95 protein-coding genes and 2 pseudogenes (1 of these 97 cut by a window edge) are annotated in these 114,652 nt (G+C 72.7%); 53 read left to right on the top strand and 44 right to left on the bottom strand.

What is annotated here, in order from left to right:
* The first annotated feature begins 117 nt into the window (after positions 1-117).
* From KME66_RS25870 to KME66_RS25840, 7 genes and pseudogenes are all read left to right on the top strand, one after another.
* Positions 118-1,665: a leucyl aminopeptidase gene (locus KME66_RS25870; RefSeq protein WP_216326489.1), complete on the top strand. Its 1,548-nt coding sequence runs from the start codon at positions 118-120 to the stop codon at positions 1,663-1,665.
* A 415-nt stretch (positions 1,666-2,080) separates the two neighbouring features.
* Positions 2,081-3,469, top strand: coding sequence for a dihydrolipoyl dehydrogenase (lpdA, locus tag KME66_RS25865; protein WP_073218100.1), 1,389 nt, complete (start codon positions 2,081-2,083; stop codon positions 3,467-3,469).
* A 62-nt stretch (positions 3,470-3,531) separates the two neighbouring features.
* Positions 3,532-5,308: pseudogene (gene sucB, locus KME66_RS25860) on the top strand (2-oxoglutarate dehydrogenase, E2 component, dihydrolipoamide succinyltransferase).
* 113 nt (positions 5,309-5,421) lie between these two features.
* Positions 5,422-6,045, top strand: coding sequence for a GntR family transcriptional regulator (locus KME66_RS25855; RefSeq protein WP_216326486.1), 624 nt, complete (start codon positions 5,422-5,424; stop codon positions 6,043-6,045).
* A 275-nt stretch (positions 6,046-6,320) separates the two neighbouring features.
* Positions 6,321-8,993: a pyruvate dehydrogenase (acetyl-transferring), homodimeric type gene (gene aceE, locus KME66_RS25850; RefSeq protein ID WP_216326484.1), complete on the top strand. Its 2,673-nt coding sequence runs from the start codon at positions 6,321-6,323 to the stop codon at positions 8,991-8,993.
* A 150-nt stretch (positions 8,994-9,143) separates the two neighbouring features.
* Positions 9,144-10,127, top strand: a complete 984-nt coding sequence (locus KME66_RS25845; RefSeq protein ID WP_216326481.1) for a YafY family protein — start codon at positions 9,144-9,146, stop codon at positions 10,125-10,127.
* A 62-nt stretch (positions 10,128-10,189) separates the two neighbouring features.
* Positions 10,190-10,711, top strand: a complete 522-nt coding sequence (locus KME66_RS25840) for a DUF4240 domain-containing protein (RefSeq protein WP_216329630.1) — start codon at positions 10,190-10,192, stop codon at positions 10,709-10,711.
* Positions 10,712-10,723: 12 nt separating this feature from the next.
* Here KME66_RS25840 and KME66_RS25835 read toward each other — a convergent pair whose 3' ends face one another.
* Positions 10,724-11,245 (bottom strand): GNAT family N-acetyltransferase, encoded by a 522-nt coding sequence (locus tag KME66_RS25835; protein WP_073218121.1) that lies wholly within the window; start codon positions 11,243-11,245, stop codon positions 10,724-10,726.
* A gap of 62 nt (positions 11,246-11,307) precedes the next feature.
* Between KME66_RS25835 and KME66_RS25830 the strand changes: the two genes are divergently transcribed.
* The 3 genes from KME66_RS25830 to KME66_RS25820 all read left to right on the top strand — a co-directional run bounded on the left by KME66_RS25830 (position 11,308) and on the right by KME66_RS25820 (position 14,630).
* The gene (locus KME66_RS25830; protein WP_073218124.1) at positions 11,308-12,207 is read left to right on the top strand and encodes a TIGR01777 family oxidoreductase; all 900 of its coding nucleotides are present in this window, start codon (positions 11,308-11,310) and stop codon (positions 12,205-12,207) included.
* A 92-nt stretch (positions 12,208-12,299) separates the two neighbouring features.
* Positions 12,300-13,034, top strand: a complete 735-nt coding sequence (locus KME66_RS25825) for an alpha/beta hydrolase (RefSeq protein WP_216326478.1) — start codon at positions 12,300-12,302, stop codon at positions 13,032-13,034.
* 162 nt (positions 13,035-13,196) lie between these two features.
* The gene (locus KME66_RS25820) at positions 13,197-14,630 is read left to right on the top strand and encodes an FAD-dependent oxidoreductase (RefSeq protein WP_216326475.1); all 1,434 of its coding nucleotides are present in this window, start codon (positions 13,197-13,199) and stop codon (positions 14,628-14,630) included.
* 91 nt (positions 14,631-14,721) lie between these two features.
* Here the strand turns inward: KME66_RS25820 and KME66_RS34175 are convergent, their stop codons facing one another.
* Positions 14,722-15,663 (bottom strand): hypothetical protein, encoded by a 942-nt coding sequence (locus tag KME66_RS34175; protein WP_253208481.1) that lies wholly within the window; start codon positions 15,661-15,663, stop codon positions 14,722-14,724.
* Positions 15,664-16,649: 986 nt separating this feature from the next.
* Between KME66_RS34175 and lipB the strand changes: the two genes are divergently transcribed.
* The 4 genes from lipB (at position 16,650) to KME66_RS25795 (ending at position 19,938) form a co-directional block, all read left to right on the top strand.
* The gene (gene lipB / locus KME66_RS25810; RefSeq protein WP_216326473.1) at positions 16,650-17,459 is read left to right on the top strand and encodes a lipoyl(octanoyl) transferase LipB; all 810 of its coding nucleotides are present in this window, start codon (positions 16,650-16,652) and stop codon (positions 17,457-17,459) included.
* Positions 17,460-17,698: 239 nt separating this feature from the next.
* Positions 17,699-18,679 (top strand): lipoyl synthase, encoded by a 981-nt coding sequence (gene lipA, locus KME66_RS25805; RefSeq protein WP_216326470.1) that lies wholly within the window; start codon positions 17,699-17,701, stop codon positions 18,677-18,679.
* Between the two features lie 269 nt (positions 18,680-18,948).
* Positions 18,949-19,149, top strand: a complete 201-nt coding sequence (locus KME66_RS25800) for a hypothetical protein (RefSeq protein ID WP_065490211.1) — start codon at positions 18,949-18,951, stop codon at positions 19,147-19,149.
* An 81-nt stretch (positions 19,150-19,230) separates the two neighbouring features.
* Positions 19,231-19,938: a DUF4191 domain-containing protein gene (locus tag KME66_RS25795; protein WP_073218142.1), complete on the top strand. Its 708-nt coding sequence runs from the start codon at positions 19,231-19,233 to the stop codon at positions 19,936-19,938.
* Positions 19,939-20,237: 299 nt separating this feature from the next.
* Here KME66_RS25795 and KME66_RS25790 read toward each other — a convergent pair whose 3' ends face one another.
* Positions 20,238-20,645 carry an RDD family protein gene (locus KME66_RS25790; protein WP_073218146.1) on the bottom strand — a complete coding sequence of 136 codons (408 nt, stop codon included), beginning with the start codon at positions 20,643-20,645 and terminating at the stop codon, positions 20,238-20,240.
* Positions 20,646-20,943: 298 nt separating this feature from the next.
* Between KME66_RS25790 and glnA (KME66_RS25785) the strand changes: the two genes are divergently transcribed.
* On the top strand, positions 20,944-22,353 hold the full coding sequence (gene glnA, locus KME66_RS25785) for a type I glutamate--ammonia ligase (protein WP_073218150.1): 1,410 nt from the start codon (positions 20,944-20,946) through the stop codon (positions 22,351-22,353).
* Here the strand turns inward: glnA (KME66_RS25785) and KME66_RS34465 are convergent.
* From KME66_RS34465 to KME66_RS25770, 4 genes are all read right to left on the bottom strand, one after another.
* Positions 22,350-22,478 (bottom strand): hypothetical protein, encoded by a 129-nt coding sequence (locus tag KME66_RS34465; RefSeq protein WP_301184505.1) that lies wholly within the window; start codon positions 22,476-22,478, stop codon positions 22,350-22,352. The two genes, glnA (KME66_RS25785) and KME66_RS34465, sit on opposite strands and share 4 nt — an antisense overlap.
* Positions 22,479-22,560: 82 nt before the next feature.
* A complete protein-coding gene (locus tag KME66_RS25780) occupies positions 22,561-22,938 on the bottom strand; it encodes a hypothetical protein (protein ID WP_073218153.1) in 378 nt (125 codons plus the stop codon).
* 52 nt (positions 22,939-22,990) lie between these two features.
* Positions 22,991-23,383, bottom strand: a complete 393-nt coding sequence (locus tag KME66_RS34170) for a hypothetical protein (RefSeq protein ID WP_253208480.1) — start codon at positions 23,381-23,383, stop codon at positions 22,991-22,993.
* Between the two features lie 300 nt (positions 23,384-23,683).
* Positions 23,684-23,989: a hypothetical protein gene (locus tag KME66_RS25770; RefSeq protein WP_073218157.1), complete on the bottom strand. Its 306-nt coding sequence runs from the start codon at positions 23,987-23,989 to the stop codon at positions 23,684-23,686.
* Between the two features lie 119 nt (positions 23,990-24,108).
* On the opposite strand from KME66_RS25770, the gene KME66_RS25765 reads away from it, so the two are divergent.
* From KME66_RS25765 to KME66_RS34460, 3 genes are read left to right on the top strand one after another with little or no spacing between them, the layout of a single operon-like run.
* On the top strand, positions 24,109-24,474 hold the full coding sequence (locus tag KME66_RS25765) for an arsenate reductase family protein (protein WP_073218160.1): 366 nt from the start codon (positions 24,109-24,111) through the stop codon (positions 24,472-24,474).
* Positions 24,464-25,336, top strand: a complete 873-nt coding sequence (locus KME66_RS25760; RefSeq protein ID WP_253208479.1) for a hypothetical protein — start codon at positions 24,464-24,466, stop codon at positions 25,334-25,336. The genes KME66_RS25765 and KME66_RS25760 overlap by 11 nt, the downstream gene beginning before the upstream one ends.
* On the top strand, positions 25,336-25,467 hold the full coding sequence (locus KME66_RS34460; protein WP_301184504.1) for a hypothetical protein: 132 nt from the start codon (positions 25,336-25,338) through the stop codon (positions 25,465-25,467). Before KME66_RS25760 ends, KME66_RS34460 begins: the two co-directional genes overlap by 1 nt.
* A 47-nt stretch (positions 25,468-25,514) precedes the next feature.
* On the opposite strand, the gene KME66_RS25755 is transcribed toward KME66_RS34460, so the two are convergent.
* Positions 25,515-26,045 carry a carboxymuconolactone decarboxylase family protein gene (locus KME66_RS25755; protein WP_216326467.1) on the bottom strand — a complete coding sequence of 177 codons (531 nt, stop codon included), beginning with the start codon at positions 26,043-26,045 and terminating at the stop codon, positions 25,515-25,517.
* Positions 26,046-26,095: 50 nt separating this feature from the next.
* Between KME66_RS25755 and KME66_RS25750 the strand changes: the two genes are divergently transcribed.
* Positions 26,096-27,643, top strand: a complete 1,548-nt coding sequence (locus tag KME66_RS25750) for a PLP-dependent aminotransferase family protein (RefSeq protein WP_216326464.1) — start codon at positions 26,096-26,098, stop codon at positions 27,641-27,643.
* Here KME66_RS25750 and KME66_RS25745 read toward each other — a convergent pair.
* Complete coding sequence (locus KME66_RS25745) at positions 27,597-28,514, bottom strand: Gfo/Idh/MocA family protein (RefSeq protein WP_216326463.1); 918 nt, start codon at positions 28,512-28,514, stop codon at positions 27,597-27,599. The two genes, KME66_RS25750 and KME66_RS25745, sit on opposite strands and share 47 nt — an antisense overlap.
* A 347-nt stretch (positions 28,515-28,861) precedes the next feature.
* On the opposite strand from KME66_RS25745, the gene KME66_RS25740 reads away from it, so the two are divergent.
* The 6 genes from KME66_RS25740 to KME66_RS25715 all read left to right on the top strand — a co-directional run bounded on the left by KME66_RS25740 (position 28,862) and on the right by KME66_RS25715 (position 35,838).
* Positions 28,862-30,349: a hypothetical protein gene (locus KME66_RS25740; RefSeq protein ID WP_216326460.1), complete on the top strand. Its 1,488-nt coding sequence runs from the start codon at positions 28,862-28,864 to the stop codon at positions 30,347-30,349.
* A gap of 64 nt (positions 30,350-30,413) precedes the next feature.
* Positions 30,414-31,559, top strand: coding sequence for a hypothetical protein (locus tag KME66_RS25735; protein WP_216326457.1), 1,146 nt, complete (start codon positions 30,414-30,416; stop codon positions 31,557-31,559).
* Positions 31,560-31,704: 145 nt separating this feature from the next.
* Positions 31,705-32,739 carry a glutamine synthetase gene (gene glnII, locus KME66_RS25730; protein ID WP_216326454.1) on the top strand — a complete coding sequence of 345 codons (1,035 nt, stop codon included), beginning with the start codon at positions 31,705-31,707 and terminating at the stop codon, positions 32,737-32,739.
* 345 nt (positions 32,740-33,084) lie between these two features.
* Entirely contained in the window at positions 33,085-33,759 is a 675-nt protein-coding gene (locus KME66_RS25725; RefSeq protein ID WP_216326451.1) for a winged helix-turn-helix domain-containing protein, read from the top strand.
* A 178-nt stretch (positions 33,760-33,937) separates the two neighbouring features.
* Positions 33,938-35,206, top strand: coding sequence for a sensor histidine kinase (locus tag KME66_RS25720; RefSeq protein ID WP_216326447.1), 1,269 nt, complete (start codon positions 33,938-33,940; stop codon positions 35,204-35,206).
* Complete coding sequence (locus tag KME66_RS25715) at positions 35,191-35,838, top strand: response regulator transcription factor (protein ID WP_073218185.1); 648 nt, start codon at positions 35,191-35,193, stop codon at positions 35,836-35,838. Before KME66_RS25720 ends, KME66_RS25715 begins: the two co-directional genes overlap by 16 nt.
* A gap of 113 nt (positions 35,839-35,951) precedes the next feature.
* On the opposite strand, the gene KME66_RS25710 is transcribed toward KME66_RS25715, so the two are convergent.
* Complete coding sequence (locus tag KME66_RS25710) at positions 35,952-36,446, bottom strand: MarR family winged helix-turn-helix transcriptional regulator (RefSeq protein WP_216326444.1); 495 nt, start codon at positions 36,444-36,446, stop codon at positions 35,952-35,954.
* 32 nt (positions 36,447-36,478) lie between these two features.
* On the opposite strand from KME66_RS25710, the gene KME66_RS25705 reads away from it, so the two are divergent.
* Positions 36,479-37,024 carry a carboxymuconolactone decarboxylase family protein gene (locus KME66_RS25705; protein ID WP_216326441.1) on the top strand — a complete coding sequence of 182 codons (546 nt, stop codon included), beginning with the start codon at positions 36,479-36,481 and terminating at the stop codon, positions 37,022-37,024.
* 75 nt (positions 37,025-37,099) lie between these two features.
* Positions 37,100-38,614, top strand: coding sequence for a DUF1996 domain-containing protein (locus KME66_RS25700; protein ID WP_216326439.1), 1,515 nt, complete (start codon positions 37,100-37,102; stop codon positions 38,612-38,614).
* Between the two features lie 31 nt (positions 38,615-38,645).
* On the opposite strand, the gene KME66_RS25695 is transcribed toward KME66_RS25700, so the two are convergent.
* Positions 38,646-39,134: a hypothetical protein gene (locus tag KME66_RS25695; RefSeq protein WP_216326436.1), complete on the bottom strand. Its 489-nt coding sequence runs from the start codon at positions 39,132-39,134 to the stop codon at positions 38,646-38,648.
* 27 nt (positions 39,135-39,161) lie between these two features.
* Positions 39,162-39,914, bottom strand: coding sequence for a class I SAM-dependent methyltransferase (locus KME66_RS25690; RefSeq protein WP_216326433.1), 753 nt, complete (start codon positions 39,912-39,914; stop codon positions 39,162-39,164).
* A gap of 91 nt (positions 39,915-40,005) precedes the next feature.
* Here KME66_RS25690 and KME66_RS25685 point away from each other — a divergent pair, with 91 nt between their 5' ends.
* Genes KME66_RS25685 through KME66_RS25675 form a run of 3 tightly spaced genes read left to right on the top strand, consistent with a single transcriptional unit; the run spans position 40,006 to position 42,767 of the window.
* A complete protein-coding gene (locus KME66_RS25685) occupies positions 40,006-40,911 on the top strand; it encodes a metal-dependent hydrolase (RefSeq protein WP_216326431.1) in 906 nt (301 codons plus the stop codon).
* A gap of 3 nt (positions 40,912-40,914) precedes the next feature.
* On the top strand, positions 40,915-42,003 hold the full coding sequence (locus KME66_RS25680) for a PDR/VanB family oxidoreductase (protein WP_216326428.1): 1,089 nt from the start codon (positions 40,915-40,917) through the stop codon (positions 42,001-42,003).
* Positions 42,004-42,038: 35 nt separating this feature from the next.
* Positions 42,039-42,767, top strand: coding sequence for a TetR/AcrR family transcriptional regulator (locus KME66_RS25675; RefSeq protein ID WP_216326414.1), 729 nt, complete (start codon positions 42,039-42,041; stop codon positions 42,765-42,767).
* Between the two features lie 66 nt (positions 42,768-42,833).
* On the opposite strand, the gene KME66_RS25670 is transcribed toward KME66_RS25675, so the two are convergent.
* The 9 genes from KME66_RS25670 to KME66_RS25630 all read right to left on the bottom strand — a co-directional run bounded on the left by KME66_RS25670 (position 42,834) and on the right by KME66_RS25630 (position 59,632).
* Positions 42,834-43,538: a DUF2470 domain-containing protein gene (locus KME66_RS25670; protein WP_216326411.1), complete on the bottom strand. Its 705-nt coding sequence runs from the start codon at positions 43,536-43,538 to the stop codon at positions 42,834-42,836.
* 258 nt (positions 43,539-43,796) lie between these two features.
* Entirely contained in the window at positions 43,797-45,884 is a 2,088-nt protein-coding gene (locus KME66_RS25665; RefSeq protein ID WP_216329628.1) for an NB-ARC domain-containing protein, read from the bottom strand.
* 184 nt (positions 45,885-46,068) lie between these two features.
* Positions 46,069-51,387: a pullulanase-type alpha-1,6-glucosidase gene (gene pulA / locus KME66_RS25660; protein WP_216326408.1), complete on the bottom strand. Its 5,319-nt coding sequence runs from the start codon at positions 51,385-51,387 to the stop codon at positions 46,069-46,071.
* 83 nt (positions 51,388-51,470) lie between these two features.
* Positions 51,471-53,204, bottom strand: a complete 1,734-nt coding sequence (locus tag KME66_RS25655) for a carbohydrate-binding module family 20 domain-containing protein (protein WP_216326406.1) — start codon at positions 53,202-53,204, stop codon at positions 51,471-51,473.
* Positions 53,205-53,622: 418 nt separating this feature from the next.
* Positions 53,623-54,678, bottom strand: a complete 1,056-nt coding sequence (locus tag KME66_RS25650; protein WP_178378941.1) for a LacI family DNA-binding transcriptional regulator — start codon at positions 54,676-54,678, stop codon at positions 53,623-53,625.
* On the bottom strand, positions 54,663-56,339 hold the full coding sequence (locus KME66_RS25645) for a glycoside hydrolase family 13 protein (protein WP_216326403.1): 1,677 nt from the start codon (positions 56,337-56,339) through the stop codon (positions 54,663-54,665). The genes KME66_RS25650 and KME66_RS25645 overlap by 16 nt, the downstream gene beginning before the upstream one ends.
* A gap of 110 nt (positions 56,340-56,449) precedes the next feature.
* Complete coding sequence (locus KME66_RS25640; protein WP_073218222.1) at positions 56,450-57,328, bottom strand: sugar ABC transporter permease; 879 nt, start codon at positions 57,326-57,328, stop codon at positions 56,450-56,452.
* Positions 57,325-58,344, bottom strand: coding sequence for a carbohydrate ABC transporter permease (locus KME66_RS25635; protein ID WP_073218225.1), 1,020 nt, complete (start codon positions 58,342-58,344; stop codon positions 57,325-57,327). The genes KME66_RS25640 and KME66_RS25635 overlap by 4 nt, the downstream gene beginning before the upstream one ends.
* A gap of 19 nt (positions 58,345-58,363) precedes the next feature.
* Positions 58,364-59,632 carry an extracellular solute-binding protein gene (locus tag KME66_RS25630; protein ID WP_216326401.1) on the bottom strand — a complete coding sequence of 423 codons (1,269 nt, stop codon included), beginning with the start codon at positions 59,630-59,632 and terminating at the stop codon, positions 58,364-58,366.
* 346 nt (positions 59,633-59,978) lie between these two features.
* Here KME66_RS25630 and KME66_RS25625 point away from each other — a divergent pair, with 346 nt between their 5' ends.
* Together KME66_RS25625 and KME66_RS25620 are read left to right on the top strand one after the other, a co-directional pair.
* Positions 59,979-61,022 (top strand): LacI family DNA-binding transcriptional regulator, encoded by a 1,044-nt coding sequence (locus KME66_RS25625; RefSeq protein WP_216326398.1) that lies wholly within the window; start codon positions 59,979-59,981, stop codon positions 61,020-61,022.
* A gap of 76 nt (positions 61,023-61,098) precedes the next feature.
* Positions 61,099-62,103, top strand: a complete 1,005-nt coding sequence (locus tag KME66_RS25620) for a phosphatase PAP2 family protein (protein ID WP_216326394.1) — start codon at positions 61,099-61,101, stop codon at positions 62,101-62,103.
* Between the two features lie 193 nt (positions 62,104-62,296).
* On the opposite strand, the gene KME66_RS25615 is transcribed toward KME66_RS25620, so the two are convergent.
* Positions 62,297-63,895 (bottom strand): amidohydrolase, encoded by a 1,599-nt coding sequence (locus KME66_RS25615; protein WP_216326389.1) that lies wholly within the window; start codon positions 63,893-63,895, stop codon positions 62,297-62,299.
* 23 nt (positions 63,896-63,918) lie between these two features.
* Positions 63,919-65,397: an APC family permease gene (locus KME66_RS25610; RefSeq protein ID WP_216326386.1), complete on the bottom strand. Its 1,479-nt coding sequence runs from the start codon at positions 65,395-65,397 to the stop codon at positions 63,919-63,921.
* 116 nt (positions 65,398-65,513) lie between these two features.
* Here KME66_RS25610 and KME66_RS25605 point away from each other — a divergent pair, with 116 nt between their 5' ends.
* Positions 65,514-66,185, top strand: a complete 672-nt coding sequence (locus KME66_RS25605; protein WP_073218243.1) for a TetR/AcrR family transcriptional regulator C-terminal domain-containing protein — start codon at positions 65,514-65,516, stop codon at positions 66,183-66,185.
* Positions 66,186-66,411: 226 nt separating this feature from the next.
* On the opposite strand, the gene KME66_RS25600 is transcribed toward KME66_RS25605, so the two are convergent.
* The 3 genes from KME66_RS25600 to KME66_RS25590 all read right to left on the bottom strand — a co-directional run bounded on the left by KME66_RS25600 (position 66,412) and on the right by KME66_RS25590 (position 71,623).
* Complete coding sequence (locus tag KME66_RS25600; protein WP_216326383.1) at positions 66,412-69,408, bottom strand: bifunctional [glutamine synthetase] adenylyltransferase/[glutamine synthetase]-adenylyl-L-tyrosine phosphorylase; 2,997 nt, start codon at positions 69,406-69,408, stop codon at positions 66,412-66,414.
* 76 nt (positions 69,409-69,484) lie between these two features.
* The gene (locus KME66_RS25595) at positions 69,485-70,393 is read right to left on the bottom strand and encodes a putative protein N(5)-glutamine methyltransferase (protein WP_236726273.1); all 909 of its coding nucleotides are present in this window, start codon (positions 70,391-70,393) and stop codon (positions 69,485-69,487) included.
* A 420-nt stretch (positions 70,394-70,813) separates the two neighbouring features.
* Positions 70,814-71,623, bottom strand: a complete 810-nt coding sequence (locus tag KME66_RS25590; RefSeq protein WP_216326379.1) for a GntR family transcriptional regulator — start codon at positions 71,621-71,623, stop codon at positions 70,814-70,816.
* A 161-nt stretch (positions 71,624-71,784) separates the two neighbouring features.
* Between KME66_RS25590 and KME66_RS25585 the strand changes: the two genes are divergently transcribed.
* Entirely contained in the window at positions 71,785-72,123 is a 339-nt protein-coding gene (locus tag KME66_RS25585) for a hypothetical protein (protein ID WP_073218251.1), read from the top strand.
* Positions 72,124-72,229: 106 nt separating this feature from the next.
* The gene (locus KME66_RS25580) at positions 72,230-72,526 is read left to right on the top strand and encodes a hypothetical protein (protein WP_216326376.1); all 297 of its coding nucleotides are present in this window, start codon (positions 72,230-72,232) and stop codon (positions 72,524-72,526) included.
* A 79-nt stretch (positions 72,527-72,605) separates the two neighbouring features.
* Here the strand turns inward: KME66_RS25580 and KME66_RS25575 are convergent, their stop codons facing one another.
* Both KME66_RS25575 and glnA (KME66_RS25570) read right to left on the bottom strand, forming a co-directional pair.
* Positions 72,606-73,586 (bottom strand): HNH endonuclease, encoded by a 981-nt coding sequence (locus KME66_RS25575; protein ID WP_216326374.1) that lies wholly within the window; start codon positions 73,584-73,586, stop codon positions 72,606-72,608.
* A 117-nt stretch (positions 73,587-73,703) separates the two neighbouring features.
* Entirely contained in the window at positions 73,704-75,065 is a 1,362-nt protein-coding gene (gene glnA, locus KME66_RS25570; protein WP_073218258.1) for a type I glutamate--ammonia ligase, read from the bottom strand.
* A 255-nt stretch (positions 75,066-75,320) separates the two neighbouring features.
* On the opposite strand from glnA (KME66_RS25570), the gene KME66_RS25565 reads away from it, so the two are divergent.
* The 5 genes from KME66_RS25565 to KME66_RS25545 all read left to right on the top strand — a co-directional run bounded on the left by KME66_RS25565 (position 75,321) and on the right by KME66_RS25545 (position 80,885).
* Positions 75,321-75,917: a DUF3105 domain-containing protein gene (locus KME66_RS25565; protein ID WP_216326371.1), complete on the top strand. Its 597-nt coding sequence runs from the start codon at positions 75,321-75,323 to the stop codon at positions 75,915-75,917.
* Between the two features lie 237 nt (positions 75,918-76,154).
* Positions 76,155-76,580, top strand: a complete 426-nt coding sequence (locus KME66_RS25560; RefSeq protein WP_216326369.1) for a CBS domain-containing protein — start codon at positions 76,155-76,157, stop codon at positions 76,578-76,580.
* Positions 76,581-77,126: 546 nt separating this feature from the next.
* The gene (locus KME66_RS34165) at positions 77,127-77,321 is read left to right on the top strand and encodes a hypothetical protein (RefSeq protein WP_236726275.1); all 195 of its coding nucleotides are present in this window, start codon (positions 77,127-77,129) and stop codon (positions 77,319-77,321) included.
* A 67-nt stretch (positions 77,322-77,388) separates the two neighbouring features.
* The gene (locus KME66_RS25550; protein ID WP_216326364.1) at positions 77,389-79,008 is read left to right on the top strand and encodes a multicopper oxidase family protein; all 1,620 of its coding nucleotides are present in this window, start codon (positions 77,389-77,391) and stop codon (positions 79,006-79,008) included.
* Between the two features lie 122 nt (positions 79,009-79,130).
* The gene (locus tag KME66_RS25545; RefSeq protein ID WP_216326361.1) at positions 79,131-80,885 is read left to right on the top strand and encodes an NAD+ synthase; all 1,755 of its coding nucleotides are present in this window, start codon (positions 79,131-79,133) and stop codon (positions 80,883-80,885) included.
* A gap of 159 nt (positions 80,886-81,044) precedes the next feature.
* Here KME66_RS25545 and KME66_RS25540 read toward each other — a convergent pair whose 3' ends face one another.
* The 4 genes from KME66_RS25540 to KME66_RS25525 all read right to left on the bottom strand — a co-directional run bounded on the left by KME66_RS25540 (position 81,045) and on the right by KME66_RS25525 (position 86,408).
* Positions 81,045-82,379: an MFS transporter gene (locus KME66_RS25540; RefSeq protein ID WP_216326359.1), complete on the bottom strand. Its 1,335-nt coding sequence runs from the start codon at positions 82,377-82,379 to the stop codon at positions 81,045-81,047.
* Positions 82,380-82,602: 223 nt separating this feature from the next.
* Positions 82,603-83,628 carry an endonuclease/exonuclease/phosphatase family protein gene (locus tag KME66_RS25535; RefSeq protein ID WP_079185546.1) on the bottom strand — a complete coding sequence of 342 codons (1,026 nt, stop codon included), beginning with the start codon at positions 83,626-83,628 and terminating at the stop codon, positions 82,603-82,605.
* Positions 83,629-83,858: 230 nt separating this feature from the next.
* Positions 83,859-84,509, bottom strand: coding sequence for a TetR/AcrR family transcriptional regulator (locus tag KME66_RS25530; protein WP_073218826.1), 651 nt, complete (start codon positions 84,507-84,509; stop codon positions 83,859-83,861).
* A gap of 291 nt (positions 84,510-84,800) precedes the next feature.
* Entirely contained in the window at positions 84,801-86,408 is a 1,608-nt protein-coding gene (locus tag KME66_RS25525) for an MFS transporter (protein WP_216326351.1), read from the bottom strand.
* Between the two features lie 179 nt (positions 86,409-86,587).
* Here KME66_RS25525 and panB point away from each other — a divergent pair, with 179 nt between their 5' ends.
* The 3 genes from panB (at position 86,588) to KME66_RS25510 (ending at position 89,563) form a co-directional block, all read left to right on the top strand.
* Positions 86,588-87,502: a 3-methyl-2-oxobutanoate hydroxymethyltransferase gene (gene panB, locus KME66_RS25520; RefSeq protein ID WP_073218278.1), complete on the top strand. Its 915-nt coding sequence runs from the start codon at positions 86,588-86,590 to the stop codon at positions 87,500-87,502.
* Between the two features lie 184 nt (positions 87,503-87,686).
* The gene (locus KME66_RS25515) at positions 87,687-88,700 is read left to right on the top strand and encodes an ATP-binding cassette domain-containing protein (protein ID WP_216326347.1); all 1,014 of its coding nucleotides are present in this window, start codon (positions 87,687-87,689) and stop codon (positions 88,698-88,700) included.
* Positions 88,697-89,563, top strand: coding sequence for an ABC transporter permease (locus tag KME66_RS25510; protein WP_216326344.1), 867 nt, complete (start codon positions 88,697-88,699; stop codon positions 89,561-89,563). Before KME66_RS25515 ends, KME66_RS25510 begins: the two co-directional genes overlap by 4 nt.
* On the opposite strand, the pseudogene KME66_RS25505 reads toward KME66_RS25510, so the two are convergent.
* Positions 89,520-93,768: pseudogene (locus tag KME66_RS25505) on the bottom strand (BTAD domain-containing putative transcriptional regulator). The gene KME66_RS25510 and the pseudogene KME66_RS25505 sit on opposite strands and share 44 nt — an antisense overlap.
* A 103-nt stretch (positions 93,769-93,871) precedes the next feature.
* Here KME66_RS25505 and KME66_RS25500 point away from each other — a divergent pair.
* Positions 93,872-94,678, top strand: a complete 807-nt coding sequence (locus KME66_RS25500; protein ID WP_216326341.1) for a site-2 protease family protein — start codon at positions 93,872-93,874, stop codon at positions 94,676-94,678.
* Between the two features lie 14 nt (positions 94,679-94,692).
* Here the strand turns inward: KME66_RS25500 and KME66_RS25495 are convergent, their stop codons facing one another.
* The 3 genes from KME66_RS25495 to npdG all read right to left on the bottom strand — a co-directional run bounded on the left by KME66_RS25495 (position 94,693) and on the right by npdG (position 97,043).
* Positions 94,693-95,799 (bottom strand): ABC transporter permease, encoded by a 1,107-nt coding sequence (locus KME66_RS25495; protein ID WP_236726276.1) that lies wholly within the window; start codon positions 95,797-95,799, stop codon positions 94,693-94,695.
* Between the two features lie 231 nt (positions 95,800-96,030).
* Complete coding sequence (locus KME66_RS25490; protein WP_030806282.1) at positions 96,031-96,213, bottom strand: hypothetical protein; 183 nt, start codon at positions 96,211-96,213, stop codon at positions 96,031-96,033.
* A gap of 119 nt (positions 96,214-96,332) precedes the next feature.
* Positions 96,333-97,043, bottom strand: a complete 711-nt coding sequence (gene npdG / locus KME66_RS25485) for an NADPH-dependent F420 reductase (RefSeq protein ID WP_216326339.1) — start codon at positions 97,041-97,043, stop codon at positions 96,333-96,335.
* 187 nt (positions 97,044-97,230) lie between these two features.
* Between npdG and KME66_RS25480 the strand changes: the two genes are divergently transcribed.
* Together KME66_RS25480 and KME66_RS25475 are read left to right on the top strand one after the other, a co-directional pair.
* Positions 97,231-97,833, top strand: coding sequence for a hypothetical protein (locus KME66_RS25480; protein WP_216326336.1), 603 nt, complete (start codon positions 97,231-97,233; stop codon positions 97,831-97,833).
* Between the two features lie 351 nt (positions 97,834-98,184).
* Positions 98,185-99,444: an MFS transporter gene (locus KME66_RS25475; RefSeq protein WP_101927960.1), complete on the top strand. Its 1,260-nt coding sequence runs from the start codon at positions 98,185-98,187 to the stop codon at positions 99,442-99,444.
* Between the two features lie 115 nt (positions 99,445-99,559).
* Here the strand turns inward: KME66_RS25475 and KME66_RS25470 are convergent, their stop codons facing one another.
* Complete coding sequence (locus tag KME66_RS25470; RefSeq protein WP_073218302.1) at positions 99,560-99,796, bottom strand: hypothetical protein; 237 nt, start codon at positions 99,794-99,796, stop codon at positions 99,560-99,562.
* Between the two features lie 59 nt (positions 99,797-99,855).
* Here KME66_RS25470 and map point away from each other — a divergent pair, with 59 nt between their 5' ends.
* Both map and KME66_RS25460 read left to right on the top strand, forming a co-directional pair.
* Complete coding sequence (gene map, locus KME66_RS25465) at positions 99,856-100,713, top strand: type I methionyl aminopeptidase (protein ID WP_073218305.1); 858 nt, start codon at positions 99,856-99,858, stop codon at positions 100,711-100,713.
* A 298-nt stretch (positions 100,714-101,011) separates the two neighbouring features.
* On the top strand, positions 101,012-101,677 hold the full coding sequence (locus tag KME66_RS25460; protein WP_073218309.1) for a heme oxygenase (biliverdin-producing): 666 nt from the start codon (positions 101,012-101,014) through the stop codon (positions 101,675-101,677).
* Positions 101,678-101,759: 82 nt separating this feature from the next.
* On the opposite strand, the gene KME66_RS25455 is transcribed toward KME66_RS25460, so the two are convergent.
* The 3 genes from KME66_RS25455 to KME66_RS25445 form a co-directional block, all read right to left on the bottom strand.
* On the bottom strand, positions 101,760-102,482 hold the full coding sequence (locus KME66_RS25455) for a PhzF family phenazine biosynthesis protein (RefSeq protein ID WP_216326333.1): 723 nt from the start codon (positions 102,480-102,482) through the stop codon (positions 101,760-101,762).
* A gap of 114 nt (positions 102,483-102,596) precedes the next feature.
* Positions 102,597-104,201, bottom strand: coding sequence for an HtaA domain-containing protein (locus tag KME66_RS25450; RefSeq protein WP_216326330.1), 1,605 nt, complete (start codon positions 104,199-104,201; stop codon positions 102,597-102,599).
* Positions 104,202-104,294: 93 nt separating this feature from the next.
* Positions 104,295-105,782 (bottom strand): HtaA domain-containing protein, encoded by a 1,488-nt coding sequence (locus KME66_RS25445; protein WP_216326327.1) that lies wholly within the window; start codon positions 105,780-105,782, stop codon positions 104,295-104,297.
* 135 nt (positions 105,783-105,917) lie between these two features.
* Between KME66_RS25445 and KME66_RS25440 the strand changes: the two genes are divergently transcribed.
* The 4 genes from KME66_RS25440 to KME66_RS25425 all read left to right on the top strand — a co-directional run bounded on the left by KME66_RS25440 (position 105,918) and on the right by KME66_RS25425 (position 110,195).
* Entirely contained in the window at positions 105,918-107,021 is a 1,104-nt protein-coding gene (locus KME66_RS25440) for a hemin ABC transporter substrate-binding protein (RefSeq protein ID WP_216326324.1), read from the top strand.
* Complete coding sequence (locus tag KME66_RS25435; protein ID WP_216326322.1) at positions 107,018-108,199, top strand: iron ABC transporter permease; 1,182 nt, start codon at positions 107,018-107,020, stop codon at positions 108,197-108,199. Before KME66_RS25440 ends, KME66_RS25435 begins: the two co-directional genes overlap by 4 nt.
* Entirely contained in the window at positions 108,196-109,035 is an 840-nt protein-coding gene (locus KME66_RS25430; RefSeq protein ID WP_216326319.1) for a heme ABC transporter ATP-binding protein, read from the top strand. Before KME66_RS25435 ends, KME66_RS25430 begins: the two co-directional genes overlap by 4 nt.
* Before the next feature lie 137 nt (positions 109,036-109,172).
* Complete coding sequence (locus tag KME66_RS25425; RefSeq protein WP_216326316.1) at positions 109,173-110,195, top strand: hypothetical protein; 1,023 nt, start codon at positions 109,173-109,175, stop codon at positions 110,193-110,195.
* Positions 110,196-110,336: 141 nt separating this feature from the next.
* Here the strand turns inward: KME66_RS25425 and KME66_RS25420 are convergent, their stop codons facing one another.
* Positions 110,337-111,083 (bottom strand): bifunctional DNA primase/polymerase, encoded by a 747-nt coding sequence (locus KME66_RS25420; RefSeq protein WP_073218328.1) that lies wholly within the window; start codon positions 111,081-111,083, stop codon positions 110,337-110,339.
* 167 nt (positions 111,084-111,250) lie between these two features.
* Positions 111,251-111,898 (bottom strand): TetR/AcrR family transcriptional regulator, encoded by a 648-nt coding sequence (locus tag KME66_RS25415; protein WP_216326313.1) that lies wholly within the window; start codon positions 111,896-111,898, stop codon positions 111,251-111,253.
* A 301-nt stretch (positions 111,899-112,199) separates the two neighbouring features.
* Here KME66_RS25415 and ddaH point away from each other — a divergent pair, with 301 nt between their 5' ends.
* The gene (gene ddaH, locus KME66_RS25410) at positions 112,200-113,015 is read left to right on the top strand and encodes a dimethylargininase (protein WP_073218335.1); all 816 of its coding nucleotides are present in this window, start codon (positions 112,200-112,202) and stop codon (positions 113,013-113,015) included.
* Positions 113,016-113,187: 172 nt separating this feature from the next.
* Here ddaH and KME66_RS25405 read toward each other — a convergent pair whose 3' ends face one another.
* Together KME66_RS25405 and KME66_RS25400 are read right to left on the bottom strand one after the other, a co-directional pair.
* Positions 113,188-114,417: a PP2C family protein-serine/threonine phosphatase gene (locus tag KME66_RS25405; RefSeq protein ID WP_216326310.1), complete on the bottom strand. Its 1,230-nt coding sequence runs from the start codon at positions 114,415-114,417 to the stop codon at positions 113,188-113,190.
* Between the two features lie 187 nt (positions 114,418-114,604).
* A protein-coding gene (locus KME66_RS25400) for a small ribosomal subunit Rsm22 family protein (RefSeq protein WP_216326294.1) crosses the window boundary here: on the bottom strand, positions 114,605-114,652 show its 3' end. 948 nt of this gene lie beyond the right edge of the window; only the last 48 of its 996 coding nucleotides appear in the window; its start codon lies off the right edge, out of view; its stop codon occupies positions 114,605-114,607.

The following is a 114,652-nucleotide window of genomic DNA, read 5'->3' as shown; positions in this document are numbered from 1 at the left end:
GGAACTGCGCGCGTAGGCTCATTCCCGGCACATCGTCGGGGCGTCTACGATGCGCCGGGCACGGCCGGCCCACCCCTCGGCCGAACTCGAACTCAACGGAAGCGAGATTTCACCACCGTGACTGCTCTCACTCTCAGCACTGCCGGTGCGGCGACGCTGCGCGCCGACGCACTCGTCGTCGGCGTCGCCAAGGGCGCCAAGGGACCGGTCCTGGCGCCCGGTTCCGAGGCCGTGGACAAGGCGTTCGACGGAAAGCTCGCCGCCGTCCTCGCGACCCTGGGTGCCACCGGTGCCGAGGGCGAACTGACCAAGCTGCCCGCCGCGTCCGGCCTCAAGGCCCCGGTCGTCGTCGCGGTCGGCCTCGGTCCGGTCCCGGACAAGGAGGACGCCTACGACGCCGAGGCGCTGCGCCGCGCGGCGGGCACCGCGGCCCGTGCGCTGTCCGGCTCGAAGAAGGCGGGCTTCGCCCTGCCCGCCGGCTCCGTCGAGGACGCCGCCGCCGTCGCCGAGGGCGCGCTCCTCGGCTCGTACGCCTTCACCGCCTACCAGGGCGGCGAGAACAAGCTGGCACCCAAGGGCGCGAAGGCCAAGGACAGCGGCCCGAAGCAGCCGCTCACCGAGGTGACCCTGCTGGGCGGCAAGCCGCGCGACAAGGGCTACAAGGCGGCCGTCGAGCGCGCCCTGGCCCTGGTCGAGGAGATCAACCGGGCCCGCGACCTGATCAACACCCCGCCGAACGACCTGTACCCCGAGTCCTTCGCCGCCGTGGCCACCGCCGCGGGCAAGGAGCACGGCATCAAGGTCCAGGTCCTCGACGAGAAGGCCCTCGTCAAGGGCGGCTACGGCGGCCTCATCGGCGTCGGCCAGGGCTCCACGCACGGTCCGCGCCTGGTGAAGCTCGCCTACACCCACCCGAAGGCGGAGAAGACCCTGGCCCTCGTGGGCAAGGGCATCACCTACGACTCGGGCGGCATCTCGCTCAAGCCGGCCGGCCACAACGAGACCATGAAGTGCGACATGAGCGGCGCCGCCGCCGTGTTCGCCGCCGTCGTCGCGGCCGCCCGCCTGGGCCTGAAGGTCAACGTCACCGGCTGGCTGGCGCTGGCCGAGAACATGCCCTCCGGCAACGCCACCCGCCCCGGCGACGTGCTGCGCATGTACAGCGGCAAGACCGTCGAGGTCCTCAACACCGACGCCGAGGGCCGGCTCGTCCTGGCGGACGCGCTGACCCGCGCCTCGGAGGAGAAGCCCGACGCGATCGTCGACGTGGCGACCCTGACGGGTGCGATGGTGCTGGCGCTCGGCAACCGCACCTTCGGCATCATGGCCAACGACGACGCCTTCCGTACGTCGATCCACGAGATCGCCGACGAGGTCGGCGAGGCCTCCTGGCCGATGCCGCTCCCCGCCGACCTGCGCAAGGGCATGGACTCCCCCACCGCCGACATCGCCAACATGGGCGAGCGGATGGGCGGCGGCCTGGTCGCCGGCCTGTTCCTCAAGGAGTTCGTGGGCGAGGGCATCGCCTGGGCGCACCTGGACATCGCCGGCCCGGCCTTCCACGAGGGCGCCCCGTACGGCTACACGCCGAAGGGCGGCACCGGCTCCGCGGTCCGCACCCTGGTGCGGCTCGCCGAGCGCACCGCCGACGGCGACCTGGGCTGAGCGATCAGCCGCGTACGGCCCCGGGCATAGGTCCGGGGCCGTATGTGTTGTCCGGGCGTGAGTGTCCGGGACGGGAGCGGCAAGAAGAGACAGGGCCGCGCTCCCGACGGCGGCGAGGTCCACTCCGGGCGGAGACGGGGATGCGCTCCCGGCACGGACGGAGTTTCGCTCTCGACGAACACCGACCGGATCCACCGGTATCTACGCAGCAGTAACCCTCCGGAACGGACGATCATCCGTCCCGGACCAGGGCCCCGCGTCCCGCCCACCGTCGACAAGTGCGAAGATGGGTTCTCGGCAGGACAGGGCCCCCACCACAGGGCCGAAGACAAAAGCGGCCGCACACCAGCCGACCGGCCGGTCACACCCCAGCGACGGGGCCCGGCGTACGGCGCACATGCATGGAGGACGTGACGTGGCGAACGACGCCAGCACCGTTTTCGACCTAGTGATCCTCGGCGGCGGCAGTGGCGGTTACGCCGCGGCCCTGCGCGGAGCGCAGCTGGGCCTGGACGTCGCCCTGATCGAGAAGGGCAAGGTCGGCGGCACCTGCCTGCACAACGGCTGCATCCCCACGAAGGCCCTGCTGCACGCGGGCGAGATCGCGGACCAGGCCCGCGAGTCGGCCCAGTTCGGCGTGAAGGCCACCTTCGAGGGCATCGACATGGAGGCCGTCAACAAGTACAAGGACGACGTGATCGCGGGCCTGTACAAGGGTCTCCAGGGTCTCGTCGCCTCGCGCAAGGTCCACTACATCGAGGGTGAGGGCAAGCTCTCCTCGCCGACCTCGGTGGACGTGAACGGCCAGCGCATCCAGGGCCGCCACGTGCTGCTGGCGACCGGCTCCGTGCCGAAGTCGCTGCCCGGCCTGGAGATCGACGGCAACCGGATCATCTCCTCGGACCACGCGCTGAAGCTCGACCGCGTCCCGAAGTCCGCGATCGTGCTGGGCGGCGGGGTCATCGGCGTCGAGTTCGCCTCGGCGTGGAAGTCCTTCGGCACCGAGGTCACGATCGTCGAGGGCCTCAAGCACCTCGTCCCGGTCGAGGACGAGAACAGCTCCAAGCTTCTTGAGCGCGCGTTCCGCAAGCGCGGCATCAAGTTCAACCTCGGCACCTTCTTCGACAAGGCCGAGTACACGCAGGACGGCGTCCGCGTGACGCTCGCCGACGGCAAGACCTTCGAGGCGGAGATCCTCCTCGTCGCGATCGGCCGCGGCCCGGTCTCGCAGGGCCTCGGCTACGAGGAGCAGGGCGTCGCGATGGACCGCGGCTACGTCCTGGTCGACGAGTACATGCAGACCAACGTCCCGACGATCTCGGCCGTGGGCGACCTCGTCCCCACGCTCCAGCTCGCCCACGTCGGCTTCGCCGAGGGCATCCTGGTGGCGGAGCGCCTGGCCGGTCTCAAGACCGTCCCGGTCGACTACGACGGCGTGCCCAAGGTGACGTACTGCCACCCCGAGGTCGCCTCCGTCGGCATCACCGAGGCGAAGGCCAAGGAGATCTACGGCGCGGACAAGGTCGTCGCCCTCAAGTACAACCTCGCGGGCAACGGCAAGAGCCGGATCCTGAAGACCGCGGGCGAGATCAAGCTCGTCCAGGTCAAGGACGGTGCCGTGGTCGGCGTCCACATGGTGGGCGACCGCATGGGCGAGCAGGTCGGCGAAGCCCAGCTGATCTACAACTGGGAGGCCCTGCCCGCCGAGGTCGCCCAGCTCATCCACGCACACCCGACGCAGAACGAGGCGATGGGCGAGGCTCACCTGGCGCTGGCCGGCAAGCCCCTCCACGCCCACGACTGATCCCCCGGTCCCGGGCGCGACGACCGACCACTTCCGCATTTTCGTAAGGAGCAACTGAAACCATGTCGGTTTCCGTAACCCTTCCGGCGCTCGGCGAGAGCGTCACCGAGGGCACTGTCACCCGTTGGCTGAAGGCCGAGGGCGAGCGCGTCGAGGCCGACGAGCCGCTGCTCGAGGTCTCGACCGACAAGGTCGACACCGAGATCCCGGCCCCCGCGTCCGGCGTTCTGTCGTCCATCAAGGTCGCCGAGGACGAGACCGTCGAGGTCGGCGCCGAGCTGGCCGTCATCGACGACGGCTCGGGCGCTCCGGCCGAGGCCGCGGCCCCCGCCGCCGAGGAGGCCCCGGCCGCCGAGGCTCCGGCGCCCGCCGCCGAGGAGCCGGCCGCCCCGGCCCCCAGGCCGAGGCCCCCGCCGCCTCCGGCGGTTCCGCCGAGGGCACCGACGTCACCCTCCCCGCGCTCGGCGAGAGCGTCACCGAGGGCACCGTCACCCGCTGGCTGAAGGAGGTCGGCGAGGAGGTCGCGGAGGACGAGCCCCTCCTGGAGGTCTCCACGGACAAGGTCGACACCGAGATCCCCGCCCCGGTCGCCGGTGTGCTGCTGGAGATCGTGGTCGGCGAGGACGAGACCGCCGAGGTCGGCGCCAAGCTCGCCGTCATCGGCGCCCCGGGCGCGGCTCCGGCCGCCGCTCCGGCGCAGCCCGCCGCCCCGGCCCAGGAGGCTCCGAAGGCCGAGGCGCCCAAGGCGGAGGCCCCGAAGGCCGAGGCTCCGAAGCAGGAGGCCCCGCGGCTCCGGCCGCGCCCGCTCCGGCTCCGCAGGCCCCGTCGGCTCCCGCGGCTCCGGCTCCGGCTCCGGCGGCACCCGCCCCGGCACAGCCCGCCCCGGCCGCGCCGGCCGCGCCCTCCGGTGACGACGGCGCGTACGTCACGCCGCTGGTCCGCAAGCTCGCGTCCGAGAACAACGTGGACCTGAGCTCGGTCAAGGGCACCGGCGTCGGCGGCCGTATCCGCAAGCAGGACGTCGTCGCCGCCGCGGAGGCCGCCAAGGCCGCCGCCGCTGCCCCGGCGCCCGCCGCCGCTCCGGCCGCCAAGGCGCCGAAGCTGGAGGCCTCCCCGCTGCGCGGTCAGACGGTCAAGATGACCCGGATGCGCAAGGTCATCGGCGACAACATGATGAAGGCCCTGCACTCGCAGGCCCAGCTGACCTCGGTCCTCGAGGTCGACATCACCAAGCTGATGAAGCTGCGCAACCAGGCGAAGGCCGCGTTCGCCGCCCGTGAGGGCGTCAAGCTGTCCCCGATGCCGTTCTTCGTGAAGGCGGCGGCCCAGGCGCTGAAGGCCCACCCGGTCATCAACGCCCGGATCAACGAGGACGAGGGCACCATCACGTACTTCGACGCGGAGAACATCGGCATCGCCGTGGACGCGGAGAAGGGTCTGATGACCCCGGTCATCAAGGGTGCGGGCGACCTGAACATCGCGGGTATCGCCAAGAAGACCGCGGAGCTCGCGGGCAAGGCGCGCGGTGGCGGCCTGACGCCGGACGACATGTCCGGCGCCTCCTTCACCATCAGCAACACCGGTTCGCGCGGCGCCCTGTTCGACACCGTCATCGTGCCGCCGAACCAGGCCGCCATCCTGGGCATCGGCGCGACGGTCCGCCGTCCCGTGGTCATCGACCACCCGGACCTCGGCGAGACCATCGCGGTGCGCGACATGACGTACCTCTCGCTCTCCTACGACCACCGTCTGGTGGACGGCGCGGACGCCGCCCGCTACCTGACCTCGGTCAAGGCGATCCTGGAGGCGGGTGAGTTCGAGGTCGAGCTCGGCCTCTGAACGCCCCGGCTGTAACCAGCCTCACCAGCGGCGCCCCGCCCGGAACCCCTCCGGGCGGGGGCGCCGCCGTATTGTCTAGGACGCAGCACCGGTCTGCCCTGAAGGAGCCCTCCATGACCCCGCCCGTCGTCCACTCGCTGCGCGAACAGATCCGCGAGCACATCGTGGAGGGGATCGTCAGCGGGCGATGGAAGCCGGGTGAGCGGATCGTCGAGCGCCGCATCGCCACCGAGCTGGAGGTCAGCCAGACACCGGTGCGCGAGGCGCTGCGCGAGCTGGAGACGCTCCGGCTGATCGAGTCGGCCCCCAACAAGGGCGTCCGCGTCCGCAGTCTGACCGCCGCCGACCTGGAGGAGAGCTACCCGGTCCGGGCCGGCCTGGAGCAGATCGCGGCCGAGCTGGCGGCCCCCCGCCTCGGCCGGGACTGCTCGGCGCTGGAGCCCCACGTGGCCGCGCTGTACGAGGCGGACCGGCTGGCCGACGGCGAGGCCCAGGTGCGGCACACGGTCGGCTTCCACCGGGAGCTGGTGCGGGCCGCCGGGAACGCGGTGCTGCTGCACACCTGGGAGGGTCTGGGCATCGAGGTGTTCACGGCGCTGTCGATCCGCTGGCTGGGCACGGTGCAGAAGTCGTACGCGGAGGAGCACCAGGCGCTCATCGACGCGTTCCTGGCCGAGGACCCGCAGATCGGGGCCCTGGTGAAGGCCCATGTGCTGGGGTGCGCACCCCGCGCGTAGGGCCCCGAGCGCGTTCGGCCCGGCCGATCATCTGGCGTGCGACCTGCTCTTCCGTGCAGGTCAGCGCCCTTTTTGCGCGCTATTTCGCGTCACTCCGTGCCCTGTTTCGAGGCACCCCATGCCACTTTTCTTGATATCGAGAAGTTTTGCCTTCCACCCTTTGATCGATCATCGATCAGCGCCTTACAGTTCATCTCGCGGGCCCACCGGCCCCATCGCTCTGTCCTGCCAGATAGAGCCTTCTCCACCCCCCTCCTCTCCGGAAGGCGGCGATCATGACCGACCCCGTAGGAAAGCTTCCGAGCGAGCTCGACCAGCTCCCGGACCGTGACCCCGAGGAGACCGCCGAATGGGCGGCCTCCCTCGACGCCGTCACCAAGGCCGCCGGCCCGCATCGCGCCGCGTACCTGATGCGCCGCTCGCTGGAGCACGCCGAGGGTGCCGGTCTCGCGCTGCCCAAGCTGCTGGAGACCGACTACGTCAACACCATCCCCACCGCCGCCGAGCCCGCGTTCGACGGCGACCTGGAGATGGAATCGAAGATCACCGCGTGGAACCGCTGGAACGCGGCCGCGATGGTGACCCGGGGAGCCAGGCACGGGGTCGGCGGCCACATCGCCACCTTCGCCTCGGCCGCCTGGCTCTACGAGACCGGCTTCAACCACTTCTTCCGCGGCAAGGAGGGGGACGGCTCCGGCGACCAGCTCTACATCCAGGGCCACGCCTCCCCCGGCATCTACGCCCGCGCCTTCCTCGACGGGCGGCTCACCGAGCAGCACCTCGACAACTTCCGCCAGGAGTCCGGCGGCGAGGGCCTGCCCTCCTACCCGCACCCGCGGCGGCTGCCCTGGCTGTGGGAGTTCCCCACCGTGTCGATGGGCCTCGGCCCGCTCTCGGCGATCTACCAGGCGCGCTTCAACCGCTATCTGGCCAACCGCAACATCAAGGACACCGCCGGATCGCACGTCTGGGCCTTCCTGGGCGACGGCGAGATGGACGAGCCCGAGTCGACCGCGGCCCTGGCCCTGGCGTCCCGTGAGCAGCTCGACAACCTGACCTTCGTCATCAACTGCAACCTGCAGCGCCTCGACGGCCCGGTCCGCGCCAACTTCCGCGTGGTCCAGGAGCTGGAGGCGCAGTTCCGCGGGGCCGGCTGGAACGTCGTCAAGACGCTCTGGGGCAACGCCTGGGACGAACTGTTCCAGCTGGACACCCAGGGAGCGCTGCTGCGCCGCCTGCGCGAGGTCCCGGACGCGCAGTTCCAGACGTACGCCACCCGCGACGTCGCCTACATCCGCGAGCACTTCTTCGGCGCCGAACCCGCCCTCGTCGAGCTGGCGAAACTGCTCACCGACGCGAAGATCGCCGAGTGCTTCTACACCTCGCGCGGCGGCCACGAGGCCCGCAAGGTCTACGCGGCGTACAAGGCGGCCGTGGAGCACAAGGGTGCTCCGACCGTGATCCTGGCCCAGACGGTCAAGGGCTACACGCTCGGCAAGGGCTTCGAGTCCAAGAACGCCAACCACCAGATGAAGAAGCTGTCGGTCGACGAGTTCAAGGGCATGCGCGAGCTGCTCGGCCTCCCGATCCCCGACAGCGCCTTCCAGGACGGTCTGGTCCCCTACGGCCACCCCGGCGCCGACTCCCCCGAGGTCCGCTATCTCCAGGAGCGCCGCGCCGCGCTCGGCGGTCCGGCCCCGGCCCGCAGGCTGCACGCCTCCGCGCCGCTGCCGCAGCCCGAGGAGCGCGCGTACAAGGCGCTGTACAAGGGGTCCGGCAAGCAGGAGATGGCCACCACCATGGCGTTCGTCCGCCTGGTGAAGGACCTGATGCGGGACAAGGAGACCGGCAAGCGCTGGGTGCCGATCGTCCCGGACGAGGCCCGTACCTTCGGTATGGAGTCGCTGTTCCCGTCGGCCGGGATCTACTCGCCGCTGGGCCAGACGTACGAGCCGGTCGACCGCGACCAGCTGATGTACTACAAGGAGGCCCGGGACGGCCAGATCCTCAACGAGGGGATCACCGAGGCCGGGGCCATGGCCGACTTCATCGCCGCCGCCACGTCGTACGCGACGCACGGCGAGACGATGATCCCGTTCTACATCTTCTACTCGATGTTCGGCTGGCAGCGGACCGGCGACCAGATGTGGCAGCTCGCCGACCAGCTCGGCAAGGGCTTCATCGTCGGCGCCACGGCGGGCCGTACGACCCTGACGGGTGAGGGCCTCCAGCACGCGGACGGCCACTCGCACCTGATCGCGGCCACCAACCCGGCCTCGCTCAACTACGACCCGGCGTTCGCGTACGAGGTGGCGGTGATCGTCAAGGACGGTCTGCGCCGGATGTACGGCCCCGACGCCGAGGACGTCTTCTACTACCTGACGGTCTACAACGAGCCGAAGCCCCAGCCCGCGATGCCCGAGGGCGTCGAGGAGGGCATCGTCAAGGGCCTGTACCGCTTCAAGGAGGGCGCGCCGGCCCCGGCGGACGCGCCGCGTCTCCAGCTGCTGGCCTCCGGTACGGCCATCCACTGGGCCCTGGAGGCCCAGGAGCTGCTGGCCGCCGACTGGGGCGTCACGGCCGACGTCTGGTCCGCCACCTCGTGGGGCGAGCTGCGCCGCGACGCGCTGGCGGCCGACGAGGCGCTGCTGCGCGGTGAGCAGCAGGTGCCGTACGTGACGCAGGCGCTCTCCGGCGCCCCGGGCCCGGTGCTCGCGGTCAGCGACTGGATGCGCCAGGTCCCGGACCAGATCAGCCAGTGGGTGGAGCAGGACTGGTCCTCGCTCGGGACGGACGGTTTCGGCCTCTCCGACACCCGCGAGGCGGCCCGCCGCCACTTCGGCGTCGACGCCCCGTCGATCGTGGTGGCCTCGCTGGCCCAGCTCGCCAAGCGCGGCGAGGTCCCGGCCTCCGCGGTCAAGGAGGCCCGGGAGCGCTACGGGCTCTGATCCCGCTCCCGTACACCCTGCCGAGGGCCCCGGTCACCGGGCGGACGCGTCCGACAGCGCGTCCGCCCGGCGGCCGGGGCCTTCGGCGTTCACGCCTTCCGGCTGCGTTCCCGGCGCGGCGGGTGTCCGCCCTGCCGCCACAATGGGCGCATGCGCGCTGCCCTGCTGATCAAGATGGTGCTGCTTCTGCAGGCCCGCCCCGCGATGACCGCCGCCGAGCTGGCGGCCGAGCTGGAGGTGTCGGAGCGTACGGTCACCCGGGACGCGCAGGCCCTGTCCGACGCGGGCGTCCCGGTGTACGCGGAGCGCGGCCGGACCGGCGGCTACCGGCTCGTCGGCGGCTACCGCACGCGGCTGACCGGTCTCGCCCGGGACGAGGCGGAGGCGCTGTTCCTCTCCGGGCTGCCCGCCGCGCTGCGCGAGATGGGCCTGGAGGACGCGGCGTCGGCCGCGCGCCTCAAGGTGTCGGCGGCGCTCATGCCCTCCCTGCGCGACGCCTCTTCCTCCGCCGCCCGCCGCTTCCACCTGGACGCGCCCTCCTGGTACCACGAGCCTCAGACCCCCGGACTGCTGCCCGCGATCGCCGACGCGGTCTGGGACGACCGGCTGCTGCGGGTCCGCTACCGCCGGGGCGGCGGTAGCGGCCATGCCGGTACGGAGGTGGCGCGGGAGCTCGCTCCGTACGGCCTCGTCCTCAAGGCGGGGATCTGGTATCTCTGCGCCCGTGCGGGCGAGGACTTCCGGGTCTACCGGATCGACCGGTTCACCGCCGTGGAGGCGGCCGGCGAACGCTTCGAGCGGGACGAGGGCTTCGACCTGCCCGGGTTCTGGGCGGAGCGGGCCGCCGGGTTCGCCCGGTCCCTGCTGCGGACGGAGGTGACCGTACGGGTGTCCGAGCGCGGTGGGCGGATGCTCGTGTACGCCGGCGACCGGGCGGCGGCCGCGGCGGCGCTCGCGGCGGCCTCAGAACCCGGCCCGGACGGGTGGCGCACGCTCACACTGCCGGTGGAGTCGCTGGACGTCGCGTACGGCCAGCTGCTGACGCTGGGACCCGAGTTGGAGGTGGTGGCGCCCGAGGAGCTGCGGGCGCGGTTCACCGAAGCGGCCGAACGCCTGCGCGAGTTGTATCGCTGAAAGGCTTCATTTCGGCGTCTGCGCGTGCGGGAGCCTCCCGCAGGCTGGATGCTGGACCCGTGATGGACGAAACGGAATTCTGGGAGATCATCGACAGCACCCGCGAGGCCGCCGACGGCGACCCCGAGGACCACGCCGACCTGCTGGTGGAACGGCTGACGCAGCTCGATCCCGATTCCGTGCTGGACTTCGCCCGGCACTTCGAGGCCCGCTACAACCGCGCCTACGCCTGGGACCTGTGGGGGGCCGCGGCCGTGCTGCTGGGCGGGGCTAGCGACGACGCCTTCGACTGGTTCCGCTGCTGGCTGATCGGCCAGGGCCGGGAGGTGTTCGAGGGGGCGTTGCACGATCCGGACGACCTGGCGGAGCTGCTGGACGACTTCGACGAGGAGATCGACGGCGACGGCGAGGAACTGGGCTACGCGGCCGACGAGGCGTACGAGCAGCTCACCGGGCTGGTCGCGCCGGACCTGGGGCTGCCGCCGCAGCCCGCCGAGCCGCTGGGCTCGCCCGTCGACTTCGAGGACGAGCGAGCGCTCGCCGCCCGCTTCCCCGAGCTGTGGGACCGCTTCGGGCCGCGCTGAGCCGGAGCTCCGTCAGGCGGGGCCGAGCGAGCGGCCCATGCAGACGTCGTCGACGTACTCCCCGTTCAGGAAGAACTCCCCGGGCAGCACCCCTTCGACGGCGAAGCCCTCGGAGGCGTAGAGCGCGCGGGCCGGGGTGTTGTGGCCGAGCACCCGCAACGTGATCCGGTTGGCGCCCTGGCGGCGGGCCTCGGCGAACGCGGCCCGCAGCAGGGTCCGCCCCACTCCGGCCCCGCGCGCCCAGGCCGCCACGGCGAGGCCCCGTATCTGGCGGACGTGGGCGTTGGCGGCGAGCGGGGTGGGCGGGACGAGACGGATGTACCCGGCGACGGCCACCCGACCGTCCGCGGTCTCCGCCTCCGCCACGAGGACGTCCTCGGGCACGTGCCCCTCGTCGAAGAAGGGCTCGTACGGCGGCACCGGCCGCGGCAGGACCGCGTGCAGCGTGGACCAGGTGGACCGGTCGAGTTCGGCGAGTGTGGCGTCGTCGGCGAGGACGGCGGGGCGGACGGGGCGGAGTGCGGGGGCGGCCATGAGGTCACTGTGTCATGGAGTGTTCCCGGTGTTCGAAGCGTTTCCTGGGGCAGGATGGGCCCATGCCGAGCTCCCGTATCGCTGTCAGCGGATCGTCCGGACTCATCGGAGCGGCGCTGGTGCGCTCGCTGCGCGCCGACGGGCACGAGGTGGCCCGCCTGGTGCGCCGTCCCGCCAGAACCGGCGACGAGGTCGAGTGGGACCCCCGGCGGGGTTACGTGGACGTGGCCGGCCTCGTCGGCTGCGACGCGATCGTGCACCTGGCCGGTGCCGGAGTGGGCGACCACCGCTGGACCGAGGCCTACAAGCGGGAGATCCGCGACAGCCGGGTCCTGGGGACCGCCGCCGTCGCCGAGGCCGTCGCCTCGCTCGACACCCCGCCCCGCGTCCTGCTCTCCGGGTCCGCCATCGGCTTCTACGGCGACACCGGGAGCTCCCCGGTGGACGAGGGCGCACCGCCCGGGGACGGGTTCCTGCCGTCGGTCTGCGAGGAGTGGGAGGCGGCCACCGCCGCCGCCGAGGAGGCGGGGGTGCGCACGGTCCACGCCCGGACCGGGCTGGTCGTCGCGCGCGAGGGCGGTGCCTGGGGGCGGCTCTTCCCGCTGTTCAAGGCGGGTCTCGGCGGGAAGCTGGGCAACGGCCGCCAGTACTGGAGCTTCATCGCCCTGCACGACCACGTCGCGGCGCTGCGCCACATCCTGGACACACCGTCGCTGACCGGCCCGGTGAACCTGACCGGGCCACGGCCGGTCACCAACGCCGAGGTGACCGCGGCGATGGGCCGGGTCCTGCGCCGTCCCACCCTGTTCCCCGCGCCGGCGCCCGCGCTCAAGCTCGTGCTCGGGGAGTTCGCCCAGGACGTGCTGGGCAGCCAGCGGGTGATCCCGGCGAAGCTGCTGGACTCCGGCTTCTCGTTCGCCTTCCCCGACATCGACGGGGCGATCCGCGCCGCGCTGCGCTGAACCGGCCGCCCGGCCGCCGGCATCGCACCTGTGGGGCGATCTGCACCTAAAGTGCCGATTGGCGGCATTTATCCGGACCGAGGTGGGATGTCATGGGCGACTACGTCCTGGTCCATGGGGCCATGCACGGCGGATGGTGCTGGCGCTTCGTGCGCGACCTGCTCTCCCGGGCCGGTCACCGGGTGTTCACGCCCAGCCTGACCGGGCAGGGCGAGCACCGTCACCTTCTCACCCCGGACGTCGGCGTCGCCACGCACGTGCAGGACGTGGCCGGCCTCCTCCACTACGAGGATCTCGACGCGGCGCACCTGGTCCTGCACAGCTACGCCGGCGTCCTGGCGGGTCCGGTGGCCGAGCGGGCGGCCGGGCGCATCGCCTCGGTCACCTTCCTCGGGGCGTTCGTGGTCCGGCCCGGCGAGTGCCTGCTGGACGTCGAGCCGCCCGCGACGGCGGACCGGTACCGCGCCCTGGCCGCCGCGGAGGGCGAGGGCTGGTATCTGCCGGCCGACGCCTCCTTCCTCACCCAGTGGGGCATCACGGACGAGGCGCTGAGGGCCTGGGCTGCGCCCCGGCTCACCGACTTCCCGCTGCGCTGCCAGACGGACGCCGTCGACTTCGATCCCGGCCCGCTCGCCGGGCTTCCGACGGCCTACGTGGAGCACACCCGGCCGCCGCTGCCCGGCCTCGGACCGTCGCTGGACAGGGCGCGGGCCCACGGCTGGGACATCCGCTCCGTCCCGGCCGGCCACGACATGATGCTCGAAGCTCCCGAGGCCACCGCGCGTCTGCTGACCCGCGTCACCGAGCGCGGGGAACCCGGGCCGTAGGGGGCACGGGCTCCCGGTGTGCGACCCCGTGCCCCGGTGCTCCCCGGCGCGCGTCTGACCCAGTATCAGCCATCCTCCTAGCCTCGATGCGAACTCCGGCTTTCCGGGGACCTGTTGGGGGCAATAACCCCCCACCAGTCGCACCGACTCGGGGAGGGGCACGTGCGCAGCACGGCACATCACGCAGACGTGATCATCATCGGGGCCGGAACAGCCGGCCTCTCAGCGGCCCACCTGCTGACCGGGGCGGGGCTCGGCGTCCGTGTCCTGGAGGCCGCGCCCCGGGTGGGCGGCCGGCTCGCCACCGACGCGGTGGACGGGTTCCGGCTCGACCGCCTCGGCCCGCTGCTCTGCGCCGCCTGGCCCGAGCTGACCGGCACCCCGGGCCTCGGCGCCCCGGAGTTGCGGGAGTTCGCACCGGGGGTCCTGGTCCACAGCGAGGGCCGCCGTCATCTCACCGGCGACATACGGAGCGCGAGGGGCGCACTCAAAGCGGCGCGCTCCCGATCGAACGCCCCCTGGGCTCAGCGCACCCCGCGCACGCCCCGCGCCCTCCGGGCTTCCGTGACGTCCGCCGCCTCCGACGCCGCCGGTTCGGTGCAGGGCGTCCACGGGCACGAACCGGGCACCCCGGCACGCGGCGGCGGCCGGGGCGGCGTGGTGACCGGCGCGATCGACCGGGCCCGGCTGGGCGCGGCGCTGCACCGGCTGGCCCTCACACCGGAGGCCCGGCTGCTGGCCCGGCCGGAGCGAACGGCCGCCGAGGCCCTGGCCGGGGTGGGGCTGCCCGGCCGCACGGTGGACGGCATCCTGCGCCCGCTGCTCGCCGCGCTGCTCAGCGACCCCGGCCTCACCACGTCGAGCCGCTCCGCCGATCTGGCGCTGCGGGACTACGCGCGCGGCGGGCTGTGTGTTCCGGCGGGCGGATCGGCCGCGTTGCCGGAGCTGCTGGCGGCCGCGCTGCCGGCGGGCACGGTCCGGACCGGGGTGCATGTGACGGCCGCCGGCATCACCTCCGTACGCACCAAGGAGCACGGCGAACTGAGGTGCCGCTCCCTGCTGCTGGCGACCGGTGCGGGGGCGGCGGCCGAGCTGCTTCCCGGGCTGCGGGTGCCGTCCTTCCACCCGGTGACGGTCCTTCACCACACCGCGCCCGCTCCACCGCCCACGGGCAGGTCGCTGGTGCTGGACGGCGACCGGTCGGGCCCGGTGGCGTACACCTCGGTGATGAGCGAGGTCGATCCCTCGCGCGCGCCGGAGGGCCGGACGCTGATCACCTCGGTGGTGCTCGGGACACCGCCGCCGGACCTGGACCGCTCGGTGCTGACGCACCTGGCGGCGCTGTACGGCGTGGCCACGGACGGCTGGGAGCTGCTGGCGGCCCACCACGACCCGGAGGCGGTGCCGGCGATGGAGGCGCCGCACGATCCGCGCCGCCCGGTGCGGGTGCTGGCCGGGCTGTACGTGTGCGGCGACCACCGCGACACGAGCACCGTCCAGGGCGCGCTGCACTCGGGCCGCCGGGCGGCCGGGGCGATCCTCACCGACCTGGGCCTGCCGGGCACACCCGAGGGGAGCCTGCCCCGGGCCGCGTGAGGGGCCGGGACCGCCATGGGCCGGGACCGCCGCGGGACGGGACCCCGTGCGGCCGGGCCGCCGGAAGCCGGGCCACCGTGGTTGCGGCGGCTCAGCCGAGGGCCGCGACCCGGTCGCGGTAGCCGCGTACGGCGACCGCGTCCCTAAAGGGCTCCAGGCTGCGCTCGAAGGCGCGGACGTACTCCGTGGCGCGCACCGAGCGCATCTCGGCCGCCTGCTGGGCCGCCTCCGCACCGAGCCGGCAGGCCTGTTCCAGCTCGCCGAGGCCGAGGCGGGCCGAGGCGAGGACCACCCGGCAGAACAGTCTGCTGCGGGCGTACGCCGGGGGGCGCAGCTCCAGCGAGCGCTCGGCGTGCTGGGCGGCGGCCCGGTACTGCTGGAGATCGCGGTGGCAGTGGCCCAGCTCGTCGGCGAGCTGCGCCTCGTCGAAGCCGCGGGCCCAGTGCGGCACCTCGTCGCCGGGGCGCGCGCTCTCCAGGGCGTGTTCGGCCCGGGTCAGGGCTGCGGTGGCGGAGCGCGCCTCGCCGAGCACCGCGTGGCCACGCGCCTCGACCGCGTGCAGCAGCGCCTGCACGAGGGACGGGGCGGCCGAGCCGATGCCCTGCTGGGCGACCCGGGCGAGCTGGACGGCTTCCCGGCCGTGCCCGAGGTAGACCGCCTGGCGGCTCATCGTGAGCAGCACGTAGGCGCCGTATCCGCGGTCCCCGGCGGCCTGGGCGAGCCGGAGCGCCTGGACGAAGTAGCGCTGGGCGAGGCCGTGGGCGGCGATGTCGTACGAGGTCCAGCCGGCCAGCCGGGTCAGCTCGGCGACCGCGGCGAACAGCCGCCGCCCGGTCGTCTCGCCGTAGGTGCCCCGGAGCATCGGCTCGGCCTCGTGCTCCAGATAGCGCACGAGGGCCTGCCGCGCGTGCCCGCCGCCGTAGGTGTGGTCCAGGGTGCGGAAGAGCTCGCCGACCGAGCGCAGCGCGGCGACGTCCCCCGCACCGACCCGCTGGCCGGGGCCGCGGTCCGTCTGGCGCTGGCGCGGGACCACGGGCAGCGGACCGCCCCGGGTGCGCCCCGGCGGCGGGCGGGTGCGTGGCGGGCGGGTGCGTGGCGGCGGGCCCCGACGGGACGGGCCGCTGCGTTGCGGCGGGCGGGCGCGACAGGACGCGGGCCTCGGTGCGCGATGCCCCGTCCGTACGCCCCGGGTCCATGCGCCCCGGCCCGGGGACCCCGGCCTCTGTTCCGGCGCGGCGGGCGGCTCCGCCGTCCCGGGCCACCCACTCGTCGGCCCTGCCGATCAGCCAGTCCCGGCTGGGGACGACGAGTCCGGCGGGGGTGAAGGCGATCTTGCGCAGCTCGGTGTGCGTACCGGAGTCCTTGCGCCACAGACCGCTGACGATGTCGACCGCCTCGGCGGGGGTGGCGGCGAACTCCAGCCCCGCGTAGACGGGTGCGCAGGCGTCGAGCCCCAGATCCTGCGCGGAGAGCCGCCGTCCGAGCCGTCGGGTGAACACCTCGGCGATCAGCGCGGGGGTGGTGCCGCGCGGCTGCTGCCCGCGGAGCCAGCGGGTGACCGAGGTCTTGTCGTACCGCAGGTCGAGGCCGTGTTCGAGGCCGAGCTGATCGACCCGGCGGGCGAGGCCCGCGTGGGAGAACCCGGCTTCCGCGATGAGCGAGGCGAGTCGGCGGTTGGGCGTGCGCTGTGAGGGTCGTTCCGACATCAGCTGTACGGTCTCCTGCCTTCGGGGCCGGACGGGCAGCCCTCATGGGAACGGCGCGAATTTAGCGGCCACCGGGGCGGCCACAGCCACCCTTTGCTCCACGTTCATCCGATCGTGTGAGGATTCCGGACGGAGCTGACGGAAACGCCCGACACCTGAAAGGGCGACCGGTGCACCCGGGGGACGGCCGTTCCACCTGCCGGTGGGCTGTTCGGGCGACGGTCGTACAGTGGATACGGGCGCGATCAGTGCAGGGCACCGTCATCCCGGGGACACCCCTCCGGACCTGCGGGGCCCACAGAGGGAGGCATCGGTGAGCGAGCTGCGGTTCGTCCGTCTGGGCTTCGGCGAACAGGCCGTCGAGTACACGGAGGCCTGGCAGAAGCAGCGCGAGGTGCACGCGGACCGGTTCGAGGACCGGGTGCCCGACACCTGTCTGCTCCTGGAACACCCGCCCGTCTACACCGCGGGGCGCCGCACGGCGGACAGCGAGCGTCCGCTGGACGGCACCCCGGTCATCGACGTGGACCGGGGCGGGAAGATCACCTGGCACGGTCCGGGCCAGCTCGTCGGCTACCCGATCCAGAAGCTGCCGCGCCCGGTCGACGTCGTCGCGCACGTGCGCCGGCTGGAGGACGCGCTGATCCGCACGGCCGCGGACTTCGGCGTGGAGACCTCCCGGGTGGAGGGCCGCAGCGGGGTCTGGGTGCTCGGCGACCCGGTCGAGCAGCGCCAGGCGCTGGGCGGCCTCTCGCTGGACTTCGACCCGAGGCTCCAGGACGAGGAGTTCGACCCCCGGCTGAACGGCCCGGAGTACGCCCCGTCCAACGCGGGCCAGCGCCGCGAGGACCGCAAGCTGGCCGCGATCGGCATCCGGGTCGCCAAGGGCGTCACGATGCACGGCTTCGCGCTCAACGTGAACCCGGACAACACCTGGTTCGACCGGATCGTCCCGTGCGGCATCCGGGACGCCGGGGTCACGTCCCTCTCGGGCGAGCTGGGCCGGGAGGTCACGATCGAGGAGGTGCTGCCCGTCGTCGAGAGACACCTGCGGGACATCCTGGAGAACGCGCAGCTCGCGCCGCGCGAGATCGAACGACCGCAGGCTTCGGTCCCGGCGTGAGGCGCCACGGCCGTACGCACCGCGGAACCCCGGGCCGTACCGGTCGGTAGCCCGGCGGTCACCATCGGCCGGGGAATAGGCCCCGTCGGCCGCAGGTTGGCCAGACGTAAGACCGTTCGATGCAGGGGCGTACCCTGGTGTTCGCCGAAGAATCGAAAGTGAAGCCCTCGCGCATCGCTCGCGCATCCCACGCGAACCCGACGCGAAGCCAACGCAGCAGAGAGCAAAGGGGAGCCGGAGTGTCCGCTGTCGCACCCGACGGGCGCAAGATGCTGCGCCTGGAGGTCCGGAACAGCCAGACCCCCATCGAGCGCAAGCCCGAGTGGATCAAAACGCGGGCGAAGATGGGCCCCGAGTACAAGCAGCTCCAGCAGCTGGTGAAGGGCGAGGGCCTGCACACGGTCTGCCAGGAGGCGGGCTGTCCCAACATCTTCGAGTGCTGGGAGGACCGCGAGGCCACCTTCCTCATCGGCGGCGACCAGTGCACCCGGCGCTGCGACTTCTGCCAGATCGACACGGGCAAGCCGCAGGCGCTGGACCGTGACGAGCCCCGCCGCGTCGGCGAGTCCGTCGTCACGATGGACCTGAATTACGCCACCATCACCGGCGTCGCCCGCGACGACCTGGAGGACGGCGGCGCCTGGCTGTACGCGGAGACCGTCCGCCAGATCCACACGCTCACCGCGGAGCGGGAGGCCGGCGCGACCAAGGTCGAGCTGCTGATCCCCGACTTCAACGCGGAGCCCGAGCAGCTCGCCGAGGTCTTCTCCTCGCGCCCCGAGGTGCTCGCGCACAACGTGGAGACGGTGCCGCGGATCTTCAAGCGGATCCGCCCCGGCTTCCGCTACGAGCGTTCCCTGGAGGTCATCACCCGGGCCCGTGAGGCCGGTCTGGTGACCAAGTCGAACCTGATCCTCGGCATGGGCGAGACCCGCGAGGAAGTCAGCGAGGCGCTCCAGGACCTGTACGACGCGGGTTGCGAACTCATCACGATCACGCAGTACCTGCGCCCCTCCGTACGGCACCACCCGGTCGAGCGCTGGGTGAAGCCGAACGAGTTCGTCGAGCTGAAGGACGAGGCCGACGCGATCGGCTACTCCGGCGTGATGTCGGGTCCGCTCGTGCGGTCCTCGTACCGCGCGGGCCGCCTCTTCCAGCAGGCGATGGACGCGCGCAGCGCCGCCGCTGCGGGGAGCGCCCAGGCGGCACCGGCCGTGTGAATCCGCTCACGGGCGGCCACCACGGCCCCACCGCATGACCGAAGCGGTCCGGACGCTCCCCGCAGGTGGGGGACGCGTACGGACCGCTTCGGCGTGCGCTCCACCGGAATCGGGGATTCATTGGTGTTTGACCGCCCGGTCACGCGCTGGTAACACCGAGCAGTGACCCTGGGTACACGTGCGGCGGCGACTTCGGCAGCCGCCGCCGTCACTGCTTCCCACACTCATCCGCGCCACCGGGCGCATCCATTCCGAGGGGGAACACCACGATGCAGGCCGCACCGGTCCGCGCCCACGCCCTTCCGTCCGTCACCACCGCCCTCCGGGCCGTCGAGTCGCTGCTGCTGAGCGGCGGCCAGCGCACCGCCCGCCGCAACGCCTGGACGGCCGTCCTGGAGGACCGCCGCCGCGCCAAGGACCGGGTGGAGGCCCAGCACGTGCTGGACGCCGTGGCCGGCCACCGTTCCTAGGGCCTGTCCCGGGGCCGCTCGCGCGTACCCGGACCGCTCCCACGTTCCTGGGTCGCTCCCTCGCCACGTAAACTTCAGTACATGGCGAGGAAGGCAAAAACTGAAGGCGCGGACAGCGCCGAGAACGCGGGGCGACTCAAGCAGATCGCCCTGACCTACAAGATGACCAGGCGGACCGACAGCAAGATCGGTCTTGTCGTCGCGGGTGTCGGAATCGTCACGTTCGGTGTCCTCCTCGGCATCGGCTTCGCGATCGGCCACCCGGTCTATCTGGGCATCCTGGGCTTCGTCCTGGCCGTCCTCGCGATGGCGATCATCTTCGGCCGACGCGCCGAGCGGGCGGCCTTCGGACAGATGGAGGGCCAGCCCGGAGCGGCGGCCGCCGTCCTGGACCGGATCGGACGCGGCTGGACGACCACCCCCGCGGTGGCGATGAACCGCAGCCAGGACGTCGTCCACCGGGCGGTCGGCAAGGCCGGCATCGTCCTGGTCGCCGAGGGCAACCCGAACCGGGTGAAGAGCCTGCTGGCGGCCGAGAAGAAGAAGATGGCCCGCATCGTGGTGGACGTGCCCGTGCACGACATCATCGTCGGCAACGGCGAGGGCCAGGTGCCCCTGAAGAAGGTCCGCACGAAGATGCTGAAGCTCCCCCGCGTCCTGACCGGCCCGCAGGTGACCACCACCAACGACCGGCTGCGCGCGATGGGCGACCTGATGAGCAACATGCCGCTGCCGAAGGGCCCGATGCCGAAGGGCATGCGGATGCCGCGCGGCGGAAAGATGCGCTGACCGCGACCTACGTGAACGGGGCGGCCCCGGGACCTTCACCGGTCCGGGGCCGCCCCGTTTCCCCTGTCCGCAAGGGAGAGGCCGCTCGTGCCCGCACCCGCGCGGAGGGGTGGCCCGGCGCCCACCAGGAGAGGCCGCTCACGCCCGGGAGAAGCCCCCTCCTCGGGAGCGGGCGCTCGCCGTCACGCGCACACACGGACGTGCCCCGCGAGGAGCCCCCTCCTCGGGAGCGGGCGCTCACCGTCACGCACACACGGACACACCCCGGGGGGCCACTCACGTGCGGCGGACAAAGGAGCTCACATCCGGATCTGGACGGACCGCGACAGCCGGTCGTGCAGGCCACGCCCGTCGCGGTCCCAGACCAGCGCGGGGATGACGAGCAGCAGCAGCACGGTCCGCACGGCCACGCGCACGAACCCGAGCCGCCCGCCGTCGTCGGCGACCACCCGCAGACTCAGCAGCCGCTTCCCGGGGGTGCAGCCGATGGTGCCGACGGTCAGCAGGCTCATCACGAGGAAGATCCCGAGTGCCCAGTTGCCCGCTGCCTGCTGGTCACCGCGAGCGAACAGCCCGTATGCGATCAGCATGCAGAGGGTCCAGTCGAAGAAGACGGCTCCGAAGCGCCGGCCGAGCGGCGCGATCGAGCCCGGCCCCTCCTCGGGCAGCCCGAGGCCCTTGCCCCGGTAGCCGAAGTCGGCGCCCATCTCCTCGGCGGCCGCACGCGGGCCCGAGAGCCACGATCCGATTGCTTGCCTGTTGTCCACCCGTCCACGGTACTGCGCCCGGGTTTGGGCCCGGCCGGGCGGGGCACGGAAACAGCCGCACGGAGACCGCCGCTGAGATGCCGCCCACCACCGCCCCGGTTAACTTGGGCGAAACAAATGGGTCACGCTTGAGAAATCGAGCCTGCCTATGGTCGGGTCCAGCGTGCGCCACCGCACTGGCCGCACCACGAGCTACACAACCCCCGCCCCCTCCCGGGTCGGGAGGAGGAGGAGTTGGATGTTCCAGAACGCCGACGAAGTACAGAAGTACGTAGCGGACAACGACGTCAAGTTCATCGACGTCCGGTTCTGCGACCTGCCCGGGGTGATGCAGCACTTCACGATTCCGGCAGCGTCCTTCGACCCGGCCGAGGAACTGGCCTTCGACGGTTCGTCGATCCGCGGCTTCCAGGCCATCCACGAGTCGGACATGGCGCTGCGCGCGGACCTGTCGACGGCCCGGGTGGACCCCTTCCGCCGCGACAAGACCATCAACATCAACTTCTTCATCCACGACCCGATCACGGGCGAGCAGTACAGCCGTGACCCGCGCAACATCGCCAAGAAGGCCGAGGCCTACCTCGCCTCGACCGGCATCGCGGACACCGCGTACTTCGGCCCGGAGGCCGAGTTCTACGTCTTCGACAACGTCCGCTTCCAGACGTCGGCGAACGAGAGCTTCTACCACATCGACTCCGAGGCCGGCGCCTGGAACACCGGTGCGGTCGAGAACAACCGGGGTTACAAGGTCCGCTACAAGGGCGGCTACTTCCCGGCCCCGCCGGTGGACCACTTCGCCGACCTGCGCGCCGAGATCTCCCTGGAGCTGGACAAGAACGGCCTCCAGGTCGAGCGCCAGCACCACGAGGTCGGCACGGCCGGCCAGGCGGAGATCAACTACAAGTTCAACACGCTGCTCGCCGCGGCCGACGACCTGATGCTCTTCAAGTACATCGTGAAGAACGTCGCCTGGCGCAACGGCAAGACCGCGACCTTCATGCCGAAGCCGATCTTCGGCGACAACGGCTCGGGCATGCACGTGCACCAGTCGCTGTGGCAGGGCGGCTCGCCGCTCTTCTACGACGAGCAGGGCTACGCCGGCCTCTCGGACACCGCCCGCTACTACATCGGCGGCATCCTCAAGCACGCCCCGTCGCTGCTGGCCTTCACCAACCCGACGGTGAACTCCTACCACCGCCTGGTCCCCGGCTTCGAGGCCCCGGTCAACCTGGTGTACTCGCAGCGCAACCGTTCCGCCGCGATGCGCATCCCGATCACCGGCTCGAACCCGAAGGCCAAGCGCGTCGAGTTCCGCGCCCCGGACCCGTCCTCCAACCCGTACCTCGCGTTCTCCGCGCTGCTGATGGCCGGCCTGGACGGCGTGAAGAACAAGATCGAGCCGGCCGAGCCGATCGACAAGGACCTCTACGAGCTGGCTCCCGAGGAGCACGCCAACGTCGCCCAGGTCCCCACCTCCCTCCCGGCCGTGCTCGACGCCCTGGAGGCGGACAACGAGTACCTCCAGGCGGGCGGCGTCTTCACGGCCGACCTGATCGAGACCTGGATCGACTACAAGCGCACGAACGAGATCGCCCCGATCCAGCTGCGGCCGCACCCGCACGAGTTCGAGCTGTACTTCGACATCTAGGCGCACCACGGGGCGGACCCACCCGCGCCCGAGACGCCGAGGGCCGCCACCTCCTCCGGGAGGTGGCGGCCCTCGCTCGTTCCGTCCGTGCCCGTGCTGCTCGCATCGTCGATACGGTCAGGCACGGGCCGTCGATAGGGTCGGGCCGTCGACGCGGCCCGGCCGGGCGGGCGCGCGGCACTCGGCCGTCGGGGCGATCGCCTGCTCTCAGGTGAGGCGGCACTCCACCGAGTCGGTGACCCGCACGGCTTCGATCGTTCCCAGGTAGATGGCGACGGTCTCCCCGGGCTCGACGCACCGTGCACCGCCCTTGGTGTCACCGATCCAGGCCGATTCCTGGCGCATGTTGACGACGTGGAGCGGTGCCGGCAGCGGGATGGGAAGGTACTGCCAGGGAGTCACGTGGTAGTACTCGTCGACGAGTTCACCGCCGTGCATGAAACAGAGGGAGGTGGACGGACAGGGAGGCAGCGGTTCGGGGGGCGGGGTGGGTTCCGCCGACGCCGCCGACGTCGCTCCGCCGAGGAGGACGGCGGTCGTGAGGAGCACGGAACTGACGCGTCGTAAGCCGGTGTTCTTCTTCATGGAATCCCCGTCTTCAGCGTGAGAAGTGAACGAATTCACTCAGGCCCACACACTATTGCCACCGCTGGTGGAGCGGGTCAAGAGCGGCCACCCTCGCATGCGCGCGGTGAGGAGCCACCGGGGCCTCGCCGACCGACGAGTCCTCCCAACCCTGGCGGTCGATGCCCCCTGAGCGCATCCTCCCGCCGGTCCACGGGCCGGTGCCACCTTTCCGGCCGGAGGCGCGCGGTGGCAGAGCCCGGTTCAGCGCTTGGCCGTACGTCCGCACGGGCTCCCGCAGGGCCTCGTCGCAGAGCAGCGTGACGTTGTCGGACGCGGTCCACAGCGCGGTCATGACCGGGCCCGTCTGCGTCATCCGGCCCTCCTCGTCCTCGCCCCACGGGTCGGGGCGGCGGTAGGCGGCCCGTTCCGCGGCCTGGGCGCAGGAGACGAACTCCCCGAGCACGTCGATCTGTTCGGCCCGGCGGCTCTTGCGGTGGCCGCGGTCAGGCGACGCACCTCCGGGCGTTCCGCCGAGCGTTGTGCGGCGCGTTGGGCGAGAGCTGTCAGTCCGCCGCCCAGCGCCACACCCGCGAGCAAGACGACCGAGGCCCATGGATCGGCAGCCATGGTGATGCCCCCTCGCCCGTGTCCTTGTGCGGCCGGGGCCATGGTCCCGTACGGGCGGAGCCCGGCAGTCGGGTGCCCCCGGACACGTCTCTCGACGGACCCGGGGGCAGCGGACGGGGCAGTGGTCGGGCTCCGGTCAGCGGCCGTAGCGGATCAGGGCGCGGACCATGCGGCAGGTGGTGTCGGACGGCGGGTGGATGCCGATGCGCTCGGCGGTGATCCGTATCCGGTGGTTGCCGGCGCTGGAGGGCTGGTAGACCCCGCTGTCGAGCAGGGCGATGGCCAGGCGCATGGCCTTGAGGCGGCGGTTGTGGGAGACGTACCACTCGCGGGGGCGGCCCGCGGGCAGTCGCTTCTTGGCGGGTGGCGCGGGGAGCGGCGGATGGAAGGGCATCGGGAGCTGTCGGTCGAGCGGCTCGGTCGTGGCGGTGGCAACGGCCATCGGCATCCTCCTGGCAGCGTGGTGGAACCCTCACGAACTGCCTCCATTTTACTGCCCCCCACTGACAATCGCCCCTGGCCAGAGGCCATTTCGGCAGTCCCTCCCGTACCCTTGGCCCCATGGAGATCTGGATCAATCCCGCCTGTTCCAAGTGCCGCGGCGCGGTGTCTCTGCTGGACGCCGAAGGGGCCGATTACACCGTCCGCCGTTACCTGGAGGACGTGCCCTCGCCCGAGGAGATCCGGGCCGTGCTGGGCCGGCTCGGTCTGGAGCCGTGGGACATCACCCGGACGCAGGAGGCCGCGGCGAAGGAGCTGGGTCTCAAGGACTGGCCCCGGGACGCCGGTTCGCGGGAGCGGTGGATCGTCGCGCTGTCCGAGCATCCGAAGCTGATCCAGCGGCCGATCATCACGGCCGAGGACGGCACCGCCGTGGTGGCGCGGAGCGACGAAGCGGTACGGGACGCGCTGGGGCGTGGTGCCTGAAGCCGTGGTGCCCGAGGCCGGGGGCCCGTGGGCGGCCCGGCAGGTCTCCAGCGGGATGGCGTTCTTCACCGATTTCGTCATCACCGGTACCGTGCGGGGCGCCGACGCCACGCACGCGCCCCGGGAGGTGACCGGCCTCCTCGGCGACGAGTTCACCGAGAGCCGCACCGGCCGGGGGCAGCTGCTGCGCTGCTACGACCTGGTGGAGGTCGCGTGGGAGCGCGAGGGTGACACCTGGCGCGGTCTGTACATCACCGTGCAGGCCCACCGGCTCGACCCACCGTTGCAGCTCGACGAGCTCGCCGAAGAGCTGGACCGGGCCGGCTTCCCCCTCGTGGATGTCGCGCCCGACGGCGTCGGGTGCCGGCGCTTCGTCCGGGCGGACAGCCAGGTCGGGGTGCTGGTCGACGAGGAGAACGGCCAGGTGCTGGCGATGACGGCACCCGCCTGGTTCGCGCCCGGTCCTCGCGGCGAGCCCTCGCCGTGGCCCCGGGAGGCGGGGCGCGACCGGGTCCGGCATCTGGTCGGGCTCGATGCGGCGGAGTGGGAGACCTGGGCGCGGCGTCGGCAGCCGGAGGAGGCGGGCGAGGCGGCGCGCCGGTGGTGGTTCCTGTGGGTGTCGTGCAGGCAGCTCCTCCCGGGCGACGGAGAGCGGCGGTACGGTCACGGTCGCGCTGCCTGGCAGGAGTTGGGGCTCTGGCTGCTCGGCTCGTGCGAGGCGGCCGGGGCCCTCGACCGTAGATCGTGCGGTACGGGCTGCTCGCCCCGGACGCGGCCGTACGGGCCTGCCTGGACGCCGTCCCGGTGTCCCGGGCGGACGTGGCGACCCGGGAGTCGACCTCGTACACACGGGAGAACCTGATGGCGGTCAACGCCTCCCGGGCCGCCAAGCGGCTCTCCCTCGCGGCCGGTGGTCTGCTGCCCCGGGTGCGGGACCGTGCGCTGCGGGAAGAGGTGGCGGCCTGGCTGGAGCTCCGGACCCGGCTGATGTGAGCCCCCGGGGCCGGCCGACGTGAGCCCGGGGGACGTGCCGTGCAGGCTCAGCGTTCGTCCGTGCCCGCGCGCTTGGCGGTGGACAGGGCGATGCGGTTCCAGGTGTTGATCGTGAGGATCAGGGCCAGCAGGTGGGCCAGCTCCTCCTCGGTGAAACGGGCCGCCGCCCGGTCGTAGACCTCGTCCGGCACGCCCGCGTCGCCGATCCGGGTGACCGCGTCCGTCAGGGCCAGGGCGGACCGTTCCCGGTCCGTGAAGAAGTGGTCCGCCTCCTGCCACACCGCCACCATGTGCAGGCGGTCCTCGCTCTCGCCCGCCTCGCGCGCGTCCGTGGTGTGCATGTGCAGGCAGTACGCGCACCGGTTCAGGTGCGAGGCGCGGATCTGGACCAGTTCGACGAGGGCCGGGTCCAGGCCCTCGCGGGCCGCCGCGTCCAGGCCGATCACCGCCCGGAACGCCTTCGGGGCCGCCTTCGCGAAGTTCAGCCGGGGCGTGGTCGCGGCCGTGGCCGGGTTGGGCCGGACGGTGGTGGCCCCGGCGGTCGTGCGGTCGTTCGTCTTGATCTCCGTCGTCGTCATGGGTACGAATCTAAGGCGACAAGCGACTGGGCGTGGGGTGCACTTCTGTGATGGATTCATGGGTCAATTCGGCGGAGATCCTGGGCAGCGACCTGCCCCTGGAACTCTCCGGCACCGGTAACCGCCGGGCCGTCCTGATGGACGCGCTGCGCGAGGCCGTGCGCAGCGGGCGGCTCGCCCCGGGCACCCGGCTGCCGCCCTACCGTTCCCTCGCCGCCGATCTGGGCCTGGCCCGCAACACCGTCGCCGACGCCTATGCGGAGCTGGTCGCGGAAGGGTGGCTGGCCGCCCGGCAGGGGTCGGGGACCCGGGTCGCCGAGCGGGCCGTTCCGGTGACCCCGGTGCACCGGCCCCGTGCCCCCGAGCGCGCCGCCCGCCCGGTCCACGACCTGGTACAGGGTCAGCCGGACCCGTCGGTCTTCCCGCGCACCGCCTGGCTGGCCTCGGCCCGGCGCGCGCTGGCCGCCGCCCCCGACGACGCGTTCGGGCCCGGTGATCCGCACGGGCGGCCCGAGCTGCGGCGGGCCCTGGCCGGCTATCTCGCCCGGGTGCGCGGGGTGCGGGCCGCGCCGGAGCGCATCGTCCTGTGCTCAGGAGCCGCGCACGGGTTGCGGCTGCTCGCCGAGGTGGTCGGCGGCTCGTGGGCGGCCGAGGAGTACGGGCTGCCGTTCCACCGTGAGCTGCTCGCCTCCCACGGGGTCGGCACCCGGCCGCTCGGCGTGGACGCGGACGGCGCCCGGGTCGACGGGCTCACCCGCCGCGACCGGGCCGTACTCCTCACGCCCGCCCACCAGTTCCCCACCGGCGGGCCGCTGCACCCCGCGCGGCGGGCGGCCGTCGTCGACTGGGCCCGGGCCACCGGCGGGCTCGTCGTCGAGGACGACTACGACGGCGAGTTCCGCTACGACCGGCAGCCCGTGGGGGCCGTGCAGGGGCTCGATCCCGAGCATGTGGTGCTGGTGGGATCGGTGAGCAAGAGTCTTTCGCCCGCTCTGCGGATCGGGTGGATGGTGCTGCCCCAGCGGCTCGTCGCCCCCGTCGTCGCGGCCAAGGGCGAGCGGGAGCAGTTCTCCAGCGCCACCGAGCAACTCACCCTCGCGGACTTCGTGGAGTCGGGCGCGTACGACCGGCAGGTGCGCCGGATGCGCCAGCGCCACCGGCGCCGCCGGGACCAGTTGGTGGCCGCTCTGCAAGCGCGGGCCCCGCACGTCCGGGTCACCGGGATCGCGGCCGGGCTGCACGCGGTGGTGGAGCTGCCGCCCGGCACCGAGCGGTCGGCGGTCCGGGCCGCGGCCCGGCAGGGGCTCGCGGTGGAGGGGCTGGGCGACTATCGGCACCCGGGTGCCGGGCGGGGCCCCGGTGCCCCCGGTACGCCTCGCGCCGGGGCGGTCGGTGGAGTCGGTGCCGCTGGTGGGGCCGGTTCCGTACGCGCTCGTGCCGCCGGTGACACCCTCGTCCCCCAGCGCGACGGGCTGGTCGTCGGGTACGCGACCCCCGCCGAATCCGCCTACCAGGAGGCGCTCGACGCCCTGTGCCGTTCCCTGCCGCCGGTCAGCCCGCCTGTGCCTGCTCCTCCGCGGCCGCCAGCAGCTCCGTGAGGTGGAGGCCGAAGCGCGCGTCGCAGGCGTGCGGCACTCCCGTACGCACCGCTTCGGCCAGGGCGTCCACCGCGCCCCGGAACGCGGTCTCCGCGCCCGCCCAGCCCGGGACCGACGCCGTGCCCCGCTCGCCCCGCAGCTCGATCTCGACGCCCGCCGCGCCGGGCGGGGCGCTCAGCCCGAGGGTCAGGGTGCTGGACGCACCGGAGGTGTGGCGCAGGATCAGGTGCGTGGTGTCGGCCGGTCCCGCGGCGGCCGTCAGGTGCTCGACGTCGCCCAGGACCGGGATCAGCACGGACAGCGCGTGCGGGCCGACGTCCCACAGGCCGCCCTTCTCGCGGCGCCACGGGGAGTCCGCGTACTCGCTGGCCGAACCGGCGGCGTAGAGCGAGCCCAGCCACTGGGCGCGTGCCGTGAACCAGCCGCCCACCGCGGCCTGTTCGGCGATCCAGGCCGAGGTCTCGGGCGCGAACCGCAGCGTGCAGAAGACGACCGAGGCCACCGACGCCTTCTCCGCCGCCTCGGCCACCGCGCGGGCTCCGGCGACCGTCGTGGCGACCGGCTTGTCCATCAGCAGGTGGCAGCCCGCCTCCGCCGCCCGGACCGCGAGCGGGGCCTGGACGTCCGGCGGCAGTGCGAAGGCCACCGCGTCGCTCGCCTCCAGGAGCGCGTCGATGCCCTCGTCGCCCGTGTACGCCCGGGTCCCGTGCACGGCGGCGAGGGCGTGTGCCGCCTCGGCCCTGCGGCCCCACACTCCGCTCAGCTCGACGCCGGGGTGGGCGGCGAGCGCGGGCGCCTGGGTGTTACGGGCCCAGGGGCCGGTGCCGAGGAGGCCGATGCGCAGAAGAGGAGTGGTGTCCGCAGTCGTCATGCGTGCCAGTGTGCCGGGCGCGGCGGCCGGGCGGACAGGGGGCCGGGGGGACCGCATCACGTCAGCTGCCGAAGGGCGCCGGGGCGCGAGCCCACGCAGGGCTCCGGAGGGCGCCGGGGCCCGCGTGACGCCAGGACCCGGAAGACCCCGGGCCCGGCCGACCCCGCCCCGGTCCCCGCGGGGAAGCCGGCCCTGAATCCGGTGGCGCGCGGCCGTCCTCCCCCGTTACGTTTCCCGAGCCGGCCGCGGGACTCCGGTGCGACTTCCGAGACCTGCCTGTGAAGCAATGATTTCGCTGTTCGCGCCCCCATTCCCCGGCCGGCACTCCAGCCACCCGGGGGACGGCCATGAACACACCCGACGACCGCACCGACAGCGCCGCCGGCCTCGTCGCCGCCGAGGACGTGCTCCTGTTCGTGAACGCGGCGATCACCGCGACCGGGCAGCGCGAGTTCCACTCCCGCGCCGTCGGCCAGCAGCTCTCCCTGGACTTCCTCCATACCTACGTACGGGTCAACTACCGCCGGATGTACGCGGCTTCGCTGGCGCTGGACATCAACCACCACAACGCGGCGCTCATCGTGCGCCGACTGCTGGAGACCTCGGACGAGGCGTCCCCCGAGGAGCGGCGGACCGAGGGCCTGCTGATCGCGGCCCGGCTGGCGACGCTGCCGCCGCAGCGCGTCTACCGGCTCTTCGGCGAGCTGCGCCGCGCCAAGGTCAACAACCGCCGCACCCGGGCGATCGTTCGGGACTGGCTGGCGGCCCGGCCGGATCTGGGCCATGACGCGGTGAAGTACCGGGCCGGGCTGAAGACCGTGGCCCGGCATGTCCATCTGCCCTGCCCCGAGGGGGCCGCCCAGCTCGCCGAGGTCGGGGCGTTCCTGTTCCGGCCGGGCCGACTGCCCCGGTACGAGCACGGGATGCTGGACGCCTGGCGGCGCGCCCACTACGAGCAGGGGGCCGTGGCCGAGCTGCCGTTCACCGTGGCGGAGGGGTTCGCCGCCAGGCACGGGATGAAGCGCGAGGTGTTCCTGAAGGGGGCCGCGCCCCGGATGACCCGGCTGGAGCGGCTGCGCGCCCAGGAGCAGCGGGTCGCGGGCGACCGGCGGCCGGACGTCGATCTGACCGGGATGCCGCTGACACGGCTCGCGCTGTACGTGCTGTCGCTCGGCTTCGAGCAGCGCTCCGAGCGCCGGGCAGAGCTGACCGGCGCCCTGCGCGCGGCGGCCCGGCGGGCGGCGGGCGCGCACGCGGGGAGCTGGGGGCGGGTGCACGCGGTGCTGGACGACAGCTTCTCCTCGTCCGGTTCGGGGCAGAAGCGGCGGCGGCCGCTCGCCGTGGCGCTGGCCTGCCACCACCTGCTGGAGGTGCTCGCCGCGCCGGGGGCGTACCGGGGGCTGTGGACCTCGGGGGCGGGTGACGCGCTGCTCGTCCGTCCGTGGGGGCCGACCCCGCTGGGGATGCGGATCCTGGACGCGTTGGAGCCGGGGGCCGACGGGGCCGCTCCGGAGCGGCTGGTGGTCGTCTCGGACGGCTGGGACAACGCTCCGGCGGGCCTGGCGGGCGAGGTGCTGCGGGTGTGGCGGCGCCGGCTGGATCCGGCGCGGCGTACGGCGGTGGTGCACGTCAACCCCGTATACGACGCCGAGGGTTTCGACGTGCGCCGGCTGGCGGCGGGGGTGGCGACGGCCGGGATCCGGGACGCGGAGGATCTGCCCGCCCTGGTGGAGATCGCCCGGTTCGCGGAGGGGCGTACGGGCCCCGCGGAGCTGTACGCGTATCTGGACCGGCAGGTGGCCCGGTTCATCAGCGGAGAGGGCGCGGCCTCGTGAAGCGGACGGAGTCGGCACCGACGACCGCCCGCACCGCGCGGGCGCCCGGAGAGGACGTGACACTGTGAACCGGCTGGAGCTGACCGGACTCACCGCCGGTCCCGCGCAGGTGTGGGGCGGTGTCCGGCTCGTCCCGCTGATCCGCGAGGCGCCGGTGGCGGGGCTGCGGCTGCACCGCGAGGTGTACGAGGGGCTCGGCGCGGGGATCGTCGAGCTGGATCCCCGCTGCCACTACATCTCGTACATCCCGCACGGGCTGGTCGCCGACTGGTCGGGCGAGAAAGACGGCGGCCGGGGCCCGGGGGCGGGCCGGCAGTCGGCCGCGTACGGCACCCAGTTCGGTGGCGGCGACGCGCCCCGGGCCATCCCCCTGCCGCCGGTTCCGCACCACCGGATGGCCAAGCGGCGGTCCGGCGACCGGCTGCGGTTCCTGCCGCTGCACCTGGCGTTGGAGGGGTATCTGGCGCTGCACTTCGGCGGCCCGTCGACGGCCTGGGAGGAGTGGTCGCGCACGGCCCTGCGCGACGGGCTCTCGCCGCGTGCCGAGGACGCGTACCTCGGGCGGTCGGTGCGCGGGCTCGCGGACGCGCTGCGGATCTTCGAGATCCACCCGGGCCAGTGCGGCGTGATGGTGTACGTGTCCGACGCGCTCGCCGCCGCGTGCGTCGTGCCGCACCCGGACGACTACCGCCTGCTGCACGCCTCGCTGGTGGAGGACCTCTACGGGGAGCTGGTGCACCAGTACGCGCTGTACGGGGCTCCGGTGGCCGACACTCCCGTGCGGATCGGGGGCGCGGACCACATCCGGGACCTCGGCGAGCTGCGGTCGGCCGCGCGGGCGCAGGAGCGGGCGTGGGCCGAGGCGCACGGCACCCTGTTCGCGCGGGAGCTGCTGGACACGTCGTACGCGTTCGACCGGGTGTACCGGATGAAGTCCTTCACCCTGTGGCGTTTCCTGCCGCCGTTCGTCCGGGACGGAGGCGGGCAGCACATCGGGGAGACGATCACCGATCACCGGGGGCAGGTCGCCTATCTCAAGACGTTCCGGCTCTCCGACGCGCAGATCCGCCGGGGCCATCTGCTGCGGACGGTGGCCGGGGCCGACTGGGAGCTGGACCGGGCGGCCGCCGCGCTGGGGTCGAGCCGGGAGGAGCTGGTGCGCCGGATACGGGCGGCCGGGTTCTCGGCTCTGCTCAGGAGCAGCCTCTGAGGAAGCGGCCTCCGGTGCCTCCGCCGCCCCGGGAAAACCGCAGGAAACCTCGGTAACACGGGGTTCATGCACGGGCAACGGACGGGAAATCGCCTCTTGCCAAGCTGCGCTGCATAGACCGCTGCACCCGCAAAGGATGGCGTCCGTGACGTTCAAGGCTGAGTACATCTGGATAGACGGCACCGAGCCGACCGCCAAGCTTCGCTCCAAGACGAAGATCATGGACGGCGCGCCGTCGGGAGACGTGGCGGATCTTCCCATCTGGGGATTCGACGGCTCCAGCACCAACCAGGCCGAGGGCCACGCGTCCGACCGGGTGCTGAAGCCCGTCTTCACCTGTCCGGACCCGATCCGCGGCGGCGACGACGTCCTCGTCCTGTGCGAGGTCTTCAACATCGACATGACGCCGCACGAGTCCAACACGCGTGCCGCGCTGCGTCCGGTCGCCGAGCAGTTCGCGGGCCAGGCTCCGGTCTTCGGTATCGAGCAGGAGTACACCTTCTTCGACGGCCACCGGCCGCTCGGTTTCCCCGAGGGCGGTTTCCCGGCCGCGCAGGGCGGTTACTACTGCGGGGTGGGCGCGGACGAGATCTTCGGCCGCGAGATCGTGGAGAAGCACCTCGACAACTGCCTCGCGGCGGGGCTCGGGATCTCCGGCATCAACGCCGAGGTGATGCCCGGCCAGTGGGAGTTCCAGGTGGGTCCGCTGTCCCCGCTGGAGGTATCCGACCAGCTGTGGGTGGCCCGTTGGCTGCTCTACCGCACCGCCGAGGACTTCAACGTCTCCGCGACGCTGGACCCGAAGCCGGTCAAGGGCGACTGGAACGGCGCCGGCGCGCACACCAACTTCTCCACCAGGGCGATGCGCGAGGGCTACGACGCGATCATCACCGCGTGCGAGTCGCTGGGTGAGGGCTCCAAGCCGATGGACCACGTGAAGAACTACGGCGCGGGCATCGACGACCGCCTCACCGGTCTGCACGAGACCGCCCCGTGGAACGAGTACAGCTACGGCGTCTCCAACCGCGGCGCCTCGGTCCGCATCCCGTGGCAGGTCGAGCAGGACCGCAAGGGGTACATCGAGGACCGCCGGCCGAACGCCAACGTCGACCCGTACGTCGTCACGCGGCTGATCGTCGACACCTGCTGCACCGCGCTGGAGAAGGCCGACCAGGTCTGATCCCGACGCCGCGTCTGTACGGAGGGGCCCGCCGGAGCACCGGCGGGCCCCTTCCGGGTCCTGGGGCAGGAACGTGACGCCTCGGGACGTATCGAGGGGCGAGAGGAGTCTGACGCACCGTCGCGATGTCTGCTTCAATGGGAGGCATGGCCAGCTTCCAGAACATCGCGTCGGGTCGCAGCGACCTCGAACCGTTCTGGCCTTCCCGTCAGCACCATGATTTCGACCGGGTGTGTTGCCGCGCGTGGATCGCGCGGGCCCACTGAAGCCGCTCACCCCGGCCCTCGGTCCGCGCGCACGACGTACGTCCGTCCCTGACGACTCCTCGCGCGAAAGAGCTGACCCATGGCGAACACCCGTACCTTCTCCGCCGCATCCGCCGCCACCGCGGCGTCCCCGGCGCCCGCTGCGGCCCGTCCCACCGCCCGCTCCGTCCCCGCCCGTTCCCTGCCCTCCCCCACTCCCCCTCACCCGAACCGGCACCGGCTGCGCGCGGTCGACCGCGACGATGTCGCGGCCCCGGCCGACGTGGCACACCTCCTCCCGCCCGGGGCCACCCTGCTGCCCGCCCCGCCGCACACTCTGCCCTCGCTGCCCGGCCGGCCGCCGATGATCGGTTATCTGGTGCTCGTGCCGGCCGACCAGGCGTCCGCGCCGGCGGGGGCCGCCGCCGGGGCCCCGCCCGGCACGGGCTCCGGCACCCCTGCTCCCGCCGGTGCCGGTGCCGAGAGGGGGGCGGCGGGTCCGGTCCGGATCGACGCCGACCGGCGTACGGCCTCCGTCGACGGCGTCGCCCTCGATCTCACGTATCTGGAGTTCGAGTTGCTGGCCCATCTGGTCGCGCATCCGCACCGGGTCCACACCCGCGACCAGTTGGTGACGACGGTGTGGGGCTACGGCCATGTGGGCGACGGGCGCACCGTGGACGTCCATGTCGCCCGGCTGCGCCGCAAGTTGGGCGCGGAGCACCGGCGTTCCATCCAGACGGTCCGCCGGGTCGGCTACAAGTACGCGCCCTGACCGGCCGGTCCGCCCCCGTCGTCGGCCCCGGTCGTAGAGGCGCAGGAGGCGGATGCGGGGTGGTGCCAGGTACACCCCCTTCGGGTGGCGGACCGGCTGCCGCGGCGGGGCCGGCCCGGGTGAGACTGGCATCCGGACCGGGGATCGGCCCGGCCCGGGTGAGGGGAGAGAGATCGCGATGAAGGTGTTCTCGGGGCGGCTGGGGCCGTCGGCACTGGCGGCGGGGCGGGGGCTGTTCCTGTCCGTGGCCGGTCTCGCGGTGTCCATCACCCTGTTCGTGCTCGCGGTGCTCTCGATCTCGTTCATCCTGCTGGGCGTCGGCGTGTTCACCACCCCGGTGGTGCTGGCGGCGGTGCGCAAGCACGCCAACCAGCGGCGGCTGTGGGCGATGACCTGGTCGGACGTGCGGATTCCGGTCCCGTACCGGCCCTTCCCGAAGGACCTGCGGCCGGGTGTCACCGGCCAGGTGGAGCGCACCACGCTGATGCTGAAGGATCCGGCGACCTGGCGGGATCTGCAGTGGCTGCTGATGGACATGACGGCCGGGACGGTGTTGGCGGTCCTGGCGGCGGGCCTGATGATCTACCCGGTGGAGGGGCTCGTCCTGGCGGCGGGGCTGTGGCGGGTGTTCCAGGACGATCCGTACTGGTACGGATTCGTGCCGGTGGACAGCCAGGCGACGGGCATCGCGGCCCTGGCGCTGGGGGTGGTGCTCTTCCACCTGGGGAAGCGGGCCTCACGACCGCTGCTGCGGGCGCACTTCCTGCTGGCCCGTACGGTCCTGGCCCCGGTCCGGGGCGAGGAGCTGGCGCAGCGCGTCGAGCGGCTGACCGAGACCCGGCACGAGGCCGTGGACACCGCCGCCGCCGAACTGCGCCGTATCGAGAGGGACCTGCACGACGGGGCGCAGGCCCGGCTGGTCGCGATGGGCATGAACCTGGGCACGATCGAGGCGCTGATCGAGAAGGACCCGGCCCAGGCGAAGAGACTGCTGGCGACGGCCCGGGAGTCGTCGGCGGAGGCACTCACCGAACTGCGCGACCTGGTCCGGGGCATCCATCCGCCGGTCCTCGCGGAGCGGGGGCTCGGCGACGCGGTCCGGGCGCTGGCGCTGCGGTTGCCGGTCGCCTCCGAGGTGACGGTGGAGCTCCCGGGCCGGGCGGAGGCCCCGGTGGAGTCGGCGGCGTACTTCGCGGTCAGCGAGGCCCTGACGAACACGGTGAAGCACGCGGAGGCGGAGCGGGTGTACGTGGATCTGCACCATGCGGAGGGGATGCTGCGGATCTCCGTGACGGACGACGGCCGGGGCGGTGCGGCGGTGGGACCGGGCTCGGGTCTGAGCGGAGTCGAGCGGCGACTGGGTACATTCGACGGCGTCCTGGCCGTCAGCAGTCCCCCGGGCGGTCCCACCCTGGTGACCATGGAGATCCCTTGCGCGTTGTCCTAGCCGAAGATCTCTTCCTGCTGCGCGACGGCCTGGTGCGCATGCTGGAGGCGTACGACTTCGAGATCGCCGCGGCTGTGGAGACCGGGCCCGAACTGAGCAAGGCTCTGGCGGAGTTGGAACCGGACGTCGCCGTCGTCGACGTCCGGCTGCCGCCGTCGCACACGGACGAGGGGCTCCAGTGCGCGCTGGCCGCCCGCCGGGCCCGGCCGGGGCTTCCGGTGCTGGTGCTCTCGCAGCACGTGGAGCAGCTGTACGCACGGGAGTTGCTGGCGGACGGCAACGGCGGGGTGGGCTATCTGCTGAAGGACCGGGTCTTCGACGCGGACCAGTTCATCGACGCGGTACGGCGGGTGGCGGCGGGCGGTACGGCGATGGATCCGCAGGTCATCTCCCAGCTGCTGTCGCGCCGTTCGCAGGACCGGCCGATCGGCGGCCTCACGCCGCGCGAGCGGGAGGTGATGGAGCTGGTGGCACAGGGCAGGTCGAACGCGGCCATCGCCGCGCAGCTGGTCATCACGGAACGGGCGGTCGCCAAGCACACGTCGAACATCTTCGGGAAGCTGGACCTGCCCCCGTCGGACGACGACAACCGCCGGGTGCTGGCGGTGCTCGCGTATCTGGACCGCGGCTGAGGGCCGCTACGCGCGGGCGGCCCCCGGCTCCGCGGCACGGGGCCGGCCCACGGCCCCCCCGCACGGGGCCGGGCTGACGGATCCGCCGCACGGGGCCGGGCTCCCGGCCCTGTTCAGCCCGTGAACCAGCCCGCCGCGTCCAGCCGGAACGCGCCGCCCGGGGCCATCGTGCGGAGGTCCTGCTCCAGGGCGTCCAGCCGGTCCTCGCCCAGCGTCCGGGCCCAGTCCGCCCGCAGCCGGTCGAAGCCCTCGGCGGACCGGACCAGCAGGTCGACGCCGTACGGGGTGAGGCGGATCAGGGTGCGCCGGCCGTCGGCGGGGTCCGCGGCGCGCTCCACGTAACCGAGGGCCTCCAGCTTCTCGACGGTCTTCCCGGCCGCCTGCTTCGAGACCCCGAGGCGCCGCCCGATCTCACTGATGGCCGCGCCGTCGCGCCCCACCGCCTGGAGGGCGAAGCCGTACGCGGGCCGGGCCTCGGGGTGTCCGTGCTCGGCGAGGTCCCGGTGCAGGGCGTCGATGACCGAGCGGAAGCCGGCGAAGAGCAGCAGCGGCAGCTCGAAGCCGTTGCGGTGTTCGACAACCTGGTTTACCTTTTTTTCGTCAACCATGTTGTCGACCCTATCCTTGTGCGAGGTTCGCCATGCCCTTTGCCGATCTCACCCCTGAAACCGCCCCACCCGCATCACGGCGCGCCATGGAGGCCGTGACGGAGCGTCTCGGCTACCGGCCCGCCGCCGTCGCCCGGCTCGCCGCCTCGCCCCACGCCCTCGACGGCTTCCTGAAGATCAGCGCGATCTTCGAGGCCTGCACGCTGGACGCACTCTCCCGCGAGATCGTCGTCATGACGATGGCCACCCGCAACGACTGCCACGTCTGCGTGGCGATGCACACCGCGAAACTGACCGCCCTGCACGCCGACCCGGCACTGATCGCCGCCCTGCGGCACGGCACGGAGGCCCCGCTGCCGGATGAACATCTGGACGCCGTACGCCGTTTCGCCCTGGCGGTGCTCGCCTCGGCGGGTGCGGTCGACGACGCGGACCTGCGGGACTTCCTCTCGTACGGCTACACCGGGCAGAACGCCCTCGAAGTGGTGCTGGGCATCGGCGCGTACACCCTGTCAACCCTGGCCAACCGGCTCACAGGAGCCCCGGTGGACGAGCAACTAGCCGCATTTGCAGCCTAGTCGGGGGACGATGAACGAGCCGGGCTCCGCGTCCGTATGGGACGTCACGCTTCTCCCTCGAAGCAGAGGAGTCCCATGCGACGCACATCGCGCAAGAAACGTTCCACGCTGGCCAACCGGGCCATCGCCGCCTCCGCAGCCCTGATCCTGGGGGGAGGCGGGCTGGTCGCGGTCAATGTCTACGCCTCCGCGGGAGAAGGACCGTCCGGTTCTTCTCCGCCCACCCGCACGCAGAACGCGGGCCGCCAGCTGTCCACCATCGACTGTCCCGAAGCCGTCGACGGACTGCCCGAGGTGCCGGACGAGGCGCGCCGGGAGGTCGACCGCGAACTCGCGGCGATGGACACCCAGATCACCGAGGCCTACCGGCAGTTCGCGGACCGGAAGGAGGAGATGGCCCGGGATCCCGGGCTGGCGGAGAACGCCCTGCTCGGCCCGTTGCGCAGCAAGCGGGCGGCGAGCCTCGACCGCATCGGCATCGCGATCGGGCGCGTGGGCGAGCGGCCTGCGGGGCTGGAGAGCCTCGCCGGGTGCAGCCTGCGCTCCGACGACAGCCGCGGCGCAGGCGGCGACGGCCCCGGTGACGGGAACGGTGGTCGCGGCGGCGGTCAGGACGACGGCCGCAGCGACGGTGACAACGGCCGGGACCAGGGCCAGGATCCCGGCCGGGGCGAAGGCCCCGGACAGGACGAGGGCCAGGGCGGCAACGGGCCCGTGGCCGCCGATTTCGTCGACATCCGGTCCGTCCAGCCCAACGTGGACCGGCCCCGCAAGCGCCGCGGGGCGTCCCGGGGGACCTTCACCACCGACTGCGGCCGCAATGAGAACGGGAAGTTCAACCCGGACAACGTCATCGTCGCGCCCGGCGTGAGCAACGGCGCGCACCATATGCACGATTACATCGGCAACCAGGCCAACGACGCCTTCGCGAGCGACGACGATCTGGCGAACGGCGCGACCACCTGCCGTAACCAGGGCGACCGGTCGACCTACTACTGGCCGGTCCTGCGTCTGCAGAACGGGCAGAACGAGGACGACGTGGACGCGGACGGCGGCGGCCGGGACCAGAACGTCGGCGAGATCCAGACCCCGTCCCAGGTGACGCTGAAGTTCGTCGGCTCGCCTGTCGGCAGAGTCACCGCGATGCCGCGCTTCCTGCGGATCATCACCGGGGACGCGAAGGCGTTCACCAACGGCGACGCCAATGCCAACGCCTCGTGGAGCTGCACCGGATTCGAGGACCGCCAGGTGAAGGACAAGTATCCGATCTGCCCCGAGGGCAGTCAGGTCGTGCGGACGTTCGCCTTCCAGAGCTGCTGGGACGGGCAGAACACCGACAGCGCCAACCACCGCACCCATGTGGCGTTCGCGCGGGACGACGGGCGGTGCCCGCGAGGATTCCGGGCGGTGCCGCAGTTGGTGCAGCGCATCGTCTACGACGTTCCGCCGGGGCCCGGCTTCGCCGTGGACTCCTTCCCCGAGCAGTTGCACAAGCCGGTCACCGATCACGGTGACTTCATCAACGTCTTCGACGACCGGCTGATGAAGAAGATGGTGCGGTGCATCAACGACGGCCGCCGCTGCCGCTGACGCGGCGCGCGGCCCCCGTGTACCTGCGCGGTCAGCTCGTGCTGTGACCGGAGTGCCCGTCCTCGCTCCCCCCTCCGCCACTGTTCCCCGAGTGGTGAGGCGAGGCGGTCTCCACTGTCCCGCCGAGCCGGCCGCGCAGCGCCGCGACCACGTCCGGTTCGCCGACGGCCACCCAGCGCCGCCCGACGAGGTACGAACCTCCGTAGTCCTTGGCCTCGTTGATCCACTCCCGCTGCCCGCGGTCGGTGGCGAAGGTGGTGAGGACGTAACGGCCTTCATCGGTCGTGCAGTTGGCCTGGCGGAGCTCGGCGGCGTCGGTCTGTACGTTCGGGTCGCAGCCGGCCTGCTGCGCCAGCTCCTCCAGCGTGCCCGTCGCGGCCGGCTTCGGCGTGGGCCGCGGCCGGCCGCCGTGGTCGTCGGCCGGTTCCGTGCTGCACCCGGCCAGGAGCAGACATCCCACCAGGACCACCGCCGTTGCTGCGACGCGCCGCGCGCCTCGCCCTTCCGGTTCTGTCGCCATCGGCCCATCCTGCACCCGGAAGCGGTGCTACGGGTGGGCTGTGGCAAGACTCACGAGATACGCCTCCTCGACCTGGCCGTCCGGGAACAGGTCGGCCAGCAGGGCTCGTTCGCGGTCGAAGAAGTCGCGGACCGCCGCCGGGTCGCCGATCAGGAAGTCGGAGTGGGTGGCCATGTTGGCGATATGCGCGTCCAGCGGTACGCGGCGGCTCCACGCCACCTGCCGGGTGCGGAAGCCGAGCCCGTCGGGCAGTGCGGCCCGGAAGCGGCCCCGGCGGTTCGGGACGGCCGGGACCTCCGCCCCGAAGAAGACCCGCATCCGGTTCTCCTGGTCGACCAGCCACTCCACGGACGGGTCGCCGTCGTTCCACCACAGGGCGAGCGCCCCGCCGGGCCTCAGCACCCGCCGGGCCTCGGGGACCGAGCGGGCGGGGTCGGTCCAGTGCCAGGACTGGGCGTACGTGATCAGGTCCATCGAACCGGTCCGCAGGGGCAGGCTGTTCCCGTCACCCCGGACCACGGGCACATCCGGCAGGCTGCGGGCGAACTGCTCGGCCATGCCGTCGCCCGGTTCCACCGCGGTGACCCGGGCCCCGCGCTCGTACAGCCGGGCCGTGCCGAGTCCGGTGCCCGCTCCGACGTCCGCGACCCGGGCTCCGGCGAGCTCCACCCCGGCCAGCTCCTCGACGGCGTCGAACAGGGCGGGCGGGTAGGAGGGGCGGTGGGCGTCGTAGGCGGCGGCGATGGCGTCGAAGGACCGGGCCTGCACGGGTTTCGTCATACGGCGATCATCGCGTGACGCCTCACGGAGTCGCAGGGAAAATCCCTGCACGCCTCTGGTCCGCCCGCATACCCGTCAGTACATTGACAGCATGTCTAACACGCAGCCAGCGGCGGTCGCGTCGGAGCGGACGCCCCTCAAGGCCCGCAGGGTGTCCTTCGCCTGGGAGAAGACCCCCCTGCACTGGGTGCCGGGCGACCCGTTCACCACGCACACCATCAACGTGCTCCATCTCCTGCTCCCCGCCGGGGAACGCTGGTTCATCCACGTCTACCGGCAGATCCTCCCGTACATCCACGACGACCAGCTCCGCGAGGACGTCATCGGGTTCATCGGGCAGGAGGCCGTGCACTCGCAGGCGCACGACGATGTGCTGCCGCACCTGCGGGAGCTGGGCCTCGATCCGACCCCGTACACCGCACAGGTCGACTGGTTCTTCGAGAAGCTGCTCGGGGACCGGACGCTGCCGCCGGGGCGGGCGTCGAAGTGGTGGCTGATGGAGCGGGTGGCGACGATCGCGGCGATCGAGCACTACACCGCCTTCCTCGGCGACTGGATCCTCAACGCCGAGGCCCTGGACCGCCGGGGCGCGGATCCGACGATGCTGGACCTGCTGCGCTGGCACGGGGCGGAGGAGGTGGAGCACCGGTCGGTGGCCTTCGACGTCTTCATGCATGTGGACGGCGGCTACCGGCGGCGTGTGCGCACCTGGGCGGCGGCGTTCTCCGCGCTGGTGTTCCTCTGGCAGCGCGGCACCCGGTTCTTCATGGAGAACGACCCCACGCTGCTGGACGGCAAGGCCTCCTTCACGGCGTTCCACGCGAGCGGGAAGCAGGGCACGCTGCCGAGCACGGGCGCGATCCTGCGTTCCGTCCCCAGCTACCTCAGCCGGTCCTACCACCCCTCGCACGAGGGCAGTACGGCCCAGGCAGTGGAGTATCTGACCCGCTCCCCCGCCGCCCTCGCCGCCGAGGCCGCCACGGCGAAGGGGGCCTGACCCATGGCGCTGCCCCGTCTCCGTACCGTCGTGCTGGTCTCCGGTGCGGCCCTGCTCACCCGGCGCGCCCTGAAACGCCGGATCGCCCGGTCCCCGCTCTGGCCGCTGCCCGCCCTGCCCGAGCCGGTCTCGGGCCACTCGAAGCGTCGCGCGACGGCGGTCCGCAGGCTGCTGGTCACCGGGCGGACCGAGGTCGCCGAAGGGGTCGTCCAGCTCCGGCTGGAGGGGCCCGGCCTGCCGCCCTGGTCACCCGGCGCCCATCTGGACCTGGTGCTGCCGTCCGGGCTGGTGCGGCAGTACTCGCTGTGCGGCGACCCGGAGGACTCCGGCGCGTACACGGTGGCGACCCGGCTGGTGGCGGACGGCCGGGGCGGTTCGCGGGAGGTGCACGAACAGCTCCAGGAGGGCCTGGAGGTGGAGGTGCGCGGGCCGCGCAACCGCTTCCCGCTGACCGAGGCTCCGGCCTACGTCTTCGTCGTCGGCGGCATCGGCATCACTCCGGTACTGCCGATGCTCCGGGTCCTGGCCGCGTCGGGGGCCGAGTGGCGGCTGCTGTACGGGGGCCGGTCGCGGGCGTCGATGCCGTTCCTGGAAGAGGTCGAGAAGCTGGGCGCGGACGGGGACCGGGTCACGGTCGTCGCCCAGGACGAGGCGGGTCACCCGGACGTGGCCGGGGCGCTGGCCGGCCTCCCCCCGGGGACGGCGGTCTACTGCTGCGGCCCCGAGCCCCTGATGGCCGCCGCCACCGCCGCGCTGCCGGAAGGCTGCACGCTGCACCTGGAGCGGTTCTCGGCGGCGACGGGCGGTACGGGGGGCTCCGGCGAAGGCTCCGAGGCGTTCGAGGTGGAGCTGCGCCGCAGCGGGCGCACGGTGCCGGTCGCGGCCGGGCAGTCGGTGCTGGCCGCCGTCCGCGCGGAGCTGCCCCACGTGGCGTACTCCTGCGAGCAGGGGTTCTGCGGGACCTGCCAACAGCGTGTGCTGGAGGGCGAGATCGACCACCGGGACGAGCTGCTGACCGATGACGAGCGGGGCGACTCGATGCTGATCTGCGTCTCGCGGTGCCGGGGCGGGCGTCTCGTCCTGGACCTCTAGGGTCTCCTCGTGCGCACCCCGGATAGGCTGTCCGCATGACGACCGGGGTGCGGCGCAGGATGGGCGTCGACGAGCGCAGACAGCAACTGATCGGCGTCGCGCTGGACTTGTTCAGCCGCCGCTCGCCCGAGGATGTGTCGATCGACGAGATCGCCGCCGCGGCGGGGATCTCGCGTCCGCTGGTGTACCACTACTTCCCCGGGAAGCAGAGCCTGTACGAGGCGGCACTGCGGCGGGCCGCCGACGAGCTGGCGGCGCGTTTCCTGGAGCCGCTCGAAGGGCCCCTGGGGGCACGGCTGTTGCGGGTGATGGGGCGGTTCTTCGACTTCGTCGACGAGCACGGCCCCGGTTTCTCGGCGCTGATGCGCGGCGGGCCCGCGGCCGGCTCCTCGCAGGCGAACGCCATGATCGACGGGGTGCGGCAGGCCGCGTACGAGCAGATCATCACGCACCTCGGGGTGAGCGGGCCGCCCGCCCGGCTGGAGCTGGTGGTCCGCTCCTGGGTGTCGCTCGCCGAGTCGACGGCGTTGATCTGGCTGGACGGGCGGCGCATTCCGCGCGAGGAGCTGGAGTTGCAGCTGGTGCACGACTTCGCCGCGCTGGCCGCCGTCAGCGCGGCGTACAACCGGGAGATGGCGGGCATCGTGCTGCGGGTGCTGTCCCAGGAGCCGGCGGACGGCCCGTTCGGGGACCTGCTGGCCCGGCTCTCGGCGTTCGCCCCGGACGTGCCCGCGGTACCGGCCCAGCGGCTGCCGAACCCGTAGGGCGACTCGCCCCGCTCCCACCTGAACCGTGGAACGGCTCCCCGGTCCAGCGGCCGCGGAACCCGCTCAGGCGGGCAGGCCGTTGCGGTGCGAGACGCGGCGGGCGGCCGCCAGCAGGGCGTGGATCTGCGGGCCCGCCTGGTCGATCTCGGTGACCGGGCGGGGGAACGGCAGCCGGACGTCCTCGTGCGCGTCCGGGTATTCGAGCCGCAGGGTCACCCCGTACCGGTCCATCGCCAGCGGCACGGCCCGGGTCATGCCCCGCTCCGGGCGGGGGTGGACCAGGCGCAGGAGCAGCGGGACCAGCTCGGCGTGGTCGTCCACCAGGTGGGTGAGCATGCCCGCCTCGCAGGCGGCGATCGGGTCGGTCTCCGCCTCCTCCAGCTCCTCCAGGGTGACGAAGGTGCGCCCCTCGGCGTCCTCCAGGACGGCCTGGCCGAACTCCATGCAGGTGGACCGCTCGGTGTCGGTGCTGTAGGGGGAGGGCAGCAGCCCGGTGACCGTGACGCGGGCGCGCAGCCGGTCGCGTACGGGGGTGGCGGCGATGTCCGTGAACTCCAGGCGGGCCGGGACGCGTTCGGCGCCCGGCGCGTGGTGGCCGTCGTGGGGGGCGTGCAGGTGGATGTGGCCCATCGCGCCCGTGCCGTCGAGGCGGCGGACTTCGGTGTGCAGCCCGTCGCTGACCACCGTCATGGAGTGGGCGACGGTCAGGATCGACCGGACACGCTCGGCGCGGGTCGGCTGCGTGGCGCGGGGGCGGGAAAAACGCATCCGAGTTCTCCAGGGAGGGTCAGCGGAACCCAAGCAGCTACTTAGGTATGCCTAACCTTACTAGGTGCTGGCGGATGCGGATAGCCCGGGGAACCGGACGGCGCTCGCGCCCTGGTCCGAGCCGGCGCTCGGTACGCGGGACGGCGCTCGGGCTCGGTGCCGGGGGGTGGTCAGAGCTGGAGCTCCGTACGCGGGGCGGCGCTCCGAGCTGGAGTCCGGCGCGGGGGCGCTCCGAGCCGGAGCTCGGTGCGGGGATGCTCAGAGCTGGAGCTCGGTGCGCAGGGCGGCGGCCAGACCGACCTCCGCGTTGTCCGACTGGCCGCGCTCGAAGGCCCGCTGGTACGCCTCGTCGCCGATGGCCGCCCGCGCCTGGAGTTCGCACCGCTCGCGGACCGGGCCCAGCTCGGGCGTGCCGCGCTGGGGGTGGCCGACCATCCGCCAGTACGCGTGTCCGGTGCCGTAGACCCGGGCGGCCTGGGCGCCCGCGCCCTGGGCGGCGATGGCGGCGGCCAGCAGGTCCAGCCCCAGGGCGATGCCGAAGCTGTCGCGGAGCCGGTGCTTGCCCGCGAGCATCGCCCGCGCGTGCGTGGCGGAGGCCTCCGGGCGGCCCTGGAGCAGGGCGATCAGCGCGAGCTGGTAGTCCGCGTAGGAGCGGGTCCAGAACTCGCCGCCGCGTTCACAGGCTTGGCGCAACGCGGTGGCGGCCGCCTCCGATTCGCCGAGCCGGCCGAGCGCGGTGAGGGCGAAGACGGTGACGAGGCGGCAGCGCAGCCGGTGGCCGGAGTCCACGGGTACGTCCTCGGTCATCCGCAGGACCCGCTCCGCCGCCTCCAGGGCCGCCCCGGGGTCCCCGGTCATCAGCTGGGTGATGCCGGAGAGGTAGGCGGCGCCGAGCATGCCCTCGTCGTCCTGGTCGTACAGGGCGGTGGCCGTGCAGAGCGCCCCGTACTTCTCGGCCGTCGCGAAGTCGCTCTGGAGCAGGGCCGCCACGCCGAGGACCCACTGGAGTCTGGTCCGGTGCGGCCCGTCGACGGGACCCGCGTCCAGGGCCCGCTGGGCGTAGGTGCGGGCCTCCGAGAGGTGCCCGCAGCAGGCCCAGAAGAAGCCGACCCGGCCCGCCATCTCCTGGGCTCCTTCGACGTCGTGGGCGAGCAGGTGCTCCAGGGCCACGCACAGGTCGAGGTGGGTGTCGGACACCCTGTGGTACCAGGACACCTGGTCCGGACCGGTCCAGCCCTCGTGGGCGCGGCGGGCGAGGCCGAGGAAGCTCCTCGCGTGCCGGTCGGCGGCGGCGCGGGCCTCGCCCAGCTCGGCGAGCCACATCCGGCCGTACTCGCGCAGGGTGTCGAGCATGCGGTAGCGGTCGCCGTCGCGCTGGACGACGGACTGGGCGACGAGTCCCTGGAGCGCCTGGTCCACCCCTTCGGGAGTCAGCGGACCCCCGGCGCAGACCTCTCGGGCGACCTCCGCGTCGAAGTCGGTGCGCAGCGGGGTGAGCCGGGCCCACAGGAGGCGTTCGAGGGGGGTGCACAGCTCGTGGGACCAGCCGATGGCGGTGCGCAGGGTGCGGTGGCGCCGGGGCCAGACGGTCTCGTCGGCCAGGAGGTCGAGACGGGAGGCGCCGGGGGTGCGGGCGGGGCCGCCCGGGGCGTCGAAACGGGTGCCGATCCGGCCGGCGAGCTGGGCGACGCTGTACCGGCCGATGCCCGCGGCGGCCAGCTCGATGGCCAGCGGGATGCCGTCGAGGCGGCGGCAGATCTCGGCGGCGGCCGCCTCGTCCCCGGGGGCGTCGAGGCCGGCCCGGGGGTCGGCGGCGCGCAGCCGGTCGGCGAAGAGCTGGAGGGCGTCGGGTGCGCCGTCGACCGGGAGCGGCGGCACCTCGACGACGTCCTCGCCGTGGGTGCCGAGCGGCTGCCTGCTGGTGACCAGGACGGTCAGGCCCGCCGAGGTGGTCAGGATCTCGGCCAGCAGGTGGGAACAGGGCCCGCGGAGGTGTTCGGCGGAGTCGAGGACCAGCAGGAGGCGCTTGTCGGCGAGCCATTCGCAGAGCGCCTCGACGGGCGTCCGCAGGGTGTGGTCGGCGAGCCCGACCGCGTCGGAGACGGTGGGGAGCAGCAGCCGGTCGTCGTGGAGCGGGGAGAGATCGGCCCACCAGGCGCCGTCCGGATAGCGGTCCGCGACCGCGCGGGCGGCGCGGAGCGCGAGCCGGGTCTTGCCGACCCCGCCGGGGCCGATCAGGGTGGTCATCCGCCGGGTGGTCAACGCGGTGTGCAGCCGCGCCAGTTCGGCTCGCCTCCCGACGAAGCTGCTCGTCTCCTCGGGGAGGTGTCCCACCTTGGTCATCATCACCGTCCGCACGCTGGGGCAGGGGGCGTCGGTGAGCCGGCCGCTCCGGGCGGATTCCCGCCGGGCGGACCGGGCGGGTCCCGCCCACCCCCCGAGGGGGCGGGCGGGACCGGCCGGGCGGTACCGGGGACGGCTGTCGCGGCTCCGTTGCCGACGTCTGCCGTCACCGTAGTGCCGTGGGAGGTCAGCGCAGAGTGAAGACGGCCGCCGTGCGTCCCGGTACGGTGAAAGTGGCCGATTTACCGTCGTAGCTGGCTCGTTTGACAGTAGAGTCCGCACCCTTGGCCTGGACCGGGTGCAGCGCGTACGTCTTCCCGGCCGGTGCGGCGAGCCGCTGGGTCGCGGTGTCCGGGGCGGCGTTGAGGACGACGACGAGCTTGCCGAGGCGCATGGTGATCACGCCGGGGGTCTCGTCCTTGCCGGAGAGCGGGAAGGACAGGGCGGACTGCACCTGGTCCGCGGTGCGCAGGGAGAACTCCTTCTCGGTCGAGCGGATGGTGAGCAGGTCGCGGTAGGCGGCCGAAGCCCCTTGGATCTGACCGCAGTTCGGGGCGATGGTGCCGGCGGCGGCCAGGAGCGGCTTCGCGTAGGGCCACTTGTCCCGGTTGTCGGCGGCGGGCGGGAGGCCCCGTCCGAAGCCGTTGCCGTCACGGCAGTCCCAGTGCAGGGCGTTGAACCAGTCGCCGCTGTCGTAGGAGTTGCGGTCCAGCGACTTGGAGCGCAGCAGGTCACTGCCGGCCTGGGAGAGCGAGGGCCCCTGGGAGAGGACGGAGGCGGCCATGGCGACGACCTGGGCCCTGGCCCGCTCGGCGGCCGTGGTGCCGGCCGGGAGCTTGAAGGCGAGGGCGTCGAAGAGGGTCTCGTTGTCGTGGGCGTCGGAGTAGGCGAGCGCGTCACCGGGTGCGGCCGCGTAGCCGGCGGGCGCCCCGTTGTAGTCGACGTCCGCGCCCGTGACCGTGCGCCCGGAGGTGTCGGTGAAGGTGTAGTCCGCGAGGTTGCCGGTGAGGCCGACCTTGATCAGGTCCTGGTAGTGCAGCAGGCGGGCCTTCTGCTCGGCGCGGGTGCCGTTGGCGGGTGAGGAGTTGGGGTCGGTGTAGAGGCCGGAGGCGAAGCCCTGGACGCCGGGGTCCTCGTCGAAGGGGCCGCCGCCGCGCACGGCGTCGCGGGCCCGGTCGGAGAAGGTGGCGATGCCGGTGCCGGCCATGTTCTTCTGGGTGGCCTGGACGAAGCGGGCGTCGTCCGCGATCTCGCCGAAGTTCCAGCCCTCGCCGTAGAGGATGATTTTCTTGCCGTCGACACCGTCCTTGTCGAGGGTGAGCCGGTCCAGCGCCTTGCGGACCTCCAGGATGTTGTCCTTGGGGTGGTGGCCCATCAGGTCGAAGCGGAAGCCGTCGACCTTGTACTCCTTGGCCCAGGTGACGACGGAGTCGACGACGAGCTTGCCCATCATGGTGTTCTCGGGCGCGGTGTTGGCGCAGCAGGTGGAGGTGGCGACGGTGCCGTCCTCCAGGAGCCGCTGGTAGTAGCCGGGCACGATCCGGTCGAGGACCGACTTGTCGTCCTGCCCGGAGGCCACGGTGTGGTTGTAGACGACGTCCATGACCGTGCGCAGTCCGGCCCGGTTGAGGCCCTGGACCATCTGCCGGAACTCGACCGTGCGCCGGGTGCCGTCCGGGTCGGAGGCGTAGGAGCCCTCGGGGACGGTGTAGTGCAGCGGGTCGTATCCCCAGTTGAAGCCGTCCTTGGCGGCGGCCTCGCTCACGCACTCCTGCTGCTTCTCGGAGTCGGGGGCGGGGGCGGTCAGGTCGCAGCCGGGCGTCGCCTGGTCCTTCTTCTTCTCCGGGATGGTCCCGATGTCGAAGACGGGCAGCAGGTGGACGTAGCCGGTGCCGGAGTCGGCGAGCTTCTTCAGGTGCCGCATGCCCTGGGAGCGGGTGTCGGTGAAGGCGAGGTATTCACCGGGGTGCTTCGCCGTGCGGTCCGTGATGGAGAAGTCCCGGACGTGCAGCTCCTGGATCCGGGCGTCCCGCAGCGGGGTGGCGGCGGGCTTCTCCAGGCCGGACCAGCCGCGCGGCGCGAGCTTCGGGTCGGTGAGGTCGATGACGAGGCTGCGGGCGGAGTCGGCGGTCAGGGCGGTGGAGTAGGGGTCGGTGACCTTGTTGGTCACCAGCTTCTGGACGGTGGGGGCCCAGACGGTCACGGCGTACCGGTAGGGCTTGCCCTGCCAGCTCCTCTTCCCCGTGACGGACCAGATGCCGGTGCGGTCGTCGCGCTTCATCGGGACGGTGCGGCCGTCGAGTTCGAGGGCGACGGTCTGCGCGGTGGGGGCCCAGACGGAGAGCGTGGGCGTGGACGTGCGGAAGACCGGGCCGAGTTCGGCGGAGGCTGCCTTCCTGCCGTACAGGTCGTCGAGGATTCCGGCGGTCTGTACGCCGGTGGCGGCGAGCAGGGCCCCGTTGGCGGCGCGCTGGGTGGCGATCAGCTGGCCCCGCAGGGACGCGCGGACCCGGTCACGGTCGCGCGGGTCGACGGTGAACGCCGGATAGTCCTTCAGGTGGGGGAACTTCGCCTTCTGGGCGTCGCTCAGCTCACCCTGCTGGAGCCGCAGCCACTGCCCCTCGTCGGAGAGCGCCCCGTCGACGACGGAGATGCCGCCCTTCTTCGCGTACACGAGCTGCTGGCTGGTGGCGTCGGTGGCCTTCACCTTCCAGACGACGGTGTTCGCGTCGATCCACTGCGCCTCGGCCCTGGACAGGTCGGGGGCCGCGCCGCCGCCGGTCTGCGGGAGGAGGTAGCCGGGCTTGCCCGCCAGCATCCAGACCTCGTGGCCGTAGGTGGCGAGGTCGAGGGACTGGTCGCTGGGCAGGTCCTTCTCGTCGCCCTTGTGGAGGATGTAGCTGAGGCTGGTGGCCCCGTCGACGAGCGGGACCTCGAAAGTGACCCCGTAGGCGTCCTTCTTCACCGGCGCCAGGGGCTTGGACCAGTCGGTGGGGTCCTGGGCGCCGGTCCAGGTGTGCAGTCCCCAGCCGTCGTAGTCCCCGTCGGGGCGGTGGTAGTTGAGGACGGCCCTGGTGGTGTCCTGCGGCGGGGCCTCGGGGGCTTCGACCGTCTGTCCGTCCTCGCCCTGCTCGATCCAGACCTGTCCGGTCACGCCGAGGTCGATCGTCCGCTGCGGTCCGTCGGCGGTGCCGTTCTTCTCGACGGTGTACGGGACGGAGTCGGCGCCCTTCTCCAGGTCGATCCAGGCGAACGCGCCGTAGGCGTCCCGCCCGATGAACTCGGCTTGCCTGTCACCGGACTTGAGCTGCCAGCCGTCGTAGTCGCCGTCGGGGCGCCGGTAGTGGACGACGGCCTGGTCGCGCTCGACGGCGACGGGCGCGGAGGGCGGCGGGGCCTGGCCCGCGGTGGTGGAGGCGAGGGCGCCGGCGGTGCGGCCGATGCGGTCGACGACGACGGCCTTGTAGCGCAGCGGGGTGCCCGCCTTCACCGTCGCGTCGAGGTACTGGGTGACTTTGTACGGGGCGTGGTCGGCGGTACCGAGCGTCTGCCACTTCCCGTTGCCCGTCTGGGCGGCGAAGACGACACGGTTGAGCTGTCCGCCGTCCACGTCGGCGGCGATCTCGACGGTGCCGGTGGCGCCGGCGTCCGGGGCCTTCAGCGAGAGGGCGGGCCTGGCGGCGGGGGCGCCGACGGTCCGGGCCGCCTTCAGCACGAGGCTGGACAGCGCGGGCACGGTGACGGTGACCTTCTTGTCCTCGCCGCTGCGGACCGTACCGGAACCGCCGTACAGGGTACGGAAGTCCATGCCGGCGGACTCGGTGGTGAGGTGGACCTCCCTGGGGCTCGTGCCGTTGTTGGAGGCGACGAGGTACTCGTGGGGCCGCTCGGTCGCGATACGCGAGGTGGCGTACACGGAGCCGTCCGCGAGCCGCTCGATCTGGGTGCCGTCGCGCAGCGCCGGGTGCTTCTTCGTGAGCTTCGAGAGCGCGGCGATGGAGCGGTAGAGGGGGTGGTTCGTGTCGTACGCGTCCGAGGCGTGGGTCCGGTCGGTGCCGAGCTGGTCGTCGTCGAGGTAGTCGGCGGTCCGCGAGGCGAAGAGGGTCTGGCGGGCGTCCTTGTCGCCGCCCGCTCCGGTGAAGCCCTGCTCGTCGCCGTAGTAGACCACCGGGTTGCCGCGGCCGAGGAACATCAGCTCGTTGGCGAGGCGGGCCCGCTTCAGCAGCTCGGCGTCGTCGGCGTCCGGGTTGTCCTGCCGGAGGAAGGTCCCGATGCGGCCCATGTCGTGGTTGCCGAGGAAGGTGACCTGCTCGTAGGCGTTGGCCCGGTCGGTGGTGTAACGGTAGTCGTCGCCGTACACCGAGGCGAGCCTGTCGGCGGGAGCACCCTGGGAGGCGAACTGCCGGGCGGCGTCCTGGAAGGGGAAGTCCAGCGTGGAGTCCAGGCGGCCCCGGGTGACGTACGGGGAGGTGACCTCGGTGTCGGCGGAGTAGACCTCGCCGAACATGAAGAAGTCGTCCCGGCCGCGCTTGGCCGCGTAGGTGTCGAGCGCGGTGGCCCACTGGGTCCAGAAGTCCAGGTCGACGTGTTTGACGGTGTCGATGCGGAAGCCGTCGATGTCGAAGTCGCGGACCCACTTCTCGTAGATCTTCTCCATGCCCTTCACGACCTCGGGACGCTCGGTCCACAGGTCGTCGAGCCCGGAGAAGTCGCCGTACTCGTTGGACTCGCCGGCCCATGTCGAGTCGCCCCGGTTGTGGTACATGGTGGGGTCGTTGAGCCAGGACGGCACCTTCCGGACCGTGCCGGGGGCCTGCACGGGGGTGTACGGGAAGGAGTCCCGGTCGACCTTGCGCACGCCCTCGCGGTCGTCGAAGGGGCGGCCGTCCCGGTCGAGGTAGGGGAAGGCGCCCTTGGGCTTGTAGCCGTAGGCCTTCTCCGCGTAGTCGACGGTGTCGGCGGTGTGGTTCGTGATGACGTCGAAGAAGACCTTCATGCCCTTGGCGTGGGCCTTGTCGATCAGCTTCTCCAGATCGGCGTTGGTGCCGAAGTGCGGGTCGACCTGGGTGAAGTCGGTGATCCAGTAGCCGTGGTAGCCCGCCGACGCGTCCTTGCCGGTGCCCTGGACGGGCCGGTTCTTGAAGATCGGCGCCATCCAGATGGCGGTGGTGCCGAGTCCCTTGATGTAGTCCAGCTTCTGCGTGAGGCCCTGGAGGTCGCCGCCCTGGTAGAACCCCTTGTCGGCGGGGTCGTAGCCGTGGTCGAGGCGTGAACCGGTCAGCCCGCCGCGGTCGTTGGAGGTGTCGCCGTTGGCGAAGCGGTCGGGCAGGACGAAGTAGAACTGCTCGCGGGTCAGGTCGTGCCGGGCCGCCTCACGGGCGAGTCTCGCGTCCGAGGGCGGGGACGGCGGCCGGGGTGACGCGACGGCGGTGGCCGCCGGGACGACGGGCAGCAGCGCCGCGCACAGGGCGGCCACCGCCCCCCGTCTCAGGGTGGTTCGGGACACGGAGGGTGCTCCTCGGCTGGGGTCAGGAGGGTGGGCCGCGGGCCGGTGGCGGTGCCACCGGCCCGCGGAGCGGGGTGCAGGGGTCAGCCGCGCCAGACGTCGGCGGTCAGCGTGACCTTCCCGGAGGCCGGGACGGTGGCGGTGCGGTTGGCGCCGCTCTCCCAGGTGACGTTGCCCGCCGCGTCCTTGCGGACGTACTTGTAGGCGAACGTGGTCCCGGCGGGCAGGGCCACGTCCAGCTTCCAGACGGGGTACGTGGCCGGGTCGAGCTTGGGGGCGTTCGCCGGGTTCCAGTGGCCGAGGGCCGCCTGGTCGCCGGTGACGTGGATGTTCTGGCCGAACTGGGTGGTGGCGTTGACGCCGAAGGAGGCGCCGGACGAGCCGTTGCCGGGGTCCGGGTCGGGGTTCGTTCCGCCGCCCCCGGAGCAGGTCCGGGCGTTCACGTGCAGGGCGACGGCGGTGCCGGCCGGGACGGTGGCGGTGAACCGCCCCGAGCCGTCGACGGTGACGCCGTTGCCGGACTGGACGTCGCAGTAGTCACCGGCGGGCAGCGAGGTCTGGAAGGTCCGGTTCAGCGCGGAGCCCTCGTGGTTGATGGCGACGTACGCCTTGCTGCCCCGGCCGAAGGCGATCCGGTCGCCGCCGTTGTCCCACCAGTCGGTGACGCCCTGGCCGCGGGCCGCGTTGCGGAAGCCGACCATGGAGGAGATCTCGCGCCAGGCGTGCTGGCACTTCCAGCCGTCGCTGTAGCAGGCGTTGACCTGGCCGCCGCCGGGCGGGCCGGCGTCGTGGTCGGTGAACTCGTAGCCGGAGTGGACGTCCGGGGAGCCGTAGGGGTAGGCCAGCATGAAGACGTTGGCGAGCGTGTAGGCGGAGCCGGCCTTGTAGTTGAGGGTGTCGCCGCCGCGCTCGGTGTCGTGGTTGTCGACGAAGACACCGGACTTGCCGGACGGCATGAAGCCCCAGTCCTCGCCGAAGTTCTTCAGGTGGGCGAGGTTCTCGTTGAGGAAGACCTGCTTGAGGCTCCGCCCGTAACGGAACTCCTGGACGTCCCCGTTGCCGAGGTACTCGGAGGGCGAGACGGCTTCGCCCGCGCCGTAAATCGCCTCCTGCTTCCAGTAGACGCCCGGGTCGGTCAGCCGGGACTTGATGTCGGCCAGGTCGGCGGCGGGCATGTGCTTCGCGGCGTCGATGCGGAAACCGTCCACGCCGAGCGAGAGCAGGTCGTTGAGGTACCCGGCGATCCTGCCGCGTACGTAGTCCTCGCCGGTGTCCAGGTCGGCGAGGCCGACCAGTTCGCAGTTCTGGACGTTGCCGCGGTCGTTGTAGTTGGAGATCTCGGACCGGCAGTCGTTCATGTCGTTGCCGGAGTAGATGCCCGGGTAGTCGTACTTGGTGTACGCGGAGCCGCCGGTGCCGGTGCCGCTGCCCGCCGACATGTGGTTGATGACGGCGTCCGCGACGACCTTCACGCCCGCCGAGTGACACGTGCCGACCATGGCGGAGAAGGCGGCCCGGTCGCCGAGCCGGCCGGCGATCCGGTAGCTGACGGGCTGGTAGGAGGTCCACCACTGGCCGCCCTGGATGTGCTCCTGGGGCGGCGAGACCTGGACGTAGCCGTAGCCCGCCGGACCGAGGGTGTCCGTGCAGGCCTTGGCTATGGAGGCGAACTTCCACTCGAACATCACGGCGGTGACGTCCTTGTCGCCCGGAGCGGCGGCCTGCGCGGGGGACGCGGCGCCGAATCCGGTGGGGACGACGAGGGCGGCGGCGCCGGCCACGAGGGCGAGCGTGGCGGACAGTGGTCTGCGTGCCATGTCTTTCCTCCTGCGGGTGGGGGAAACGCGGGTGACGGTGCAGCCTCAGTCGGCAACGCGCCATGCCCTCAAGGCTCATGAAGGTTCTTGCTGCAAGAATGCAAACCTTGCCGCGGAGCAGACCGTACGAGCCCTCCCCCTGCCGGTCAACCCTTTGGACACACGCCGCTCACATCCACGAAACGAAGCGGTTTTCTTCCTGCAAGGTCTTTCGCAAGATATTGCGGGCCTGTTACGTTGCATCCGACTCCGGTCCGGTCGGCCGAGGGTTCCGGCCGCCTCTCACGGCTCCGGACCCCACGCGCCCGGCCGGCCGGGCCGGTCACGGCAAGAGAGGCACCCGGAGTCGCTGAAACTCCCCGCCGGCCCTCCCTGGGCCGACTCCCGGTGCCTCTCCTGTACGTGTGTCCGGCCGGTCCTACACCCGCACCGCCGCCGTCGAGCCCCGTACCACCAGCTCCGGCTGGAAGACGTACTCCGTGCGCTGCACCGGGCTCCCCCCGATCTCCTCCAGGAGCGCCCCCACCGCGGCCGCCGCCATCGCCTGCACGGGCTGGCGCACGGTGGTCAGCGGCGGGTCGGTGAACGCGATGAGCTGGGAGTCGTCGAACCCCACGACGGAGACGTCACGCGGCACGTCGAGCCCCCTCCCCCGGGCGGCGCGGACCACGCCCAGCGCCATCAGGTCGCTGCCGCAGACGATGCCGGTGCACCCCGCGTCCAGCAGGGCGCCCGCCGCCACCTGGCCGCCCTCGACGCTGAACAGGGTGGAGCAGACGAGCGTTTCGGCCTCGGAGCGGTCCATGCCGAGCACCGAGGCGGCCGCCGCCACGAACCCGTCCCGCTTGCGGCGGGAGGGGACGTAGCGCTGCGGGCCGATGGCCAGGCCGATCCGGCGGTGGCCGAGGTCGGCGAGGTGCTGGAGGGCCATCGTCACGGCAGCGTGGTCATCGGGCGAGACGAACGGGGCGCTGATCCGCTCGTTGTAGCCGTTGATCAGGACGAACGGTACGCCGCGCTCGGTGAGCGCGGCGTACCGCCCCGGGTCCGCGGAGGTGTCCGCGTGCAGCCCGGACAGGAAGACGATGCCGCCGACGCCGCGCTCGACGAGCTGCTCGACGAGCTCGTCCTCGGTGGCCCCGCCCGGAAGCTGGGTGCAGAGCACGGGGGTGTAGCCGTGCCCGGCCAGCACCTGCTCGACGGACTGCGCGAACGCCGGGAAGATCGGGTTGGTGAGTTCGGGCGTCACCAGCCCGATCAGTCCGGCGCTGCGCTGCCGCAGCCGTACGGGGCGCTCGTACCCCAGGATGTCGAGCGCCGCGAGGACCCGCTGACGCGTGGAGTCGGCGACACCCTGCTTCCCGTTCAGGACCCGGCTGACCGTCGCCTCGCTGACCGCCGCCTGTCCGGCGATGTCGGAGAGGCGGGGCGCGGCGGTGGTCCTGGGCGCGGGGAGTGTCACACCGTCCACCACACCGTGGTGTCGGCGGGCAGCTCGGTCTCGGCGCCGTCCACGGTGACCGGGGAGCTGGCGAGCAGCACCCGGCCGCGGGCGGCGATCCGGACGGGGGCGCCGGTGGTGTTGACGGTGCAGACGAAGCCGGGGCGGGCGAAGACGAGGACGCCCTCGGGGCCGTCCAGCCATTCGACGTCCGTGCCCGCGCCGAGGCCCGGGTGCTCCCGGCGGGCGGCGATGGCGGCCCGGTACAGCTCCAGGGTGGAGCCCTCCACGCCGGTCTGCGCCTCGACGGACAGCTCGCCCCAGCCGGCGGGCTGCGGGAGCCAGCTGCCGCCGTCGCCGAAGCCGTGACTGGTCCCTTCGCGGGTCCAGGGGATCGGGACGCGGCAGCCGTCGCGGAAGCCGTCCTGGCCCTCGGCGCGGAAGAACGAGGGGTCCTGGCGGGCCTCGTCGGGCAGGTCGGTGACGTCGGGCAGGCCGAGCTCCTCGCCCTGGTAGACGTAGGCGGAGCCGGGGAGGGCGAGCATCAGCAGGGAGGCGGCGCGGGCGCGGCGCAGGCCCAGCTCGCGGTCGCCGGGGGTGCGGATCTGGGTGCCGAGGCCGGCCGGGTTGGCGTACCGGGTGGCGTGCCGGGTCACGTCGTGGTTGGAGAGCACCCAGGTGGTGGGGGCGCCGACGGGGCGCATGGCGTCGAGCGAGGAGTCGATGACCTTGCGGAGCTCGATGGCGTCCCAGGCGGTGGCGAGGTACTGGAAGTTGAACGCCTGGTGCATCTCGTCGGGGCGCACGTAGTTGGCGGTGCGCTCGACGGTCGGTGTCCACGCCTCGGCCACGGCGATCCTCTCGCCGGGGTACTCGTCGAGGATGGTCCGCCAGCTGCGGTAGATCGCGTGCACGCCGTCCTGGTCGAAGAACGGCATGACGTCGTTGCCGAGCAGCTTGAGCTGCTCGTGGGTGCCGAGGTCGGGCAGGCCCTCGGCCTTGACCAGGCCGTGGGCGACGTCGACGCGGAAGCCGTCGACGCCCATGTCGAGCCAGAAGCGCAGGATGGAGCGGAACTCGTCGGCGACGGCCGGGTGTTCCCAGTTGAAGTCGGGCTGCTCGGGGGCGAAGAGGTGGAGGTACCAGTCGCCGGGGGTGCCGTCCGGGTTCACCGTGCGGGTCCAGGCGGGGCCGCCGAAGATGGACTCCCAGTCGTTGGGCGGGAGTTCGCCGTCGGCGCCCTTTCCGGGGCGGAAGTGGTAGCGCTCGCGCAGGGCGGAGCCGGGGCCCTCGGCGAGGGCGCGCTTGAACCACTCGTGCTGGTCGGAGGAGTGGTTGGGGACCAGGTCGACGATGACGCGCAGGCCCAGGCCGTGCGCCTCGCGGATCAGCGCGTCGGCGTCCAGCAGGTTCCCGAACATGGGGTCGATGGCCCGGTAGTCGGAGACGTCGTAGCCCGCGTCGGCCTGCGGGGAGGCGTAGAAGGGGGAGAGCCACACCGCGTCGACGCCCAGGTCCCTGAGGTGGGGCAGGCGGGCGGTGACGCCGGGCAGGTCGCCCATGCCGTCGCCGTTGCCGTCGGCGAAGCTCCGCGGATAGACCTGGTAGATCACCGCGTCCTGCCACCAGCCGGTGCGGTGGCCCGGGGCGTCGTCGGACGTGCCGGTGGAGGGGGCAGCGAGGTGCTGGGTCATGTCGTCCCTGGGGTGTCTGGGTGGGGAGCGGCGCCGGTGACCGGGTCAGGGTGTCCGGCGCCGCCGTGACGGGTGCGGTGGTGCGTGCGGGTGCGGGCGTCCTGGTGGCGTCAGCCCTTGACGGCTCCGGCGGACATGCCGGTGACCAGGTGCTTCTGGGCGAAGAGGAACACCAGGGCGGCCGGGATGGCGATGAGGACGGAGGCCGCGGTCATCGGGCCCCACTGGGCTCCGTACTGGTTGACGAACTTCTGGAGCCCGCCGGCCAGGGTGAGGTTCTCGTCGCCGACCAGGAAGGCGGAGGCGTAGGCGACTTCGCCCCAGGCGGTGATGAAGGAGTAGAACGCGGTGACGGCGAGGCCCGGCTTGGCCAGCGGCAGGATGAGCCGCCAGAAGGTGCCGAACGGGGTGAGGCCGTCGACCTCGCCCGACTCGTCGATCTCGCGCGGGATGGTGTCGAAGAAGCCCTTCATCATCCAGGCGCAGAACGGCACCGAGATGGTGAGGTAGGTGATGACGAGACCGGCGGGCTGGTTGAGCAGTCCGAGGGTCGACATGATGTTGTAGATCGGCACGATGAGGACGGCGACCGGGAACATCTGGGTGATCAGCAGCGTCCACATCAGCCCGCGCTTGCCGGGGAAGCGGAAGCGGCTGACGGCGTATCCGGTGGTGGCGGCGACGAAGACGCCGATCACGGTGGAGAGTCCGGAGATGATCACGGAGTTGGCGAACCAGTTGAGGAACTCCGTGTCGCGGATGAGGTTCGTGTAGTTGACGAACGTCGTCTCGCGGAAGAAGTCCGTCGTGGTCGCGTACTTGGCGGGCTTGAGCGAGGTCAGCAGGACCCACAGCACCGGGAAGACCGCGATCACCGAGGCGGTGATCAGGGTGAGGTGGAGGCCCACGGAGGCGAGCGGGGAGCGCTCGCCGCGGAGGCGGACCTTGCGCACGGCGTGCCGGGCGGTGGTGTCGGTCGCGGTGGTCACCAGTTGTCTCCCTGGGAGCGCAGGACCCGCCGGTAGACGACGGCGAAGACCATCAGGAGGACGAGGATCAGCACGCCCCACGTGGAGGACTGCGCGTAGTCGCGCGGGCTGATCTCGAAGGAGAACTTGTACGCCTGGGTCACCAGGATCTGGGTCGCCTCACCGGGTCCGCCGCGGGTCAGCAGGAAGATCACCGGGAACATGTTGAAGGTCCAGATGGTGGAGAGCAGGATCACCGTGGTGGAGACCGGGCGCAGTCCGGGCAGCGTGATGTGGCGGAAGCGCTGCCAGGCGGTCGCGCCGTCCATCTCGGCCGCCTCGTACTGCTCGGAGGGGATGGACTGGAGTCCGCCGAGGAGGGCGACCATCATGAACGGGATGCCGAGCCAGACGTTGACGGCGATGACCGCGAACTTCGCCCAGGTCGGGTCGTTGAGCCACGGGACGGCGTCGATGCCGGCGCCGCCGAGGATCTTGTTGAGCAGGCCGCGGTCCTCGTTGTAGAGGAAGCGCCAGGCGAAGACGGAGACGAAGCCGGGGATGGCCCAGGGCAGGATGAGGGCCATGCGGTAGGCGGAGCGTCCGGCGATACGGCGGTTGAGGATGTTCGCCAGGGCCATGCCGAGGGCGAACGTGACGCTCACGCAGGAGACCGTCCACACCAGTGTCCAGCCGAGCGTGCCGAGGAACTGCGAGCCGGTCAGCGCGTCGACGTAGTTGTCGGCGCCGATGAACTCATAGGTGGCGGGGATCTCGTTGACCCCGATGGAGCGGGCGACGTTGCGCTCGTCGGCGTCGGTCATCGACAGGTAGATGCCGCGGACCAGCGGATAGCCGATGATCACGCCGATCACGACGACGACCGGGGCGACCATGGCCCAGGCGTACCAGTGGACCGACAGGGCGCGCCGCAGGCGGCCGGGGGTCGGCGGTGGGGTGCCAGTACCGCGGCTCCGGCCGCGGGCGTCGTGCTCGCCCGCGGCCTTCACCACCGACTGGCTGGTGTGGACAGCCATCAGTCGGCCAGCCTTCCTGTTACTTCCAGCCCTCGAGGAGCTTGCGGTAGGAGTCGCCGGTGGCCTTGGCGGCCTTCTCCGGCGTGGTCTGGCCGGTGAGGACCTTGGTGTACTCGACGCGCAGCGGCTCGAAGAGGCTGCCGCCCTCGGGGATCCAGGGGCGCTCGACGGCGGTCTCGACGACCGGCTTGAAGAAGCCGACGATCTCGCTGTCGACCGCTTCCCTCTTGGCGTACGCGGAGGTGCGGGTGGGCAGCAGGTTCAGCTCGCCGGCGGCGGTGGCCTGGCTGTCCACGGACGTCATGTACTCGACGAAGGCGTAGGAGGCATCGAGGTTCTTGGAGCCCGCGTAGACGGCGAGGTTGTGGCCGCCCTGCGGGGCACCCTGGGCGGCGGAGCCGGCCGGGACCGGGGCGACGCCCAGGTTGTCCTTGTCGGCGAACTCCTTGCCGGTCAGGGTGTCGGCGACGGCCCAGGGGCCGTTGATCATCATGGCGACGTCGCCGTTCTTGAACGCCTGCATCATGTTCTCCCAGCCGTCCGAGGCGTCCGTCTTCGCGGTGCCGTCGTCGACCAGGGCCTTGACCGCCTTGAACGCCTTGACGCCCTCGGGCTCGTCGATGGTGACGGTCTTGGATCCGGCGTCGACCATGTCGCCGCCCTCGCCGTAGAGGAAGGACAGGAAGTAGTACGGGTCGTCGCCGCGGAGGTAGAGGCCGGTCTTGCCGGTCTTGTCCTTGATCTTCTTCGCCACGGTCTTGAGGTCGTCCAGGTTCGCGGGCGCCTCGACACCGGCCTCCTCGAACATCTTCTTGTTGTAGAAGACGCCCATGGAGTCGATGACCTGCGGGACGGCGTAGGTCTTGTCCTCGTACCGGGTGGACGCGACGGCCTGCTTGAGGAAGTCGTCCTGGTTCTTCAGGGCGGCGGTGCCGTCCAGCGGCGCCAGGTAGCCGAGGTTGGCGAAGTCCGGCGTCCAGGCGACCTCGGAGCGGATCACGTCGGGGGCGCCGTCGCCGGCCTGGGCCGCGTTCTTGAACTTGTTCTGCGCCTCGCCGAAGGGCACGTTGACGTACTTGACGTCGACCTTCGGGTGCTTCTTCTCGAAGCCTTCGGCCAGCTTCTTGAAGACCTTGTCCTCACTGCCGACGCTGGAGGTGTCCCACCAGGTCACGGTGCCGGAGAGCTCGCCCGAGCTCTTGTTGCCGGTCTCGTCGTCGCTGCCGCAGGCGGTCGCCGCGAGCGCCAGGGCCGCGACCAGGGCGGTGGCCGTTATGCCACGTCGCATCTGAACTCCTTCAACTGCCGTACCGCTCCGTCGCGGCGCCGGGTCGACGTGAACGTAACAAGGATGAAAGACCACCGAAAGACCTTGCGGAAGATTTCTGCAAGCCCTGGTGATCGTTACATTCGCGTGTCCTCAAGGTTGCCGTCAAGCCCCTTGACGACCGTCGGCCATCCCTGGCAGGGGCGGGCGGGCCTGGCCGTATCCGCTGGGCGACGACCCGGCCGCGGCCCGTCCCCCGGCCCCGCAAGTCCTTGCAAGACGTTGCCGCGAGAGCGTCCGCAGCCCGCCCCCGCGCGCCCCCGCACACAGTGGGCAATCCGACACGGGCCCGGTACAGTCGCATCCCATGACCGCACGGCTTGCCGATATCGCAACTCAGGCGGGGGTCAGCGAAGCGACGGTCAGCCGAGTCCTGAACGGCAAGCCCGGAGTCGCGGCGACCACCCGCGAATCCGTCCTCGCGGCGCTCGACGTCCTCGGCTACGAACGCCCGGTGCGGCTGCGCAGGCGCAGCGCGGGCCTGGTCGGCCTGATCACCCCGGAGCTGGAGAACCCGATCTTCCCGGCGCTGGCCCAGGTCATCGGCCAGGCGCTGACCCGGCAGGGCTACACCCCCGTGCTGGCCACCCAGACCCCCGGCGGCTCCACCGAGGACGAACTGACCGAAATGCTGGTGGACCGGGGTGTCTCGGGCATCATCTTCGTCTCCGGGCTGCACGCGGACATCTCGGCCGACATGCAGCGCTACGAGCAACTGCGCGGCCAGGGTGTCCCCTTCGTCCTGGTGAACGGCTTCTCCGCCAAGGTGCGGGCGCCGTTCATCTCCCCGGACGACCGGGCGGCGATGCGGCTCGCGGTGACCCATCTGGTGTCGCTCGGCCACACCCGGATCGGCCTGGCGGTCGGCCCCAAGCGCTTCGTGCCGGTGCTCCGCAAGATCGAGGGCTTCCACGCGACGATGCGGGAGCAGCTGGGCCTCGCCGAGGAGGAGATCGAGGAGCTGATCCAGCACTCCCTGTACACCCTGGAGGGCGGTCAGGCCGCCGCCACCGCCCTGATGGAGCGCGGCTGCACGGCGGTCGTGTGCGCGAGCGACATGATGGCGCTCGGGGCGATCCGGGCGGCCCGCCGGGAGTCCGGGGAAGTGCCCCGGGATCTCTCCGTGGTCGGCTACGACGACTCGCCCCTCATAGCGTTCACGGACCCGCCGCTGACGACGATCCGGCAGCCGGTGACGGCGATGGGCCAGGCCGCGGTCCGCACGCTCCTGGAGGAGATCGGCGGAACCCCGGCCCCGCACAGCGAGTTCGTCTTCATGCCCGAGCTGGTGGTACGCGGCTCGACGGCCGCCGGACCCGCGGGCGGGTCGGGGGCGGCGCCTCGTCCTTGAGGTGCAGGACGTGCGGCCGGAACCCGACCGGAGGATGATCGGGGGCAGGGGAATCTCTATGGAAGACTCTCTGCCTATGGGTGAGACACAGGTGACAGCACAGGAAGGCCGGTCGACGGCCGGTCCCTCACCCGTCGCTGCCGAAACGGCCCCCCGGGCCGCGGCCGCGCCGTCCACCCCTCCCCCGGCCACCGGAAGGTCCGGCTGGCGGGCCCGCGTCCACTCCCTGAGAGCGCCCGGCCGGCCCCGGCTCTGGTTCGAGATCCTGCTCATCGCGGTCAGTTACTGGCTGTACTCGCTCGTACGCAACGCGGTCCCCGAGCAGAAGGCCGCGGCGCTGCGCAACGCGGACTGGATCTGGTCGGCGGAGAAGTCGCTGGGCCTCGCCTTCGAGGAATCGGTCAATCACGCGGTCAATTCCGTGACATGGCTGATCGTGTCGATGAACTACTACTACGCGACGCTGCATTTCGTCGTGACCATCGGCGTCCTCGTCTGGCTGTTCCGCCGCCACCCCGGCCGCTACGCCGCGACCCGCCTGGTCCTGTTCGCGACCACGGCCGTGGCGCTGCTCGGCTACTACCTCTACCCGCTGGCACCACCCCGTCTGATGAACGGCGCGAACTTCATCGACACGGTGCTCGTGCACGAGACGTGGGGCTCGATGGCCTCGGGCAACTTCAAGAACATGTCGAACCAGTACGCGGCGATGCCCTCGATGCACATCGGCTGGTCGCTCTGGTGCGGCCTGACGATCTTCGCCCTGGCCTCGGTGCCGTGGGCCCGCGTCCTGGGCCTGCTGTACCCGACGCTCACCCTGGTCGTCATCGTGGCCACCGCCAACCACTTCTGGCTGGACGCGGTGGGCGGCATGGCCTGCCTCGCGTTCGGTTACGCGGTCTCCCGCGTCTGGTACGGCTCGCTGCCGCACCGGCTGCCGAAGCGGGTGCCCGGTGCGGCGAAGACCCGGCTGACCGGGCTGCGCACGGCACGCCTGCCGCGCCCGGTGTCCGAACCGGATCCGGAGCCGGAGCCGGGTGCGGAGGCCGAGCCGGAGGCGGCCGGAGCGCACAGACCGTAGCCCTGGCCCGGCAAGAACGGCTGTCACGGCTGTCACGGCTGTCACGGCTGTCACGGCTGTCACGGCTGTCACGGCTGTCACGGCTGTCACGGCGAGCATGGCCGACCCGGCAACCACGGCCGACCCGGCAATCACGGTGTGGGGGGCGGACGCGATGTCCGCCCCCCACCCCGTTCCCGTACCCCCGCGCCCGCTACCCCCGGTGCACGACGCGCCCCCCGGTGACCGTGAGCCGCACCGGCGCCTCGCCCAGCTCGTCGGCCGGGGCGTCCACCGGGTCCAGGCCGAAGGCCGTCAGGTCGGCCCGGAAGCCGGGGGCGATCCGCCCCGCCACCTGCTGCTCCCCCGCCGCGACGGCCGCGTGCGAGGTGCCGCCCTCCAGCGCCATCAGCCCGGTGAGCGCCTGTTCCGGGGCGACGGGCTCGGTCTCGTACGCCCCCGGCAGCCGCCGCAGCCGCGCGGTGGCCAGCACCTGCCGTACGTCGTAGTGGGCGATCGGCCAGTCCGAGCCGAGCGCCAGATACGCCCCGGCGTCCCGCAGGTCGCGGCAGCGCCAGGCGCGCGCGGCCCGCGCGTCGCCGAGCCGCCGGGACCAGGCGTCGGTGTGGTCGGCGCGGGTGTACGCGGTGTGGGTGGGCTGCATGGAGGCGATCACGCCGAGCCGGACGAACCGCTCGGCGACCTCGTGCGGGATCGACTCGATGTGCTCAACGCGGTGGCACAACCGCGCGCTCTCCCCCAGCGACTCGACGGTGTCCAGGACGTGCCGCACGGCCGCGTCCCCGATGGCGTGGGTGGCGGTGCGCACACCGGCACGGTGCAGCTGGGCGACGGCCTCGGTGTACGCGGCCGGGTCGGGCCAGAACGCCTCGGTGCCCTGGCCGTGGCAGTCGGCGTGCTCCAGCCACGCGGTGCCGCCCTCGACGGTGCCGTCCATGAAGAACTTCACCCCGCCGACCCGCCACAGCCGCCCGGCCCTCTTCTGGAGCCGCACGAGCTCCTCCAGCCCCTCCTGGTCGACGCCCGGCATGCACCAGGGGGCGAGCCGGAGCCGTACGGGCAGGTCGGCGTGGTCCTCCACGGCGGCCAGCAGATCCGGTACGGAGCCGTCGCCGAGGTCCATCACATGGGCTCCGGTCAGCCCGGTGGCGGCCATGGCGGACAGCAGCTCGACCAGTCCGGCCCGCCGGTCGGCCAGGGAGGGGCGGGGCAGGAACGGGGTGAGGAGGTCCATCGCGGCGTGCTCGATCAGATGCCCGGTGGGCCGTCCCCCGCCGTCGCAGACGACCTCCGAGCGCTGGGCGAAGGTGCGGGGTCCGGTGATCCCGGCGCGTTCCAGTGCGGCGGCCGAGGCGAGGGCGGAGTGCCCGTCGTAGAGCCGGATGAAGGCGGGCGCGCCGCCGAGGGCCTCGTCGACGAGGGTGTGGTGGACGGGCCGGTCCCCGAAGGCGTTGTGGTCGAGCCCCCACCCGAGGACCCACCCGTCGGTGCGCGGCGCGGTGGCGAGGACCGCGCGGAGCCGGTCGAGGTCGCGGACGGCGGTGAGGTCGACGCCGGTGGCCATCTCCAGGCCCCAGACGGGGTGGCTGTGCGCGTCGGTCAGCCCCGGGGTGAGGGTGGCCCCGGCCAGGTCGAGGTGTTCGGTGCCGGCGCCTTTCAGCTCCCGCAGGTCGTCGGCGTCCCCGACCGCGAGGATCGTGCCGCCCCGGACGGCGACGGCGGTGGCCTCGGGGCGGGCGGGGTCGAGGGTGCGGACCCGGGCTCCGGTGATCAGGAGGTCGGCTGCGGGCATGGCGGGGGCTCCTTGCGTGGTGGTCAGCGGTTTGCGGAGGCGGGATGCGGGAGACCGGGCTGCCCGCGGTCCTCCGCGGGTTCGTCGCACGGCTCGGCGGCGAAGGAGGCGTACACCTCGGGCCGCCGGCGCTTGAGCCGGCGGGCGAGGAGCAGCCCGATCAGGAAGGTGCCCGGCACGAGCGAGACGAGGAGGACGTTCACCCCGGTCGCGGCGCCGGTGAAGAGCTCCACGTTGTACGAGACGAGCCCGATGGCCCCGGCCAGCAGCACGGCCGCGACCAGGGGGGCGACGACGGTGCGCAGGACGCCTTCACCGTGCGGGATCCTCCGGAAGAACAGGAGGACGGCCACCGCGGCGAGGAGCTGGAGGACCATGAGCCCGATCATGCCCGGGGTGTTGACCCAGAGCAGGAGCTGCGCGTACGGGTCGGCCCCGGCTGCGGCGAATCCGACCACGACGACCGCTCCCAGCAGGGTCTGCGCGGCCCCGGCGACGTACGGGGAGCGGTGGCGCGGGTGGACGCGTCCGAGGGCTGCGGGCAGGACGCCCTCCTCGGCCAGCGCGAGCCCGTAGCGGTTGATGGCGTTGTGGAAGGCGAGCAGCGAGGCGAGGACGCTGGTGACGATGAGGACGTGCATCAGGTCGGCGGCCCAGGCGCCGACGTACGCGGTGATCGCGGAGAAGAAGAGCCCGCCGGGGTCGTCGGCGGCGGCCTGGACGACCTTCTCCTCGCCGAACGCCTGGATGACGGTCCACACGATGAAGGCGTAGAAGAGCCCGAGGAAGCCGACGGCGATGTAGGTGGCGCGCGGGACGGTGCGCTCCGGGTCCCGGGCCTCGCGGCGGTAGATGACCGTGGACTCGAACCCGGTGAAGGCGGCGAAGGCGCAGGCGAGAACGGCGGCCGTGCCGGGGACGAGGACGTTGCCGGGCGAGAAGGAGGCGAGCGAGAGCCCCGCCGGGGTGCCGCCCTCCAGCAGCACCCCGCCCGCGAGCAGGACGAGGATCCCGGTCTCGGCGACGAGGAGGACCCCGAGGACCTTGGCGCCGAAGTCGATGGAGCGGAAGCCGCCGTACCAGATGAGGAGCAGCCCGGCGAGGGAGACGGGCAGCCAGGGGACGTCGGCGCCCCACAGGGCGTGGGAGGTGTCGGCGGTGGCGGAGCCGAGGAGCCCGTAGACGCCGATCTCCATGCCGTTGTAGCCGAGCATGGCGACGAGCGCGGCGGCGATGCCGACCGGGGTGCCGAACCCCCGCGTGATGTAGGCGTAGAAGGCCCCGTCGCTGCGGACGTGCCGGCTCATCGTGGTGAACCCGACGGCGAAGACCGTGAGCGTGATGCCCGCCAGCAGATAGCCGACCGGGGCGCCGATGCCGCCGAGCATCAGGGCGACGGGGGCGACCCCGGCCATCACGGTGAGCGGGGCGGCGGCGGAGATGACGAAGAAGGCGATGTCGGCGGTGCCGAGCGTGCCTCTTCGGAGGGTGGGCGCAGACATGTGCAGGAAGAGCCCTTCCGCGACGTAAACCTAAAGGCTTTCGGTTTCGGGGAATGTAGCCTCACTCCAGGTCATCGGGGAAGACCTTTCGCCGCCGCAGATCAGGAGAACCGCACATGGGACGGCCGCGCACACCGCTGCTCGACCGGGAGCGCATCGGTGCCACGGCGCTCGAACTGCTCGATGAGCAGGGGGAGTTCAGCGTGCCGCAGGTGGCCCGCAGACTGGGGGTGCAGACGGGTTCGGTGTATCACCACGTGGACGGCCGGGCCGGGGTGATCGAGCTGATCCGCGAACGGGTCAGCGCGTCGATCGACACGGCCGCGCTCGGCCTCCAGCCCTGGGACGCGGCCCTGGCCGCCTGGGCCCGCTCCTACCGCGCCGCCTTCGCCGCCCACCCGCACGCGATCCCGCTGCTCATGACGTCACCGGTACGGGCCCCGAAGGTCCTGGCCCAGTACGACCAGGCGGTCCGGCTGCTCCTGGACGTGGGCTTCCCGGTGGAGCGGGTGATGACGGTGATCACGGCCCTGGAGAACCTGGTGCTGGGCTCGGCTCTGGACCTGGCGGCCCCGGAGGCGATGTGGGAACTCCCTGCGGACTCCCCCGGCACGGAGAAGCTGGCACAGGCGCTGGCGGCGATCGGCCCGGGCCGGGCGGACGCGGCGTTCGAACTGGCCCTGGAATCCTTCATGCACCACTGTCGCACCCTCGGCCCGCCGGATTCCGGCACGACCGGCGCGGACTCGGGCCCGCCCGGGGCACCTTCCGGCCCCTCCGGCGCTTGAGGACGTCCGGCCATCAGCTCTTCCGGTGCATGAGGACGTCTGGCCATCAGCCCCTCCGGCGTTCGAGTACGTCCGGCCATCAGCCCGTCCGGCGCTGTAGGACGTCTGCTCATCAGCCCGTCCGGCGCTCGATGACGCTCCTCCCGCTCCTCCGGCGTTCGAGGAGCGGGGCCCGGGGCGGAGACCCGAGGGGCGCCGGGGCCGAGCCGGGCCCCGGGAACGCCCCTCAGCCCGCCGCCCCGTAGAACCGCTCCTCCACCACCGCCCGAGCCCGCCGGGTGATCCTGCGGTAGTCGTCCAGCATGTCCCCGACATGCCCCGGCTCGTACCCCAGGTACCGCCCCACCGCCGCCAGCTCCCGCGCGTCGGACGGGAACGTGTCACCCGGCCGTCCCCGCACCAGCATCACCGCGTTGCGCACCCGCGCCGCAAGCACCCACGCCTCGTCCAGCGTCTGCGCGTCCTCCGCCGGGATCAGGCCGGCCGCACACGCGGCGGCCAGCGCCTCGCGCGTACGCGTCGTGCGCAGGCCGGGCTCCGCCCACCCGTGCCGCATCTGCATCAGCTGCACGGTCCACTCGACGTCGCTCAGCCCGCCCCGCCCCAGCTTCGCGTGGAGCGTGGGGTCCGCGCCGCGCGGCATCCGCTCGGACTCCATCCGCGCCTTCAGCCGCCGGATCTCGCGTACGGCGTCCTCACCGAGCCCTTCCATCGGATACCGCAGCGGATCGACCAGCTCGACGAAGGCGCGGCCCAATTCCTCGTCGCCCGCCATGTGTTCGGCCCGCAGCAGCGCCTGGCTCTCCCAGACCAGCGACCAGCGCCGGTAGTAGGCCTCGTACGACTTCAGCGTGCGCACCATCGGGCCGGTCCTGCCCTCGGGGCGCAGATCGGCGTCGATGAGCAACGGCGGGTCGGCGGTCGGCAGTTGGAGTAGTCGCCGCATCTCGCCCACGACCGCGTTGGCCGCCCGCCCGGCCTCCTCGTCGCTCACGCCCTCGCGCGGCCGGTGGACGAAGAGGACATCGGCGTCGGAGCCGTAACTCAGCTCGTGCCCGCCGAAGCGGCCCATGCCGATGACGGCGAACCGGGTCGGCAGGGTGTCGCCCCACCGCTCGCGGACCGCGGCCCGCAGCGCGCCCGCGATGGTGGCGGCGTTGAGGTCGGTGACGGCGGAGCCGACGCGGTCGACGAGGGCCCCGTGGTCCTGCTCGGCGGGGCTGTCCTCCGTGCCGTAGGAGCCGATGAGGTCGGCGGCCGTCGTACGGAACAGCTCCCGGCGGCGCACCCCGCGCACCACCGCGACGGCCGACTCCGCATCGCCCGCACGCCCCACCGCGGCCAGCACCTCCTGCTCCAGGTGCTCCCGGGTGCGCGGCCTCAGCCCCTCCGGATCGCCGAGGATCGCCACCGCCTCCGGGGCCCGCATGAGGAGGTCCGGGGCGAGGCGGCCGGCGGACAGGACCCGGGCGAGGTTCTCCGCGGCGGCGCCCTCGTCGCGCAGGAGCCGCAGGTACCACGGGGTCTTGCCGAGCGCGTCGGACACCTTGCGGAAGCCGAGGAGCCCGGCGTCCGGGTCGGCGGAGTCCGCGAACCAGCCGAGGAGCACCGGCAGCAGCGTGCGCTGGATGGCGGCCTTGCGGGTCACCCCGGAGGAGAGGGCCTCCAGGTGCCGCAGGGCGGCCGCCGGGTCGGCGTACCCGAGGGCCTCCAGCCGGATCGCGGCGGCCTTCGGGCTGAGCCGGGACTCACCGGGGGCCAGCTGGGCGACGGCGTCCAGCAGCGGCCGGTAGAAGATCTTCTCGTGCAGCCGCCGTACGACGGAGGCGTGCCGCTTCCACGCCTTGTTCAGCTCGGCCACCGGATCGGTGCGCATGCCGAGCGACCGGCCGATCCGCCGCAGGTCCGCCTCGTCCTCGGGGACCAGGTGGGTGCGGCGCAGCCGGTGGAGCTGGATGCGGTGCTCCATGGCGCGCAGGAAGCGGTACGCCTCGTCGAGCTGGGCGGCGTCCGCGCGGCCCACGTACCCGCCGTCGGCGAGCGCCCGCAGCGCCTCCAGGGTGGAGCCGCTGTGCAGCGAGGCGTCACTGCGCCCGTGCACCAGCTGGAGGAGCTGGACGGCGAACTCGACGTCCCGCAGTCCGCCGGGGCCGAGCTTCAGCTCGCGCTCGATGCGGTCGGCGGGGATGTTGTCGACGACCCGGCGGCGCATCTTCTGCACGTCGGGGACGAAGTTCTCCCGGTCGGCGGCCCCCCACACGAGCGGCGACACCGCCTCGACGTACTCGGCTCCCAGCTCGGGGTCCCCGGCCACCGCCCGTGCTTTCAGCAGGGCCTGGAACTCCCATGTCTTGGCCCAGCGCTGGTAGTAGGCGAGGTGGGAGCTGAGGGTGCGCACGAGCGGCCCGTTGCGCCCCTCGGGGCGGAGGTTGGCGTCGACCTCCCAGATGGTGCCCTCGACGGTGGTCTCGGAGCAGATCCGCATCATGTGGGCAGCCAGCCGGGTGGCGGCCTGCATGGCCTTGGTCTCGTCGACGCCGTCGTGCGCCTCCCCGACGAAGATCACGTCGACGTCGGAGACGTAGTTCAGCTCCCGTCCGCCGCACTTGCCCATCGCCACGACGGCGAGCCGGCACTGCGCGGCGTCCTCGGGCGCGGCGGTGCGGGCGATGGCGAGCGCGGCGCGCAGGGTGGCGGTGGCGAGGTCGGCCAGCTCGGCGGCGGTCTGGGCGAGGCCGGTCGTCCCGCACACGTCCCGGGCGGCGAGGGTGAGCAGGCACCGGCGGTAGGCGACCCGCAGGGAGTCCGGGTCGACGGCGTCGGCGAGCCCCTGTTCGAACTCGGCGACGCCAGGGTGCAGGTCCGCCGACTCGTATGTGACGAGCGCCCGCCAGTCGCGCGGGTGCCGGGCCAGATGGTCCCCGAGCGCCTCGGAGGCTCCGAGGACCCCGAGGAGCCGGTCGCGCAGGGGCTTGGCGGTGACGAGGGTGTCGAGCAGCACCTGCCGCTCGCTCTCCTCCCCCGCCTCCACGACCCGCACCAGTCCGCGCAGGGCCAGATCGGGGTCGGCGGTGGCCCCGAGCGCCTCCAGGAGGACCGGATCGGACCGTACGGAGGCGAGCGCGTCCAGGTCGAGGAGCTGCTCGGCGGCGGACGGGTCGGTGAATCCGTGCCGCAGCAACCTGGTGAACGTACTGCTTCTGCGCCCCGGCGAGGTCGTCATCCCCTGCTCTCCTGCCAGCCGAACCCGAACTGCGTCACTGCTCGCCGCTCCCTCGCCGCGTCACAGCTCTCCGAGCCTAGTCCTGTGCGGGCGCGTTCGGGGCGGCGGAGGCGTCGGCGCCGACCGCGGTTTCGCGCGGTCCGGCCCGGAGGCCGGCCTGGGCGTCGGGCTCGACAGCGACCTGGGTATCGGTGCCGGCGTCGGCGTTCGCGGTCCCGACGAGGACGGTGGCGTACAGCTCCTCGGAAACCCGGACCCGCGGGGTGAGCCCGGCGGCGCGCAGGATCTCCACCGCCCCGTCCCGCTGCCGCTCACTGGCCTCCATCAGCAGGCTGCCGCCCGGGGCGAGCCACGCGGGCGCCTCGGCCGCGACCCGGCGCATGACGTCGAGGCCGTCGCCGCCGCCGTCGAGGGCGACGCGCGGTTCGTGGACGCGGGCCTCGGCGGGGAGCAGTTCGACATCGCCGGTCGGGACGTACGGGACGTTGGCGAGGAGCACGTCGACACGGCCGCGCAGCCGGGCGGGAAGGGGGGCGAAGAGGTCGCCCTCGTACACCTCCCCCAGGTCGCCGACGTTGCGCCGGGCGCAGCGCACGGCGGCGGGTTCGACGTCACAGGCGTGCAGGTCGGCCCGGTCCAGGGCGGTGGCGAGGGCGACACCGAGCGCGCCCGAACCACAGCAGAGGTCGACGACGACGGCCCGGCGGGGTGCGAGGGCGGCGGCCTGCGCCACGAGGAACTCCGTACGCCGGCGGGGCACGAAGACACCCGGGTCCACGGCGAAGCGACGGCCGTGGAACTCCGCCCAGCCCAGGACGTGTTCGAGCGGCAGCCCGGCGGCGCGGCGCTCGACGAGGAGGGACAGCTCATCGGGGGAGGCGGCGGCCTCGTGGAGGAGCGACGCCTCGTCCTCGGCGAAGACGCATCCGGCGCGGCGCAGGGTGGTGACGGTGGTGGAGAAGGAACTCACGGGGTGAACCGACATGCGGGGCAGTGCCTTTCGGGAAATCCGATGGGCGCTCCGCGGTCGGTTCGGGCCGTGCGGCCGGCTTACGCCGGTCGTGCGACGCGATCGTGCGAGGTGAGCACCCAGCCTGATCCAGCGGTAATGGGTCTCACCTCCTCGGTCCGTCCCCGTACCGGTGCACGGGGGGTGGTAACACTACAACAGCCCGTGCCCTGCGGGAGCGGGCTGCCGTTCGTCCGTCGGCCATCGCTCAGCCGCCCGGCGTCACTCGGCGTCACTCGGCCGCGGCTCGGCGTCGGTCGGCGTCGGTCGGCCGGCATCCGGCGTCGTTCGGCCGTCCGGCGGCTACAGCTCGACGCTGTCGCGCAGCTTCGTCGGCGTCAGGAGCGGGTGCCGAGGGGGCGGGCGCGGCGGGACGCGGCCCCCTCGGCACCCGCCTCAGGAATCCGGCTGTTCGGAGTCCCGCCGGTCGGAGTCCGGCCGGTCGGAGTCCGGCCGGTCGACGCGGATCTCGTAGGCGATCTCCCAGCGGATGTCCGGCACGACGACGTCGGCCGTCTCCACGGGGCGGCCTTCGCTGTCGAAGTACGTGCGCTCGATCTCGATGACCAGGTCACCGATGGAGATCCCGAGCAGATTGGCCTGTTCGCGCGTCGCGCGGGCCGGGCGGGGCAGTTCGATGCCGGTGGCGATGTCCACGCCGATGGAGCGCATACGCTGCACGACGCCCAGCTTGCCGTACGGCCCCATCTCCGGGAGCAGCACCGGCGTTCCGTCCGTGATCGCCATCGGCTCCCAGCTCTTGGCGAGCTGTACGGGCATACCGTCGGCGAGGAACTCGTAGTCCGTCACGACGCAGAGGTCGCCGGGCTCGATCGCCAGGCGTTCCGCGATGTCCTCCGGCGCCGGAACCCGCGCCCTGCTCGTGCACTCCCAGTCCGCCTCGTGGTCGAGCTCGGCCATGTCCGAGGCGAACGGACTCCTGTTCCGCTGCTCGCGGTGGCGTGAGCGGATCATGCGCCGCCGCTCGCGGGCGCGGCGGACGTACGTGCCGGAGCCGGCGCGGCCTTCGAGGATGCCCTCGATGATCAGACGCTCCATGGCCCGCTGCGCCACGGACTGACCGACGCCGTACTCCTCCGCGAACCGCGCCCGGGACGGCAGCTTGTCGCCGACGGCCCATTCACCGGCCCGGATGCGGGCCCGCAGCTTGTCCGCCACCTGCAAGTACGGCGTATCACGTGGCATTTGAGCAGCTCCGTGTGTTCGGCGTCGATATGGGCGTCGCTGGTTGACAAAGCTAACCCATCAGGTTGAAGCTGAATACTCAGCATTACATGGAGTGACATTCGGTTCACCAGGGGAGAAGTGTGCGCTCTGCACAAGCGCGGGTCGCGGCGCTGACCGGCATGCTCAGCGCCGCCACCGGCACCGAACCGCGTGTGGCCGCCGACCTGGAGGCCTTCCGCGTCGAGGCCGATCTCCCCACCGAGTTGAGCGCGACCGCCCACGCGGCCGTCCTCGCCGCCCTGGCCACGGCGGACCGCTACGGGCACACGCGCACCCGCGCCGCCGAGTACGTCTGGGCCGAGATCAGCAGAGAGGCGAACGTGACCACGACCGAATCCCCCGACACGGCCTACCGCGCCCTGCTCGGCCACACGACGACCTGCACCGCCTGCCGGACCGGGGCCGTCTGTCCCGACGCGGCCAAGCTCGTCCGCGTCTGGCGGGAGACCCGCAGATAGGGTCCCGGCCGCCTCGGCACCACCATCCCCACCGCCCTCACCAGCGACGGAGGCACCTGATGCGCAGCACCCACCAGGCGTTACCGGCACGAACCGGGAGGCCCGGATGATCGCCCTCTCCCCGACGGACGTCCTCGACTGCGAGGCATGCTGGAACGCCCCGGTCACCGCCGCCCGGCAGACCCCTGCCGGCCGTGACCTGCTCTGCGAGGAGTGCGCGGAGGGCGACTACCCGCGCCGCGTCGACCTCTTCCCGCCGTTCGGCATCTACGGTCTGACGCCCCGCAAGCTCCTGAACGACGGCCGGCACGGAAGCGGCCCCCCGAAGCTCCCGCCCAACCCGGGACCGCCGCTGCCGAACCCTCCCCCGGCCCCGTCACCGCCGGGAACACCACCGGTGTAGGACCACGGTTCGAAGGGCCCGGCGCCGGCGACGGGCGAGGCGACGTCTCCGTGGGCCGGGCTGCACGGCTCGGGCGGTATCACCAGGTGGCGACAGTCGCTGCGTGGTGGTCCGCGACTGCGGCCCGGTCTATCGGGGCGTCCGGCGGAATACGCAGAGGCACGCCGGCCAAGGCGCTGTACGCACCGTGGCCGGCCAGGCTCGGTGCGACGTGCACGACCAGCTCGGCGTCGATGGCGAGCAGACCGCAGTCGAACAGGCGGTGCACGTCCGACCTGAGCATCAGACCTTCCTCCACTCGGTGCTGCTCGGTTTCGGCGAAGGGCCGGAGGTGCGCAGCCTCCAGTACCTCTGCCGGTGCGGCGCCGGTGACGGCGCAGACCAGCCCGTACTCACGCACCAAGGCACGGCGGAACCCATCCTGGCCACGTCGCACTGCCGCCGCCGTTCTGCGGCGCCCGCCCGGCAGCTCCCGCGGTCGACGTCCGCCTGCACGGCGGAGTTCACCGCGGCTCGGAAAGCGGACCCCCCGGGCCTCGATGGCGGCCAGGGTTCGGCGACGGTCCATCTTCTTGATCGACTGCTGATCGGACCGGCTGAGGCTGAGCTCGCTCAGCTGCGCCTTGTCCAGACAGCCGTCCAGTGGCTGCCAGGTACCTCCGTAGTGCGCCCGGAAAGCTGTGACACGGAGGATCTCGGAATTCGGGGTGTCGAATGCGTTCTTGCAGCGACTGCACCAGAACCGGGGGAACATGGTGGATCGCCCCTTGAAGCCGGTACTTGCGCAGAACGGGCACCGGCTGCGGACCTTCTCCTGCTCGGGCAGCACCTGAAGTGCTTCCACCATGCCCGCCCCGAGGGCTTCCTTGCCGTTCCGCACCACCACCAGGTCACCGACTGCCACGTGTTGGTGATTCCCCACCGTCGAGTCGTAGCTGTACGACTCCTCGATGACGTCCTCGTAGCCGGCGTTCCCCTGAAACTGTCGTTCTTCCCCGGCGACAAGAAAAGACCATGCCCTGTCGTGGGTGTCCGGCTTCGTGCTCTGCTCCTCCGTCATGTTCTGGAGCATACGAACGGCCACGGACAACAGGCCCGGCGGTACTCACCGCCGGGCCCGTCGTGTGGCGTCGGCGCCGTCGGCCGGGGCGACGGCGCCGCTCGGGAGTTTCAGGAGCTACAGCACCGGCAGCAGCGCCTTCAGTTCGAAGGCCGTGACCTCGCTGCGGTACTCCTCCCACTCCGACTTCTTGTTGCGCAGGAAGAAGTCGAAGACGTGCTCGCCCAGGGTCTCGGCGACCAGTTCGCTCTTCTCCATCAGCGAGATCGCCTCGCCCAGGTTCTGCGGAAGCGGTTCGATGCCCATCGCGCGGCGTTCGGCGTCGGAGAGGGCCCAGACGTCGTCGTCGGCGCCGGCCGGGAGTTCGTAACCCTCCTCGATGCCCTTGAGGCCCGCGGCGAGCAGGACCGCGTAGGTGAGGTACGGGTTGGCGCCGGAGTCGATGGAGCGGACCTCCACGCGGGCGGAGCCGGTCTTGCCGGGCTTGTACATCGGGACGCGGATGAGGGCGGAGCGGTTGTTGTGGCCCCAGCAGATGTACGAGGGGGCCTCGCCGCCCGCGCCCGCGGCCCGGGTCGAGCCGCCCCAGATGCGCTTGTAGGAGTTGACCCACTGGTTGGTGACGGCGGAGATCTCCGCCGCGTGCTTCAGGAGGCCCGCGATGAACGAGCGGCCCACCTTCGAGAGCTGGTACTCCGCACCCGACTCGTAGAACGCGTTGCGGTCGCCCTCGAAGAGGGAGAGGTGCGTGTGCATGCCCGAACCCGGGTACTCCGAGAAGGGCTTGGGCATGAACGAGGCCTGCACGCCCTGCTCCAGCGCCACCTGCTTCATCACCAGGCGGAAGGTCATGATGTTGTCCGCCGTGGAGAGCGCGTCCGCGTACCGCAGGTCGATCTCCTGCTGGCCGGGAGCGCCCTCGTGGTGGCTGAACTCGACCGAGATGCCCATCGATTCGAGCATGGTGATCGCCTGGCGGCGGAAGTCCATCCCGACGTTCTGCGGCGTGTGGTCGAAGTAGCCGGAGCTGTCCGCCGGAGTCGGGCGGGTGCCGTCGACCGGCTTGTTCTTCAGCAGGAAGAACTCGATCTCGGGGTGGGTGTAGAAGGTGAATCCCAGGTCGGACGTCTTGGCGAGGATGCGCTTGAGGACGAAGCGCGGGTCCGCGAAGGACGGTGAGCCGTCCGGCATCAGGATGTCGCAGAACATCCGCGCCGTGCCGGGGGCCTCCGCGCGCCAGGGCAGGATCTGGAAGGTGCCCGGGTCCGGCTTGGCGATCATGTCCGACTCGTACACCCGGGCGAAGCCCTCGATGGCCGAGCCGTCGAAGCCGATGCCCTCGTCGAAGGCCTGCTCCAGCTCGGCCGGGGCGACGGCGACGGACTTGAGGAACCCGAGGACGTCGGTGAACCACAGCCGCACGAAGCGGATGTCGCGCTCCTCAAGGGTCCTGAGGACGAATTCCTGCTGCTTGTCCATTGCCACATCCTTGCAGTTCAGACGGTCCGTGCACCACCGCCCGGGGTAGGGGGACACTTCAGTATCACGACCCGGGATTTCCCCCAGATTACGCACACGGTGTGAGAGAGAGCACTCGGCCACCCACTACGATCGGCGACCGAGCGACGGACGGCTCCGGAGCCCGCTTCCCCTCCGGCTTCCCACCTGTCCGCGCCCCGTGGTCCACGGACCGTTCTCCCGCCTCCCGGCCCCTTCGCAGAAGGACTCCACGGCATGAGCCACGCCCCCCGGCACGCCCAGCCCGGGGCCACTGCCCCCGATGCGCGTTCGACCCGCAACCGGGCGATCGCCACAGGGCCGAGCGCCGCCGTCGTGGCCGGTCTCGTCGCTTTCGGCTCGTTCCTGCTGCTGGAGAACTCCGCGGCCGACGAGCGGTCCGACCACGCCTCGGCCGCCCACGACGGCAAGCACCCGGACGGGCACGGCGACACCGAGGGCGGGGTCATCGAGGGGCTGAGGTCCTGGGACGCGGCGAAGCTCGACCGCAACCACGTGACAGGCACGGTCGACTGTCCGATGAAGCCTGCGGTCGGCGGCGACCACCACCCGTCGTGGATGAACTGCGACGGCGACGTATACGAAAAGCCGGTCCCCGACGTCAACGCCGTCCACACCCTGGAGCACGGCGCGGTCTGGATCACGTACAACGGCAAGGCCGCCGACAGCGATGTGGCCGCGCTCGCGGAACGCGTCCAGAGGACCCCGTTCACCCTGATGAGCCCGTACGCCGGCCAGGAGGGCGCGCTCACCCTCAGCGCCTGGGGCAAGCAGGTCACCGTGGACTCCGCCGACGACCCGCGGGTGGACTGAGAAGCCGAGCGTGGCGCGAATCCGCGCCTCAGAGCCTCGCGCCGGGCGGTGGGCCCGGTGGACTGCCGCCCCGCGCCGGGCCCCGGATCCGAGGACCCACCGCACCCGCGTCAGCCGGCGCCCCTCCTCGGCGCACCCGAACGGGTGATTGCGGTCGCGCGTGCCCTCCCGGCCGATGACGATGGATGCGCTCGGGGCCGTACGGCAGTGCCATCGGCACGCAGGAGGAAATCCCCCATGACGACCGCCAAAGACATCATGCACAGCGGGGCCCGCTGGATCCCGGCCCACGAGACCCTGGACCGTGCGGCGCAGTTGATGCGCGAGCACAACGTGGGCGCCCTGCCAGTCTCCGCCGAAGGGGACTCGGACCGGATGATCGGCATCATCACCGACCGCGACATCGTCGTCGGCTGCGTCGCCAAGGGGCACGATCCGTCGAAGGTCACGGCGGGCGATCTCGCGCAGGGCACACCCCGCTGGATCGAGGCGCAGGCCGATGTGGACGCGGTTCTGGAGGAGATGCAGACCCACCGCATCCGCCGGCTGCCCGTCGTCGAGAACAAGAAGCTGGTCGGCATGATCAGCGAGGCCGACCTCGCGCAGCACCTCACCGAGGAGCAGATCGCGGGCTGGGCGGAGAAGGTCTACTCCCGCAGCTGAGCGGTCGGGCGCCTGAGCTGTCGAGCGCCTGAGCGCTTGAGCGGTCGAGCGCCTGAGCTGTCGAGCGTCTGAGCTGGAACCGTGACGATGACGGCCGTCCGGCGCCCCTCGTCCGCCCCGGCGGAAGGGTGCCGGGCCGCCGTCCGTCCGCATACCCGCCGGGGGTAGGGTGACCGCATGGCGGGCAGGACGCGGAGCAGGGGCGTGACGTACGGGCAGCTGATGCTGTTCGCCGCTCTGCTGTTCGGCATCGTGACCATGCACACGGTCGGGCATCCGGCCGAGCACGGCGGAGCGACAGCGGTGTCCACGGCGTTCACGTCGGAGGCGACCGCGTCGGGGACATCCGCGTCGCAGGCGTCCGCGTCACCGGATGCTTCGTCATCGGATGCTTCGTCATCGGATGCGTCATCGTCGCCCGCATGGGCCGGGCACGCACCTCCGGCCCACGCCCCGGCTCCCGCATCCGCCCCCGGCCTCGCCGACCCCCCGCACCCCTCGTCGCACGACGTCCCCGGGGCCGGGGCCGATGCCCCCCTGAGCGGTATGGATCCGCTTTCTGTCTGCCTCGCCGTCCTCGGCGTCTGGACCCTCGCCCTCGTCGGCTCCCGGCTGTTCGGGCTGCGCGCCGACGGGCGGCCTCTCGGTACGCCGGTGGGGGCGGGGCTCCTGCGCGTACTGCGGCCGCATCCTCCTTCCCCGATACCGGTGCTCGCCGGCATCTCGGTGCTGCGTATCTAGGAGTGGGCGTCTCACCTCCGCCCTTTCTCCTTCACCCGAACCACAGCACTCCAGAGGTGTCTTCCGCATGCCCCTGCATCACATCCCCCGCCGCGCCGTGCTCGGCGCCGCTCTCGCCGCCGCCGGTACGGGAGCCCTCGCCGCCTGTTCCGACGGCGGCAGCGGCCACGGCGGCGCCCACTCCCCCGCCGGCGGGGCCCAGGACTCCGGTACGTACGTCTCGCCCGGCGGCAAGGAGGTCGAGGCCGCCGAGGCGGCGCGCGGCTCCGGGCCCGTACGGGAGGTCTCCCTCACCGCCACCCGGGCCCGGCTCGATCTGGGCGGCGGCACCACCGTCGCCTCCTGGGCCTACGGGGACCGGCTGCCCGGACGCGAGGTGCGGGTGAGTGCCGGGGACACCCTCGCCCTCACCCTGGCCAACCACCTTCCGCAGCCCACGTCCCTGCACTGGCACGGGCTCGCACTCCGCAACGACATGGACGGGGTCCCCGGGCTGACCCAGCGGAGCATCGCCCCGGGGGCCGAGTTCGCCTACCGGTTCGCCGTACCGCACCCGGGGACGTACTGGTTCCATCCGCACTCCGGCGTCCAGCAGGACCGGGGGCTGTACGCACCGCTGATCGTCGAGGACCCGAAGGAGCCGTTGGCGTACGACCGGGAGTGGGTCGTCGTCCTCGACGACTGGGTCGACGGGGTGGGCGGGTCCACTCCGGACGCCGTCCTCAAGGAGCTGTCCGGCGGCATGAGCGGCGGCGGGCACGGCGGTATGGATCACGGCACGCACTCCCTGCCTCAGGACGGGAAGGGCGCGAAGGACGGGAGCGAGGACCAGGGGGGAGGCGAGGAGAGCGGGCCCTCGCGGATGATGATGGGCGCGAGCAGTGAGCTGCTCGGAGGCGACGCGGGCGACGTGGCCTATCCGCACTACCTCGTCAACGGCCGGGTGGCGGACGACCCGGAGACGTTCCGGGCGCGGCCCGGCGACCGTATCCGGCTGCGAATCATCAACGCCGGCGGCGACACCGCCTTCCGTGTCGCGCTCGGCGGGCACCGGATGACCGTGACGCACACCGACGGGTTCCCGGTGCGGCACACCACGGGGGACGCGCTGCTGCTGGGGATGGGCGAGCGGTACGACGTCCTCGTCACGGCCGGGGACGGGGTCTTCCCGCTGACCGCCCTGGCGGAGGGGAAGAAGGCGGCAGCCCTGGCCGTCCTGCGGACCGGGAGCGGGACCGCGCCCGCCGCCTCCGTGCGGCCGAAGGAGCTGGAGGGAAAGGTCGTGCAGGCCGGGCGGCTGGTTCCTGACCCGTCCGTGGCGCTGCCCACCCGTCTGCCGGACCGGACGATCCGGATGCGGCTCACCGGCGGGATGGCGTCGTACGACTGGGCCTTCGACGGGCAGCCGTACGACGCGAAGCAGCGGCGGCCGGTGGAGGCGGGCGAGCGGGTGCGGCTCGTCTTCGACAACGGGACGGCCATGTGGCATCCGCTGCATCTGCACGGCCACACCTTCGCGCTCGGCGGGAACGCCGCCGGGGCCCGCAAGGACACCGCGATCGTGTTGCCGCACCGGTCGCTCACCGTGGACTTCGACGCCGACAACCCGGGGCTGTGGATGGTCCACTGCCACAACGTCTACCACGCGGAGGCGGGGATGATGACGGTCATCGGCTACCGGGGCTGATCGCTGCGACCCTCGGCGGACCGGCGGTGACATCCGCCGCCACCTGCGGTTTCGGTGGGCCGGGGCAGATTCCGCCCGGCCCACCGGGACATCGCGTCAGAAAGACGATTACACTGGCGGACGTGCCTCAACTACGCCTCGCACTGAATCAGATCGACTCGACCGTCGGCGACCTCGCCGGCAACGCCGAGGCGATCGTCCACTGGACCCGGCACGCCGCCGAGCAGGGCGCCCACCTCGTGGCGTTCCCCGAGATGGTGCTGACCGGATACCCCGTCGAGGACCTGGCCCTGCGGTCGTCCTTCGTCGAGGCCTCGCGGCAGGCGCTCCGCGCGCTGGCCGCCCGGCTCGACGCGGAAGGCTTCGGCGAACTGCCGGTCGTCGTCGGCTACCTGGACCGCTCCGAGCACGCCGCGGCGCGCTACGGTCAGCCGGCCGGCTCCCCGCGCAACGCCGCCGCGGTCCTGCACCGCGGCGGGATCGCGCTCAACTTCGCCAAGCACCACCTGCCGAACTACGGCGTCTTCGACGAGTTCCGGTACTTCGTGCCGGGCGACTCGATGCCCGTCGTCCGGGTCCACGGCGTCGACGTGGCCCTCGCGATCTGCGAGGACCTGTGGCAGGACGGCGGGCGCGTTCCGGCCGCCCGTTCCGCCGGTGCCGGGCTGCTGCTGTCGATCAACGCCTCGCCGTACGAGCGGGACAAGGACGACACCCGGCTGGAGCTGGTCCGCAAGCGGGCCCAGGAGGCCGGCTGCACGACGGCCTATCTGGCGATGATCGGCGGTCAGGACGAGCTCGTCTTCGACGGGGACTCGATCGTCGTGGACAAGGAGGGCGAGGTCGTCGCCCGCGCCCCGCAGTTCTCCGAGGGCAGCGTGATCCTCGATCTGGAACTGCCCGCCGCCGCGACCGACGCGCCCTCGGGTGTGGTGGACGACGGGCTGCGCATCGACCACGTCGTGCTGTCCGGCGAGCCCGTCCCCGCGTACGAGCCGGAACTCGCGGGCGGGTACGCGGAGCGGCTGGAGGACGAGGAGGAGATCTACTCGGCGCTGGTCGTGGGACTTCGCGCGTATGCCGCGAAGAACGGTTTCAGCAGTGTGCTGATCGGGCTCTCCGGCGGGATCGACTCGGCGCTCTGCGCGGCCATCGCGTGCGACGCGGTGGGGGCGGAGAACGTGTACGGCGTCTCGATGCCGTCGAAGTACTCCTCGGAGCACTCCAAGGACGACGCGGCCGAGCTGGCGCGGCGCACCGGACTCAACTTCCGTACGGTGCCGATCGCGCCGATGTTCGACGCGTACATGGCTTCGCTGGAGCTCACCGGGCTCGCGGAGGAGAACCTCCAGGCGCGGCTGCGCGGTACGACGCTGATGGCCATCTCCAACCAGGAGGGGCAGATCGTGCTGGCGCCCGGCAACAAGTCGGAGCTGGCGGTCGGCTACTCCACGCTGTACGGGGACGCGGTCGGCGCGTACGGGCCGATCAAGGACGTCTACAAGTCGTCGGTGTTCCGGCTGGCCAGGTGGCGCAACCGGGCGGCGGAGGAGCGGGGGCAGACCCCGCCGATCCCCGAGGACTCGATCACCAAGCCACCGAGTGCGGAGCTGCGGCCGGGCCAGGTGGACACGGACTCGCTGCCGGACTACGAGGTCCTCGACGCGATCCTGGAGCTGTACGTGGACCGGGACCAGGGGAGGGATGCCATCGTGGCGGCCGGGTTCGACGCGGAGCTGGTGGCCAGGACGTTGCGGATGGTGGATACGGCGGAGTACAAACGGCGGCAGTATCCGCCGGGGACGAAGATCTCGCCGAAGGGGTTCGGGAAGGACCGGCGGCTGCCGATCACGAACCGGTGGCGCGAGTCGTCGTAGCGGGGCGGGCGGTCGCCGGAGCTTGCGGCGGCCGCCCTTGCCCTCGGGTGCCGGAGTGGCCGGAATCGCCGGGCGGCCGGTCAGGTCGGGCGGGCGGTCAGGTCGGGCGGGCCCGGGGCCGATGCCGGCTCGGGCCCGCCCGGCCTGTCCGTTCCGTCCTCAGGGGCCGGACGGTCGGGACGGGCCCGGTCCGGCCGACGGCCGTGCCGCATCGGGCTCGTCCCGTGCGATGGTTCCGTCCTCGAACGGCGGACGCGCCGGGTGATGAGCCGCCGGACGGGCCGGGTGGCCCGGCCGGGGTGCTGCCGGGCGGGACTGGTGGGCCGCCACCACACGGGAGCGGAACGTGCCCTCGCCCCGGTCAAGGAAGCCCGCCGTCGCCGCTATCGCCAGGCCCGCCACCGCCAGCACCGCGCCGACGAACGCCGGGGACGTCCAGCCCCAGCCCGCCGCGATCGCCACCCCGCCCAGCCACGCGCCGCCCGCGTTGGCCAGGTTGAAGGCGGAGTGGTTGGAGGCGGAGGCCAGGGTCGGGGCGTCCTTCGCCTTGTTCATCACCAGCATCTGGAGCGGGGTCGTCGTCATGAAGCCGACGGCGCCCAGCAGCACCACCATCGCCAGCGCCGCCCACCGCACGTCCACCGTGAACGGGAACGCCACCAGGACCACCGCGAGGGCGCCGAGCGAGCCGTACAGCGTCGGGCGCAGCGCGCGGTCCGTGAGGGGGCCCGCGGCCAGGGCGCCCAGGGTCATACCGATACCGAAGAGGGCCAGGACGAGGGTGACGGAGGATTCACCGAAGCCCATCGCCTTCGTGGTCATGGCCGAGAGGTAGGAGTAGACCGCGAAGACTCCGGCGAAGCCGAAGACCGCGGTGAGCAGGCCGAGGAGCACCTGGCGGTTGCCGAGGGCGCGCAGTTCGCGGCGTACGTCCTGGTGGGCCTCGACCGGGATGCGGGGCACCAGGCGGGCCAGGGCCGCCATCGCGGCCAGCCCGATCGCCGCGACGACGAGGAAGGTGGCGCGCCAGCCGAGATGCTGGCCGAGGAGGGTGGCGGCGGGGACCCCGACGATGTTCGCCACCGTCAGGCCGAGGAACATCGTCGCCACCGCCCGCGCCCGGCGGCCCTCGGGGACCAGCCGGGCGGCGACCACCGCGCCGACGCCGAAGAACGCGCCGTGCGGGAGACCGGCGAGGAAGCGGCCCGCGACCAGCCAGCCGAAGTCCGGGGCGAGCGCGGAGGCCAGGTTGCCGACGGTGAAGAGCGCCATCAGTGCCAGGAGCATGCGCTTGCGCGGGATGCGGGAGCCGAGGCCGGTGAGCAGCGGTGCGCCGATGACGACGCCGATCGCGTACGCCGACACGAGGTGTCCGGCGGTGGGCACGGACGTGCCGAGGTCGTCCGCCACGTTGGGCAGCAGGCCCATCATGACGAACTCCGTCGTGCCTATGCCGAAGGCGCTCACGGCCAGGGCGAGGAGGGCCAGGGGCATGGGGAGAACCTTTCGCGGTCGCGCGGGGCCAGGGGCAGGCCAGGACCGGGCGGAGCAGGCCCGGCCCGGACCGGGCAGGGCAGGGCAGGGCAGGGCAGAACGAAGAGCCGCCGCCTCGGCGTGGACGCCGGGCGACGGCTGAGTCTTCTTTATGTATCCGGCTGAAACAAATTGTCGCAGACGTTTGATGCCCCGGAGTGAACGGCCGGTTGCGTGGCCGTGATCACAACTCCACGCGGGCCGCGATCGGCAGGTGGTCGCTGTCGGTCGCCGCGAGGGTCCAGGAGGCCATCGGCTCGATGCCCTTGACCATGATCTGGTCGATCCGGGCCATCGGGAAGGAGGCGGGCCAGCTGAAGCCGAAGCCGTCGCCCGCCGCGCCCTGGGTGGAGCGCATCTGGGCGGTGACCGCGTTCAGCGAGCGGTCGTTCATCGTGCCGTTCAGGTCGCCGAGCAGGACGACGCGCTCCACGCGTTCGTCGGCGATGGCCTCGCCGAGCGCGTCGGCGCTGTTGTCGCGCTGGGTGGCGGTGAACCCGGCGTGGAGCTTCACGCGGACGGACGGGAGGTGGGCCACGTACACCGCGACCTCACCCTGCGGTGTCTGCACCGTCGAGCGCATCGCCCGGGTCCAGCCCATCTTGATGTCGACGGGCTTGGTGTCGGCGAGCGGGTACTTGCTCCACAGGCCCACGGTGCCCTGGACCGAGTGGTACGGGTAGCGGCCGGCCAGCGACTTCTCGTACGTGGAGACCTGCCGGCCCGGGAGTTCCTGGAGGGCCACGACGTCCGCCCCGGACCCGGCGACCTGCTGGGCCGTCCCCTCGGGGTCGGGGTTGTCCGCGTTGACGTTGTGGGTGGCGACGGTGAGGTCGCCGCCGCCGCCGGACTTGTCGGTGAGCAGGCCGCCGAACACGTTGAGCCAGACCACGGCGGGCAGCAGGAGCGCGACCAGGGCGGTCGCGGAACGCCGCAGCAGGCCCAGGATCAGCAGCACCGGGATGAAGAGCGCGATCCACGGCAGGAACGTCTCGATGAGGCTGCCGAGGTTGCCCAGCCGGTTGGGGATCTGCGCGTGGACGACCATCAGCAGGGTCAGCAGCACCGAGCAGAGGGCCAGGAGAATGCCCCGCCGCCAGACGCCCCGGTCGTTCCTCAGCCGGTCCCACAGGCCCCGGAAACGGGATCCGCGGGCCCCGGGCTGCTCGGCGCTGCCGTTGTCCGTGTCCGCTCCGTAAGCCTGCACCATCGCGCTGTCCTCACTGCCTTGCCCTGCACATCGCCGCGTCCTCGACCCTAGGTGATGAGCGGCACCTTTCCCGCCGTCGACCTACCGGCCCGCCGGGCCGCCGTCGTGGCGGCCCGGCCGGTGTCCCGTGTCCGACGGCCGTACGGCGATCCCGTACGCAGACGAGGACGACGGGGGCACAACGGCGGGTTCCGGCCCGGGGCCCGCCGGGGCGGCTTGTGACAGAACGATCACACTCGTGCCGCGGGCGCGAGCCCCTGGAGCAGGGCGGTGATGATGCGGTCGGCGAGGTCGTCGGGCAGCGGCGCGTCGGGGCGGTGCACGGTGCGGACGAGCATGGGGCCGACGAAGAGGTCGTCGATCAGTTCCACGTCGAGGTCGTCGCGCAGCTCCCCGGCGGCCACCGCGCGCCGTACCGCCTCCAGCATCGCGACGCGGCGGGGGGCGATGACGGTGCCGTGGTACTCGTTCCACAGCTTCGGGTGGCTCTTCATCTGCGCGAAGATGTTGACCAGCAGCACCGAGGAGCGCTGGGCGAGGCCCCGGGTGCGCAGGGATTCCAGCATGACGCGGAGGTCGGCGAGGCCCTCGGTGCCGGAGACCGGCGGGTCGTCGGGCTCCATGTCCCGTACGACGTCGACGAACAGCTCCTCCTTTCCCGACCAGCGACGGTAGATCGTCGCCTTGCCGACGCCCGCCGTGCGGGCGATGCGCTCGATGGAGAGGCCCGCGAGCGGCTCGCCCGCCTCCAGGAGGGCGATGACGGCGTCCAGGATCGCCCGTTCCGCCGCGGCGGAACGGGGCCGTCCGCGGCGGGGCTCCGCATCCGGGGCGTCGGCGGGGCGCCCCGCCGACGCCCCGGCCGGAACCGCTGCCGGCATTCCGGCCGACGGTTCGTCTCCGATCGGTTCCCCGCGGTCCGGATTCCCACGGTCCGGTTCTGCGCGGTCCGGTTTCCCGCAGTCCGGATTCCCACGGTCCTGTTCCGCGCGGTCCGGTTCCCCACGGTCCGGTTTCCCGTGCCGGTCCCGCTCGCCGTCCTGGCCTTGCACCGTGCAGCCGCCTCTCGCCACGCCGTCGTCACCCTTCGTACGCCCGCCGTGCGTTCCGCGTACGTCCGTGGGCCCGATTCTCGCCGACCGGGGCCGCGCGGACGGACGGGCCCGGCCGGGTCAGCGGCTCAGCCGCTCCGCCGGAGGGCGCGCTTCCTCAGCGGTGCCGGACGCCGCCGGGGGCCGGCCCGGCAGGAACAGGGCGACGACCACGGCCCCGATCAGGGCGACGGTCGCCGAGCCGAGCGCGGTCACGTGCATGGCGCTGATGAACGCCTCGTCAGCGGCGGCGGCCAGGGGCTTTCCGGCCACCGGGCCGAGCTTCTCCGCGACGCCGAGCGTGGCCTCGATGGACTCCCCCGCCGCCTCCCGGACCCCGGCCGGGACCGCGTCGAGGTGGCCCTCGATGTCGCCCCGGTAGACGGTGGAGAGCACCGAGCCCAGGACCGCGATCCCGAGCGCCCCGCCGACCTGGCGGAAGGTGTTGTTGATGGCCGAACCGGAACCGGCCTTCTCCCGGGGCAACGCCTGCATCACGGCGACGGTGACGGGCGGCATGATGTGCGCCATCCCCGTGCCCTGGACGAAGAAGACGAGGCACATCACCCACACCGGCGTACCGGCGTCGAACAGGGCGAACGCGGCGAGTCCGGCCGCGACGAACAGCATGCCCGCCGTGCAGACCGCGCGGGCGCCGAAGCGGTCGACGACCAGCCGGGCCCGGGGCGCGAAGATCATCTGCGCGGCCGCGAGCGGAACGATCAGCAGGCCCGATTCCAGGGCGGTGTACCCGCGCACGCTCTGGAGGTAGAAGGCGGAGAAGAACGTCACGCCCATCAGGGCGAAGAAGACCAGCGCGATGGCGGCGACGGCGGCGGAGAACGCGGGCTTCCGGAAGTACGTGATGTCGATGGCCGGGTGGCTGCTGCGCTTCTCGTGCCAGACGAATCCGGCCAGCACGAGCAGCCCGCCGGCGATGGCCGCCAGGACGGTGGTGTCGGTGAAGTCGGCCAGTTCGCCGCCCCGGATGATCCCGTACACCAGCAGGACCAGGCCCACGATGGAGAGCGCGACGCCCAGCGGGTCGACCTTGCCGGGCTCCGGGTCGCGGGAGTCGGGGACCAGGACCGCCATGGCGATCAGGGCGACGACGACCACGGGGACGTTCACCAGGAAGATCGATCCCCACCAGAAGTGCTCCAGCAGCAGTCCGCCGGTGATCGGGCCGATGGCGATGCCGAGGCCGACGCTGCCCGCCCAGATGCCGATGGCCTTGGGCTGCTCGTCGCGTTCGAAGACGTTCACGAGCACGGCGAGGGTGGCGGGCATCACGAAGGCGGCGCCGAAGCCCATCAGCGCCCGCCAGGTGATGAGCTCACCGGGCGAGGCGGAGAAGGCGGCCAGGGCGGAGCCGAGGCCGAAGAGCAGGATGCCGGCGAGGAGGACCTTCTTGCGGCCGATCCGGTCGCCCAGCAGGCCCGCGGTGAACAGCAGTCCGGCGAAGACGAGCGTGTAGGAGTTGATCGCCCACTCCAGCTCGCTCTGGGTGGCGCCGATGCCGGTGGGCGCGGGGCTCGCGATCGTCTTGACCGCGACGTTCAGGATCGAGTTGTCCAGCACGACGATGAGCAGGCTGAACATGAGAACGGTCAGGATCCACCAGCGGCGGCGGTGGATCGCCTCGGGAACACGGGGCGCGGCGGCGGGAGCGCCGGACGGTATGGGCATGGGGAGAGCTTAGCCACATTTCGATACGAGACCGTCTCGTATTGTTAAAGGTTTTCCCAGGAGGCCGTACGGCGGGGTGTGCGCGGGCCCACTTCACGCGGGGCGGGGCGGGATGCCACCATGGAAGGGATCCGGGGACGCCGTCAGGGCGCCTCGAGATGACGAAGGAGCCGTTGGCCATGTCGCTTCAGGCTGCGCAGAATCAGTCCTCCCCCGCAGAGGGGAGCACCTCCTCCCCCGCGGGCGGCGCCGCTTCCCCCTCCGACAGCAGCAAGGCGCTGTACGGAGGGAAGTCCACCCGCCGCATCACCGTCCACGACATCACCGCCGCCACCGAGCGCGGCGAGAAGTGGCCCATGCTCACCGCCTACGACGCGATGACCGCGTCCGTCTTCGACGAGGCCGGGATCCCGGTCATGCTCGTCGGGGACTCGATGGGCAACTGCCACCTCGGCTACGAGACCACCGTGCCCGTCACGATGGACGAGATCGCCCTGCTGTCCGCCGCCGTCGTCCGGGGCACCAAGCGGGCCCTGATCGTCGCCGACCTGCCCTTCGGCTCGTACCAGGAGGGCCCCGTACAGGCGCTGCGCAACGCCACCCGGCTGATCAAGGAGTCGGGGGTCGGCGCGGTCAAGCTGGAGGGCGGCGAGCGGTCCCACGAGCAGATCCGGCTGCTCGTCGAGGCCGGCATCCCGGTCATGGCCCACATCGGCCTGACCCCCCAGTCCGTGAACGCCATGGGCTACCGGGTCCAGGGCCGCGGCGAGGAGGCCGCCCAGCAGCTGCTGCGGGACGCCAAGGCCGTCCAGGACGCGGGCGCGTTCGCCGTCGTACTGGAGCTGGTCCCCGCCGAGCTGGCCGCCGAGGTCACCCGTACGCTGCACATCCCGACCGTCGGCATCGGCGCCGGCTCCGGAACCGACGCGCAGGTGCTCGTCTACACGGACATGGTCGGGCTGACCGGCGGCAAGGTGCCGCGCTTCACCAAGCAGTACGCCAACCTCCGCAAGGTGCTCGGTGACGCGGCGAAGGAGTTCGCGGACGAGGTCGTCGGGGGCACGTTCCCGGCGGCGGAGCACACCTTCCACTGACCCACCCGGCCGCCGCCAGTCCTGGACAGCGGCGCCCACCAGCCATTTCCCGCACCACCGACAGCCCGCCGACATCCCCCATCGGCGGGCTGTCGCGCGTCCGGAGCCGGTGCCGGAGCCCGTGTCGGCGGGCTGTCGGTGAGCTGTCGGCGGGCTGTCGGCGGGCGCTGGTCTGCTGGAGGGCATGGAACGAATCGACAAGAACCCCGGCAGCGCCCGGAACGCCGTCGAGGTGCGGGGGCTGGTCAAGCACTACGGCGAGACCAGAGCGCTGGACGGTGTGGACCTCGATGTGCGCGAGGGCACCGTCCTCGGAGTGCTCGGCCCCAACGGCGCCGGCAAGACCACCCTCGTACGCTGCCTGTCCACCCTGATCACCCCCGACGCCGGCCACGCGGTCGTCGCCGGCTACGACGTGGTGAGGCAGCCCCGGCAGCTCCGCCGCACCATCGGCCTCACCGGGCAGTACGCCTCGGTCGACGAGAAGCTCTCCGGCCGGGAGAACCTCTACATGATCGGGCGGCTGCTCGACCTGTCGCGCAAGCAGGCGCGGGCCCGCGCCGACGAACTGCTGGAGCGGTTCTCGCTCACCGAGGCCGCCAGGCGGGCGTGCATGGAGTACTCCGGCGGGATGCGCCGCCGCCTGGACCTGGCCGCCTCGATGATCGGCAACCCGGCCGTGCTGTATCTGGACGAGCCGACGACGGGGCTCGACCCCCGGACCCGCAACGAGGTCTGGGACGAGGTGCAGCGGATGGTCGCGGAGGGCGCGACCGTGCTGCTGACCACCCAGTACATGGAGGAGGCCGAGCAGCTCGCCCGGGAGCTGACGGTCATCGACCGGGGGAAGATCATCGCCCGGGGCGGGGTCGACGAGCTGAAGGCCAGGGTCGGTGGCCGGACCCTGCACATCCGGCCGTCCGACCCGGCGGAACTGGCCGCGATGGCGCAGGCGATCCAGGAGGCCGGTCTCGACGGCGTCGCCGGGGCGCAGGCCGTTCCGGACGAGGGGCTGCTGTACGTGCCGATCCTCAGCGACGAGCAGCTGACCGCCGTCATCGGGCTGCTGGGCGTACGCGGTTTCTCGCTCGCCCATGTCTCCACCGCGCTGCCCAGCCTGGACGAGGTGTTCCTCGCGATCACCGGCGACAAGGCATCCGCTTTCACCGACGCCGCTCCCCAGGAGGCCGCCGCATGAGCACCACCACGACACCCCTGCCCACCGCACCCGCCGCGTCCCCGGGTCCCCCGCCGCCGAAGGCGGCCGCGGCCGACGAGGGCCGGATCGGCCTGCGGGCCAACCTCCGGCACATCGGAGCGCTGGCGCGGCGCAACCTGCTCCAGATCAAGAAGGACCCGGAGTCGATGTTCGACGTCCTTCTGATGCCGGTCATCTTCACGCTGCTGTTCGTGTACGTCTTCGGCGGCTCGGTCGGCGGCAGCCTCGGCGGGAACCGGCAGGACTACCTGAACTACCTGGTGCCGGGGCTGATGGCGATGATGGGCATGAACATCGCCATGGCGGTCGGGACCGGCGTCAACGACGACTTCCGCAAGGGCGTCATGGACCGGTTCCGGACGATGCCGATCGCGCGCTCCTCGGTCCTGGTCGCCAAAATCGTCGTCGAGCTGGGCCGGATGATGGTCGCGATCCTCATCCTCCTCGCGATGGGCTTCGCGCTCGGCATGACCCTCGGCACCTCGGTGCTCGGCCTGCTGGGGGCCGTGGCCCTGTCGGCGGTGTTCGGCGCCGCGATCATGTGGATCTTCATCGTGCTCGGGCTCGCCATGAAGACGGCCCAGGCGGTCCAGGGGATGGGAATGCTGGTGCTGATGCCCTTGCAGTTCGGGTCCTCCATCTTCGCGCCGCCCACGACCATGCCGGGCTGGCTGCGGACCTTCACCGACTACAACCCGCTGTCGAACCTCGCGGACGCGGTACGCGGCCTGATGATGGGCGGCCCGGTCGCCGGCTCGGTCTGGGTCACGCTCGCCTGGGCCGCGGGCATCACGCTGGTCATGGCCCCGCTGGCGGTGGCCAAGTTCCGCAAGAAGGCCTGACGGGCCACGGGATCACGCCTGCGGGCCGGTCCGCCGGTACGCCTGGGCCAGGGCGGCGGCATCGTCGAGGGTGAGGCCACCGCCCTGCTCGTACGCCCGGGTGTACGCCGCGTCGTCGAGGCCGGCCCGCACGGCCTCCTCCGCATCGGCCAGGTTGCGGCGCTCGATCATGGTCGGCACGTACCCGGGGGACAGCAGCGCCGCCTGGAGTCCCAGCAGCCGGGCGGCGTCCGCGTACGCCCCTTCCCCGGCCCCGCCCTCGGCGGCGAGTCCCGCCAGGGCTCGGGAGATCGCCGTCAGGTGGGCCGAGGGCATGTGGGGGGCGATCATCGTGGACAGCCGGTCCCGGGAACGCTCCAGCGCGGTCACGGCGTGGCGCAGGGCGGCGGCGTAGGCGCCCTCCAGGTTGTCCAGCCAGGCCAGCATCCCGAAGACGAACCCGCCGAAGACCGCGATGTCGCCCTGGGTGAACTCGTCCTTGATCATCTCCACCTGGGCGCGGGCCTCGGCCACCCGGCCCCGCGCCCCGAGGACGAAGGCCAGATGCATGCGGGCGACCGGCATGGCCTCGTGGTGGGAGAACCGGTCCCCTTCGCAGACCTCCCGCAGCACGGCCTCGGCCTCCGGCAGCCGGCCGAGCTCGGCGAGCGGCCCGGCGTACCGGGCGCGCAGCAGCGCCACCTGGGACCGGGCGCCGATCTTCCGCGCGTACTCGACGGCGGCGGCGTAGTCGTCCAGGGCCTCGCGGAAGAAGCCGGTCCGTTCGTTGGCCTCGCCCCGGGACGCCAGGGCCTCGGCCGTGCCCCAGTCGTCGTCGAGCCGGGTGAAGATCTCCAGGCTCTCGTCGGCGTCGACGCGCGCCAGATCCGCGTGACCCGAGTGACCGGCCAGGAAGTTGGCGCGCAGCTGGAGCGCGGCGGCCAGCTCCCACTCGTAGCCGTAGGCGCGGCAGGTCCGGACCGTCGCGTCCAGCGCCTCGCGGGTGCGGGCCATGTCCCCGGTGAACATGTTCGCGTACATCCAGAACGTGCCGGGCAGGCGGCAGGTCTGCGGCTGTCCCGGCCGATAGGCGTCGGCGATGATCTGCAGCCGCTTCTGCCCCTCGGCGTCCGACCAGGCGGAGAAGACGTCGTCCACGCTGCCGAGCTGGATCAGCGCCGACCCGCGCCGCGCCTCCGCGAGTTGGTCGTCGTCCAGGGGCGGCGGCCGGTCGGTGGCCGCCTCCGGCAGCGAGGGGGCCCGGATCCCGGGCCGGTCGAACGGGTCGGGGCCGAGCGAGGAGGCGGCCTCGGCCCACTGCCGGGCATCCGCGCGCAGGTCGCGCAGCATCCAGTACCAGGACATCGACAGCACGATGCACAGCGCCTCGTGCTCGTCCCGGGCGGCGACGGCGTGGCGGAGGGCGGTGCGCAGGTTCTCGTACTCGCGGCGGATGGCCGCGATGGCCGCGCGCTGCCCCGCCCCCCGCATCGCCGGCCCGGTCGTGCGGGCCAGCTCCCGGAAGTGGACGAGGTGACGCCGGCCCACCGCGGCCCGCTCCCCCGCCGCGTCGAGGCGTTCGGCGGCGTACTCCCCGACCGTCTCCAGCAGCCGGTAGCGCATCTCCCCGTCGTCGCCGGGCACGGCGACCACGAGGGACTTGTCGACCAGGGAGCCGAGCAGAAGGGCGACGTCCTGGGAGTCCACGACGACGCCGTCGGCGGGGGCGGGCAGGGCGCAGACCTCCTCGGCGGCGGCCAGCGAGCAGCCTCCGGCGAAGACGGAGAGGCGGCGCAGCACGGCGCGTTCGGCGGCGTCCAGCAGGTCCCAGGACCAGTCGACGACGGCGCGCAGGGTCTGCTGGCGGGGCAGCGCGGTGCGGCTGCCGTTGCTGAGGAGGCGGAAGCGGTCGTCGAGACGGTCGGCGATCTGGCGCGCGGTGAGCATCCGCAGCCGGGCGGCGGCCAGTTCGATGGCGAGCGGCAGCCCGTCCAGCCGGCGGCAGATCTCGGCGCAGGCGGCGGCGGTCGCCTCGTCCGCGTCGATACGGAAACCGGGGCGGGCGGCGGCACCGCGTTCGGCGAGCAGGCGCAGCGCCATGGGGTCCGGCAGGGGTTCGACGGGGCGCACGAACTCGCCCGGCACGCCGAGGGGTTCGCGGCTGGTGGCCAGGACGGTCAGCCGGGGGCAGCGGGTGAGGAGGTGGTCGGTGAGGGCGGCGGCGGCCCCGACGACGTGCTCGCAGTTGTCCAGCAGGATCAGCATCCGGCGCGGGGCGCAGTGCTCGGTGAGCCGTACGAGGGGGTCGGCGGCCGTGCGGTCGGTGGCCCGCAACTCCTCCGCCCCCGCCCCGCGCAGCACGGTCTCGCGGGCGCCGAGCGCGGTCAGGACGGCCTCGGGCACGGTGTCCGGGTCGTCCACGGGGGCCAGCTCGGCCAGCCAGACGCCGTCGGGCCAGGTCTCGGCGGCGGCCTCCGCGGTCTCCTGCGACAGCCGGGTCTTGCCCGCGCCGCCGGGGCCGAGCAGGGTGACGAGCCGGGCGCGGCCGAGGTCCTCGCGCAGGGCGGCCATGTCGGTGTCGCGCCCGACGAAGCTGGTGAGCCGGGCCCGGAGGTTGCCGGGGGCGGCCCCGCCGGTCCGGCCGGCGGTCGGCTCGGTCCCGGGGCGGAGGGGCCGGGGCAGCCGGGCCGCCGGCGGCGGGCAGGGGTCCGGCGGCCCGGCTGCCAGGAGAATCCTGGCCGCCGGGGGTGGCCTCGCCGGTTCGGTCGGCGGTCGCCCCGGCCCCGGGAGCGGGCCCCTCGGTCCCGGAGGCGGGCCGCTCGGTCACGAAGACGGGTTGCTCAGCCCCGGGAGGCGCCTGCTCGGTCCCGGGAGCTGCCCGCTCGGTCCGGCCTGGGGCCCGTGCAGATCCGTGGGTGACAGCCTCGGCCCGGGGTTCGGTCGGCTCGGTCCCGGAGGCGGGACGCTCGGTCCCGAAAGCGGGCCCCTCGGCCCCGGAGGCGGGACGCTCGGTCCCGGGAGGCGCCTGCTCGGTCCGGGCCCCGGTCTGCGCGGCCCTGGCCGGAGCCTGCCCGCTCCGGTCGGCGGCCGGAGCGCCGGAGGAGCCGGCCGGAGCACCGGAATCCGGGCCGAGGGAGGCCGGATCGCCGCCGGGCGCGGCCTGAACACCAGGCGCAGCCGGAACACCGGGCGCGGCCTGAGCGCCGGTGGCAGCCGGAACGCCGGCTCCGGGGGCGGGCCGTGGAGCGCCTTCCGCCACGGGGTCCGGAGCAGCTCTCGCAACCGGTGGCTCCAGCGGCCCGGTCCCCGGCGTCGGCGCGGTCTCCGGGGCGGACGGCTCCGAGAAGCGGGCATGCGGCTTCTGCGGCGCGGACGGATCCGAGGAGCGGGCGTGCGGCTTCTGCGGCGCGGACGGATCCGAGGAGCGGGCGTGCGGCTTCTGCGGGGCCGGTTGCGGGTGGAGCAGTTCGGTGAAGAAGGCGCGCAGGGCCGGGCCGGGGGCGGTGCCGAGGCGGTCGTCGAGCAGGATGCGGACCTCCTCGTACGCGGCCAGCGCCTCGGCGGGGCGTCCTGCGTCCCGCAGCGCCCTGATGCGGAGGACCTGGAGCGGTTCGTCGAGCGGGTGGGCGTCGCAGAGCACGGACAGCTCCAGCAGTGCCTCCCCCGGTCTCCCGAGGACGAGGAGCGCCCCGAGCGCCGCCCGCCGTGCGTCGAGCCTGCGGGCCTCCCAGCGGGACGCGACCGCCGTACGGCCGGGCAGATCGGCGAGGGCGGGCCCGTTCCACAGGGCGAGGGCCTCGCCCAGGACGGCGAGGGCGCCGGCGGCGTCGCCGTCCTCCAGCGACCGGCTCCCCTCCCCCACCAGCCGCTCGAATCGGTGCAGGTCGACGGCGTCCGGCGGGGCGGCGAGCCGGTAGCCGCCCGCCACGGACTCGACGGCGCCGCGGCCGAGCGCCCGCCGCAGCCGTCCGACCAGGGCCTGGAGCGCACCGGCCGCGTCGGCGGGCGGGTCACCGTCCCACACCTCGTCGACGAGGACCCCGGCCGGGACGATCCGCCCGGGGCGCAGCGCGAGAACGGTGAGCAGAGCACGCAGCCGCGCCCCGCCGAGGGTGACGGCCGTGCCGTCGTCGCGGAGGACCCGGGTGGTGCCGAGGACGCAGTAGTGCACGGGGCCTATTCTCCGTGACGGACGACGGACCGGCGTTGACCGGGTGGAACTCCACAAGCGGTCGCCGACGTTCCTGTCCTGCCGGACCGTACGGCCGCCCCGACCCGAGGGGGCGGAGCGTGCGGTCGCCCCGCCCCACCCGAGGGAGTCGAACACCGATGACCACCGCAGCCACCCGCGGAGACCGCAGGATCAGCCCGGTCTTCCTCGGTATCGCCGCCGTCACCGCGGTCGCGGGCTGGGCGGTGTGGACGGGCTTCGCGGACGCCACCGGCTTCGCGGTCTTCCTGTTCGTCACCGGGGCCTGGATCGTCTCGCTCTGCCTCCACGAGTACGCGCACGCCCGCACCGCGCTGCACAGCGGGGACCTGTCGGTGGGGGCGAAGGGCTATCTGACGCTCAATCCGCTGAAGTACACGCACGCGCTGCTCAGCATCGTGCTGCCGGTGCTCTTCGTGGTCATGGGCGGGATCGGGCTGCCGGGCGGGGCGGTCTACATCGAGCGGGCCCGGATCCACGGCCGGTGGAAGCACAGCCTGATCTCGGCGGCGGGCCCGCTGACGAACGTGGCGTTCGCGTTTCTCTGCACGGCCCCGTTCTGGCTGGACGCGCTGGACGGGGTGCCGCGCGCCTTCCAGTACGCACTGGCGTTCCTGGCGATGCTCCAGATCACGGCGGCGATCCTGAACTCCCTGCCGATCCCGGGGCTGGACGGCTACGGGGTGATCGAGCCCTGGCTCTCGTACAGGACCCGCCGCCAGGTGGAGCCGTTCGCGCCGTTCGGGCTGATCGCCGTGTTCGCCATCCTGTGGATCCCCGGGGTGAACATCGCCTTCTTCGACGGGATCGACGCGCTGCTGGGGGTGCTGGGCGTCGACGACCTCCAGCGGTACTGCGGCTACGACCTCTACCGCTTCTGGCGGGCGCTCTTCGACGAGCAGAGCCCCGTGTGCGCGGTGGGGTGACCGCCGGAGCGCCCTCACCCGGCGGCCACCGGCTCCCGTCGGCGTCCGTCGCGCTTGCGCCGCTCGCGCAGGGCGGCGGCGAGGATCGCCACGGCCACCCCGCCGAACGCCCAGGCGCCGAGGATCCACAGGGCCCCGGTGGTGGCGTTGCCGTCGAAGTAGACGGTGTTGCGCACCACGGTCGTCCCGGCCCCCGGTGGCAGGGCCTGGCCGATCGCGGCCCAGAACGGGGGCAGCAGCGAGGCCGGGTAGACCCCGCCGGAGCTGGGGTTGCCCAGGATCGTGAAGATCAGGATGGTCAGGCCCAGGCCGACCGTGCCCGCCACCGACTGGAGGGCGACCCCCACGGCGCCGGAGGCGAACACCACCAGGGTCCCGATCCCGACCAGCTCCCAGAACGCCCCCGGCAGGCAGTCCAGCACCGGGCCCACGATGAGCGCGCCGCCGATGCCCGACACGAAGCCGTACGGGAGCATCGCGGCGAGCCGGACCAGGGTGCGGCGCAGGGTGGGCTTCTTGGAACCGGCCGCCATGTTCAGGGCCGAGGCGGCGAGGTAGCCGCCGATGGTCCAGCTGAGGACGAGGTAGAAGGAGGACAGGCCCCGGGAGTCACCGGCCGAGGGGGCGCGGAGGTCGCGCACGACGATGGTGCGGTCCTGGGCGCGGGCGACCCGCTGGAGGATCTCCGTGGCCGCCGTGGTGGCCGACGGGCCGCCCGCCGAGGCGACGAGCAGGGTGTCCGTCCGGCTCGCCGGGTCCACGACGAGGGCGGCGTCGGTGCGCCGGTCCAGCAGCCGCGCCCGCGCCTCGGCGCGGTCGGCGACCGGGGTGACGCGGACCGGGTCGCCGGGCAGCGCGTCGAGCCGGGCCACCAGGTCCCGTTCGACGGCGGGCGGGGCGACGAGTGTGATCGGGACCTGGTGCGGCTTCGGCGCGTGGAAGGCGCCCATGTAGGAGAGCGCGAAGCCCAGTTGCAGCAGGAGCACGCCGAGCATCACGAGCGCGGACCGGGTGGAGACGGCGTCGCGCACCTCCCCCAGGAACCCCCGGCCGCCGTCGCCCGCCGTCCGTGCCGTCGATCCCGGCCCGGCCCCGTACCCGTCGTCCCTCGCGTCCGCCACACGGTCCTCCCTCGTCGCCCTCGCCACGGCCGTGGCGAGGCCGTCACATGGTCGGCCCCGGGCCGCGCAGGGCCTTTGGGACGCGCCCGCGCGGACGCCCCCTCGACCCGAACGGCGGAGGGGCGCGGAAGGGTGCGGGAGAGCGAGAAGGAAGGTCGACGAGGCGGGTCAGCCCGCGTCGAGGGCGGGTCAGCCCGCGTCAGGGACGGGTCAGCCCCCGTCGGGGACGGGTCAGCCCGCGTCGGGGGCGGCGGCCAGGCGGTGCCTGCGCACGTAGAACCAGGTCATGTTGGACGAGAGACCCGCGATGAGCACCCAGACGATCCCGAGCAGGCTGCCCTGGGCGAAGGAGACCACGGCCGCCACGACGGCGAGGACGCAGACGACGAGGGCGTAGAGGGCGATGCGGGGCATGGGGGTCGGCTCCTGTCGGGAACGGTTCGCGCTCCCTGCCGGGAACGGTCGCGGTCCCGTCCAGTGTCCCCCATGCCCCGTTGTGCCCCGAGCGGGGCCTGCCGGACGGACGGGCCCGGTCAGACGTCGGTGGTGCGCAGTCCGGCGTGGGCCTTGTAGCGGCGGTTGACCGAGATCAGGTTGGCGACCAGCGACTCGACCTGGTGGGCGTTGCGCAGCCGGCCGGCGAAGATGCCCCGCATCCCGGGGATCCGCCCGGCCAGCGCCTGCACGAGGTCCGTGTCGGCGCGCGCCTCGCCGAGGACCAGCACGTCGGTGTCGATCTCCTCGATGGACTCGTCCTGGAGCAGCACGGCGGAGAGGTGGTGGAAGGCAGCGGTGACCCGGGAGTCCGGCAGCAGGGCCGCGGCCTGTTCGGCGGCGCTGCCCTCCTCGGGCTTGAGGGCGTAGGCGCCCTTCTTGTCGAAGCCGAGCGGGTTGACGCAGTCGATGACGAGCTTGCCCGCGAGCTCCTCGCGCAGGGACTCAAGCGTCTTGGCGTGGCCGTCCCACGGCACGGCGACGATCACGATGTCGCTGCGCCGGGCGCATTCCGCGTTGTCCGCGCCCGCGACCCCGAAGCCCAGCTCGGCCGCCGCCTGCTCGGCGCGGGCCGCGTCCCGGGAGCCGAGGGTGACCTGCTGCCCGGCGCGGGCGAGCCGGTAGGCCAGGCCCCGCCCCTGCGGTCCGGTGCCGCCGAGCACGCCGACGCTCAGGCCGGATACGTCGGGGAGGTCCCAGGGGTCCTTGGCGGGGGGCTTGGGCGCACTGCCGCTGTCCTGTGTAGTCATGGGCCGACCCTACTGCCAGGTAGGAGGCGGGGAGGCCGCCCCGTCCACCTCGGTCGGCCCGGGTCCGGTCCCGGTTCCGCCCGCCGGTTCCGCTCTCCGGTTCCGTTCGCCGCCGGATCCCCCGTTCGGGTGAGGGGGCGGCGGACGGGGCCGGCCGGGGCGGCGGGCCGGGGCAGGATGCCGGGCCATGGATGCCGTACGCGTCGCCCTGCTCCGCGATGTGCTGGCCGGGACCCGGTGGCCCCAGGACGCCCGCCGGTTCGCGCTGGCCCTGCGCGGCTGTGTCGTGCCGCGCGGCGGCGGCCTGCTGCTGACGGGGACCGAGGCGTACGAGCCGTGGCATCTGGCGGCCCATCTGTCCGACGAGTCCGCCTGGTCGGGGCTGCCGGAGCTGGCTCCCACGCTTGTACGGCACCGGGTGGCGGCGGACGACCCGGCGCACCTGGCGGTCGGGCTCGGCCGGATCGCGGCGGCGGGCCGGGGCGAGACGGTGCTGCTGATCGCGCCGGAGCGGCCGGGCGAAGGCCTGCTGGAGCGGGTGCACGACGCCCGGCGGGCCGGGGCGCGGGTGCTCACCCTGGACGGCGGCGACCCCGAGGTCCGCGGGCTGGCCCACGAGTCGCTGGTGGTCGGCGGGGACGAGGAGGTGGATCTGGACATCGTGCAGCACCTGGTGAGCGCGGCCGCCGGCGAGAACGGGCGGCCGTTGGCGGGCGGGCGGCGCACGTTCCGGGACCGGCTCGCCCGGCTGGCCGACCTGCTGACGCAGCCGCCGCCGGCCCGCTGGTAGCGCGGGCGCCGGAAGCCGGGACGGCGGCGCACCGCCCCGGCACGAGGGCCGGCAGAGCAAGACCGGCGGACCCGGTCGGTCCGGCCGGGCGGCGGACACCGAGCTGAGGCAGCACCCGCACCGCCCCGACGGCAGGGCGGCCGTCCGATGCCGGGGCAGCGGCGGCCGGCCCCGCGAGGAGGGGGGAGGGAAGAGGCAGGAGGGAGGGAGGCAGGCCGTCGAGCGGGCAGACGGACAGACGGGGAAAAGTCGCTTGCCCCGCACATCCTGTTGTCCGGATCATGGCCCTTCGTGACCTCAGCGCCTCCCCCGCCCTCCTCGCCGCCCTCGTCCGCGCCCCGGCCGGGCCGGTTGCGCGGCCTGCTGCCCGATCTCGCGCCGTGGCGTTCCTCGCCGGACTTCCGGCTGCTGTGGGTGCAGGGCCTGATCACGTACTTCGGCAGCTTCATGGCGCTCATCGCGCTGCCGCTCCAGATCAAGGACCTCACGGGCTCCCCGCTCGCGGTGGGGGCGATGGGCGCGGTGGAGCTGGTGCCGCTGGTGGTCTTCGGGCTGTACGGCGGGGCGCTCGCGGACTCGGTGGACCGCCGCCGGGTCATCCTCCTCACCGAGGCGGGGCTCGGGGTGCTCGCGGCGATCCTGCTGGTCAACGCCCTCCTCCCGGAGCCGCTGCTGTGGCCGCTGTACGTGGTGGCCGGCGGGGTGTCCGCGCTGGCCGGGCTGCAGCGGCCCGCGCTGGACTCCCTGATGGCCCGGATCGTGCCGCACGCCCAGCAGACGGCGGCGGCCGCGCTGAACTCGCTGCGCTGGCAGATCGGCGCGATCGCGGGCCCGGCGCTGGCCGGTCTGGTGGTGGCGTACGCCGGTCACGCCACGGCGTACACGGTGACGGTGTGCACGTTCGCGGCCTCCGTCGTGCTCTGTCTGCGGCTCTCCCCCGCGCCGCCCGCCAAGGAGGCGGCGAAGCCGTCGCTGCGCGGGATCGTGGAGGGGGCGCGGTACGCCTGGAGCCGGCCGGTGCTGCTGGGGACGTACGCGATCGACCTGGCGGCGATGTTCTTCGCCTTCCCGAACACGATCTTCCCGTTCCTGGCGGACGAGCTGGACGCGGAGTGGTCGCTGGGCCTGATGTACGCGGCGGGCTCGGTCGGTTCGCTGGTGCTGGGCCTGACGAGCGGCTGGACGAGCCGGGTGCGCCGACACGGGCTGTTCGTGGTGTTCGGTGCGGCGGCGTGGGGCCTGGCGATCGCCGCGGCGGGCTGGTTCTCCAGCGTGTGGGTGGTGCTGGTCTGCCTGGCCGTGGCCGGGGCGGGCGACATGCTGAGCGGGCTGGGGCGGGCGACGATCTGGAACCAGACGATCCCGGAGGAGCTGCGGGGCCGGCTGGCGGGCATCGAGGTGCTGTCGTACAGCGTCGGGCCGCAGCTGGGCCAGGTGCGGGCCGGGGCGATGGCCGGCTGGACCGGGACACGGTCGGCGATCTGGACGGGCGGGGTGGCGTGCGTGGCGTCGGTGGCGCTGCTGACCGCCGCGCTGCCGAAGCTGGTGCGGTACGACTCGGAGACGGACGAGGACGCGGTGCGGAGGCGGGAGACCCGGGTGGAGGGGTGACCCGGGTCCGGCCGGGCGGCCGGGCTCCCGGGGCTCCGCCCCGTACCCGTACCCCGCTCCCCGAACGCCGAAGGGGGCAGCCTCGGGCGCGGGAGGGGGACGTGGTCAGTGGTCCTCAGTCGCCGGACGGGCCCGATGCGCCCTTGTCCTCGTCGTGCCACTTCGGGTCCGTGTCCCACTCCAGATTGCGCTCGCGCGCGGTGTCCATCGCGTGCTGGGCCGCCTCGCGGGAGGTGTAGGGGCCGAACCGGTTCTGCGCCGGGCACTCCGGGCCCTCCTCGACCTTCTTGTGCTCCAGGCAGTAGTACCACTCGCCCGGCTTGCCGACCGTGCGCTTCTTGAACAGGGCCATCGACTGCTCCTTTCCTTGTCGCCATGGTGCCCCCGGGGCCGCTGGTTAGACTCGCTGACATGTCTGGCCAGTCGCTTCTCGTACCAGGGGAGATCACTCCCGTCCGTTCCGTCCCCGGAAACATCCGGCGCCCCGAGTACGTGGGGAAGCCGGCTCCGACGCCGTACACCGGCCCGGAGGTGCAGGACACCGACACCATCGAGCGGATGCGCATCGCGGGGCGTATCGCCGCGCAGGCGATGGAGGAGGCCGCCAAGCACATCGCCCCGGGCGTCACCACGGACCGGCTCGACAAGGTCGCGCACGACTTCATGGTCGACCACGGCGCGTACCCCTCGACGCTCGGCTACCGGGGCTTCCCGAAGTCGCTGTGCAGCTCGCTGAACGAGGTCATCTGCCACGGCATCCCCGACTCCACCGTGCTGCGCGACGGCGACATCGTGAACCTGGACGTCACCGCGTACATCAACGGGGTGCACGGCGACAACAACGCCACCTACCTCTGCGGCGACGTGGACGAGGAGTCCCGGCTGCTGGTCGAGCGCACCCGGGAGTCGCTGACCCGGGCCATCAAGGCGGTGAAGCCGGGGCGGCAGATCAACGTCATCGGCCGGGTCATCGAGTCGTACGCCAAGCGGTTCGGCTACGGGGTCGTCCGCGACTTCACCGGGCACGGGATCAACACCTCGTTCCACTCCGGTCTGATCATCCCGCACTACGACAGCCCGCACGCCACCACGGTGATGCAGCCGGGGATGACGTTCACCATCGAGCCGATGCTGACGCTGGGCACCCACGAGTACGACATGTGGGAGGACGGCTGGACCGTGGTGACGAAGGACCGGAAGCGGACGGCCCAGTTCGAGCACACGCTGGTCGTCACGGAGACCGGAGCGGAGATCCTCACCCTTCCGTAAGCACCCCGGCCCGCAGACACCTCGGCCCGCAGACACCTCGGCCCGTAGGCACCCCGGACCATAAGCACCCCGGCCCGTAGGTATCCCGGACATCACCCCGGATCGTCCGTTTCCGGGCCCTCCGCTCCCTCGTGCCGTAGCTTTTTACCGACAAGCAGTCGGGAACCAGTTGACTTAGGTAAGCCTAAGTAGGAGGATCGGCGTACTGGCACGCCCCGCCGCGCCGGCGGGGCGGCCACCCGCCGACCTCTCCGTCCCTTTCTGGACGTCCCGTCCCCTCGGTCCCCGGAGGCCCGCCTTGGACGCAACCGCCGCCGTCACTCCCTTCTCGACGCTCATCCGCACGGCGTCGCACGAGCAGCACACCGAGGCCGAGACCTCGACCTTCATGGGTGACCTCCTGGGCGGGCGGCTGGGAGTGGACGCGTACACGCGCTACACCGAGCAGCTGTGGTTCGTCTACCGGGCTCTGGAGGAGGGCGCGGAGGCCCTGCGCGGGGACCCGGTCGCCGGTCCGTTCATACAGCCCGAGCTGATGCGCTCCGCCGAGCTGGAGCGCGACCTCGCGCATCTGCGCGGGGCGGACTGGCGCGCGGGCCTCGAACCGCTGCCCGCCACCGCGGCGTACGCGGCCCGGGTCGCGGAGTGCGCGCGCACCTGGCCCGCCGGCTACATCGCCCACCACTACACCCGCTATCTGGGCGACCTGTCGGGGGGTCAGATCATCCGCGACAAGGCGGAGAAGACCTGGGGCTTCGACCGCAAGGGCGATGGCGTCCGGTTCTACGTCTTCGAGCAGATCACCAACCCGGCCGCTTTCAAGCGGGGTTACCGCGACCTGCTGGACGCGGTGAACGCGGACGACCTGGAGAAGCAGCGCATCATCGAGGAGTGCAAGCGCGCCTTCGCGCTGAACACCGCGGTCTTCCGCGAGCTGGGCGAGGTGTTCCCGCTCAGCGCGTAGAAGCTGGCGTACGGTTCTCCGCCGCCCGGGTCCGGCAACCGGCTCCACCGCGTCGAGCGGTGGAGCCGTCCCGTTGCCGCCGTCAGTGGTCGGCCCCCCTTGACAGCGCGGCCGTCGCCGGCGCGGTCCGGCCCCGGGCGGCCATCAGGACGCGGCCCCCGACCTCCACCGTGCCGTCCGGCGCGGGTGCGGTGAGGATCTGGGAGCCGCGTCCCTGTGTGATGTTCAGGGCCCGGCCGAGGTGGGCGCTCAGCAGCATGGCCGCGGCCCCCGTCGCCTCGTCCTCGACGATCCCCGTCGCCTCGCCCCGCCTCGGGAAGGCCCGTGCCCGGACGCGTCCGGCCGCCTCGTCCTCCCAGGCCCAGGTGTAGAGCCAGCCCTCGCCGGGCGGGGGCCCCGGCAGCGCCTCGATCTCGGCGGCGCTCGCGTACTGCTGGAGCGTGCGGGGCGGGGCCCACTCGGGGCGGGCGGTGATCCAGGTGAACTCACCGTCCTGGCGCGCGAACACGTCCCCGACGGCCAGCTCCAGGATCTCCAGGTCCAGCAGCCAGGCAGCGCCGACCAGTGGGTGTCCGGCGAACGGCAGCCGGAGTCCCGGGGTGTGGATGTCCACCCGGCCGCGCTCCGGGTCGTCGACGAACACGGTCTCGCTGAAGCCCAGTTGCCGGGTCAGCCGCTGCCGGGACGCCTCGTCGGGGTGGCCGCTTCCGTCGCGTACGACGCCGAGGGCGTTGCCGTACCGGCCGTCGGGTCCGCAGAACACCCGCAGGACGTCGATGCCGCGGGGTACGTCGTAGTCGTTCACCAGGGCATTCAAGCACTGCCGGGCACCGGGGCGGGAAGCGCGCCGGGGACGGCCGCGGGGCCGTACCGGCGGGCACTGTCGCTGCCGGTACGGCCCCGGGGATGTGCGGGTGGATCAGGCGGTGGTGTCGCGGCGGCGGCGCGCCGCGATCACGACACCGGCACCGGCCGCCACGACGACGCCGGAGGCGGCGATCAGGGCGCCGGTCGGGACGTCGGAGCCGGTGGCCGCCAGAGCACCGGAGCCCCCGACCGTACCGCCGGTGGAGCCTCCGGTGGAGCCGCCGCCGACCGTGCCGCCGCCGGTGGTGGAGGTCGAACCGCCCGCCGTGGCACCGCCGGTGGAGCCCGAACCGGTGGTGGAGCCGGAGCCGCCGGTGGAGCCGTCCGGGAGCTGGGCGTCCTTGTCGATGGAGACCGCGACGTTCAGCGCGTCGAGCGGCTCGCCCTTCTCGTAGAAGCCGCCGAACGCCTTGGCGCCGTCCGCGGTGAGCGTCGCCGGGACGTCCTGGAGCTCCACGATGCCGCCCTTGGCGGCGAGGGCGCCGGCGGGCACCTTCAGGTCGGCGAAGGACAGGTCGGTGAACGTGCTGACCTCACCGGACTTCTGGTCCTTGGACGAGACGTCGGCGAGGAGCGCGCCGGAGGTGCCCTCGATGTCGACCTTCAGATTGCTGAGGGACAGGTCGAGCGCGTACGCGCCCCCGGTCTTGTGGCCGAGGAAGCGCACCGTGCCCCGGAACGCGGCGTCGAGGGTGTTCTTGCCGGCGTCGAGGCGGCCGGTCGCCTTGGTGAAGCGGTAGCTGTCGCCGCCGGCGGACGCGCCACCGCTCGTCACGATCCTGCCGTGGGCGATGTTGCCGACGACGTAGTTGCGGAACTTCTCCTTCACACCCCAGTCGAGGGTGCCGTCGACGACCGGCCCGCTGACGGGCGCGGCGGTCCGGGAGGCGGTGGGGGTCGGGGCGCCGCTCGGGTCCTTGGTGGGGTCCGTGGTCGGGTCCGGGTCCTTGGTGGGGTCCGGGTCCTTCGTCGGGTCCTTGGTCGGGTCGTCCGACGGGGTCGGGCTCGGGGCCGCGGTCGTGAGCGTGAGCGTCGCCGGGTCGAGTTCAGCGCCTTCCGCGTAGAAACCGGCGAAGGCCTCCGAGCCCTGGGCCGTCAGCTTGGCCGGTATGCCGGTGAAGACCGTCTCGCCGTTCGCGCCGCGACCGCGCTGGGCACCGGTGATGTCGAGGGCGGCGATGGGGGCGTCGTCCTCGGAGACGACGGTGCCGTCCATCTTCTTGCTGGTGAAGTCGGCGGTGATGGTGCCGGTCTCCCGGCCGGTGCCGACCTTGATGTCGCTCAGACTGACGTCGAGCACGCCGTGGTGGCCCTCGAACCGGACGCCGCCCTGGAACGCGGTGTGGGAGGCGTGCGTCCCGACGTCGTAGGAGCCCTTGCCGTCGACGAAGGTGAACACGCCGTTGCCGTCGGCCTGCCGGGCTCCGTCGGTCACGGTGATCCTGCCCTGAGCGACGGGGCTGACGATGTACTTGCGGAAGGACTCCTTGATGCCCCAGTCCAGCGTGCCGTCCACGATCTCGAACTTCGGGGCTGCGGCGGGGCCCCCGGCCGGGGAGCCGGCGGCGACGGCCGGGAAGGCGAAGGCGGCGGCGCCGAGGGCGACGGCCGCGGCGACGGCCGCGGCAAGGGCTGTGGGGCGGCGGGTTGCTGCCATGTCGGTATGTCTCCTAAAGGGACCGGGGGCGGAAGAGGAACGTGAGGGGAGGGAGTGAGGACTCATCAGGCACGCATGGGGGGATGCCGGGGGTCAGGAAGTCCGGGGGGAGTCGGGGGCCGTGGAGGCGTCGGCGGCCTCGGGGGCCGACTGCGCGGAACGGCGGCGCAGGGCGAGGAACGCCGCCGCGGCTCCGAGGAGGAGCAGCGCGCCGCCGCCCACGGCCGCCCAGGTGCCGACGCCCGGGCCGGAGCCGGAGGAGGCGGCGGCCGGTGCGGCGGAGGGCTCGTCGGTGGCCTTCTCCGTGGGCTCGGCGGCGGCGGTCGGCTCGCTGCCGAGGTCGGGCAGCGCGGGCAGTTGGGCCTTCTCGTCGACGGTCACGGCGAGTGAGACCGGGTCCATCGCGGTGCCCGCCCGGTACATCGAGCCGAACGCCTCGGAGCCTTCGGCGGTGAGGGCGGCGGGAGCTTCGGTGAGGGCGGCAAGACCGTTCTTCGGCACGAAGTCCTCGGCCTCGAAGGTGACGATCGGAACGCTCTTCGCGGTCCTGCCCCCGCTGGTGACGTCGGCGGAGAGGGTGCCTTCGCCCGTGGTGACGGTGACGGCGACCGCGGCGAACGTCAGGTCGAGACCGTGGGCGCCGGTGAAGCGGATGCTGCCACTGAACTCGGCGTCCAGCGTCCCCTTCTCCGCGTCGTACGTTCCCCTGCCCCGCGGGAAGCGGAACAGGGCCCCGCCGTCCTGGGCGCCGTCGGAGAGCGTCCACGTGCCCTGGCCGACGGAGCCGGTGACGTACTCACGGAAGGTGCGGCGTACGCCCCAGTCGACGGCGGCGTCCTCGAAACGGCCCGCCTTCCTCTCGTCCTTCCGCTCCGCCTCGTTCTTCCGCTCCGCCTCGCCCTTCCGCTCGCCCGCGCTCTTCTCCTTGTCCGGGGCGGACGGCTTCGGGTCGGCGGCGCCCTCGGTGTCGACGGAGAGGCTGACGGGGTCGAGCGGGGTGCCCTCGGTGTAGTAGCCGGCGAAGGCGGAGGCGCCCTCGGCGGTGAGCGTGGTGGGCACGCCGGTGAGGGCGACGGGAGTGGAACCGCCCCGCATGGTGATCCCGGCGAGTCCGAGCCTGGCCAGGGGCACTTGGGAGCGGCTGGAGACCTTGCCGGTCCCCCGCTCCTTGCTGACCACGTCCGCGTGGAGCATGCCGCTGCCACCGCTGATGCGGATCGCAGGGCGGCTGATCGTGAGGTCCAGCTCGTTGCCGCCGCCGGCCTTCGCGTGGCCGGTGAAGCGCACGCCTCCGGAGAAGGCGGAGCTGAACGCCCCGGTGTCCGGGTCGTAGGAGCCGGTCGCCGAGTGGAAGCGGAACTGACTGCCGCCGACCGTGGCCGCACCGCCGGTCAGACTCCAACTGCCTTTCGCGATGGGCCCGGTGACGTAGCTCTGGAAGGAGGCTTTGATGCCCCAGTCCAGCCGTCCGCCCTGCACCGTGCGGCTTGCCGCTTGCGCGGTGACCGCGGGGAGCAGGGCCCCCAGCAGCACCGCGAGGAGCGCGACGGCGAGCGCGCGGGGGGCTCTGGACGACGGCATGACGGACCCTCCGAGGAGTAGATAGTAAGGCAAGGCTAACCTAAGCTATCTCCAGCCCGAGCCGGAAGTCCTTCCGCTCACGCCGCTACGGCGCAGGGCCGACCGCACACCGCAGAACGACAGGACGGTGCCCCCGTGCGCAACTCGCAGGACTTCGCCCCGCCGGGCCCGGACACCGCGACGGCAGCACGCCGTCGCCCGGTCCGGCACAGGGCCGCCGCCGCGCTCACCGCCGCCGTCACCTTCGCCCTGGTCCTGACCGGCTGCGGCGGGGGCGACGCGGCACCGAAGACCGCGTCCGGGTCCGCGTCCGGGTCCGGGTCCGCCAAGAGCTCCGCCGACGCGGACCGGGTCGAGCCGCTGGCCGGTACGCCCGCGCCCGAGCTGCCGGTGACGGTCGAATCGGCCGACGGCAGGAAGATCACGATCGACTCCGCCCACCGGATCGTGCCGCTGACGGGGTCGCTGAGCGAGATCGTCTTCACCCTCGGCCTCGGCCGGCAGGTCGTCGCCCGGGACATCACCGCCACCTTCGAACAGGCCGAAGAACTCCCGGTGGTGACGCGGGCCCACGACGTCTCGGCGGAGAGCGTGCTCTCCTTGAAGCCGACGATCGTGCTGGCCGACACCACCACGGGACCGTCCGAGGCCATCGACCAGATCCGCGACGCGGGCATCCCGCTGCTCGTCGTCGAACCCGCCGGGGGACTCGACGACGTGGGCCGCAGGATCGACACCGTCGCCGAGGCCCTCGGCGTACCGTCGGCCGGTACGGAGCTGAAGAAGCGCACCGAGCGACGGATCGCCGACGTCCGGAAGTCCGTCCCGGACCACGCCGACGGCGAGAAGCCCCGGGTCGCCTTTCTCTATCTGCGCGGTTCGGCCTCCGTCTATCTGCTGGGCGGCGCGGAGTCCGGGGCCGGTTCGCTGCTGGAGGCGGCGGGCGCGGTCGACGCGGGGAAGGAATCCGGCCTGGACAAGGACTTCACCGCCATCACCAGCGAGGCCCTCGCCAAGGCAGCCCCGGACGCGATCCTGTTGATGACCAAGGGGCTCGCGTCGGTCGGCGGCATGGACGGACTGGTGAAGATCCCCGGGATCGCGGAGACCCCGGCCGGAATGGACCGCCGGGTCGTCACCGTCGACGACGGTGTGCTGCTGAACTACGGGCCGCGCACCGACCGGGTCCTCGCCGAGATCATCGGGCAGCTGTACGCGAAGGGCGGCACGGGCCGGTGACCACGTCGTCGTACGAGGAGCGCACCGAACCCGCGGAGAAGTCCCCGGGCGGACCGGCGGCGGACGCAGCCTCCAGGACCTCCGGGGCCTCCGGGGCCTCCGGGGCCTCCGGGTCCTCCGGGTCCTCCGGGTCCTCCAAGGCCAACTCCCCGCGCAGCAGGGCGTATCTGCTCAGCGCGGGACTCGCCCTCGCTCTGCTCGCCGGCTGCCTGCTGTCGGCGGCGACCGGCGCGTACGGCATCCCGCTCGGGGACGCCCTGTCCTCCGTGCAGCATCGGATCGGGCTCGGCGGGCAGGCGCTGGACCGGGTCGGCGAGAGCGTCCTGTGGAACGTGCGGCTCCCCCGGGTCGCCCTCGCGGTGCTCGTCGGCGCGTCGCTCGGCTGCGCGGGCGCCCTGATGCAGGGCGTGTTCGGCAATCCGCTGGCCGAGCCCGGCGTGATCGGGATCTCGGCGGGCGCGGCGGTCGGCGCGGTCGCCTCGATCGCGCTCGGCCTGACCTTCCTCGGCAACTGGACCATCACCGTCTGCGCGTTCCTCGCCGGACTGGCGACCGTGCTGGTCGTCTACGCGTTGTCGCGCTCCGGCGGCCGGACCGAAGTGGTGACGCTGATCCTGACCGGCATCGCCGTCAACGCCTTCGCGGGCGCGCTGATCGGGCTGTTCATCTTCTTCGCGGACAACGCGCAGATCACCCAGATCACCTTCTGGCAGCTCGGTTCGCTCTCCCAGGCGACCTGGCCGAAGGTGCTGGCCGTGCTGCCGTGCGCGCTGGCCGGGCTGCTGATCGCCCCGTTCCACTCCCGCAGGCTGGACCTGCTGGCCCTGGGCGAGCGGCCCGCCCGGCACCTGGGTGTGGACGTGGAGCGGCTGCGGATCGTCCTCGTGCTGGTGGTGGCGCTGCTGACGGCCGCCGCGGTCGCCGTGGCCGGGATCATCTCCTTCGTCGGGCTGCTCGTCCCGCATCTGCTGCGGATGGCGAACGGCCCCGGTCACCGCTTCCTCGTCCCGGGCAGCGCGCTCGGCGGCGCGTTGGTCCTGGTGGCGGGCGACCTGGCGGCCCGGACCGTGGCGGCCCCGGCCGAACTGCCCCTCGGGGTGCTGACCGCGCTCTTCGGCAGCCCCTTCTTCTTCTGGCTGCTGCGCAGGACCCGTCGTAAGCAGGGTGGTTGGGCATGAGGATGCTGAGAGATCTGTTCGCGGTACGTACCCGGGAGCTGCCCTCGCCCGTCGCGCCCGGCACCCCCGCCGTCGAGGCCGCCGGGCTCACGGTGCACCTCGGGCAGCGGCGGGTGCTCGACCGTGTCGACCTGACCGCGCACGCGGGCGAGGTGGTCGCCCTGGTCGGGCCGAACGGGGCCGGCAAGTCGACGCTGCTGGCCGCGCTCGCCGCCGACCTGGCCCCCGGAGGCGGGGAGGTGCGGATCGACGGCCGCCCCGCCGCCGCGTGGTCGCCGCCCGAACTGGCCCTGCGCCGCTCGGTGCTGCCGCAGTCGGCCGTGCTGTCCTTCCCGTTCCCGGTGGAGGACGTGGTGCGGATGGGGCGGGCGCCCTGGGCGGGTACGGGGCGGGAGGACGAGGACGACGCGGCGGTGGCCGCGGCGATGGCGGCGACCGAGGTGACCCGGTTCGCGGCCCGCCCGTTCTCGGCACTGTCGGGCGGCGAGAGGGCACGGGTGGCGCTGGCCCGGGTGCTGGCGCAGGGGGCCCCGCTGATGCTGCTCGACGAGCCGACCGCCGCCCTGGACCTGCGCCACCAGGAGCTGGTGCTGCGGATCTGCCGGGAGCGGGCCGCCGCCGGGGACGCGGTGGTCGTCGTCCTGCACGATCTGGGGCTCGCCGCGGCGTACGCGGACCGGGCTGCCGTCCTGCACGACGGGCGGATCGCGGAACTGGGCCCGCCCGAGGAGGTGTTCAGCGGGGAGCTGCTCGGCGAGGTCTACCGGCAGCCGGTGGAGGTCTTCCCCCATCCCCGTACGGGCACACCGCTGATCGTGCCGGTACGCCGCAACTGACGCGGCCCCGGGGCCCGTCCTCGGCCCGGTCGCGGTGGGGGCGCTGTATCCGGTCCCCGCCCGCACGCCTGTCGCGGTCCCGGTAGGGTTTCGACGGTCAGTGCGGGCGACGGATGCGGAAGGCGCAGAAGCAGCGGATGACGAGACACCCTGGGCTGGGCCGGCTGACGGCGGGGCTCGCGACGGCGACGGTGCTGTGCGTGACGGCGACCGGCTGTGTGACGGTGCACGGGGAGCTGGAAGTGCTGCCCGGGGCGAAGAAGTCCGAGGCCGCCCAGGCCCTCAAGGACTTCACCGCCGCCTACAACGCGGCGGACAAGGCGTTCGATCCGGCGCTGGACGCGGACCGGGTGACGGGCTCGCTCGGCGCGATCAACCAGGCCGGGCTGAAGGCCCGCCGGACCTACAACCCCGGGGGCAACAAGGCGCACAAGCCGTTGGTGCTGGACGATGCGACCTACGTCATCCCCAAGAAGACGGGCTGGCCCCGGTGGTTCCTCGCGGACACCGACTCCAACCAGGACCAGGAGGGCGGGAAGCTGGACACCCGCTGGCTGGTGGCGTTCGTGCGGACGGGCCCCGACGCGCTGTGGAAGGCTGCCTACCTCGGCGTCCTCCCGGCGTCCCAGGTACCGGAGTTCGCCCTCGACGAGGACGGGTTCGCCACCCCGGTGAAGCCGCAGGACGACGAGCTGGCCGTGGCGCCCGCGGACCTGAGCGCCTCGTACACCGGCTATCTGCAGAACGGCAGCCCGGACGTGTTCACCCCGTCCACGTCGACCTCCGGCTGGCGCGAGACGCGCCGCACCACACGGCGGGCGGGATTCTCGTACCAGTACGTCGACCAGCCGCTGACGGGCGACTCGTTCGCACCGCTGGGGCTGCGCACCGAGGACGGCGGGGCGCTGGTCTTCTTCAACAGCAAGCACTTCGAACGGCAGATCGCCGCGGAGGGGCTGCGGCCCGAGGTCAACCCGGATGTGAAAGCGCTGCTCACCGGCGAGGTGAACAGCACCCTCACCAAGGAGCGCGTCTCCAGCCAGCTCGTGCACGTCCCGCCGCGGACCGCGGGGGCCGGTTCCGGCGCGGACACGGGCTCCGGCGGCAAGGTGCGGATGCTCAACCGGCTGCCGGGCCTGATCGCGGCGAAGGGCGAATAGCGGGGCGGGCACGAGCGGCGGCCGGGAGCGAACGGCGCGGCTCGGAACCTCGTGGCGGATCGGCCCGACACCTCGTGGCGGATCGGCTCAGCGGCTAGTGGTGGTTCGGCCCGACGCCTCGCGGCGGACCGGCTCAGCAGCTCAGCGGCTCAGCGGCCAGGCGACCGCGTCGTGGTCCAGCTCGCTCTGCTCGGCGGTGCCCGCGTACCGCGCGCAGGCGTCGGTGAGCGTTTCCAGCAAGGTCAGCGGGTCGGGCAGCTCGTGCTCGGGCCCGCGCACCCAGTGGACGTCCAGCTCACCGGGGAGCCGGGCGGGCGGCAGCAGGACGTAGCTGCCCCGGCAGTGCCAGCGCAGACCCGGGTGGGCGTCCATGGTCTCGGGGTGGCAGTCCAGCTCGCAGGGCCACCACTCGTCCTCGTCCTCGGGGGTGCCGCGGGTGGCGGTGAAGAACAGCATCCGGTCGTCGCCGGACCGGGCGACCGGGCCGACGTCGATTCCCGCGTCGAGAAGACGCTCCAGGGCGCTGTGGCCGGCGGTGAGCGGGACGTCGAGCACGTCGTGGACCATGCCGGTCGCGGTGATGAAGTTGGCCTGCGGCTGACCGGCGGCCCAGCGCTCGATCTGGGCCCGGTCGGTGGTCGACTGCGTCTGCCAGGCGAAGGAGACGGGGTGCCGGGCGGGAGTGGGGCAGCCGATGCGTTCGCACGAACATCGGTATCCGACGGGGTGGGCGGCGGGCGCGACCGGCATGCCCGCGTCGGCGACGGCCAGGAGCATCGCCACCCGGGCCGATGCGTCGCTCTCGGCCCCTGATGCTTTGGGACGTCGCCGCAGCCACTGGGAGATCCTGCTCTCTGTGCCGCGGAAACGGCCGGACTCGGCGCCCATCAATCCCCTCACCTCAGCAGTTCACCTCAGCGTTGCCTGTCCATGGTCGCACCATCCTGCGGTTCGGGTGGCCAGAGTTCGCCGACGAGGCCGTGTACCACTGCACCGAGTGACCACCATCACGCCCGATGTCGCCATATTTCGGATGCGATGGGAGGCGGCGGGGGTCACGGCCGCGGGGCGAGCCCGCCGACCGCGTAGTCGACGACCTCATCGGCGTACGCGTGCGTGAGCGGCAGGGTCCGGAGCAGCCAGCGGTGCATCAGCGGGCCGATGAGCAGCTCCAGGGCGATCCGGGGGTCGACGTCCGCACGGACGTCTCCCGCCTCCTGGGCGGCGCGCAGCCGTGTGACGTACAACGCGAGCTGCGGGTCGAGCAGCTTGTGGACGAATGCGGCGCCGAGTTTCGCGTCCACGATGCCCTCGGCGGTCAGCGCGCGGGTGGGGGCCTCCAGGGCCGGGTCGTTCAGCTCGTCGACGGTGGCCCGCAGGACGAGCTTGAGGTCGGCGACCAGGTCACCGGTGTCGGGGATGCCGGGGACGGTCCCGCCGGACTCCCCGGCGCCCGCGGGCCCGGCCCCGCCCTCTTCGGCCCCTCGGCCCGCCAGGTCCAGGAAGGCGTCCATCAGCACGGCGGCCTTGGAGGGCCACCAGCGGTAGATGGTCTGCTTGCCGACCCCGGCGCGGGCGGCGATACCCTCGATCGTCGTACGCCGGTACCCCACCTCCGTGACGAGGGCGAGGGCGGCGTCGTGGATCGCGCGCCGGGAACGGTCGCTGCGGCGGCTGGAGTCGGGTGCCTTAGTGGATGCCATACGGCCAACCTACCTGGCACGAGCCGATACGTATCGTCTTGCAGCACCCTGAGGGGGTGTCCCCGCGGTGCCCTGCCGGGGAGCCCCCGCCGCGCCCTGTCGGGGGCTCCCTCCGTGCCCCGTCGCGGTGCTGCCGTGGCGACCCGTCGCGGTGGTTCTCGTGGCGCCTCTCACGGCATGCGGTGACCCGGCCGGTCGAATCGCTGCGGATCCGGCGCGCACAGCGCACCATGGGCTCACGCACAGACCGTGCGCATCCCACCGTTCCGCGGCCACGACCGCCGATCGCGAGGAGCCCGAGTTGAACCGTGACGCCACCCCTCGTCGCTACCTGATGTGCGCACCGACGCACTTCCGGGTCACCTACTCCATCAACCCGTGGATGGACCCGTCCAAACCCGTGGACCTGCCGCTGGCCCAGACCCAGTGGGAGGACCTGCGCGACCGCTACCGGAGCCTCGGCCACACCGTCGAACTGCTCACCCCCCGCCCCGACCTGCCCGACATGGTCTTCGCCGCCAACGGCGCCACGGTCATCGACGGCCGGGTGCTCGGCGCGCTGTTCGCCTACCGGGAGCGGTTCGAGGAGGCGGGGGCCCACCGGGACTGGTTCCGGGAGAACGGCTTCGCCGAGGTCCATGAGCCGGAACACGTCAACGAGGGCGAGGGGGACTTCGCCGTCACCGCCTCCTATCTGCTGGCCGGGCGCGGATTCCGCTCCAGCCCGCTCTCGCACATGGAGGCCCAGGAGTTCTTCGGGGTGCCGGTCATCGGGCTCGATCTGGTGGACCCGCGCTACTACCACCTGGACACCGCGCTCTGTGTGCTGGACGCGGCGGCCGACGAGATCATGTACTACCCGGACGCGTTCTCCGCGGCCAGCCGGGCGGTGCTGCGCCGGCTGTTCCCGGACGCGCTGCTGGCCCGGGAGGCGGACGCGGCGGCCTTCGGGCTCAACTCGGTGAGCGACGGGCGGCACGTGCTGCTCCCGCAGGGCGCGACAGGGCTGCTCGATCCGCTACGGGACCGGGGCTTCGAGCCGGTCCCGATGGACCTGGGCGAGCTGCTCAAGGGCGGCGGCAGCGTGAAGTGCTGTACGCAGGAGCTGCGGGCCTAGGGACGCCACCGGGGTCCGCCTCGGCCACCGGCCCCACCGCACGCACGCCCCGCGCCCGGCCCGCCCCGGGCCTGCCCCGCCTTGCGCCAGGCCCCGAGCGGACCTGCCCCGCTCGGGGCCTGGCCCCGGGGCAGCGCCGTTCAGGCCCCGCCCCGGGAGCGGGCTGCCCCGCTCAGGCCGAGCGGGAGGGGCAGTCCAGGGCCGGGCACACCTCGCAGTCGGGGCCGCCCACCGCGAGGACGGGAAGCGGGGAGGGCCGGCCCGGGGCGGTTTCGCCGCGGTCCGGGTGCCGCTCCGGGTGACGGGGAGCGCCGTCACGGTGTCCGCGCCGGGGTTCGGCGGCCGGGGCGGGGTCCGCCTCCAGCAGGAGCAGCGCGGAGTCGTCCTCCAGGTCTCCGTGCGCGTGCCGGTGGAGGCTTTCCCGGAGCAGGCCGAGACTGCGGTCGAGGCGGTCGCGGGCGAGCAGTCCGGCACTCTCGGCCACCGGGTAGAAGGCGCCGTCGGCGTCCCGCGCCTCGCTCAGGCCATCGGTGTAGAAGAGGATGCGGTCGCGGCTTCCCAGACGGGAGCGGCCGAGGACCGGGGCGGCGGATGCACCGAGAACCGCGCCCAGTCCCAGCGGAAGCGCCCGAGCCGGAGGGCTCAGGCACTCCGCCGCGCCGCCCCGGCGGATGACCAGGGGATCCGGGTGGCCGTAGTTGACCGTGAGCAGGGTTCCGTCGTCGCGGAGTTCGGAGAGGACCGCGGTGGCGAACTCCTCGCCCTCCCTGCGCCGGGTCAGGGCGCACTCCACCCGCCGCCCGACGTCTTCCAGGTCCCTGGTCGTGGACGCCGCCTCACGGAACGAGGCCAGCACGGTCGCCGCCGTCCTCACCGCTTCGAGCCCCTTGCCCTGGACATCGCCCACGATGACCCGCACCCCGCCGCGGACCGGCTCGACCGCGTAGAAGTCCCCGCCGATGTCCGCGGCGCGGGCGGCGGAGACGTACGACGCCGCGGCGTTCACCCGCCCCACCCGGGGCGGAGGGGGCTGGAGGATGACCCCCTGCGCCGCTTCCGCAACGGTCTCGACGGCGGACAGGCGGTGGGCCGTCCTCAGGCGACGGCGCGCCGCCCAGGCGGAACAGAAGGTCACCAGCACGACGGCGCCGAGGGCCGCGCGGGAGTCCGCGGTGCTCCAGTCGCCACTGAGGCCGCATGTGATCACGCTGAGGGCGGCGCTGATCGCGCCGATCCGGAGCACCGTGGCCACGGAACCGTTGATGGCCGCCAGCGCCGGCAGAACCGCCGCCAGGTGGAGGAAGCAGATGTCCGGGCCTACGACGGCGTCCAGAAGGACGAGGACGAAGGGTGCCGCTTCCAGCAGCAGGCCAGCCTTCGACCAGGGTTTCCCAGGATGCATGGAGTGATCAGTTCTCCGCTGTCGGGGATTTTCCAGGACAAGCGCGCACGTGATCGTTAAGTATACATTTGTAAAAAATCCGACAAAAGGTTCTTCCTGGGTGCCTGCCCCGGCCGGGGCAGGCGGGCCGGGAGCCCGTTGGCCGGTGCCGTCCGGCGGACGGTCGGGCGGTCAGGCGGTCAGGCGGTCACTCGGCGCCCTCCGGCGGCCAGGGATCGCCCCAGGCGATGTCCCT

Origin of the sequence: Streptomyces sp. YPW6 (genome assembly GCF_018866325.1) — a bacterium.
GTDB lineage: Bacteria > Actinomycetota > Actinomycetes > Streptomycetales > Streptomycetaceae > Streptomyces.
Note: the sequence above shows the minus strand (reverse complement) of the source record. Positions and strands in the feature narration are given on the sequence as shown.

Coding starts and splice junctions, on each gene's coding strand:
- KME66_RS25855 (WP_216326486.1), top strand. CDS start 5,422: ATGACCCCGCCCGTCGTCCACTCGCTGCGCGAACAGATCCGCGAGCAC.
- aceE (WP_216326484.1), top strand. CDS start 6,321: ATGACCGACCCCGTAGGAAAGCTTCCGAGCGAGCTCGACCAGCTCCCG.
- KME66_RS25845 (WP_216326481.1), top strand. CDS start 9,144: ATGCGCGCTGCCCTGCTGATCAAGATGGTGCTGCTTCTGCAGGCCCGC.
- KME66_RS25840 (WP_216329630.1), top strand. CDS start 10,190: ATGGACGAAACGGAATTCTGGGAGATCATCGACAGCACCCGCGAGGCC.
- KME66_RS25835 (WP_073218121.1), bottom strand. CDS start 11,245: ATGGCCGCCCCCGCACTCCGCCCCGTCCGCCCCGCCGTCCTCGCCGAC.
- KME66_RS25830 (WP_073218124.1), top strand. CDS start 11,308: ATGCCGAGCTCCCGTATCGCTGTCAGCGGATCGTCCGGACTCATCGGA.
- KME66_RS25825 (WP_216326478.1), top strand. CDS start 12,300: ATGGGCGACTACGTCCTGGTCCATGGGGCCATGCACGGCGGATGGTGC.
- KME66_RS25800 (WP_065490211.1), top strand. CDS start 18,949: ATGCAGGCCGCACCGGTCCGCGCCCACGCCCTTCCGTCCGTCACCACC.
- KME66_RS25795 (WP_073218142.1), top strand. CDS start 19,231: ATGGCGAGGAAGGCAAAAACTGAAGGCGCGGACAGCGCCGAGAACGCG.
- KME66_RS25790 (WP_073218146.1), bottom strand. CDS start 20,645: ATGGGCGCCGACTTCGGCTACCGGGGCAAGGGCCTCGGGCTGCCCGAG.
- glnA (WP_073218150.1), top strand. CDS start 20,944: ATGTTCCAGAACGCCGACGAAGTACAGAAGTACGTAGCGGACAACGAC.
- KME66_RS25780 (WP_073218153.1), bottom strand. CDS start 22,938: ATGAAGAAGAACACCGGCTTACGACGCGTCAGTTCCGTGCTCCTCACG.
- KME66_RS25770 (WP_073218157.1), bottom strand. CDS start 23,989: ATGGCCGTTGCCACCGCCACGACCGAGCCGCTCGACCGACAGCTCCCG.
- KME66_RS25765 (WP_073218160.1), top strand. CDS start 24,109: ATGGAGATCTGGATCAATCCCGCCTGTTCCAAGTGCCGCGGCGCGGTG.
- KME66_RS34460 (WP_301184504.1), top strand. CDS start 25,336: ATGGCGGTCAACGCCTCCCGGGCCGCCAAGCGGCTCTCCCTCGCGGCC.
- KME66_RS25755 (WP_216326467.1), bottom strand. CDS start 26,045: ATGACGACGACGGAGATCAAGACGAACGACCGCACGACCGCCGGGGCC.
- KME66_RS25750 (WP_216326464.1), top strand. CDS start 26,096: ATGGATTCATGGGTCAATTCGGCGGAGATCCTGGGCAGCGACCTGCCC.
- KME66_RS25745 (WP_216326463.1), bottom strand. CDS start 28,514: ATGACGACTGCGGACACCACTCCTCTTCTGCGCATCGGCCTCCTCGGC.
- KME66_RS25740 (WP_216326460.1), top strand. CDS start 28,862: ATGAACACACCCGACGACCGCACCGACAGCGCCGCCGGCCTCGTCGCC.
- KME66_RS25725 (WP_216326451.1), top strand. CDS start 33,085: ATGGCGAACACCCGTACCTTCTCCGCCGCATCCGCCGCCACCGCGGCG.
- KME66_RS25720 (WP_216326447.1), top strand. CDS start 33,938: ATGAAGGTGTTCTCGGGGCGGCTGGGGCCGTCGGCACTGGCGGCGGGG.
- KME66_RS25710 (WP_216326444.1), bottom strand. CDS start 36,446: ATGGTTGACGAAAAAAAGGTAAACCAGGTTGTCGAACACCGCAACGGC.
- KME66_RS25705 (WP_216326441.1), top strand. CDS start 36,479: ATGCCCTTTGCCGATCTCACCCCTGAAACCGCCCCACCCGCATCACGG.
- KME66_RS25700 (WP_216326439.1), top strand. CDS start 37,100: ATGCGACGCACATCGCGCAAGAAACGTTCCACGCTGGCCAACCGGGCC.
- KME66_RS25695 (WP_216326436.1), bottom strand. CDS start 39,134: ATGGCGACAGAACCGGAAGGGCGAGGCGCGCGGCGCGTCGCAGCAACG.
- KME66_RS25690 (WP_216326433.1), bottom strand. CDS start 39,914: ATGACGAAACCCGTGCAGGCCCGGTCCTTCGACGCCATCGCCGCCGCC.
- KME66_RS25685 (WP_216326431.1), top strand. CDS start 40,006: ATGTCTAACACGCAGCCAGCGGCGGTCGCGTCGGAGCGGACGCCCCTC.
- KME66_RS25680 (WP_216326428.1), top strand. CDS start 40,915: ATGGCGCTGCCCCGTCTCCGTACCGTCGTGCTGGTCTCCGGTGCGGCC.
- KME66_RS25675 (WP_216326414.1), top strand. CDS start 42,039: ATGACGACCGGGGTGCGGCGCAGGATGGGCGTCGACGAGCGCAGACAG.
- KME66_RS25670 (WP_216326411.1), bottom strand. CDS start 43,538: ATGCGTTTTTCCCGCCCCCGCGCCACGCAGCCGACCCGCGCCGAGCGT.
- KME66_RS25665 (WP_216329628.1), bottom strand. CDS start 45,884: ATGATGACCAAGGTGGGACACCTCCCCGAGGAGACGAGCAGCTTCGTC.
- KME66_RS25655 (WP_216326406.1), bottom strand. CDS start 53,204: ATGGCACGCAGACCACTGTCCGCCACGCTCGCCCTCGTGGCCGGCGCC.
- KME66_RS25645 (WP_216326403.1), bottom strand. CDS start 56,339: ATGACCCAGCACCTCGCTGCCCCCTCCACCGGCACGTCCGACGACGCC.
- KME66_RS25635 (WP_073218225.1), bottom strand. CDS start 58,344: ATGGCTGTCCACACCAGCCAGTCGGTGGTGAAGGCCGCGGGCGAGCAC.
- KME66_RS25630 (WP_216326401.1), bottom strand. CDS start 59,632: ATGCGACGTGGCATAACGGCCACCGCCCTGGTCGCGGCCCTGGCGCTC.
- KME66_RS25625 (WP_216326398.1), top strand. CDS start 59,979: ATGACCGCACGGCTTGCCGATATCGCAACTCAGGCGGGGGTCAGCGAA.
- KME66_RS25620 (WP_216326394.1), top strand. CDS start 61,099: ATGGGTGAGACACAGGTGACAGCACAGGAAGGCCGGTCGACGGCCGGT.
- KME66_RS25615 (WP_216326389.1), bottom strand. CDS start 63,895: ATGCCCGCAGCCGACCTCCTGATCACCGGAGCCCGGGTCCGCACCCTC.
- KME66_RS25610 (WP_216326386.1), bottom strand. CDS start 65,397: ATGTCTGCGCCCACCCTCCGAAGAGGCACGCTCGGCACCGCCGACATC.
- KME66_RS25605 (WP_073218243.1), top strand. CDS start 65,514: ATGGGACGGCCGCGCACACCGCTGCTCGACCGGGAGCGCATCGGTGCC.
- KME66_RS25600 (WP_216326383.1), bottom strand. CDS start 69,408: ATGACGACCTCGCCGGGGCGCAGAAGCAGTACGTTCACCAGGTTGCTG.
- KME66_RS25595 (WP_236726273.1), bottom strand. CDS start 70,393: ATGTCGGTTCACCCCGTGAGTTCCTTCTCCACCACCGTCACCACCCTG.
- KME66_RS25590 (WP_216326379.1), bottom strand. CDS start 71,623: ATGCCACGTGATACGCCGTACTTGCAGGTGGCGGACAAGCTGCGGGCC.
- KME66_RS25585 (WP_073218251.1), top strand. CDS start 71,785: ATGCTCAGCGCCGCCACCGGCACCGAACCGCGTGTGGCCGCCGACCTG.
- KME66_RS25580 (WP_216326376.1), top strand. CDS start 72,230: ATGATCGCCCTCTCCCCGACGGACGTCCTCGACTGCGAGGCATGCTGG.
- KME66_RS25575 (WP_216326374.1), bottom strand. CDS start 73,586: ATGACGGAGGAGCAGAGCACGAAGCCGGACACCCACGACAGGGCATGG.
- glnA (WP_073218258.1), bottom strand. CDS start 75,065: ATGGACAAGCAGCAGGAATTCGTCCTCAGGACCCTTGAGGAGCGCGAC.
- KME66_RS25565 (WP_216326371.1), top strand. CDS start 75,321: ATGAGCCACGCCCCCCGGCACGCCCAGCCCGGGGCCACTGCCCCCGAT.
- KME66_RS25560 (WP_216326369.1), top strand. CDS start 76,155: ATGACGACCGCCAAAGACATCATGCACAGCGGGGCCCGCTGGATCCCG.
- KME66_RS34165 (WP_236726275.1), top strand. CDS start 77,127: ATGGATCCGCTTTCTGTCTGCCTCGCCGTCCTCGGCGTCTGGACCCTC.
- KME66_RS25550 (WP_216326364.1), top strand. CDS start 77,389: ATGCCCCTGCATCACATCCCCCGCCGCGCCGTGCTCGGCGCCGCTCTC.
- KME66_RS25540 (WP_216326359.1), bottom strand. CDS start 82,379: ATGCCCCTGGCCCTCCTCGCCCTGGCCGTGAGCGCCTTCGGCATAGGC.
- KME66_RS25535 (WP_079185546.1), bottom strand. CDS start 83,628: ATGGTGCAGGCTTACGGAGCGGACACGGACAACGGCAGCGCCGAGCAG.
- KME66_RS25530 (WP_073218826.1), bottom strand. CDS start 84,509: ATGCCGGCAGCGGTTCCGGCCGGGGCGTCGGCGGGGCGCCCCGCCGAC.
- KME66_RS25525 (WP_216326351.1), bottom strand. CDS start 86,408: ATGCCCATACCGTCCGGCGCTCCCGCCGCCGCGCCCCGTGTTCCCGAG.
- panB (WP_073218278.1), top strand. CDS start 86,588: ATGTCGCTTCAGGCTGCGCAGAATCAGTCCTCCCCCGCAGAGGGGAGC.
- KME66_RS25515 (WP_216326347.1), top strand. CDS start 87,687: ATGGAACGAATCGACAAGAACCCCGGCAGCGCCCGGAACGCCGTCGAG.
- KME66_RS25510 (WP_216326344.1), top strand. CDS start 88,697: ATGAGCACCACCACGACACCCCTGCCCACCGCACCCGCCGCGTCCCCG.
- KME66_RS25500 (WP_216326341.1), top strand. CDS start 93,872: ATGACCACCGCAGCCACCCGCGGAGACCGCAGGATCAGCCCGGTCTTC.
- KME66_RS25490 (WP_030806282.1), bottom strand. CDS start 96,213: ATGCCCCGCATCGCCCTCTACGCCCTCGTCGTCTGCGTCCTCGCCGTC.
- npdG (WP_216326339.1), bottom strand. CDS start 97,043: ATGACTACACAGGACAGCGGCAGTGCGCCCAAGCCCCCCGCCAAGGAC.
- KME66_RS25480 (WP_216326336.1), top strand. CDS start 97,231: ATGGATGCCGTACGCGTCGCCCTGCTCCGCGATGTGCTGGCCGGGACC.
- KME66_RS25470 (WP_073218302.1), bottom strand. CDS start 99,796: ATGGCCCTGTTCAAGAAGCGCACGGTCGGCAAGCCGGGCGAGTGGTAC.
- map (WP_073218305.1), top strand. CDS start 99,856: ATGTCTGGCCAGTCGCTTCTCGTACCAGGGGAGATCACTCCCGTCCGT.
- KME66_RS25450 (WP_216326330.1), bottom strand. CDS start 104,201: ATGGCAGCAACCCGCCGCCCCACAGCCCTTGCCGCGGCCGTCGCCGCG.
- KME66_RS25445 (WP_216326327.1), bottom strand. CDS start 105,782: ATGCCGTCGTCCAGAGCCCCCCGCGCGCTCGCCGTCGCGCTCCTCGCG.
- KME66_RS25430 (WP_216326319.1), top strand. CDS start 108,196: ATGAGGATGCTGAGAGATCTGTTCGCGGTACGTACCCGGGAGCTGCCC.
- KME66_RS25425 (WP_216326316.1), top strand. CDS start 109,173: ATGACGAGACACCCTGGGCTGGGCCGGCTGACGGCGGGGCTCGCGACG.
- KME66_RS25420 (WP_073218328.1), bottom strand. CDS start 111,083: ATGGGCGCCGAGTCCGGCCGTTTCCGCGGCACAGAGAGCAGGATCTCC.
- KME66_RS25415 (WP_216326313.1), bottom strand. CDS start 111,898: ATGGCATCCACTAAGGCACCCGACTCCAGCCGCCGCAGCGACCGTTCC.
- KME66_RS25405 (WP_216326310.1), bottom strand. CDS start 114,417: ATGCATCCTGGGAAACCCTGGTCGAAGGCTGGCCTGCTGCTGGAAGCG.